Raw genomic sequence first — 114529 nt, 5'->3', positions numbered from 1 at the left:
CCGATGATCGAGCCGATGATGCCCGAGGGCTGCAGGAAGCCGCCCTGCGGGTCGGCGCCGAAGATGAGGAATCCGAGGAAACCTCCGACGAACGAGCCGACGATGCCGAGGACGATCGTCATCAGGATGCCGATGCTCTGCTTGCCGGGAATGACTGCGCGAGCGATCAGACCGGCGATGAGCCCGATGACGATGAGTCCGAGAATGGTCCAGAGCATGATGCTTTCCTTCCTCCGTGTTACGAGGTTGGTCGGCGCCGGCGGGTCCGGCGCGGGGGGTGGAGCCAAGCTATCGTGGCTGGCGATTTCCCGCGCATATCGGCTTCATCCCTGTACAGCAGGCTCTTGACGCGCTATAGTGCGGCGCTTTCCGGCTGAGGCATCCTCTCACATGCGCGCGTAGCGCGCCCGCGCGAAGCAGAACACGCCGTACAGCGCGAGGCCGGCGCCCACGATCCAGAGGATCACGGGCCCGAACGGCAGTTCGGCGAGCGTGTGCAGGGCGGCGTCGAGGCCGCCCGCGGTCTCGGGGTCGTGAGTGAGGGCGGCGGCGATGAAGAGGATTCCGGTGATTCCGACTGCGATCCCCTTGGCGATGTAGCCGACGACGCCGAAGGTGACGATTCCCCGCCGGGCCGGGTTGTCCGGGAGATCGAGGTGCTTCTCGAACGCCCGCGTCGCCCCGCGGAAGATGAACGCGACGCCGATCGCCGCGACTCCGAGGCCGATCACCGCGACCAGCACGACGCCGGGGCCCGTCGACATGAGCTGCGCGCTGAACGTCTGCGTCGACTCCGAGGAGTCCGACTGCCCACCGAGGGCGTAGACCAGCGCCGTGCCCGCGATCGCGAGGTAGATGAGGGCCGTGCCGATGTACTTGGCGCGGTGTCCCCACTTCTTCTTGGTGTCGGGGTCGCGCTCCAGCAGCGCCTCGGCGACCTGCCATCCCGCGAGCGCGACGAGTCCCAGCACGATGAGCCAGAGCACGAAGACTCCCAAGGGGGCCTTCCCGATCTGCTCCATGGCGCCGCCCTGGTCGGCTTCTCCCCCGCCGCCGGTGGCGATCGAGATGGCGATGCCGCCGATGACGAGGTGGAGGATGCCGAGAACGATGTAGCCGATCCGCGCCGCGACTCTGAACGCGGTCGAATCCTGTGCCGCCCGGGCAGCGGCTTGGGGGGTGTTGTCCATGCGGGGAGAGTATCGAGCCGGGCCGCGGCAGGGTATGGCTTGACGAGACGGCGCGGCGTGCTCCCGGCCAGAGCGCGGAGTCAGGACTCTGTCGGCGCCGGTTCGTCGGACCGTTGCGCTCTGCGGTCGCGCAGCGCCTCCACCGCGCACCACACGAGGCTCGCCACGACGATGCCTTCGAGCATCCCGGCGATGACATCGCTCAGCCAGTGCGCGTGCAGGTAGGTCCGGCTCCACATCATGAACACCACCCAGACGGCGCCCGCCAGCCACACGTACCACCGGCGCAGCAGCAGGCCGAGCGTCACGACGACCGTCGTGGCCACGGCGGTGTGACCCGACGGGAACGACGTCGCCATGCGCTCCGCGAGGGAGTCATCCGGCCTGGCGCGGGCGATGATCGCGGCCATGGGCGCGCCGATCGCGACGACGAGCACGATCGCGGCGGCCATGTTGGCGGCATCCCCCCGCCCCCTTCGCCACCACAGGACGAGGACGAGCAGGAGGCCGATCACGATCATGCCGATCGTGCCGCCCACGATGGCGGGCACCCAGGCGATGATCACGCCGGCATCGGTGAGCGTCGCGTGCATCAGATCGTCCCACCACTCGTCCATCGGTAGCGGGTAGTGATCGCTGAGCGCGACGACGAGTCTCAGGATCACGAACGCGACGGTCGCGACGATCGCGATCGTGAGGACGAGCATGCGCCGCGCGTCGACGTGGCGGATGGCCTCGAGCTCCGCGGTCTGCTCCTGCGCGTCGGTCGTCATGCTTCTGCGGGCGGGGTGTGGTGCTGACCCATGCTCAAATCGTCGCAGAACGAAGAGGATCCCGCCCCCGCTTGACGTGCCCGTTCTGCGTCATTCGTATCGGGAGGCGACATCGCTCCTGACCACCGCGTAGATTTGCTCCGTGTGTGTTCATCGTGCGGACGGGACGTGCGGGTGATGCCGTTCCGCAGTCAGCTGACGCTCGAGTCGTGGCTCACCGAGTTCCAAGAGCAGGGGCATCGCATCGACGGCACGTTCAAGGTGATGCACCAGGACGGCGAGGACGGCGCCAACACGGGGCTCGTCGGCGTGCAACTGGCCAATGCCTCGACGGTCATGTACATCCAGCCGGAGGCGGCGTTCGCCACCAGGTGGGTCGTGACGATGGAGGCGCGCGACGAGGCGATCACACTCGACTCGGACGGAGTGCGGGCGCTGTCCGACGAGCTCGCGACCGTCTCGGCGCTGTGCGAGTTCCTCGAGACGAAGTCGGCGGGCTACTCGGGACTCGACACGCCCTGAGCGCCGGCAAGACCCTGCGCTTCGCCCGTCCGAGGCAGTCCCGCGCGTGTCAGGCGCGGCGGCTCACGGTGATCGCGATCAGCGAGTCGAGGAGTTCCGCGAACCGCGCGGTCTCGACCTCGTCGGCATCGAGCAGGGCCGTGTCGAAGTCGTCGTCGAATCGCGTGAGCAGCACCCACGGCTCCTGGGCCAGATCGATGGTCAGGCTGATGCGGTTCACGCGGCGATCACCGGGATCGATGTCACGGCGCACCGCACCGCGATCGACCAGCCGGTCGATGAGGGCGGTCACGCCGGCGGCTGTGATGCCCAGGTACTCGCGAAGCTGCGTCGGACGGATGCCGGGATGCGCCGCGATGTGAAGGAGGGCGTTCGCGTCGCCCTCACCGATGCCGAGCTCGCGGCGCGCGGCCGAGAAGGCGGTGGACCGTGCACGGATGTAGTCCGTGAGGGCTCGCCTCAGGCCCGGCACCACTGCTTCTTCAGACATGAGGACTCCCCGAGACCGCGGACTCGCCGCAGTCTACTCCTTTCTTTAGACGCCTGAATATTTCACTGAGCTATTTAAACCGGTGAAGTTTCTTGCTACGCTGGGCGGAATCGGAACCAGTGACTCCGCCGGCGTCACTGAACCCCCGTTCCGAGAAGGGAGGCCCTCATGGGCTGCCTGTATTACGGAGACAGCGACCGGGGTATCGAGATTCCGGACGCTCTCCTTGCTCATCTGAAGGTCGTCATCACGACCAAGCTACGCCGCCGGGAGAGCTTCACCCTCTCGTGGCGGCACGATGTCGCCGATCCGCACGGCCGGTCCGCGCTCTGGCTTCAGGAATCCATTCCGCTGCGCTTCGTCTTCAGCTCCGAGGTCCCGGAGACCCTCTTGCCCGCCGTGCTGCAGGAGTTCAGCCGTCTCGCCAACTCGACGGGCGGTCTCACGATCGACCTGAACGACTGGGTTCAGGAGCCCGCGCCGACAGCCGTGCCGACGGCGGCCTGAGCCCGCTGCAACCTGAGACACCGATGAAGGGGCCGGTCCACGCGGACCGGCCCCTCTCCTGTCTCCGCGCGAGCCGGCGTTCGTGAACCTTCCGGGCTCCGGGCTCGTTTCAACCGAGGAGGCCCACGGGGGGCCCGACCGGAGGTCGGTGACGGCATGAGCGAAACCAGTTCCCGCGTTCTCTGGATCCTGCGGATCCTCAGCGCCGTCCTCCTGCTCGCCGCGGGCGGCATCCACCTCTACCTCGCGTTGAACGGGGTCGGCGGCATCCTCGGCGTCCTGTTCATCCTGAACGGGATAGCCGGCCTCGTCCTGGCGATCGCGATGCTCGTGAGCCGCGGCCGGCTGCTGCAGGCGGCGACGGTGCTGGGGCTGCTCTTCCTCGTCGCCAGCCTCGGAGCGATCCTCCTCGCGCTGACCGTGGGCCTCTTCGGGATCACGCAGACATGGGACTTCACACTCGTCCCCGAGACGGTGATCGTCGAGTCCGTCGGCGTCGTCGTGCTCGCCGTGACGACCGTCCTCGTGCTGCGGGCGGACGGCACCGCGTCGGCCGGCTCGCGGTAGCCGCGTGCCCGAACGCCTGAGCGGAAGGACCCGCCGCGATCCCCGGAACGCGGCGGGTCCTTCCTGCGCCTCTCGCTACGGCGTGCAGCCGAGCGCGGGATGAGCAGTCGTGTAGACCGACTGCTCGCGCTCAGCGCCTTCGCCCGCCGAGACCGTCGCCGTCACCGTGCCCGACGGCACGGACACCAGGCGCGTGGCGAAGGCGGCCGAGACACTCTTGCCGGCGGCGAGCGTCGCGATCTGCTTCGGGCCATACGCCGTGGCGATGCCGACCTGGATAGCGCGGTCGTCGGCGTTCGTGACGGTGACGACGAGCGTCTCCTTGCCGGCGACGCAGCGACCCGTCACGGCGACGGACGCCGTCACGAGCGGCTGAACCTCGAAGGAGGCGGTCGCCTGCGAGGCGAGGAGGTACTCGAATCCGAGGTACTCGGCCTTCACCTCGTGCGCGCCGACTCCCAGCCCGGCCGGGATCTCCGCCTTGGCCGTTCCGTCCTCGAGGTACACCGTCTCGGACCAGTCGCCGGCCGTGAAGCGCACCTGACCGCCCGTCTGGAAGCCGTCGGCGGCAGCGACCGTGGCCGTCGCCTCGGCCGTCGCGCCCTCGCGGACATCGTCGACGGAGACCTCGACGGTCGTCGCGACATCGGGGTTCGCGATGCCGCGGATGTGGTTCCACTCGCGGAGGGTGATGGGCAGCACCGTGCCGTGGCGAGGGCGCGGCACTCCCGCGTTCGTCATCGTGATGGTCTTCGGCTGCCAGGTGGGCGCCTCGATGTTCGCCTCGCACGCCGCCTGGTAGCCGCCGCCGTTGGTGTAGCGGTCGCCCCAGAGGTAGAACTGTCCGGGGCAGGCGGTGTCACCGGGGTTGGCCTTGAAGATGACCGGACCCTCGTAGCCGGCCGTGGCCTGCCACGTGGTGCGACCCAGCGCCGGGGCGATGAGCTGCCAGGCGTTGATGTCGCTGTCCAGGAAGTCGGTGTTCTTCTCCGAGAAGATGTCGGAACCGGCGTTGCCGGCCTCGTTCTTCGTGACGCGGTAGTACTCGTCGCCGACCTTGATGGCGGTCGTGTCGATGCGCGACTGCGGAGCGGGGTTCTGCCAGACCTTCGGCTCGGAGAACGTCTGGAAGTCGCGCGTGATGTTGTACCACATCTGCGCGTTGCCCTGTCCGGTGCGGTTGATGGGATCGTTCCACAGCGACTGAGCCCAGAACACGGCGTATGCGCCGATCTCGTCGACCCAGAGCGACTCCGGCGCGAAGGCATTGCCGGCGTTGTCGGGCGCGACCTTGACGTGACGCTGCGGCGTCCAGTTCACGAGGTCGTTCGACTCGAAGACCTCGATGTACTGCGTGTCGTTGATCGCGTACCCGCCTTGGTCGTACCAGTTGAGGTCCGTCGCGATCATGTAGAACGTGTCGCCGTCGGGCGAGCGCACGATGTGCGGATCGCGCAGCCCCTGGTCACCGAGCTGGGACACGAGCGACGGCCACCCGCCGGTGAGTCCCGTCCAGTCGAGCGCGGTGTTGCCGTTGGACGTGGCGAACATGATCTGCTCGCCGTCGGCCATACCCTCGCCCTTGAAGTAGCCGAGGAAGTACCGCTCCTTCTCCTCCTCGCGAGGCAGCGGCTTGACGACGAGGTCGAACTCCTTCTCGTCGCTGGCCGCGCCTTTCGCGATGGTCGCGGTCAGGGTCACGGCGACCTCCGGGTGGCCGTACGACGGACGCTTCACCTCGCCTGTCGACGAGACGAGATCCGAGTCGGACACCCAGGTGATCTCCGATCCCCAGCGGCCGGTCGTCGGCAGGGAGATGTTGCCCCGCACGTCGTCGGTCGCGTGGAGCTCCAGGTCGAGCGCGTCGCGGGCGACCGAGTGGTCGACGTCGAACTCGGCCGGCACGGTGATGGGGATCTCGCGAGTCGCGATGGACTGCGACCCCTTCTTGAGGGTGGCGGTCAGCACGACGATCGCATCCGGCTGCCCGAGCGCCGGACGCGTGACCAGCCCGCGGATCGGCACCTTCCGCGCGCTCGTCGCGGTGGGCGGCACCACGACCTCGATGACCGACGGGTCGGACGATGCCCACGTGATGGACGAGCCGGCGATCGAGCCGGTCTTGGGCAGCTCGAGGTCTTCCACGATCGCGCTCGTCAGGCCGAGATCGATGGCCGCGGCATCCGCTACCGCTCCTTCATCGTTCCCCTGAGCCGCACGGGTCGAGACCTCGGCCGCCGACAGCCCCCGGTCATAGACGCGGAAGTCGGACAGCGTGCCGCGGAACGAATAGTTGCCGGGGGCCTGCGAACGGGCGAGGTAGTTGCAGTTCGTGCCTGCCGCGTTGACCGACGGAGCTGTCGTGATGGCCGTCGACTGAGCGTGCTGCACGCCGTCGACGTAGAGCGTTCCCGTCCATGAGGTGCCGTTGGCGTTCGGGGTCTGCGTATAGGTGACGTGCTTCCAGACGCCCTCGGGAAGACGGACCCGGTTCTGCTGGACGTTGACCGTGCCCGCGGCGACGCGGAGCCGCTGGGTGTTGGAGGAGAAGAGCTGTCCCTGCTGCCCGGTCGCAGCATCGCAGGACGCCTTGTTGCCGAGGCTCCAGATCTGGTGCTCGCCGACGTTCGCCGGATCGATCCAGATGTCGTAATCGACGGTCAGAGCCTGCATGCCCGCGGTCAGGTTGTCCGGCAGCTGGACGTAGGCGCCGGTCAGCGCGTCGGCATAGGCATCGGGGTTGAACCGGATGCCATCCGCACCGCGCGTCGCCTTCTCGGGGTGCACGAGCGTCGCGTTCGCCGCCGCGCCGGCCGACCCGGTGTTGGCGACGACGGTCCCGGATGCCTCGTCGAGGGCGAAGCGGTGAACGAGACCGTCGAGCACGTCGTCGTAGACGGAGTCGGCGGCCGCGGGGGCGGCGGCCGCAAGACCGACGCACAGCGACGCGGCCACCGCCACGGCGACGGTGCGCGATCGTCGGGTGCGCGTGAGGGATGGACGGACCATCGGCAAGTACTCCTTCGTACCTCGGTGACCGGCGGGCGCCGGTCTGATCGGTGATGCGGGCCGAGGGCGATGAGAGTCGTCGTACGTTTATCGATCCACGAGCCGTCGGCCTGATGTTAGCGGTCACAGATGACGACACGCAAGAGCGGGCATCACGAGCGGAGTGGTCGCGTCGCGCGTGCGGGGCGTGCCGCGGGCGCGGGACTCAGCGGGAGAAAGGTGTCATGGCGCGGTCGTCGTCCGCGAGGACGATGCGGTTCCCGCCCGCGGCCTTGGCGCGATACATCGCGACGTCAGCCTGACGCATGAGCTGCTCCGGCAGCACGGCGGCGCCCGGAGGCGCGACGGCGACACCGATGCTCGCGCTGAGGAGCTGACCCGCCGGCGACGCCCCCGGGTCGCTGCGGAGCCCCTCCAGAACGCGCTCCGCGATCTCCCACGCGACAGCCGGATTGTCGACGTCCCGCGCGACGATCACGAACTCGTCGCCCCCGTACCGCGCGACGAGGTCCTCCGATCGCACACCCGCGAGGAGCCGGTCGGCGGCTTCATGCAGCATCCGATCGCCGGCATGGTGGCCCAGAAGATCGTTCACCCCCTTGAAGCCATCGAGGTCGATGAACAGCACGGCGAAGCCGGCCGATCCGACGATCTCCTCCATCTGCGCCTCGAGCAGGCGTCGATTGGGAAGACCCGTCACCTCGTCGTGCATCGCCGCGTGCGCGAGACGCGCCTGAAGCCGCAGGGTGGCGAGCGCCTGCGCGGCCTGACCCGCGAGCGCACCGGCGAGCGGAGCGGCCTCCGCATCGAACGTGCGGGTGTGGTGGAACCAGCTGATGAAGGCGCCGAAGTCGCTCTCCTCGTGATGCAGCGGAGCGCCGATCAGCGCGTGCACGCCGGAGGCCCGCATCGCGTCACCGAGTCCGGGCAGGAGGCGCTCCCCCTCCTCGGGGTCGACCACCTTGATGATCCGGCGCGGGGCGCTCACGAGATCGATCAGCGTCTCGGCGCCGATCCGGCCCTGGAGGGGGTCCGGGCCGGCGGCGACGACGCTCGTCCCGTCCGGCTCGTGAAGGTAGACCGTGGACTCCTCCGCGCGGTAGGCCCGCTGGGTCGCGTCGGCGAGCACCTGGGCCAGGCGTTCCTCTGTCGTCGCGGTCGCGAACGCGACCGACGAGTCCATGATCAGCTCGAGGCGGGTCCGGGTGCGATCCGCGAGGGCATAGCGCCGGCGGAGATCGCGCAGCGCACGGAATCGCTCGGATGCCTCGGAGACGACCAGGACCTCATCGGAGCCCTCGCTGTGGCGGGCCACCATGACGGCACGTCCGGGGTGCCCAGGCGGCACCATGACCCACGGCCCGGGTCCGTCCGGGCTGGGAAAGAGGTCGTCGTCGGCGTGGACGAGGAACTCCTCGATCGGACGCCCGATGATCGCATCCGGTGTGGACGAGGCCCACTCCGCGAACCACGGATTGACGTCGGAGATGCGACCTGTCTGGTCGACGTGGACGACGCCCACCGGAAGCGCATTCGCTCCGCTCATGTGCACCTATCGCTTCCGTCGCACGAGCCGGTCCCGGAAAGCCTATCCCGAGCCGTCCGGCGCCGCCGTGCGCGAGACCTCTTCCCGAAACCGAGGTTCGCATTGCGCGCGCCGACCTCGCAAGCAGCGCTCGCTGCCGCCTTCCTCGCGCACGCCGATCGCGGCGCCGACGTCGGCCGCCTCTCGTCTGCGAGGCCGCCGGCCTGGCAGGCTGGCACCGTGGTGGAATCGGCCGTCGGTCCGCGTGACGAACCCGGGATGCCGCGATACGCCGGTCTCGCGACGTTCGCACTGCTGCCGATGCTGTCCGCAGTCGAGCACGCCGACATCGCCGTGGTCGGCATACCGTTCGACTCCGGAACGAGCTTCCGCCCCGGCGCGCGGTTCGGCCCGGCGCACATCCGCGAGAACTCGCGCCAGCTGCATCCGTATCACGCCGTTCATGACACCCACCCGTTCCGCACCTCGCAGGTCGTCGACGCGGGCGACATCGGGGTGGGGCCTTACGACATCCCGCGGGCGGTCGAGGCGATCACGACGGCCGCCTCCCAGCTGAGCCAGCGCGGTACTCGCCTGGTCGCGCTCGGCGGCGACCACACGATCGCCCTTCCGCTCCTGCGGGCCGCCGCGCTCCGGCATGGGCCGCTCGCGGTCGTGCACTTCGACGCCCACCTCGACACGTGGGACACGCTCCACGGGGCCTCCGTCTGGCACGGGTCGCCGTTCCGGCGCGCGGCGGAAGAGGGGCTCCTCGACCTCGTACGCTGCCAGCACGTCGGGGTCCGAGGCGGGATCTACGACCCGTCGGAGCTCGACGACGACGCGCGCTCGGGTTTCGCGATCATCCGCAGCGAGGCCTTCCTCGAGCGGTCGCTCGACGACATCGCGGCGCAGATCCGCGCCCGCGTCGGCACGAAGCCCGTGTACGTCTCGGTCGACATCGACGTGCTCGACCCCGCCTTCGCTCCTGGTACGGGTACGCCCGAGGTCGCGGGCATCAGCACGGCTCAGCTCTTCGCGGTGCTGCGCAGCCTGCGGGGTCTTCCCGTCGTGGGATGCGACGTCGTCGAGGTCGCCCCGGCCTACGACCACGCGGGCATCACGGGACTCGCCGCGGCGCACACGGCCTGGGAGCTCATCACCCTCATGACTCTGGCAGGGTGACCGGCCGGGGCTCGATCAGGTGCGGCCGACTGTCTCGATGTCCTCGAGGAACGCGGCGGCGACCTCGGGCGATACCGTCGCCCGCGTCGTCGAGATCGCCGCGATGTAATCGACCATGAAGGGACCCCGGGCCTCGCCGGTCTCCGAGAGCACCGCCTTCTCGAGCGCCGCCTGCGACGCCTTCCTCGCCGCGAATTCGATGTCGGCCGGGGAGAAGCTCTCGGTCATGGTGACGAGGGCGGGGATGTCGACGCCGACCGAGGCGGACGGCACGTAGCGCTCCCAGATCGCCGTACGCGCCTCGGCGTCGGGCAGGCCGATCGGAATGACGTAGTCGAAGCGGCCGTGGCGGAGGAATGCGGCATCCAGCGCCCGGATGAAGTTCGTGGCGCAGACCAGGAGCCGTCCCGGCTGCTCGCGGAAGGCGGGGATGATCTTCAGCAGCTCGTTGGTGACGCCCTGGGTGGGCGACGGGGGCTCGCCCTGCCGGTGCGACGCGATCTCTTCGACCTCGTCGATGAAGACGACGGCGTGCTCCAGCTCCGCGATGGTCGTGAAGGTCTCGCGCAGGGCACCGGCGAGCCCTCCCGCCTGAGCGGCGAGCCGCGACGGGAAGACCTCGATGAACGACCATTCGAGCCGCGACGCGATGGCCTTCGCGAAGGTCGTCTTGCCCGTTCCGGGCGGGCCGAAGAGGATGATCGATCGCGGCGGCACGACCCCGAAGCGATCGGCGAGCTCGGCGTTGGCGAGCGGCATGACGACGCGGCGTTCGAGGAGATCCTTCTCGGCGGCCATCCCGCCCACCGAGTCCCACAGTCCGCGGGGCATGACGCGCCCGCCGAGCGCTGCGAGCTTGGTGAGCTCCTCGCGCTGGACGGGGATGTGGCGCTCGAAGTAGTGCAGATCGCGCTTGAGCTCGAAGCCCTGGTGCAGGAAGGCGCCGACGCGCGTCTCCGCCGCCGGCATGAGGGCCGACAGCTTCGACACGCCGTGCGCGGCCATGCGCGATTCGAGCGCCGCCAGCAGCGACGATCCCACGCCCTGACCGCGCATATGGGACGCGGTCGCGAGGAACACGACCCACCCCTGCGCGTGTGCCGCCCGGCCCACGGCGGCGCCGATGATCTCGTCTCCGACGACCGCGACGACGGCGTGGTCCTTGGCGCACGAGGCGAGGACGTCGGACAGCCCGTACACCGGCTCGCCGCCGGCCGCCAGCACCTGCTCCCAGAGGCGCAGGATGCCGTCGACATCGTCGGGGTGGTAGTCGCGGATTCGCCAGCCGGCCATGGGCACTCCTCGATCTGTGTGCTTCGAGGGTGGCACGTCAGGGACCCGGACGCGAACGGCCGCTCAGGGCGCCGCGGGGATCAGGGTCAGCGGCTGACCGGATCGCCGCCGGTCGCGGTGAAGGCCTCGACTTCTCGCAGCGTGGGGCTCGACTCCCAGTCCCCCGGCGTCATGCACAGCATCGCTCCGCAGACGTTGGCGCGGTGCAGTCGCGCCGCCACGTCAGAGCCGTCGAGCACGCCGCTCAGATAGCCCGCGACGAAGGCGTCGCCGGCGCCGACCGTGTCGACGACGTCGATCTGGAATCCGGGCGAGTCGACGCCGCCCGACGGGAGATAGGCGGTGGCGCCGTCCGCGCCGCGTTTGAGCACGACCTCCCCGACGCCCCGCTCGAGCAGGCGACGGCAGGCGGCCGCGGCATCCGTTCCCGGATGGAGCAGCTCGAGCTCCTCCGGGCCGCCGAAGACGATGTCGGCGCGCTCGGCGAGCTCGCGCAGCCACGGCCCCGCCGTGCCGGCGTCGGCGAGGGCGGAGCGGTAGTTGATGTCGAAGGTCACGCGCACGCCGGCCTGCCGGGCGCGGTCGATCGCGGCCGACAGGCACTCCCGGGCCGAGGCGGAGAGGAGCGCCGTGATGCCCGTGAGGTGCAGCAGGTCGGCGCCCTCGATCCATCCGTGGGGAACGTCCGCCGGCGACAGCCGCGACCCGGCCGAGCCGGCGCGGTAGTAGAGGACTCTCGTCGACGTCGCCCGGGGACGCTCCTTCAGCATGAGGCCCGTCGGCGCCTCGCCGTCCACGACGGCGAGGACCTCCACCCCCTCGGCGCGGATCTCACGCCGCACGCGCTCGCCGAGCGGGTCGTCGCCGATGCGGCCCAGCCACCCGACGTCGACGCCGAGCCGCGAGAGCCCGATCGCGACGTTGCTCTCGGCCCCGCCGATCCCGAGGGCGAGGTCCGTGGCGTGGCGGAGCGAGCCGAGCTCGCGCGTCCGCACGAGCGCCATCGTCTCGCCGAGGGTAACGGCACGCGGCGCCGACGAGCCGGACATCATGCGCCGTCCGAAGCCACCGCGACGAACGACTCGGCGCGCTGACGAAGGGCGAGGAGGTCGCCCCCGGCGAAGGCATCGCCCAGCAGAGGTCCGCCGACGCTCACGGCTGCCGCCCCGGCATCGAGCCACTGCCGCGCGCTGTCGAGATCGACGCCCCCGGACGGCACGACCTGGATGTCGGGGAACGGTCCGCGGAGGTCTTTGACGTAGCCGGCGCCGAGGCGTCCCGCGGGGAAGACCTTGACCGCCGAGGCACCGGCCGACCACGAGGCGAAGAGCTCGGTCGGGGTGAAGCCGCCGGGCACGAGCGGCACGCCGGCCTGCAGCGCCGCCGCGAGAAGCTCGGGCGCCGTGATGGGCGTCACGAGGTAGCGGGCACCGGCATCCGCCGCCCTCGCGACCTGGTCGGTGTTCGTGACGGTCCCGACTCCGAGATCGGCGCGGTCGCCGAAGCGCTCGAGCAGCTGCGGGAGCCGCTCGATCGTCCCGGGAGTCGTGAGCGTCAGCTCGACGCTGCGGATGCCCGCGTCGAGGAGGGACTCAAGCGCGGCGTCGTAGTCCTCGGCGTGCTGCGCGCGTGCGACGACGATGAGCCGCGAGCCGACGGTCTTCTCCGGCAGCGGGAGACGCACGACATCACCAGTCATGGACGGTCCCGTCGGTGAGGCGGTTCACGGGCAGGTAGGCCTTCGTGTACTCGAAGGCGGACGCCGCGTCCTCGTCGAGCTCGACGCCCAGGCCGGGCTGCTCGCCGGGGTGGAGGAAGCCCTGGTCGAACGTGAAGGAGGTCTGGAACACCTCCAGCGTCTGCTCGTTGTGCGGCATGTACTCCTGGATGCCGAAGTTGTGGATCGCGAGGTCGAGATGCAGGGCGGCGGCCATGCCGACCGGCGAGATGTCGGTCGGGCCGTGGATGCCGGACTTGATGCCGTAGATCGCGGCGAAGTCGAGGAGCTTCTTCATGGCGGTGATGCCGCCCGTGTGGGTGACGGCGGAGCGGACGTAGTCGATGAGGCGCTCGGTGATGAGCGTCTGATAGTCGAAGACGGTGTTGAAGACCTCGCCGATCGCGAGCGGCGTCGTGGAGTGCTGGCGCACGAGTCGCAGGGCCGTCTGGTCCTCGCCGGGGGTGCAGTCCTCGAGCCAGAAGAGGTCGTACGGCTCGATGTCCTTCGCGAAGCGGGCTGCTTCGATCGGCGTCATGCGGTGGTGCCCGTCGTGCAGGATGCGCAGTCCGCTGCCGAAGTCCTCGCGGATGCGCGCGAAGACGCCGGGCATGTGATTGAGGTAGGTGCGGGTGTCCCACGTCTCCTCGCTGGGGCGGCCGTCCTGGGCGCGCTTGGCCGGCTCGTAGTCGTAGCGGACGCCCGGTCCCGCAGCCGAGACGCCGTAGATCTGGCCGAGACCCGGCACGCCGGTCTGCACGCGCACCGCGGTGAAGCCGAGCTCGCGATAGCCCGTGATCGCGTTCGCGAGGGCGTCGTAGTCGGTGCCGGAGGCGTGGGCGTAGACCCGCACGCCCGACCGGCTCGCACCGCCGAGCAGCTGGTAGAGCGGCATCCCGGCCTTCTTGGCCTTGATGTCCCACAGCGCCATGTCGACAGCGGCGATCGCGGCCATCGTGACGGGGCCGCGGCGCCAGTACGGCCCGCGGTAGAGGTACTGCCACGTGTCCTCGATGCGGTCCTCGTCACGGCCGATGAGCGTCGAGGCGACGTGGTCGCCGAGGTAGGACGCGACCGAGAGCTCGCGCCCGTTGAGGGTCGCGTCGCCCCATCCGACGATGCCGTCCGAGGTCGTGATCTTGAGCGTCACGAAGTTGCGCCCGGGGCTGGTGATGTTGACGTCGACGCGGTCGATGGTCATGTCTCGTCCTTGCTGTCAGGGTGCGGCCGCGCGCGGCCGCCCGGACCGGGGTGCGGCCACGACCTGCGCGGCCGCACCCTCGATCCACTTGCGGGTGTCGATCGCGTCCGGCGTCACATCGCCGAGCGCGGGTCGGTCAGGTCGCGGCCGGTCCACTCGGGTGCGACGATCGCCGCGACGAGGGCGCAGGCCGTGTAGAAGCCGAGCAGCACGATCACCGGGAGGATGCTGCCGGTCGTCGCCGCGACCCAGGCTGCGGCGATGATCGGACCGATGCCGGTCGCGATGATCGCGGCGATCTCACGGACGATCGCGGTGAGGGTGTATCGGTTGCGCGCGCCGAAGATCTCGGGGAGCGAGATGTTCTCCATCGATGCCAGGCCCAGGACCGAGACGTTGTGGATCACGGCGTAGCCGACGAAGATCCAGCCGATCTCCTTCGTGTTGATCGCGAGCATGGTCGGGACGATCAGCAGGAGCGAGAGCGACGTCATGACGATGTACATCCGCCGGCGGCCGAACACGTCGCCGAGCCAGCCGACGAGCGGGATCGTGCCGAAGCCGATGAGCGACGAGACGATGACGATCTCGGGGCCGACGCCCTTCTGCACGGCGAGCGTGATCGTGATGAACGATATCATGTAGGTCTGGATGAGGCCCGAGTTGCCCGCCTGGCCGAAGCGCAGGAAGAACGAGACGAGCGTCGCCTTGATGGGCTTGCGCTCGAGCGCCTGCAGCGTGCGCACGTCGTTGGTCTGCGTGGCGAGCTCGACCATCTCGTCGCGCGAGAGCGCCTTGCCGTCGACGACGTCGGTGCGCTCCTCGAAGACGGGGCTCTCCTTGAGGCGGAAGCGCACCCACACGGCGAAGAGCATGACGACGGAGCTCGCGATGAACGGAATGCGCCAGCCCCACGCGATGACGTCGTCCTCCATCATGACGGCGAGCAGGATCGCCCAGATCGCCGAGGCGAAGAGCGTTCCGCAGTTCGTGCCGAGCGCGACGAGCGAGGCGATGATGCCGCGGCGACGCGTCGGGGCGTACTCGGCGAGCATGACGCCGGCGCCCGAGATCTCGGCGCCCGCGCCGAAGCCCTGGGCCAGACGCAGCACGACGAGCATGATCGGGGCGATGATGCCGGCCTGCTCATATGTGGGGAGGAAGCCGATGAGGGTCGTCGCGAGACCCATCAGGAGGATCGTGTAGAAGAGCACCTTGCGGCGGCCCACCTTGTCGCCCATGCGGCCGAAGTACCACGCTCCGAGGGGTCGCGCGACGTAGCCGACGCCGTACGTCGCCATTGCGAGGACGACGGCCATGCCGGCCTCCTCACCGGCGAAGAAGAGCTGGCTGAAGACGAGTGCTGCGGCCAGCGAATAGAGCTGGAAGTCCATGAACTCCAGCGCGGTGCCGAGCCAGCCCGAGACGGCGGCCCGGACCAGGTCGCCGGTCGACCGCTGGACGGTCGGCGGCGGTGCCGCGGCATCCACACCGGGGACGTTCGAAGTGCTCATGGTTACTCCTTCGTAGATGAGTTGGGGAGAGGGGTGACAGGTGGTGGATCAGAGGGCGAGGAGGACCTTGGCGGAAGCCGAGGAGTCCCGGGCCGTAGCGAAGGCCTCCACCGCGGCGGAGGCGTCGATGGTGTGCGAGATCACGGCGTCGAACACGTCGGACGCGGCGAGCATCGCGACCGCGTCATCGATCTCGCCCGAGAAGCGGAAGGCACCGCGGATCGTCAGCTCCTTGGCGAGCATGGGTGCGAGGTTGACGCCGATCTCAGCGTTCGCGAGCATCCCGACCTGCACGATGACGCCCGCCCGTCGCGCGGCGCGGACGGCCTGGGTGACGGATGCCGCGACCCCGGAGCACTCGAAGACCACGTCGTAGGACTCGTCCGCGATCGTGTCCCGGCCGACCATCGCGAGCTCGGTCGCACCGAGGGCCGCTGCGCGCTCGAGCGGCTCGGTCCGCACGTCGCTCGCACCGATCGCGGCGGCGCCCCCGTGATCGGCCGCGGCGACCACCAGCAGGCCGATCGGACCGGCGCCGATCACGAGCACGCGCTTGCCGGTGAGATCGCCCGCGAGGCCGACGGCGTGCAGCGCGACCGCGAGAGGCTCGGCGAGCGCGGCGCGCTCGAGCGGCAGGCCCTCGGGGAGCACGCGGATCATGTGCTCCTCGACGAGGAGGTACTCAGCGGCTCCGCCCTGACGGTGCGGCGTCGTGGCCGCGCTGCCGAAGTAGTCGCCGCCGGGGCGGAGGTGGGGCTTGTCCTCCAGGCCGGGGATCTCGGCACCGTAGCGGGCGGGGTGCACGGTCACCGGCGTGCCCGCCGCGAGGCGGCCCGAGGGGTCGAGGTCGACGACGGCCGAGAGTTCGTGACCGGGCGTGAGAGGCTCGCGGATCTCGTACTCGCCGTTGGCGCCGTGGAAGTAGTAGTGCAGGTCGGAGCCGCAGATGCCGACGTAGCGCACGCGGAGGCGCACCTCGCCCTCGCCGGGCGTGGGGACCTCGCGGTCCTCCCAGCGGATGTCTTCCTTGCCGTGGATGGCGAGCGCCTTCATCGTCGCTCCTCCTTCCCGGGCGGCCGCAGCCGCGCCGATCTCAGGGGTCTCGTCCAGGGTCGTCACGCCGGCACCTCCGAAGGGCGGCCCTTGACGGCGGCTTCGGCGGCGGTCGTGCTGTCGGCGATGGCGGCCGAGACGCCGTCGCGGGCGATGGTGTCGACGAGCTCGCCGACGCGGTCGACGAAGGGATGGCGGTCGGCGAGCTCCTCGCCGAAGAGCTGGAGCCCGCTGATCGACCGCTCGGCGATCTCGGCGCCGGTGCGCGCCGATCGGGCGATGCCGGCCAGCCGCTCGCGGGCGGCATCCGTCATCGCGGCGGCGTAGGGACCGGGGTCGAAGCCCCGACGGGGCGCCAGGCACGACAGATATCCCGCCACCGTCAGGGCGATCAGGTGCGGCATCTCGCCGCTGTCGAGGGCGCGCAGGGCTGGCTCGGGGATGCGCTGGCGGAGCTTCACGGAGCCGTCGGTGCCCACCTGGGTCGTGCGGTGGCCGAGGGCCGTGTTGCCCCAGCGCAGGAACAGCTCGCGCTCGTAGTGCTCGATGTCGACGCCGGACGGCACCTGGATCGAGGGCAGGTACTCGCGGGCGAGGACGAGCCGTGCAGCGCGCTCGATGTCGGACCGGTGGATCGCGTCGGGGATCGTCCCGGCCCCGCTCAGGGCCCCGAGGTACGCGATGAGCGAGTGCGTGCCGTTGAGGAGCCGCACCTTCATCTGCTCGTAGCGTCCGACCTCGTCGCTGAAGACCGCTCCCCCGGCTTCCCACGCGGGGCGCCCGGCGGCGAAGTCGTCTTCGATCGCCCACATCGTGAACGGCTCGGCGGGCACCGGGATCTCGTCGCGCACGCCGAGGAGCGACGACACCTCGTCGCGCAGCGCGGGGGTCGTCGAGGGGACGATGCGGTCGACCATGCTCGAGGGGAACGACACCGACGACCGCAGGAACGCCAGCGCGTCGGCGCTCTCGCCGGCGGGCAGCTCCTGGAGGAACTCCTCGACCAGACGCCTCGTGTGGGGACCGTTGGCAGCGAGGTTGTCGCAGCTGAGCACCGTGAGAGGTGAGCCGGATGTCGCGGCCCGCCGCTGGATGCCACGGGCCAGCTGGCCGATGGTCGAGCGTGGCGCGCCGCCGCGCAGGTCGGCCAAGATGGTGTCGCCCGACGTGTCGAGGTGGCCCGTCGCGGGCGAGTAGCTGTAGCCGTTCTCCGTGACGGTGAGGGTGACGATCCGAATGCCGGGGTCGGCGATGCCGTCGACGACGCGCTGCGGCTCCTCCCCCGCGACGAAGGCGTCGGTGTGAACGCCGGGAACGCTCAGTGCCGTACCCGCGGGTGAGATCGTCGCGACCGAGTAGGTCATGTCCTGCGCGCGCATCGCGTCGACGATCGACCGCGAACGGGAGGCGACGCCCACGATGCCCCAGTCGCCGCCGTCTGCGGCGAGCGCGGCCGATGTGTAGACCGCCTGGTGAGCGCGGTGGAAGTTGCCGAGCCCGAGATGCAGGATACCCGGGCGTGCCGGCATCCGGGGGATGGCGACGCCGCCGCGGTACGACCGGGTCAGGCCCTGGGCGTCGGCGCTCACGAGCGCACCCCCGTGGCCACGGCCCGCCGTCGGGCTGAGGGATCTGCGATGATCGGCATGGAAAAGAGTGTGAAGTGTTTGTACAAGATTGTCAAGCTCTTTTCACAGAGCGATGATGGGACATGATGGAACAGCTGTTCCTCGGAACCGGAAAGGCGCCCATGGCTGCGACGTTGACCGATGTGGCACGGCGCGCCGGCGTGTCGATCGCAACGGCGTCCCGGGCCTTCGGCGAGCCCGATCGGCTCGCGAGCGGAACGCTCGACCGCGTCCTCCGGGCCGCCAGCGAGCTCGGCTACGACAGCCCCCAGGCCGCGACGGCGACGCGCTCGTTCGGCGTGATCGTCCCCGATGTCGCCAATCCGGTCTATGCGACTCTCCTCAAGTCGATCCACACGCAGGCCTGGCACGGACGCCACCGCACCGTGCTGTACGACGCCGACGAGGACCGCCGGCGCGAGCGCGAGCAGATCGAGCGCGCCCGCAAGCTCGACGGCATACTCCTGTGCTCGCCGCGCCTGCCGGACGACGAGGTGCTGGAGCTGGTGGGCGACACTCCCTTCGTCGTGGTGAACCGCTACATCGAAGGCGTCCCCTGTGTGCTCATGGACATGGAGCACGGGCCGCGTCAGGCGGTCGAGCATCTCGCGGCCCTCGGCCACACCCACATCGCCTACGCGGCCGGCCCGCTCGGGTCTTGGGCCGACGGCCGACGCGCGCACACCATCACGAAAGCGTGCGAGGCGTTCGGCATCCGGCTCACTCCGTTGAGCCATCAGGCCGCGTCCATCCAGGGCGGCCGCGCCGCCGCGGCACCCGCCTTCGCGAGCGGCGCGACCGCGGTCATCGCCTACAACGATCTCGTCGCACTCGGCCTGGAAGCGGGCCTCTCCGACATGGGCAAGGCCTGCCCTGCCGACATCAGCATCATCGGCATCGACGACATCGACATGGCCAGTGCCGTCAAGCCCGGCCTGACCACCGTCAAGATGCCGATCGAGCGGTGCGGAGCGCTCGCAGTCGAGCTGCTGCTGCAGGTCATGGCCGGAGCGGCGCTCACCGAGGCGGCGACGCTCGGCTCCCAGCTCATCGTCCGCGGGACGACGGCGGCGCCGCCCGGCTGACCCGCTGCTACACCGAAGGAGCGGAGCGGATGTCATCGCATGCGCACGGCATCCCGGACCGGCTCAGCGCCGGTATCGCGTCCGCCCCGCGACGATCGTCTCGATCACCTGCGCCTCCAGCAGCGACGGCATCCCCGACACGAACGGGTCGGTGTCGAGCACGACGACATCCGCAGCGAATCCGGGAGCGATCCGTCCGCGCCACGCGCCGTCGCCGACGGATGCCGCGGCATCCCGCGTCGCGTGGGCGATGGCCCGGTCCAGCGGCAGCGCGTACTGCGGATGCGTCGCCGTCACGGCTGGATCGAGGGCTGAGGCCCGGGTCGAGGCGACGTACATGTTGGCGAGGGCGCTGTACGGCGCGGTCGGCGCGTCGGTCGAGAAGGCCAGGAGCGCCCCGGCGTCCTCGTACTCCGGCCATGGGAATGCCCGCTCCACCCGCTCGTCGCCGAGCATCTCGGCCCAGTTCGCGAAGATCGCGGGGTCGGAGTGGACGGGCTGCATGGATGCTGTCACCCCGAGTCGCGCCATCCGTTCGGCGGTGCCCGGGGCGGCGTACTCCAGGTGCTCGATCCGGTGCAGCCGGGCCCGCTGCCCGTTGGCGGCGGCCGCATGCTCGAGGGCGTCGAGTGCGATCTCGCTGGCGTAGTCGCCGATCGCGTGCTGCGCGACCTGGAGCCCGGCGGCATCGGCCGCCGCGACGACCGGGTTCAGCTGCGCCGGCGGCCAGATCGGCGCGGCGTTCGAGCCATCCGCATACGGGTGGCGCAGCGCCGCCGTGCAGGCGTCGATCGTCCCGTCGAGGATGAGCTTGATGCCCACCACGCGCAGCCACGGCGAAGACCGATCCGCCGCGAGCTCCGCCGCCCGGGCCACCTGCGCGAGGTTCGCCTCGTCGTCGCCGGTGTTGGTGACGATCCAGTGCGCCGCGACGCGGATCGGCAGCTCGCCGCCGTGCCGCGCGCGGGCGCGTTCGAACGCGGCGAGCCCGAACTCGTCGAAGGCCATGTCCACGACACCCGTCACGCCGCCCGCGAGGTACGCGTCGAGCGCGCGCTGCACGTCCTGGTCGCGGTCGGCATCCGTCGTCGACGCATCCCGCTGGGCCCACGCGTACTGGGTGGCGGCCGTCTCGAGAAGCAATCCGGCGGGCTCGCCCGCGGCATCCCGGACGATCTCTCCCCCCAGCGGATCGGGCGTGTCGCGTGTGATGCCGAGCTCAACGAGCGCCGCGCTGTTGACCCAGCACGAGTGGTAGTCGTTCGCATCCAGGTAGACGGGGACGTCCGAGACCGCCGCGTCGATCATCGCGGCCGTCGGGGCGCCGGGGAGCGAGTCGAACAGCCAGCCGCGGCCGCGGAGGACGGCCGCACCGGGATCCGCCGCCCGCGCCCGGCGCAGCCGGTCCTGGATCTCTGCGAGCGATCGCGCGTCGGTGAGGGGCACCTGCCCGAGTGCGGCCCCCATCATGAGCAGGTGGGTGTGCGCGTCGATGACGCCCGGCAGCACCAGCCGGCCCTCGAGATCGACCGTGGTCGCGGCATCCGGAGCCTCGTCTGCGGCGCCGACGAACACGATCCGGTCGTCCTCCATCGCGAACGCCTCCGCCCAGGACGCTGCCGGATCGGGATCGGCGGTGAAGACGCGCCCGTTGAGGTAGCGCGTGATCACGGCCGGCCGCCCTTGCCGAGCGGCGTGCGCAGGAGGCCCGCGTACAGGGCCGCGGCGACGAGCATGCCCACCGGCACCGAGAGGTCGACGTAGCCCGCGGCTTCCGCGATCGGTCCGCTCCAGACGCTCGTGGAGAGGCAGAGGGCGGTGGCGAGGCCGCCCGCGATCAGCGCGGTGATGCCGGGGACGCTCCAGCCTCCGGTGTACCAGAACCGGCCGCCGGGGTGGTCGTCGAAGAGCTCCGGCCCGTCGTACCGGTACCGGCGCAGCAGCACGTCGACGACGAAGATCGCCATGGCGGGGCCGGACACGACCACGAGGAACTGCAGCATGAGGTTCGCCGCCTCCAGGAGGCTGGACGACAGCACGAGGTAGACAGTCAGCGCGGTGCCGACGACCCCCACGATGATCGCCGCGGGGATGCGCCGCAGCCGGAAGCCGATGGCCTGAAGCGCCATGCTCGAGGTGTACGTCGTCATGGCGTTCAAGGCGATCGTGTTGATGACGACGCCGACGACCAGCACGGGGGCGAGCCAGGCCGGCAGCAGGTCGAGCAGCGCGACGTCGATGCCCGCCTCGAACGCCGCGCCGCTCAGCCCGGTCGCCAGCAGCACGCCGACGGTGGTGAAGACGATGAAGGGGACGGCGCCGCCGAGCCCGGTCGCGAGCGCGATGCGGGAGTGCTTCGTCGAGCGGGGAAGGTACCGCGCGATGTCGGGGCTGTTGATGAACGACAGCGGGGTCGAGGCGAGGATCGTGAACCCGATCGCCATCGACGACCACAGTGCGACGCCGCCGAGGGGCTCGGGCGCCGAGTACTGCCAGTCGACCGTCGGAAGGATGAAGGCGGTCACGAGCAGGAAGATGACGAAGAGGGCCGCAGCCATGTACGAATACGCGCGCACGATGAGACCGTGGCCGAAGATCGCGACGAGGATCGTGATCGTCGCGACGACCACCGTCACGCCGATCGGCACCCATACCGGGTCGTCGAGTCCCAGTCGCCGCAGCAGGTCGGCTCCCATGAAGGATGACGCGAGCCACGTCAGCGACAGGAACACGGCCCCGATGAACCATCCGACGAACGCGACGAAGAGCTTGTTGCCGATGATCCCGTACATGGCGCGCGTGACGACCGACCCCGACGTCCCCGATGCCGGGCCGCTTCCGGCGATGATCCCGGGGAACACCCACAGCAGCGAGGCCGCGACGATCACGGCGATCGACTGCCAGATCTCGAGGCCGAGCAGGATGAGCGTCGCACCGATCGTCAGGTTCAGGATGCTGACATTCGGCGCCGCCCAGATGAAGAAGAGGTCGCGGGCCCGCCCGTGACGCTCGGCATCGCCGACGAGCTCGATCCCGCGCGTCTCGGGACGCGCTGCGGTGTCGATGAACTCGTCGAGCTGCGGCTCTGTCTGGGTCACGGTGTTCCTTCCGGGAGCGTCGTTGCTATTGGTCACATGCCCAATGGACTATTGGTCAGTCATTCAATAGTATGGTCGTCGTGACGTCAAGCCCTAGTTCGATCCGGGTCCGCAAGCGCCCCGAGGAACGGCGGGAGGAAATCCTCTCCCACGCCGCTGCGATCGCCCTCGACGAGGGCCTCGAGCGCATCACCCTGCGCGCGGTCGCCGAGCGACTGGGCGTGCGTCCCGGGCTCATCACGCACTACTTCCCCGCCGCCGAGGATCTCGTGATCGAGGCATTCGCCCGGGCCGCGGTGCTCGAGCGGGAGCAGTTCTTCCCGACTGCCGGGTCGCCGATCGAGCGCCTCGCCCACTTCATCGGACGGGTCCAGGGGGGCGCGTCGACGGGCCTCGCGCGGCTGTGGCTCAACGCGCGGCATCTCTCCCGCTTCAGCCCCGCGCTCGAGGCCGAGCTCCAGGAGCAGGATCGTCTGGACCGGGAGCGGCTCATCGCGATCATCGAGGACGGCAGGTCGTCCGGCGACTTCCCGGCCGGCGACGCCGAGACGGCCTGCACGCGGATCCTCATCGCGGTGGACGGCGGAGGCGCCTACGTCAACAGCGACGCGGAGGTCCCCCATCCGGGGCAGGCGCACGCCGTCGCCGACATCACCGACTGGGCGCTCGGGCTTCCTGCCGGCACCGTGCAGGGCGCGATCGACCTCCTGCCGGCAACGACTGCGCTCGAGGGCGTGCGCGACGAGAGTCCGGCACTCATCCGCACCGAGCCCTCGCCTCGTCGACCTCAGTCGCTCAGGATCACCTGATCGACCATGAGGTGCCCCCACTCCCCCGTCGCGTCGTCGAGTATCTGGAAAGCGGCGGTCCGTCCGGCGAGGTCGCGCACGTCCCACGTGACGTGGCGGAGCCGAGCCGAGTCGTCGCCCGTCGCCGTGCGCACGGGCTGCCCGTCGACGAGGAGCTGAACAGAGGTCGCCGGCTCCGCGCCGAGGGGATGGTCGCCGCCGGCGATCAGGAAGTGGACGAAGTTGCGGTCGACGACGAAGGGCGGCGAGGTGATCGTGCCCGTCGCGGCGTCGGACCCGGCGAAGGTGTCGGCGACCTGCCGGCCGACCTGTCCCGGGAGGTCTGCGGGGACCGGCGAGAGCGCGGAGAATGCGCCTGTCGCCGACCACCCGCCACCCCACCCTGTGCCCTCGAAGTCGGCGAGGAGGCGGGCGGGACGCTGCTGCACGCTGCCGAACTCCGTGATCGTGAGATTTCGGAACGTCGCGGCACCACCACTCGTGTACAGGGCGACACCCTGGTCGGCGTGCGGCGCGAAGACCTGACTGGAGTGGACGTAGCGACCGTCGTCGACGAAGACCTCGATGGTCGTCCGGTCGACGAGGATCCTCAGGTGGACGGTGTCGTGCGTCGATCCGACGGGGGTGCGGCTCTCGAGCTTCCAGGGGTTGCCGGGATGTCCGGTCTGTCCGCGGTTGAGGTACGCGTACGTCTCGGTGACCCCCACGTCGGCGTGACGCGACCCGTCCGCCGATCGCCGCAGCTGCAGGCCGACGTTGGCAGCGGTCGCGCGCGTGACGTCGGCCTCGATCTGGAAGGCGTCGCCCCGATAGGCCAGCGGCAGGAAGCCGTCGACCCGCACATCGCCGATACGCCTGGTCGACGTCGCGATGGCGCGCAGGGCGGCGACGGGCTCCGATACGAGGCTGAAGCCGGAACCGAAGCGCTTCAGGCGGATGTGGCGGGTGATCGAGTCGGTTCCGTTGAACCCGTCAGCGGACCACGTCGGGGTGGTGTGCGCGTAGTCCCAGTTGTTCATCCAGCCCACCGCGTAGCGTCGGTCGAGCGGGGCCGCCGGGTCTTCCCAGGTGACCGCGCCGTACCAGTCGAAGCCGTGGTCGAGCCACTGGGGAGCCGCTGCATCGAACCGGAACGAGGTGCCGTCGAACGATCCGGTCCAGTACGCATAGGTCGCCGGCTCGTTCGTCGCGTACCCGTTGGCGCTCACGCCGAACACCCACTTCACGGTCCCGTCGTCGGCTCGGATGGGGAACAGGTCGGGGCACTCGATCGTGCCGATGCCCGCGTTGACGTACTCCCAGCGCCGCGTCCAGTTCCGAAGATCAGGCGACGTGTAGAAGCTCACTCGGTCCCGCTCGGCGATGAGTGCGACCCAGCGCCCGCGCTCGGCGTCCCAGATCACCTTCGGATCACGGAAGTCCGCGCGCCCGCCGTTGGGGATCACGGGCTGCTCGCCCGAAGGGCGGAAGGTGCGGCCCCCGTCGATGGAGTACCAGAGGAATTGCGCTTGAGGACCGCTCGCGTTCGCCTGCTGGAGCGGCGTCGGATGATCCATCTGCGTCACGAGCATCACGACCGCGCCCGCGCCGAATCCCGCGGTGCCGGCGTGGTCCACCACGGCGGAGCCCGACCAGAGGTCGTAGTTGGCGTTCGTCTTCTTGGGCGCCGCGATCCCCTGATCGGCGAATACGACGCCGTCGTACGTCGTGGCCAGCCGCCAGGCCGTGCCGAAGTTCGCTGTGGGATCGGCGTCGTAGTCGGCGTTGTACAGGTAGTAGTAGTGGAACTTCCCGTCCACGAACACCGGCCGCTGCGGATCGTTCTTCCAGTGGTCGGGCACGGTGAAGTGATACTGCGCGCGATGACTGGGCGGCGGGTCGGCGGCGCTGGTCATCCCCGGCGGCGCGACGAGCGCGGCGGTCGCCACGAGGGCCGCGGCCCCCGTGAGGAGAGCGACGCGGCGCAGCGCGGTCTTGGCGGAATCGTGAGGAACTGGCATCATCGGCGTCCCTTGTTCAGTGGGTCAGCGGGCGGGTATCGCGTCCGCCTCGTAGGTCGTGCCGGCGATGTCGTCGACGGATGCCGCGCCCGCGACCTCGCCGGCGATCACCAGCCGATCGCCGCGCCAGGCGACGGGCATGGGGTCACTGACGCCCCCGACGAAGCGCCCGTCCTCGCCGGCGTTGCGGAAGGCGAAGAGGAGCCAGCGTCCGTCGTCGCGGCGCTGCAGGAGCCGCCCGACATACAGCCGCTCGTCCGTGACGGGGTACGCGGCATCCATCGGGAACGGCCCGAGGACGCTGTCAGCCGGAACGGCCCACGTCCCCGCGCGTGCGCCCTGGCGGGACGGCGTCGAGTGATCGGCGAGACAGGAGAAGAGGAGCACGGGTCGCCCATCGACCACCTCGACCTGCATGACCTCGAGCTGGCCGAAGCCGTCGGCAGACGGCGCGCTGAGCGGCGGTCGCAGCTCCCACGTGCGCAGATCGGGCGACCAGGCGTGGCCGATGACGCCGCGCCCGTCGAAAGGCCCCTCGGCAGCGCGGGCCGTGACGAGCATGTGCCATCCGTCGCCCTCCGGATCGGGGAAGACCCACGGGTCGCGGAAGGCCTCGTCGTGCCACGCCCCGCTGTCGAGCGTCTCGTACCAGGGCCCCGCCGCCTCGAGAACCGGTGCGGCGGCCTTGGTCCACACCTCGAGGTCGGGCGACGTCGCGTATCCGATCCGCTGGATGTTCTTGCCCGAACGATCCAGCGTGGAACCAGTGTAGAAGAGGAACCACGTGCCGTCGGGATGCCGCACCACCGAGCCCGTCCACGTCGCGAGGTCGTCGAACGCCGGCGCATCGCTGCGGACCAGCGCATCGGGCACCTGCGTCCAGGACACCAGGTCGGTCGAGACCGCGTGACCGATGGACGCGCGGTAGTGCCGGGCCTCGGGGTCGCCGAGCGCGCGCGAGGCGTACAGGAAGAACAGGTGGTAGCGGTCGCCGTCGTCGGCGAACCAGAAGTCCCAGACCCAGGAACCGGGGAGGTCGAACACGCGTCAGCCTTTCGTCGATGTCGCGCGCTCGGCGCGCGCGGGGAAGTGGGGGGCCGGGAGCCTGCCAGGCGGCTCGTGGTCGGCGCTGCATCGCGCGACCGCGGGGAGCGGGGTTGGATGCCGCGCCCTCACCCCTTCACCCCGCTGGCGGCGATACTGCTGACGAACGCGCGCTGGAACACGAGGAAGACGATCAGCACGGGCAGCGTGATGAGCGACGTGTACGCCATCACCTCACCCCACGCCGTGTTGAGCTGGAAGAAGTACTGCATGCCGACCATGACCGGTCGCAGCTCCTCCTTCTGCACGACCATGAGAGGCCACAGGTACTGGTTCCAGGCCGGCAGGAAGGTGAGGATCGCGACCGTCGCGAAAGCGGGTCCCGACAGCGGCACCAGGATGCGGCGGTAGATCGTGAACCAGCTCGCGCCGTCGATGCGCGCCGCCTCGTCCAGCGACTTCGGAATGGTCGAGAAGTACTGCGTGAAGAGGAAGATCGAGAACGCGTTGGCGATGAACGGCACGATCTGCACTTCGTACGTGTTCAGCCAGCCGAAGTCGTACTTGAGCACACCGCCCTCGATGACGAGCGTCGGAAGCTGGGCGACCCAGTAGACCATCGGGACGGCGATCGTCTCGAACGGGACGATGAGCGTCGCGATGACGAGGGCGAGCACGACGATCCGGCCCTTCCACTCGAGCCGCGACAGCGCGAACCCCGCCATCGAGTTGACGATGAGGCCGAGCCCCACCGTCAGCACCGTCACGAGGATCGAGTTGAAGAGGAACTGCGCGACGGGCACTCGGTCGAAGACGCCGAAGTAGTTGTCGAGGCTGATGTCGCCGACGGGGAGGAACGCCGCCGGCGAGTCGATGTCCTGCAGGATCTGGCTGTCGGGCTTCAGGCTCGAGACGAACATGAAGACGAGGGGGAAGAGGAATATCACCCCGAAGAGGGTGAGGGCGATGTACGTGAAGACGCGTCCGCCGTTCTTCGACTTCGGCGTGGCCGCCGAGGGCGCAGGCGCGGGGCTGCCGGCCGGCGTCGGCTTCGGGGGCGCGGGCGTGGTCGTCGCCATGGTCAAGCCTTCTCTCGCGTGAGGCGCCGCTGGATGAGCGCGATGATGAGGACGGCCACGAAGAAGATCAGCGAGATCGCCGCGGCGTACCCGATCTCCTGCTGCTCGTAGCCCTTCCGTACCGCGTGGAACACGATCGTCGTCGTCGAATTCACCGGGCCGCCCTGGGTCATGACGTCGACCTGCACGAAGAGTCCGAGGGCCGCGATCGTGATGGTGACGAGGACGAACACCATCGTCGGGCGCAGGCCCGGCCACGTGACCGCGGTGAACTGGCGCCAGGGCCCGGCGCCGTCCATCTTGGCCGCTTCGTAGAGCTCCTCGGGGATCGTCTGGAGTCCTGCGAGCCAGATGATCATGTGGAAGCCCACGGCCTGCCAGATCGACAGGACGATGATGGCCCCGAGAGCCGTGTTCGGGTTGTTGAGCCAGTCGACGCCGCTCCACGCCCCGAAGGTGAGCATGTCGATCATCGAGTTGATCAGCCCGTCCTCCTGATACATGAACTTCCAGAGGATCGACACGACCACGATGGAGGTCACGACAGGGATGAAGAAGATCACCCGGAAGGCCGTCACCCCGCGGAGGCGCCGGTTGACCAGCAGTGCGAGGAGAAGGCCCAGACCTGCCTGGACCGGGACGACCACGAGGGCGAACACGATCGTGTTCCACACCGAGTCGATGAACACGGGATCGGCCGTGAACGCGCGCATGAAGTTGTCGAGGCCGACGAACCGGGGCGGGTTGGGCGAGATGAGCCGCGCGTTCGTGAACGAGAGACCGAACGCGAGGATGACCGGGATGCCCAGGAACAGCACGAGGAGGATGCCGGCCGGCGCCATCATCGCGAGTCCGGCCCAGGTCTGGCGGCCCTTGATCGAGCGGAAGCGGCGGAGCGAGCGACGCGGAGTCTCGGCCGCGACGGTGGGAGGAGTGACAGTCATGGAAGTGCCTTTCCAGGGGTGGTGGGGGCCGGAGCCCCCACCACCGCAGGGATCACTGGAAGCCGTAGCCGTCGTTCGAGGCGATGTTCGCGTCGATCTCGGAGACCGCCCGGTCGAGCGTCGCCTGGACGTCCGCGCCGTTCATGATGTCCTTCGCTGCGGTCTCGAACGTCGACGAGATGACCGCGTAGGCCGGGGTCTCGGGGCGGAGCACCGCGAACTTCTGCGACAGCTCGACGAACGGGCGCAGCACTCCGTCCTCGCCGAAGTACTTGGAGTCCGCGGCGGCCGACTCGGTGGCGGGGATCACGATCTGGTTGTCCGCGAACGCGGTGATGTACTCGTCGGCGAAGCTGAACTCGAGGTACTCGCGAGCGCCCTCGGGATCCGGGCAGGAAGACGAGATCGCCCACTGCCACGATCCGCCGCCGATCTTCGGACCGGTGCCGAGGTCCGGCGGGGGCAGGATGAGCAGGTCGTCGCCCACCGCGTCGAGTGCGGCCAGGGCGTTCCAGACGCCCGTGTAGCTCAGCGCCACCTCGTCGTCGACGAACTCCTGGTTGCCGATGGTCGCGCTGTTGGACGCGTAGCCGTCGGCGAAGAGGCTCTGGAACCACTGGCCCCACTCGACCGCCTCTGCGCCGTTGAGGGCGCCGTCCGAGGTGAGCATCGTGGAGCGGTCGATCAGATCTCCGCCGAAGCTCTGCAGGAGCGGCGAGTAGGCGTACGGCCACCACTCACCGGCGTCCTCCGCCCCGATGTCGATCGGCGTGTCGTAACCGGCCGCCTTCAGCGTCGCGAGGGCTCGGCCGAACTCGTCCGTCGTCCACGGCTGGTCGACGGTCGGGATGCGGATGCCGTTCTGGTCGAGCACGGACTTGCGGGCGAAGATCGAGAGCGCCGCATCCCAGTACCCCGCCGAGTAGATCTGGTCGTCCCAGACCCCGACGGCCGTCGGCAGGAGGCTGTCGGTCAGCTCCTCGGGGAGGTCGAGCGGCTGCAGGTAGCCCGCCCACGCCCAGTTCGGCATGATCGGCCCGTCGAGATCGAGCAGGCACGGGAGATCGCCGGATGCCGCGGCGGCCACGATCGCATCGTTGTATGCCCCCTGGGGGAACGACTCGTGGACGACCTCGTACTCGTCCTGCGAATCGTTGAAGTCGGAGATGATCCGCTCGTAGACCTCGAGCTCGGCCGGGTTGCCGGCCGAGTGCGTCCACATCGTGAGCTGGGTGCGTCCGTCCTCGGTGGTTCCACTCCCCTGGCCCGCTTGTCCGCAGCCGGTGAGTGCCAGAACCCCGACGAGGGCTGCCGATCCGATGATCGGCGGCGTCCTGCGCTTCATTGTGGTTTCCTTTTCTTGTGACCGACGCCCGCGTCGGTCACCGATCGGGGGCCGCCCACGGCGGCCGCTCGGTGTTGACAGAAGCCCGTCGCCGGCTGGGTTTGGCGACTTGCGCCGGCGGCGGGCCAACGGAGTCTCGTCGGATGACGGGACACTCCATGAGGTGCGTGGCGTCCTCGTCCCCCGCGCGAACGCCGAGCGCGACCTCCATCGCCCAGCGACCCATCTCGTAGTGGGGCAGTGCGATGGTGGTGAGTGGGGGGTCCTGCTCCGCCGCCACGAACTGCTGGTCGTCGTAGCCGACGATCGACAGGTCGCGCGGGATGTCGAGTCCGCGATGGTGCGCCGCGGTGTAGGCGCCAACGGCGAGGCGGTCGTTGAAGGCGAAGATCGCGGTCGGTCGCCGCTCCTCGGGAAGGTCGAGGAGGCCCTCCACCGCGATGCGTCCGCCGAGCGCCGACACGTCCGCCTCGACGTGCAGCGCCGGGTCGGGCTCGATGCCGGCCTCGCCGAGCACCTCGAGGTAGCCCTCGAGACGCAGGTGCGAGGCGATCGGCTTCGCTCCCCCGGCGTCGAGATAGGCGATGCGCCGATGCCCGGCTGCCACCAGTTCGCGAACCGCCGCCGCTCCCCCGGCCCGGTCATCCGGCACGACGCTGCGATATCCGCCGCCGGCGGGCCGGCAGTCGAGGAAGACCGCGTCGGACCGGAGGCCCTGCGGCGCATCCACCACCTGATGCCACATGCAGGCGTAGATCATCGCGTCGACCTGCTGCGCCGCGAGGGCGGCGATGGCGTCGCGCTCGATGGCGGCGTCGGCTCCCGTGTCGACCAGGAAGACGAGGTGACCCTGCTCGCGCGCCACGTCCTGTGCGCCGGCGAGCATGCGGCCGGCGAACGGCGTGGTCGCGATCTCGTCCGAGATCAGCCCGACCGTCCGGGTCCGCTGCGTGCGGAGTCCACGGGCGAGCGAGCTCGGCTCGTATCCGACCGCCTTCGCCGCTTCGCGCACCCGCTGGCGGGTGTCGTCGGAGATGCGGGCTTCGGCGTTGTTCAGGACGAGCGACACGGTCGTGACGGACACCCCAGCTGCACTGGCGACATCCGAGATCCGAGCGCGGGCCACGTCTTCGTCCTTCCCCTTGATAAATCGATTTATCAGACTCGTCGATTATGCGCGCTCCCCTTTCGCGCGTCAAGCGCCTTTCGTCGGATGAGGGGCGATCACCGTCCACCGATGTGCGATCGCGCGAGATCTGTGCAAGCATGAGCACGCCATGCAAATCGATTTGCATAGCGAATCCATCAGAAGGAGCCACTGCAGATGCACACCACGAACCGGCGCGTCTCACGCCTGGTCGCGAGCGGGCTGGCAGCCAGCGCGCTCGTCGCGACGACCCTCGTCGCCGGCACCTCGGCCGCGATCGCCGACCCCGGTCTTCAGGACGGACCCGAGCCCACCACCCACACACAGGAGGCCTACGCCCCGGAGGCCGACTTCACCGCCAAGTGGACGCGAGCCGACGCGCGCCAGCTGAAGCGCCTCTCCGATCCCACAGCCGCATCGCGTGCGAACTCGATGCCGGCGGCGGTCACCATGCCCACGGTCCCGCAGGACCTCCCCGACATGTCGAATGGGGAGGTCTGGGTCTGGGACACCTGGCCACTGACGGACGAGGACGGCAACCAGTACTCGGTCAACGGGCAGGAGATCATCTTCTCGCTCGTCGCCGACCGCAGCCTCGGCTTCGACGACCGTCACGTCTTCGCCAAGATCGGCTACTTCTACCGCCCGGCCGGCGTTCCCGCGGAGGACCGCCCGGAGAACGGCGGCTGGACCTACGGCGGCCTCGTCTTCAAGGAGGGCGTCACCGGCCAGATCTTCGAGGACCAGTCCTTCAGCCACCAGACCCAGTGGTCCGGCTCGGCACGCGTCTACAAGGACGGCGAGATCAAGCTGTTCTTCACCGACGTGGCGTTCTACCGTGACGAGACCGGCAAGAACATCAAGCCGTACGACCCGCGCATCGCGCTGAGCGTCGGCAAGGTGCACGCGAACTCGAAGGGCGTGAAGTTCTCGGGGTTCAACAAGGTCATCGACCTCCTGCAGGCCGACGGGACCTACTACCAGACGGGCGCGCAGAACGAGTTCTTCAACTTCCGCGACCCGTTCACCTTCGAGGACCCGGCGCACCCCGGTGAGACCTACATGGTGTTCGAGGGCAACTCGGCGATGCCCCGAGAGTCGGCGAAGTGCACGGAGGAAGACCTCGGCTACCAGCCCGGAGACCCCCACGCGGAGACGGTCGAAGAGGTCAACGCGTCCGGTGCGACGTACCAGATCGGCAACATCGGGCTCGCGAAGGCCAAGAACGAGGATCTGACCGAGTGGGAGTTCCTTCCGCCGATCCTGTCCGCGAACTGCGTCACCGACCAGACCGAGCGTCCGCAGTTCGTCTTCAAGGACGGCAAGTACTACCTCTTCACGATCAGCCACCGCAGCACGTTCGCGGCCGGGCTGGACGGACCCGAAGGTGTGTACGGCTTCGTCGGAGACGGCATCCGCAGCGACTTCCAGCCCCTCAACGACGGTTCCGGTCTCGCCCTCGGCAACCCCACGAACCTGAACTTCTGGGGTGGCCAGCCGTTCGCTCCCGACTTCAACCAGCACCCCGGACACTTCCAGGCGTACTCGCACTACGTCATGCCCGGCGGCCTGGTGCAGTCCTTCATCGACACGATCGGCACGCACGACGACTTCGTCCGCGGCGGCACTCTCGCGCCCACGGTGAAGATGGACATCGGGGTGGGCGGCGACCCCACCCGCACGGCGGTCGACTACTCCTACGGAAACGGAGGACTCGGCGGCTGGGCGGACATCCCCGCGAACCGCCATCTGTTCACGAACGGCAAGAAGACCGTCTCGGTGTCGGACGCCGCCGCCCAGCGCGTGCGCGCGGCGGCGGGCTCCGCCTTCGACGACTACCTGCAGGGCAAGCCGGTCTCCGCGGCCGTGCGCGCCCAGATCGAGAAGCTGCTCGCCCAGTACGGCGGTTGACGATCGGCGGATGCCCTGGGGACACGCTGCCCCGGGGCATCCGCTCGCACCCACCCGCCCGCAAGCGCGAAGGGACACGCATGACCGACCGGATCCAGACGACCTTCTTCCAGCGCCACCGGCGCAGCACGATCGCCCTCACCCTCGCCGCAGCGGCCGTGCTCGCGATTCTCGCGCTCCTCGCCTGGCCGCGAGGCGAAACGCCGGAGGCATCACCGTCTCCCGCCGCGACGGCCGAGTCGTCCGCCTTCGAGCGACCGGCCGGCTGGGATCCGGACCGCCCGGCGGTGCACCTGACCCCCGAGCGGAACTGGATGAACGACCCCCAGCGGCCGTTCCTCCTCGACGGGCTCTGGCACTACTACTACCTCTACAACGCCGACCACCCGGACGGGAACGGCACCGCGTGGTACCACGCGACCTCCACGGACCTCGTGCACTGGACCGATCACGGCGTGGCGATCGAGAAGTACACGAACGGCCTCGGCGACATCTGGACGGGAACCGCCGTCGTCGACCGCGAGAACACCGCCGGCTTCGGCGAGGACGCCGTCGTCGCCGTCGTGACGCAGCAGACCGACGGCGTGCAGCGGCAGTCCCTCTTCGTCTCGCTCGACGGCGGATACTCCTTCGAGCCGTACGACGGCAACCCCGTGATGGACAACCCCGGGGTGCGCGACTTCCGCGATCCCCGCGTCCTGTGGGACGAGGAGCACGGTCAGTGGGTCATGGCCCTCGCCGAGGGCGGCAAGATCGGGTTCTACACCTCGCCGGACCTGAAGGCGTGGACCTATCGCTCGGGCTTCGAGACCGCGGACCTGGGTGTTCTGGAGTGCCCCGACCTCTTCCCCATGACCGTCGACGGCGACCCGGCGCGCGTGCGGTGGGTGCTCGCAGCCGGCGCGAACGGCTCGTCGGAAGGCATGACGACCGGCACCGCCTACTGGGTCGGCGACTGGGACGGTGAGACGTTCCGCGCGGACGGATCGCACCAATGGCTCGACCACGGCGCCGACTACTACGCCGCGGTCACGTGGGACGACCCGCGGCTCCCGGCCGACCAGCGCCTCAGCCAGCGCTACGGGATCGGGTGGCTCAACAACTGGGCCTACGCGGGCGACACTCCCGGCACCCAGTGGCAGGGGGGCGCCGACAGCATCGTGCGCAGCATCCGTCTCGTGTCCGGTGCCGACGGGCGCGCCTCCCTCGCCTCCTCGCCCGTGGACGCCCTGAGCAGGCTCGAGGGCGCGCGCCGGGAGCTGGCGCCGCAGACCCTCGCCGCCGACCGGCCCCTCGCTCTGCCGGCATCGGGTTCGGACGCCTACCGCGTGCGGGTGACGCTCGACGCGGCGGACTCCGACGGGGGCGAGGTGCGTCTGCACATCCCCCGGGGCGGCACGGCCTTCACGACGGTCGGCTACGACTTCGGTGCGCAGAGCGCCTTCGTGGCACGGGATGCCGATGCCATCGCCGAGGACATGCCTGACACCTACCGGGCGGTGCGGAGCGCGCCGGCGCCCTCCGCGGAAGGGACGGTGGATCTCGACATCGTCGTGGACGTTGGCTCGGTCGAGGTCTTCGTCAACGGCGGTCGGGCCTCCCTCAGCATGATCGCCGCCGGCGGCGAGGCACGCGAGGGCGTGCGGGTCGAGGCCGTGGATCGGAGCGTGCGCGTCATCGAGGCATCCGTCACCCCCCTGAAGGTCGCGGCGATCCAGAGGTCCTCCGGCACGCGGTGACGGGCGTCAGCGGGCCGGCGGGGCGACCGACCCCCGCTCGACGAGCCATCCGCGCATCAGCTCGAGCCTCGCGCGACCCGTCTCGCTCTTGTCGATCCGGGCGATCAGACGCGACATCGCCCACGAGCCCATCTCGGCGTGCGGGAGGGCGACGGTCGTGAGCCCGGGGTCCAGGGCGTCCGCGACGGGACGGAGATCGTCGATCCCGACGATCGAGAGGTCCTCCGGCACGGAGAGCCGCAGCCGCGCCGCCGCCTGCATCACCCCCATCGCGATCTGGTCGTTGAAGCAGATGACGGCCGTCGGCCGGTCGGCCCGATCGAGAAGAGCGGCTCCAGCCGTTCGCCCGCCGTGTGCGTCGGAGGTCGCGGCGGCGATGCGGTCCGGGGTCAGCGGGACGCCGGCATCGCCCAGGGCCGCACGCACGCCGAGCCGGCGCCCACGCGCTGCGCGGGAGTCGTCGACGGTGTCGGCGTAGGCGATCTCGCGGTGGCCCGCCCCGAGCAGGCAGTCACTGGCGAGCCCGGTGATCTGGGCTTCGTCGGGAACGACGGCGTCGACCGCCCAGCCGGTCTCGGGCGCGGCGTCGAGGAGCACGATCGGGACGTCGGCGGGCACCTCCGGACGACGGACCCGCTGGTGGTACATGCGGGCGATGAGGATTCCGTCCACCCGCTGAGCGACGAAGCGGCTGACGAGCGCCTGCTCCTGCTCCGCGTCGCCCTCGGACTCCGCGACGAGGAGGAGGACATCCTGCCGGAGACCCGCCACGCGCGCTCCGGCGATCATCTGACCGGCGAACGGGGTCGACGCGACGTGGTCACCGACGAAGCCGATGACGCCCGTCCGTCGCCGCCTCAGACCGCTGGCGACTCGATCGGGCGCGTAGCCGAGGGCGGCGGCGGCGTCGAGGATGCGCTGGCGCGTCTCCGGATTGACGGCGCGCGCGCCGCTCATCGCGTGGGAGACCGTGGTGACGGATACGCCGGCAGCCGCCGCGACGTCGCCGATGCGCGCGCGACCCGCGCGCGGTGGCGCCCCGGGTCGATCGGCGTTCACAGCACCAGGCTATTGCCTCGGCCCGCCGACCACCCGGAGCGCCTGGGAGACGTCAGGACTCGACGGCCTTCGAGACCTCGTCCTCGGACTTCTCCAGGGCCTTCCGCAGCTTGTCGTAGTCGTCGGCGTCGATCGCCTTGCTGATCCGCTTGTCGGCCTTGAGGAGCGCCTTCTCGACACGGTCCGCCCAGGTGTCGTCGACGACCGCGACGATGGCGGACGATCCCGGCGGAAGGTACTGCTCGACGTCGACGCCGAGCTCCTTCTCGTCGTGACCCTTCTTGATGGCGCCGATGATGGCGCCGATGCCCGCACCCACCGCCGTCGCGGCCAGGAGAGGCGGTGCGAACAGGCCGACGATCACGCCCGCCCCGGCGCCCCACGCGGCACCGTGCCCCACGGACTTGTCGCCGTGCTCCTTCACCTCGACCTTGCCGTCGGCGTCGCGCGACAGCACGACGGCGCCGACGACCTCGTAGTCCCCGTCCTTCTCTGCGGACTTGAGACCCGCGTAATCCTCGGATGCCGAGGCCTCATCGTCGTACGAACCGACGACGAGCATGAGGTTGTCTCCGGCCATTGGTCACCTCCTGTAATCGGCCGTGATGGGCCGAGGGCCGTCACGGATGGACGCATTCCGCGTGTCGCGACGCCGGTGGACGTGTTCCTCCGCCGGGGCGACGGTTGCGATTATCGCCAGGCATCCGCCCGACCGACAGTCCCACGGACGGACGAGACACCCTCCGCGGGTGAGGCGGGGCCGTCTGCCCGGATCGGATGGCGCGTGGGGCTCGCCCTGCTGCGACGTCCGACCCGGGGAGTACAGTGAGCCCCGCGTCGCCACCGACCGGCGCCGACGCGGCAGACCGAGGAGGTCGCATGACCGAGTCCCCGACCGAGCCGGGCGGTCTCTCCCCCGCCGCCTTCCACCGCGCGCAAGGCGTCTCGGACTGGCGAGTCACCGGCACCGGCCCGCAAGCGGTGTTCCGGGCGGCGTCCCTCGCCCGCGCGGCCGACCTCGTCGCGCCGGTCGTGGCCGCCGCCGAGCGTCTCGGCATCCTCCCCGACCTCGATGTACGTCCCGAGGCGGTCGTCGTGCGCGTCCCGCACCGCAGCGACGCCGGCATCCCGCCGGCCGCCGCGGAGTTCGCCGCGGCCGTGTCGCGGGCCGCGGCGGACCTGGGCCTGACCTCGGATCCGTCGCTCGCGCAGTCGATCGGGATCTACGTCGCGCAGCACTCCGAGGCCGACGTGCGCCCCTTCTTCACGGCGGCGCTGGGGTACGACCCGTTCGGCGACACCGACGCCGTCGACCCGCTGCGGTGCGGCCCGCAGCTCGCGTTCAACCCGCTCTCGGGCGACGCCCCCGCGCGCGGCCGCACTCACCTCGACGTCTTCGTCCCGGCCGATCAGGCGCAGGCCCGCGTCGACGCCGCGCTCGCCGCCGGGGGCCGGCTCGCCGACGACTCGCATGCCCCGGCCTGGTGGTCGCTGGCGTCCCCCGACAACCACGGGGTCGACATCGCGTCCTGGACCGACACCTACGACGACTGACGGCGGCCCGGCGGGCGGCCCGCGCCGGCCGCCGGGCCCCCGCCGTCACCGATCAGCGCACCTCGGCGAGCGGGCGCTCCGTCGACGGCTCCGGTTCATCGGCCGAGCGGGCGGTGAGGGCGTCCCGTCCGGCCGCCTTCGCCTCGGCGTCCGTCATCGCGGGCCGGCGCGGCCACCAGAACCGATCGCGGGCGATGAAGGCCATCGCCGGCACGATGACGGTGCGCACGATCAGGGTGTCGATCAGCACCCCGATGCAGACGATGACGCCGATCTGCGTCAGGGTGATGAGCGGGAGCACCCCGAGCACCGCGAAGACGGCGGCGAGCAGGATGCCCGCGCTCGTGATGACCGCGCCGGTGGCGGCGAGGGCTCGGATCATCCCCTGCGTCGTGCCGAGCGTGCGGGTCTCCTCCTGCGCTCGCGTCACCAGGAAGATGCTGTAGTCGACGCCGAGGGCGACGAGGAACAGGAAGCTGAACAGCAGCACGTTCGTGTCGATCGCGGGGAAGTCGAACAGCGGCGTCTGGAACAGCCACCAGCTCGCGCCGACGGCCGAGAAGAAGCTGGCGACCACCGCGATGAGCAGCAGCACCGGCGCGAGGAGCGAGCGCAGCAGGATCACGAGCACGATCAGCACCAGCACCAGGATGAGCGGGATGATGAGCGCCTGGTCGCGCGCCTGCGCCGCCGCGACGTCGAGCGATCGCGCATCCAGACCACCGACCAGGCCCTCTCCCGAGCCGACGTCGTCCAGCGCCGCGCGGAGGCGCTCGATGGTCGCGAAGGATGCCTCGGTCTCGGCCCCGGCGGAGAGCACGACGTCGATGCGGGCGAAGTCGTCGTTCTGCTCGGCGATCGTCGCGCTGTCGACGCCGTCGACGTCCTCGAGCGCGGTGACCGTCTCGTCGGCCTCACCGACGGGCACGACGACGGCGGCGGGAGATCCGGTGCCCGCGGAGAACGCGTCCGCGAGCACCTCCTGGCCCTGGACGGCCTCGGGCTTCTGCAGGAACCGGTCGTTCTGCGAGAGTCCCGTCTGCACGAAGAGCACACCGCTCGCGAGGGCGCCGAGCACGACGAAGCCGCTGACGACGACGATCACGGGACGGCGCGACACGGCGCGTCCCAGCTTGCCCCACGGGCTGCGGGCGATCGCGTCGGGCGATCCGAACCTGGGCACGTACGGCCAGAACAGCCCGCGTCCGAAGAGCACGAGCGCGGCCGGCAGGACGATGAGGGCGAACGCCATCGCCACGAGGATGCCGATGGAGCACGCGAGCCCGAGCGCACGGTTGCCGGCGAGCTCCGCGAAGAGCAGTGTCGCGAGGGCCAGTGCGACGGTCGAGCCGCTGGCGATGATCGCCGGACCCGCCCCTCGCAGTGCGCGGCGCATCGCCTCCCGGCGGTCGGGGGTGCGCCGGAGCTCGTCGCGGTACCGGGCGATGAGGAGGAGGGCGTAGTTCGTGCCCGCGCCGAAGACGAGCACCGAGAGGATGCCGGTGATCGAGGCATCCAGTTCCACGCCCGCCGCCGCGGCCACCCGCGTCGCGATGATCCCCGCGAGAGAGTCGGCCAGGCCGATGGCGGCGAGGGGGACGATCCAGAGCCAGGGGCTGCGGTAGGTGATGATGAGCAGCACCGCGACCACGATGACGGTGGTGAGGAGGAGGGTGAAGTCCGCGCCGGCGAACACCGCCGCGACATCCACTTCGAAGCCCTCAGCCCCGGTGAGGTAGACGGTCACGCCGTCGAGATCGGCGGACGCGGCCTCGCGGAGCTCCTGCGCGCGTTCGGCCTGGAGCTCGACGTCGGGCTCCGGATCGAGCGGGACGACGACGATCGCCACCTCTCCGTCGTCGGACACCTGCGCCGGCGGCACGAATCCGTCCGGTGCGAAGTCCGCGAGCTCGCCCATCGCCTTGTCGTTGATCGTGCCCAGCGTCTCGTCCGACAGCGCGCCGTCATCGGCCTGGAACACGAGGATCGCCGATGTCGCGTCGGCACTGGGGAAGTCCTCGAGGAGCTTCTCGACCTGCACCGACTCGGCAGAGTCGGGAAGCCCGACGGTCGGGGCCGTCTCGGAGTCCGCCCCGCTCCCCAGAGCGAAGAAGCCGCCCGCGAACATCGCGGCCAGGACGAGGACGATCCAGGACGTCTTCGCCGACGTCAGGAAGCGGAGGAAGCCGTTCATGGGGGCCTTTCTAAGGTGACTTGTTTCTAGATTATCTAGAAATCAGGAAAACTGCACAAGTTCGAGGTAGAATGAGCTCATGGACACCGTCGGATCGCTTCCCGCGGCCGCCGCCCCCCCGGACGGCGCCCCTGCGGGTGCACCTCCCGTCCGCGATGCCACCCAGCTGCTGCGGCAGCTGCTCGAGGTGAGCGATCTCTTCGAGGAGCGCCTCCGAGGACACTTGACGGTCAACCAGACCGACCTCGACGCGATGGGGCATCTCCTCGCGTCAGGACCCCTCGGTCCGAGCGATCTCGCCCGCCGCCTGCACATCTCGACCGCCTCGGCCACCACCCTCGTCGACCGTCTGGTCGGGCTGGGACACGTCACGCGCGAGCCGCATCCGACCGATCGCCGCGGCGTCCTGGTAGTCCCGACCGCCTCGTCGCGAGAGCGGGCGATGGCGATGCTCGCGCCGATGATCGCCGATGTCGACGCCGTGCTCGACGACTTCACGCCCGGCGAGCAGCAGACCATCACCGAGTACCTCTCGCGCGTCGTCGGCGTCTACCGCTCGCACGTCACGGGAGCCGCCCCCGATCCGGCGGGCGCGCGTCGCTGAAGTACGCTGGTCCCGCCGTGCGCCGACGTCGCACGGCGTCGTCAGCGGCCGCCTCCGGACGAAGGGGATCTGCGTGGATCAGGACGCACTCGCCGGTCAGGTCGACCGGGAGGCACCGCCGAGCGGCCCGGGCTGCGTCGAGTGCCTGGCGGACGACGGGTGGTGGGTCCACCTGCGGCGCTGCGCGGCGTGCGGGCATGTCGGATGCTGCGACGATTCGCTGCGCCGTCACGCAACGGCACACGCCCAGGCCACGGGGCACCGCTTCATCCAGTCCTTCGAACCCGGCGAGGACTGGGTGTGGGACTACCAGGCGAGTGCGCTGGTCCGCGGAGGCCTGACCCTCGCACCGCCTGCGTCCCACCCGGTCGATCAACCGAGCCCTGGCCCTCGAGGAGCCGTGCCCGAGGACTGGAGGAAGCAGCTGGAGGAGCGCAACCTCCGCGAGGCGCGAGCCTGACCGCTCCTTCCGGAGACCTCTCGCTCCGTCGCCCCGCGGACGCCGACACGGGGGTAGCCTGTCGGCGATGGGGGGAAATCTCGATCCGGTCATGGCTCCGACCCTGACCGACGCGCAGTGGGAGCGACTGTGCTCCTTCGGCACGCCCATGGACGTGGAGGCGGGCGACTATCTCTTCCGCTCCGGCGACGCCGCCTACGAGATGGCGCTGATCGACACCGCGGAGATCGAGATCGTACGCGACTCGCTGTGGTGGGTCGGTGAGGCGGTCATCACGCGCATGGGTCCTCGGTCCTTCGCCGGCGAGCTGGGCCTGCTCAACGGACAGAGCGCGTTCCTGTCCGCGCGCGTGACGCGCGGGGGCCGTGTGCTGCGGGTGCCGCAGGCCGAGTTGCGCCGTCTCATGGCCGAGGACGACGAGCTCTGCGACCTGCTCCTGCATTCCCTCTGGGCTCGCCGCGAGTCGCTGCGCGACGGCCCGGCCGCCCTCACCCTCAAGCTCGTGGGCGCCCGCTCGTCCCGGGACTTCCTGGCTCTGCGACGCTTCGCCGAGCGGTTCGGCCTCGCCCACACCGTCGTCGAGGCGGATGCGCTCGACCCGGCTGCCGCGGCACATCACGCCCTCGATCCCGAGGATCTCCCGATCGCCTTCATCCAGGGCGAGCCGCTCGTGCGCGCGACGCCGGGGATGGTCGCCGAGCGTCTGGGCCTCAGCTACCAGGGGCATGCCGACGAGATCGTCGACCTCGTCGTCGTCGGCGGCGGACCGGCCGGACTCGCCGCCGCGATCTACGGGGCCTCCGAAGGCCTCAGCACCGTGCTGCTGGACGCCGTCGCTCCGGGCGGTCAGGCTGCCGCGACGTCGCGGATCGAGAACTTCCTGGGATTCCCGTTCGGCGTGAGCGGCGACGACCTGATCGGCCAGGCGTCGCTTCAGGCGCTCAAGTTCGGCGTGCGGGTCTACGCTCCGTGCGAGGCCGTGAAGCTGGAACGGGTCGACGACGTGCTCGAGGTCACGCTCGCCGACGGCCGGATCGTCCACACGCGGTCGGTCATCGTGACCTCGGGCGCGGCGTATCGCACTCTCGCGCTCGCCGAGTGGGACCGCTTCGAGCGATCGGGCATCTACTACGCCGCCACGCCGCTCGAGGTCCGCCAGGTGCTCGGGTCGCCTGTCGTGGTCGTCGGCGGGGCGAACTCCGCTGGACAGGCCTCCCTCTACCTGGCCGCCAACGGGTGCCCCGTGCATCTCGTCGTCCGCGGCGGCGACCTGGGCAGCCGGATGTCCACCTACCTCGTGGACAGGCTGGTCGAGGATCCCCGCATCCAGGTGCACACGTCGTCCCGCGTCGTGGGCCTCGACGGCGAGGGCGATCTGCAGCGCGTGCGCATCGACACGGCCGGCGCGGTCGACGCACGCGGGCTCTTCTGCTTCATCGGCGCCGAACCAGCGACGACGTGGCTGCGAGGCATCGATCTGGACGGGGACGGCTTCGTGCGGACGGGAGCGGATGTCGCGGCCTACTCGATCTCGCTGTGGCAGCGCCTCGGCCGGGAGCCGCTGCCGTTCGAGACATCCGTCCCGCGTGTCTTCGCCGCGGGCGACGTGCGCCGCGGATCGATGAAGCGGGTGGCCGCCGCGGTGGGTGAAGGCTCCAGCGCCGTCGCCTCCGTTCACCGCGCACTCGCGTTGTGACGCGTCAGCCCTGGCCTCGGACTCGCAGGGTGGTGAGGCCTCCGTCGACGGTCAGGACCGTGCCGGTCGTGCTCCCCGCGCGCGGTGAGGCGAGATAGGCGATCGCGAAGGCAACCTCGTCCGCCGTGACGAGCCGCCCGAGCGGCTGCCGGCGGCGCAGGTTCTCGGCGGTCGCCGCGGGGTCGTCGGAGGCGGCGAGCAGCCGTTGCACCCACGGCGTGTCGGCCGTCCCCGGTGCGACGGCGTTCACGCGGATCCCCTCGGCGAGGTGGTCGGCGGCCATCGCATACGTGAGGGCGATGACGGCCCCCTTCGTCGCGCTGTACAGCGCACGATCCGGCAGTCCGTTGGTCCCCGCCACGGAAGCCGTGTTCACGATCGCGGCCGCCGTCGATCGGCGCAGGAACGGCAGCGCGGCGCGCGAGACGCGCGCCAGGCCCACGACGTTGACGTCGTAGACGCGCTGCCATTCGTCGTCCTCGTTGGCAGACACGTCGCCTGCCGCGCCGATTCCGGCGTTGTTGATCAGGATGTCGATGCCCCCGAGGTCGTCGGCGACCCGGCGGATCGCCGAGCGGACCTGCTCGTCGACCGCCAGATCGGTGCGCGCGAAGTACGGACCGCGGTCGGCGGTCCCCTCCTGACGATCGACGATCGCCACGCGGGCGCCGCGCGCATCGAGCTCGCGGGCCGCAGCGGCGCCGATGCCGCTGGATCCGCCGGTGACGACCGCCACCAGCCCGTCGAAGTCGTTCATGGAGTCTCCTTCCGCGCACGGGTCACAGGGACACGTGGAACTTGGGTCCGGGTCCCGCACCCGCGGGGCGTCGGCCGGCGAGGATCTCGGGGAGGGCGTCGAGCGAGACGACGTCCGCCACGAGCGGACGAGGGTCGACGGCTCCGGTCGCATACGCCTCGATCGTGCCGCGCAGCCCCGGCGAGGCACTCAGGACACCGACAGCCGTCACGTCCTTGAGCGCGAGCTCGCGGGTGTCGATCAGGCTCGGCGTGCCCGCGAGTCCGATGAAGACGACGCGCTTGCCCGGCTCTACGAGCTGCACAGCCCTCGCGGGCAGCTGCTCCGCATTGGAGGCCTCGATGACGGCATCCCATGCCCTCGGCGGCAGGGTCTCCTCGGTCCAGACCCCATCGAACCCGAGGGTCCGTGCGAACGCGAGCGAGCGTGCGCTGCGCCCCACGACGTGCACGGAGGCGCCCGCCGCATGCGCGAACATCCCGCACAGCAGGCCGATGGTGCCGGCGCCGAGGACGAGGCACAGGCTCCCCTCGGCGACGGCCGCCGCCTCGACGGCCCGGAACGCGTTGCCGCCCGGCTCGACCATGGCCCCCATCGCGTCGTCGACCCCCTCGGGGAGCCGGTGGACCGAGCTGAGCGGCACGACGAGACGCTCGGCCAGAGCGCCGGCCCTGCCGCCGCGGATGCCGACCTCGAGGCGGTTCTCGCACACGTGCTGCCGCCCCGACGTGCAGCGCCGGCAGACCCCGCAGCCGAGCATCGTGTCGCCGGTGACGCGGGCACCCGGCCACGAGGGATCGACGTCCTCGCCCACGCCCGACACGACGCCCATCCACTCGTGGCCGATCCGCATCGGGTACCGTGCCTGCCCCGAGTGCAGGTAGGCCATCTCGCCCGTGAAGAACTCGACGTCCGTTCCGCAGATGCCGGCGCGGCGCACCTCGACGAGCACCTCGCCGGGCGCGGGCTCGGGGTCGACCACGTCCTGGATCTCGGCGCCGCCTGGGCCGGTGATGACCAGCGCCTTCATCGCGGCCCGATCACGCGCTGGCGCTGCTCCCCGAGCCCGTCGATGCCCAGCGTCATGACATCGCCGGCCTGGAGCCAGATCGGCGGCGTGAAGCCCAGCCCGACCCCGGGCGGTGTGCCGGTGTTGATGAGATCGCCCGGCTCGAGAACCATGAACTGGCTGATGTAGTGGACGATGACGAAGGGGTCGAAGACCATCGTCGACGTCGATCCCGTCTGCCGGCGGACGCCGTTGACGTCCAGCCACATATTGAGATCGAGCACGTCGGGGATCTCGTCGCGGGTCACGAGCCACGGCCCCGCTGGATTGAAGGTCTCCGCGGACTTGCCCTTCAGCCATTGCCCGCCGCGCTCCATCTGGAACGCCCGCTCGCTCACGTCGTTGACCAGCACCCACCCCGCGATGTGGTCTCGCGCCTCGTCGGCCGAATCGAGATAGCTCGCCCGGCGGCCGATGACGATGCCGAGCTCCACCTCCCAGTCGGGCTTCGTCGATCCGCGCGGGATGCGGACGTCGTCGTGCGGACCCACGAGGGTGTTCGGCGACTTGGTGAAGAGGATCGGCTCGTCGGGGACGGCCTGTCCCGACTCGGCCGCGTGGTCGGCGTAGTTCAGACCGACGCAGATGATCTGGTGCGGGCGCGCGATGGGCGCGCCGATCCGACGACCGGCGAGGGCGGACACGGCACCCTTCGCGGTCCTCTCGGCGACGATCGGGGCGATGCGCTCGAGACCATCCGCGCGGAAGAACGACTCGTCGAAATCGTCGACGACGTCGGACAGGTCGATGCAGTGCTCGGGGCCGACGTGCGCGGCGGGCTTCTCCTCGCCGGGTGCGCCGATACGCAGAAGTCTCATGGTGTCCCTCCCGGGATGGGTGACGTGATCAGCGGATGCCGGACCAGAAGTTCGTCGGAAGCCCCGCGACCCCGGGCCGGATCGTGAAGAGGCTCCCCGACGCGGGGAACGCGGCGCGCTCCTCGGCGGGAAGGTTCTCGGTCGCGGTCGTGATGACGAGCACGTCGAGCCCGGGCCCGGCGAAGGCCGGACACGAGGTGTGGGGCGCGGGGACCTCGACGCGCGACACGATTCTCCCCGAGGGGGCGATCCGCAGGACGCAGCCGCCGCCCCACACGGCGACCCAGAGATGGTCGTGCGCATCGATCGTCATCCCGTCGGGGTGGCCCTGCTCCAGCTCGATGAAGAGCCGGCGCTCGCCGACGGCGCCCGTGGCCGCGTCGTAGTCGCGCACGAAGATGCGCCGCGTCATCGTGTCGACGCTGTAGAGCCGTCGTCCGTCGGCGGTCCACGCCAGGCCGTTGGACAGTGTCAGGTCGTCGTCGAGGACGGTGACCGACTCTCCTGCGTCGACGCGCAGCAGCACCTCTCCGCCCGGCCCCTTCGTGCCGACGACGAGCCTTCCGGCGGGGTCGGCCTTGCCGTCGTTGAAACGCCGGCCGTCACCCTCGATCAGCGTCCGACCGGATGTGATCGCACCGGCCGCGTCGCGGTAGTGCAGGCCGTGCCTGCCGGCGACGACGAGGTCTCCTCGGGCGGAGAGCGCCACCGTGCCTGCCGTGTCGGGGAAGTCGATGCGCTCGAGGGCGGTGATGGAGTCGTCAGCCTCGAGGCGGCCGGTGTGCACGGCTCCGGCCATGATGTCGACCCACAGGACCCGCTCGCCGACCGGATCCCAGAGGGGTCCTTCCGCGAGGAAGTGCGATGTCGTGGTGGCGGCGAGCGCGGTGCCGAGGGAGGGGGTGTCGTCGTACATCGTGCGTCCAGTCTGCGGGACGGTCTCAATGGGATTCACGCGACACCCGCGATCCCGTGGCGCCGACCAGGAAGTCGAGGTCCGCACCCAGATCGGCCTGCAGGACGTGGTCGATGTAGAGCCGCTCCCAGCCGCGGCGCGGCCGGGCGAACCCGTCGAGCGTCGCCTGGCCGGGCGTCCGCGCCGCGAGCTCGTCGGCGTGAACATCGAGGTCGATCCGGCCGGCCCGCACATCGAGGTCGATCCAGTCACCCGTCTGCACGAGCGCGAGCGGACCGCCCGCGGCCGCCTCCGGTGTCACGTGCAGGATCACGGTGCCGTAGGCGGTGCCCGACATGCGGCCGTCGCAGATGCGCACCATGTCGCGGATGCCCTGAGCGAGCAGCTTCGCCGGCAGCGGCATGTTCGCGACCTCCGGCATGCCGGGATAGCCCTTCGGCCCGCACCCGCGCAGCACCATGACGGAATCGGCGTCGATGTCGAGCTCCGGGTCGTCGATGCGCGCGTGGAAGTCCTCGATCGAGTCGAAAACGACGGCCCGCCCTCGGTGCCTCAGGAGATGGGCGGATGCCGCGGCGGGCTTGACGATCGCCCCGCCCGGCGCGAGCGAGCCGCGAAGCACCCTGATGCCCGCCGCCGGCAGCAGCGCGCTCTCACGGGGGGTGATGACGTCCGGGTCCCAGATCCGTGCGTCGTCGAGGCAGTCGACGAAGCGCTCGCCTGTGATCGTGAGCGCGTCCGAGTCGAGGAGATCGCGCACCTCGCGCATGACGGCGAGGAACCCGCCGGCCCGGTGGAGGTCGTCCATGAGGTACCGACCCGCGGGCTGCAGGTTGACCAGCATCGGCACGTCGGATCCGATGCGGTCGAAGTCGTCGATCGTCAGGTCGATGCCCAGGCGGCCTGCGACCGCGAGGAGGTGCACGACGGCGTTCGTCGAGCCGCCGATCGCCGCGAGCGCGACGATCGCATTGTGGAAGCTCCCCTTCGTCAGGAAGGTCGAAGGTCGCCGATCGTCCCAGACGAGCCGCACCGCCAGCATCCCGGTCTCGTGGGCGGCCTCGAGCAGTCGCGCGTCGGGAGCAGGCGTGCCCGCCAGGCCGGGGAGGACCGTGCCCAGGGCCTCGGCCACGAGCGCCATCGTCGACGCGGTGCCCATCGTGTTGCAGTGCCCCTTCGACCGGATCATCGACGATTCGGAGGTGAGGAACATCGCCTCGCTGAGCGTGCCCGCTCGCACCTCCTCGCTGAGGCGCCACACATCCGTCCCGCACCCGAGCGCTTCACCCCGGAAGTGGCCGGTCAGCATGGGTCCACCGGGCACGACGACGGCGGGAAGATCGACGGATGCCGCGGCCATGAGCAGCGACGGGATGGTCTTGTCGCAGCCGCCCAGCAGCACGACGCCGTCGACCGGATTCGCTCGCAGCATCTCCTCCGTCGCCATCGCGGCCATGTTGCGCCAGAGCATCGCGGTCGGCCGCACATTCGTCTCGCCCAGCGAGACGACGGGCAGCTCCAGTGGGATCCCGCCCGCCTCGTAGACGCCGTTCTTCACCGACTGCGCGACCTCCGTCAGATGCGCGTTGCACGGCGTCAGATCCGAGGCGGTGTTCGCGATGGCGATGTGCGGGCGGTTCTCGAAGGAACTGGACGGGATGCCGCGGCGCATCCACGCGCGGTGGATGTAGGCGTTCCGATCGTCCCCCGAGTACCACCCGGAACTGCGCAGCGAGATCATTCACTCACTGAACACCCAGGGAAGCGGGAAAGGGAAGGACGAGCCGCGCCCCGCCGGAATACACTTTAGCTACTAAACTATCTGCATGACCACGATCGCGCTCTTCGGCGCCACGGGAAAGACCGGTCGCCGCGTGCTGGACAGAGCGCTTGCCGCCGGGTACGACGTGCGCGCCCTCGTGCGGGACCCTCGCAAGCTCGCCACCGCATCGGATCGGCTGACGATCATCCGCGGCGACGTCCTCGACGCCGCGAGCGTCGAGCGCACCGTGGCGGGGTCGGATGCCGTGCTGGCCCTCTTCGGGCAGGTGAAAGGCTCGCCGCCCACGCTGCAGGCGGACGGGACACGGCTCATCGTGGAGGCGATGCAGAAGCACGGGGTGCGCCGGATCGTCACGCTGTCCGGCGGCGGGCTCCGCGCCGACGACCACGACCGCCCGAAGGCGGCCGATCGCGTCATCCGCTTCCTGCTCAAGACGCTCTCCGGTCACGTGCTGGCCGACGCCGAGAACCACCTCGAGGTCCTCAAGGCTTCCGGACTCGACTGGACCGTCGTGCGGGGTCCGCGCCTCACCGAGAAGACCGGCAAGGGCACCTACCGGGTCGGCTGGGTGGGTGTGAACGCGAGCACCCAGATCAGCCGCGATGACCTGGCGGACTTCATCCTGACCCAGGTGGACGACCGGACCTACGTCGGCCGGCTGCCTTTCGTGAGCGACTGAGGTGACCGCGCGCGCGGAGCTCGTCGGCGTGGCCCTGGGCCACATCGCCGCGATCACGCGCGAGGTCACTGCCGCCCGGTCCCGGCCGTTCGCCGAGCACCGGCTCTCCCGCAATCAGCTCGAGACGCTGTTCGTCCTGGCACACGCGGTGACGCCGGTGACGGTCGGCGACCTCGCCGCGGCCCTGTCGGTCACCCCGGGCGCGGTGAGCCAGCTGACCACGAGCCTGCGCGACGGGGGCCTGGTGGAGGTGTGCACTCCGCCGGAGGACGCGCGGGTGCGGGTGATCCGGCTCACACCCTCGGCGCGCGCCCACGTCGATGCCTTCGAGCGCGAGGTCGCCGAGCGTCTCGCGCCCGGATTCGACGGCCTCAGCGACGCGGAACTCGAGCAGCTGACGGCGCTGCTCACGACGGCGCGCAGCGCGCGGCGAGTGCTCAGCATCTAGACTCCGCGGCATGGCGATGACTGACGAAGAGATCCGCAGCACCCTTCGAGAAGGCTCGGGAACGAACCGCGCGATCGGTGAGGTCGTCCTGGAGCTGCTCGACCGGATCGCCGCTCTCGAGGCGCGCCTCGACGACCTCGAGCGGCAGCAGACCATCGGCGAGGACCCCGACATCGAGGTGTGACTCGTGCTCAGCCCTGGGCGCTGTCGCCGGCCGCGACCCGACCGCACCGACGGGCGCGACCCCGTGGCTGCTCCGCTGCGCCGTCTGACGCCGCGTCCGAGGCATCCTGCAGCGCGCTCAGGACGATCTGGGTGGCGACCGCGGCGACCCCGAAGAGGAGCGCGCCGAAAGCCGCGAGGGTTGTCGCGTCGGGGGCGACGATCGACTGACCCCGCAGCGCCTGCCACGTGACGATACCGATCAGCCCGGAGTACCCGGCTGCCGTCGTCCAGACCAGGCGTGTGCGAACGCGCACGTCGCGCAGGACCGGAACCCGCCGCGACAGCAGCTCGAGGCCGATGAGGACGAGCGGGATGACTTGAAGGGCGTGCATGCCGACGAAGTGCGGGATGCGCAGATCGCCGGCGACGGTGCTCCAACCGAGGATCGGCAGCCCGGGACCGCCGTCGGCGAGCCCCACGGTGTGGGCCCCCGCGATGCCCTGGAAGTCGTCGAGCTGCTGGGCGGTGGGTCCGGTCATGAGGTAGCCCAGGCCGAGCCCCGCGAGCGAGATGACCGCCCCCGTGCGGATGGCCACCGTGCGGGCCCGGTCACCCAGCCTGCTGAAGAACAGCAGGATCGCGACCACGAACGTCGCGAGCCACAGGACGGTGATCGACACGGCCATGACCGTCCACATCGCCGTGTTCAGCGGCGTCGAGACGTTGAAGTGGCTCGTCTGCCCGGTCGCCGCCGCCCAGACGATGACCGCCATCTCGACGGCGAGCGTGATCGCGATGACGGTTCCGCCGATCCACGCAAGTCTGCGAGCCCGCTGCAGCTGACCGATGAGCCACGACCACGTGACGGCGTAGATCAGGATCGAGATCGAGAACTTCAGCGGCTTGTCCCACTGGTTGAGCCCCGTGATCTCGACGGGGCTGACGAAGCGGGCGACGAGGGCGAACGCGGTGAGGGCCGCCATGACGGCGGCGAGGCCGAGCAGCGGCCGGTGCCAGCGGATCGGCCGGGGCGAGGAGGTGAGGAGCGTCCCGTGCGGACGCTCGAGGGTGCTGGTCATGATGCCGTTCCTCTCGAAGAGGTGCTGCCGGAGTAGCGGGTGTTGGAGATGTGCTCCTGGGCGGCGCGACGGAGCCCGGCGAACACGTGATCGCCCAGCACCGTGCCGACGACGACCGTCTGCGCCTTGGCGTCACGTCCGTCGCGTGCGTCGACGAGGTCGAGGTCGGCCTCGGCGACGAGAAGGGCTGCCGCGGCGTACCGCTCCAGCCACGATGGAGCGGGCGGCTGCCCGGACCGCTCGAGAGCGGCGAGCGCGCGGGCGGCCATACGCGTGCCGACCTGCTCCCCCTCGGGGCTGCCGTGCAGGTCCCAGTCGGCGGTGACCTCGCGGACCCGGGCGAGCGCGGCGGTCTCGCCGTCGTCGAGCGCGCGCGCGTCCCCCGATGCCGCCCGCTGGGCGATGCCGAAGGTCTCGACGAGAGGGAGATCGGATGCCGCGGCCGCGATGACCTCCCGTGCACTCGCGATGCTCAGCCCGCCGACGCGCACGAGGCTCTGCGCCAGGTGCACGCGCGCTACGTGGGTTTCGTCGTAGGACGCTTGATTGGGACCGCTCTTCGCGCCCGGATGCAGCAGTCCTTCGCGCAGGTACATCTTCAGCGTCGCCACGGGAACACCGGTGTGCTCGGAGAGCTGTGAGATCTTCACGGTGGGGCTACCTCGTGCTGGTGATCGGCTGACGACGTGATCAGCATACCGGATAGTACCGCTATCGGATAGATGCAATATCCGATACAAGCGGTATCTGCTAAGCGTTGCGGGCCCGACCGCACTGGCTGCAGTCGTCAGCGCGTCAGACGGTCGTCGGCTCGAGCGCGACCGGGAACAGCACACGCACGGCCGCCCATCCGAGCGCCGCGCCGGCGAGCTGTGCCGCGATAAAGGGTCCGACGGATGCGGGGGCGATTCCCGCGAAGGTGTCGGAGAACATGCGACCGATCGTGATGGCCGGGTTCGCGAAGCTCGTCGACGAGGTGAAGAAGTATGCCGCGCCGATGTAGGCGCCGACGGCGGGTGCTGCCAGGTGCGAGCGTCCCGTGCGCACGAGGGCGAAGATGACGACGATCAGACCCGCCGTGGCAACGGTCTCGCTCAGCAGAAGAGGAAGCCCCGCCCGCTCGGTCGTGCTCCACGACACCGCCGGCTCGGCGAACATCAGATTGGCGAGGACGGCTCCGCCGATGCACCCGAGCACCTGGGCCGGCAGGTAGACAGCCGCGACGGACCATCTCCGTCTCTGCAGAAGGATGTCGGCCAGCGTGACCACCGGGTTGAAGTGCGCGCCGGAGACCGTGGCGAAGACCAGGATGAGGACCGCGAGGCCGAGGGCGGTCGCGAACGCGTTCTCGAAGAGCTGCAGACCGACGTCTCCCGGCGAGAGCGTCTGCGCGGCGATCCCGGAGCCGATGACGACGGTGGCGAGCCCGGCACTGCCGAGGAACTCCCCCGCCGCCGCGCGCGCGGCGGCCGTCACGGTGCGAGGACCCGGGAGATCCGGTCCAGCGCACCGGGTACGAGGGCGAAGTACGCCCACGTCCCGCGCTTCGAGCGGGTCAGGAATCCGGCCTGCGTCAGGATCTTGAGGTGGTGAGAGACCGTGGGCTGGCTGAGCCCCACGGGCTCGATGAGGTCGCACACGCATGCCTCGGCGTTGTCGGATGCCGCGACGATGGACAGCAGTCGCAGGCGCGCCTGGTCGGCGAGGGCCTTCATCACATGGGCGAGGTCTTCCGCCTCGGCGGCGGTGAGGGGTTCGCGGACGAGCGGCGCGCAGCAGGTCGCGGCGGTGACGTCGGTCACCTCGAGCATCGTGGCCATATATCGAGACTAGTCGATATTGACAAACTTCGATACACCGAGCCACACTGAATCGACGTTCATCGATATCCTTCCGAAGGAGGCCCCTCGTGACTCTGCTCAACCTCACCCCCCGCGTGGCCGGAGACGACCGCCTCGCGACTCTGCCTGTCGCGATCATCGGCGCCGGCCCGATCGGCCTGGCGGCCGCCGCGAACCTCCGTGAGAGAGGCATCGACTTCGTGGTTCTGGAAGCGGGTGACGAGGTTGCAGCGAGCGTGCGGGAGTGGGGACAAACGCGGTTGTTCTCGCCGTGGAAGCATCTGGTCGACCCCGCCTCGAGCCGCCTGCTCGAAGCGCACGGCTGGACGATTCCCTCACCGGACCGCGCGCCGACCGGCGCCGAGCTGGTGGAGGCGTACCTCGCACCGCTGGCCGCGCTCGAGGAGATCGCCGCACACGTCCGGCTCGGCGTCGAAGTGACCGGTGTCTCCCGTGAAGGCATGGACCGCACCCGCACGCGCGGACGCGCCGGCACCCCGTTCGTGCTGCGTGTGCGCACCGCGGACGGCGCCGAAGAGATCGCCGCGCGGGCCGTCCTGGACGCATCGGGCACCTACCTCTCCCCCAACTCGCTGTCCTCGAGCGGACTCGAGCTGCTCGGACTGGCCGACATCGCCGATCGGGTGACGCCGGCTCTTCCGGACGTGCTCGGCCGCGATCGGGCCCGCTTCGCCGGGATGCACACGACCGTCGTGGGAGCCGGGCACTCCGCCGCGAACACGCTGCTGGCCCTGGCCGACCTCGCCGAGCAGGAGCCCGGCACCTCCGTGACCTGGCTGATCCGCAACGCCCAGGCCGTGCGCGTGTCCTCGTCGGCCGACGACGAGCTCGCCGACCGCGCGCGCTTGGGAAGCCGGCTCGATCGCGCCGTCGCGGAGGGTCGCATCCACGTCGTCGACGGATTCGAGATCATCCGCGCCCGCCGCGCCGGCGCGCGCGTCGAACTCGTCGGTCACCGCGCGGACGAGGTGGTCACCCACGCCACCGACCTCGTGGTGAACGCCACCGGGTTCCGGCCGGACCTCGGCATCCTGCGTGAGATCCGGCTTGAGCTGGACGAGATCGTCGAGGCCCCCAAGCGCCTCGCGCCGCTGATCGACCCGAACGTGCACTCCTGCGGCACCGTCGAGCCGCACGGGTTCCGCGAGCTCACCCACCCCGAGCAGGGATTCTTCATCGTCGGGATGAAGTCCTACGGCCGCGCCCCGACGTTCCTCCTCGCCACCGGGTACGAGCAGGTGCGCTCGGTGACGGCCTACCTCGAGGGAGACCTGGCCGCCGCCTCCGCGGTGCAGCTCACCCTTCCCGCGACGGGCGTGTGCTCCACCGACCTCGCGGGCGGGGGCGGATGCTGCTCCTGATGCGCATCCGCGACCTGACGCCCGAGGACTGGCCGGCCGTCGAAGAGATCTACCGGCACGGGATCGAGGACGGCGACGCGACCTTCGAGTCGCAGACCCCGACCTGGGAGACGTTCGACGCCGGCAGAATCGGCTCCCCGCGCCTGGTCGCAGAGCGTGACGGTTCGATCGTCGGGTGGGCAGCGGCATCCCCGATCTCTCCTCGGCCCGTCTACCGCGGTGTCATCGAGCACTCGGTCTACATCCGCCGGGACGCGCGCGGATCGGGCGTGGGCCGCGCGCTGCTCGACGCGTTCGTCCAGGCGGCCGACGAGGCGGGGTTCTGGATGATCCAAGCCAGCGTCTTCCCGGAGAACTCCGCGAGCCTGCGCCTGCACGAGTCGGCAGGGTTCCGGGTGGTGGGCCGGCGGGAGCGGATCGCCAGGTCACGGGTCGGCCCGCACGCCGGCGAGTGGCGCGACACGATCCTCATCGAGCGCCGCAGCACTCGGAACGGACTCGACTGACGTCAGCGGATAGACTCTCGTCTATGCATCCGACCGGCGTCGACCGAGGACTCGCGGTCCTCGCGGACCCGACTCGCGCGCGGATCCTGCGGATGATCCGGGATGCCGAGACCGGCCGGGTCCTCGTGGGGAACCTCGCAGAGACCCTCGGATTGGCTCAGCCGACCGTCAGCCATCACATGCGCGCTCTGCTCGATGAAGGCGTGGTCGAGCGCGAGAGGGACGGACGCCGCGTGTGGTACTCGCTCTCGCCGAACAGCAGCGACCGCGTGCTGGCGCTCCTCGGCGACCCAGCGCAGCCGGTCGAGCCCGACATCGCGCGGATCAGCGACGACCTTTCTGCCCGGTTCCGCGGAATCTTAAGCCGGGAGACGGTGGCGCACTACGTGGCGGACAGTCATCGGCTGCTGGCGGAGGGGTCGAGGTCGCCGCACCTGGCATCGCGGACGGCCGCGTTCAGCGCCACGCGCCTGGAGGATCTGGCTCGGTCGAACGAGCGGGACGGCGCCGAGCGCCCCGAGGTCCTGTTCGTGTGCGTGCAGAACGCGGGCCGATCGCAGCTGGCAGCCGCGATCCTGCGGCAGCTTGCCGGCGACCGCGTCGTCGTGCGGACGGCCGGCTCCGCGCCGGCGGGCGAGGTGCGGGCCGCGATCGTCAACGCGCTCGACGAGATCGGCGTGCCGATCGGGGGTGAGTTCCCCAAGCCTCTCACCGACGAGGCCGTCAAAGCGGCAGATGTCGTCGTCACGATGGGCTGCGGAGACGCGTGCCCGATCTACCCGGGCCGGCGATATCTCGACTGGGAGCTCGACGATCCGGTGGGAAGGACCCCCGACCAGGTCCGTGCGATCCGCGACGACATCGACCGCCGGGTTCGTGCCCTGCTCGGCGAGCTGATCTCGACGGCATCCTTCGTCCGACTTCCATAATCCATAGATGTCGGTCTATGCTTTTTGGTGAGAGAAAGCGAGATCGCGATGATCGAGAAGCCCACCGTCCTCTTCGTGTGCGTGCACAATGCGGGGCGTTCCCAGATGGCCGCGGGGTTCCTCCGCGAACTGGGCCGCGACCGCGTCGAGGTGCTCTCGGCGGGGTCCGCGCCCAAGGACCAGATCAACCCGGTCGCGATCGCGGCCATGGCCGAAGAGGGCATCGACATCGCCGACCAGACGCCGAAGATCCTGACCGTCGACGCGGTCAAGGAGTCCGACGTCGTCATCACGATGGGTTGCGGCGATGCGTGCCCGATCTTCCCCGGCAAGCGGTACGAGGACTGGGTGCTCGACGACCCGGCCGGCCAGGGCATCGAGACCGTGCGGCCGATCCGCGACGAGATCCGCCGCCGCGTGGAGGATCTGCTGACCGACCTGCTTCCCGAGACCCGAGCTCGGTCCTGATGGCGGTCGACGAGGCGTGGGAGCGGACGGTCGCGGCCCCACCCCGCGGCTGACCGCGCCGATGGTGGTTCCGGCGCATGGACCTCCTGCGCTGGAACCACCATCATGTGCGAATCCCGGCGTCCCGCGCCGGCCTCGAGCGGCTACGCGCCGATCAGCGTGAGCAGGAGCCGTACCGACAGCGCCAGGACGGCCGCGAGCCCGATGACGCCGAGCACGTTCTGCCACCACCGGTTGCGCATCTCTCCCATGAGGCGCCGGCGGTTGGCCATGATGATGATCAGCGCGGCGAGGACCGGTGCGACGAAGATCGTGAACGCCTGCGCGATGACGATGAGCTGGACCGGCGAGGTCTGGAAGATCAGCGTCACGATCACGCCGAACGCGAGGATGCCGCCGCTGATGACCTTGGCGGTGGGCGAGCTCGACGAGGCGCCGCGTCCAAGACCATCGGAGAGCATGGTTCCACCTGCGGTGGCGTTGGCGATCATCGAGGAGAAGGCGGCTCCGAAGAAGCCGAGGGCGAAGACCGTGGAGCCGATCGGCCCGGCGAGCGGTTCGAAGATGCCTGCGAGGGCGACGATGGTGGGAGCGGCTTCCCCCGTCTTGCCGAGGACGGCGGCTGCGACGACGATGACGAGCGCCGTCATGACGCCCGGCGCGACGATGCCGGGAATGGTGTCGACGACAGTCACGTCGCGGTAGTCGCTCTCGGTGCGTCCGCGCTCCTTGGTCCCGTAGGAGGTGTAGAACGCGGCGTTGATCGAGAAGTTCGTCCCCACCAGCGCGACGATGAGAAGCCAAGAGCCCTCGGGGAAAGTCGGGACGAGTCCGCCGGCTGCGGCGGCCCAGTCGGGGTTCGATACGAAGGCCGAGACGATGAAGGCGATGGCCATGAGCGCCACGATGGCGACGAGGACCTTCTCGATGACGCGGTAGACGTTGCGCAGGAGAAGCAGCGCGGCGACAGCGACCGTGCAGATGACGGTCCACATGACGGGGTTCCCGCCGAACAGCATCGACAGTCCGAGGCCCGATCCGACGGCGTTTCCGACTGAGAAGCACAGGGTGATCAGGAAGATGCCGATGCCGGCGAGGACGCCGACCCACCTCCCGAGATGTTCCTTGATGGAGGCGATGAGCGACACCGGCGACTTGATGCCGAGTCGGACGCTCATGTCGGTGAGGAAGATCATCAGGATCGTGGAGACGACGATCACCCAGATGAGGGCGTACTGGTAGCCGCTTCCCGCCTGAACCGCTGTGGTCAGGTTTCCCGGACCGAACTGCCAGGCCCCGGCGACGAACGCGGGGCCGATGAGGGCGAGCTGCTGCCAGAACGAGCGGCGCTTACCGTGTGCGTCGACGATGCTCTTCATCGTCTCGGTGGAGACGCGGCCATAGCCGGTCGCGGGCGTCGTGGAGGTGTGACGGGCGGTGGTGCGGTCAGCCATGGTTCGTTCTCCTTCATTGGAGGCGTCGGCGAGAGAGCCGAGAAGTCTTCGTTGACCAGGGTGCCCCGCGAGGGGCGGTGGGTGTGGAAACCGGCGATCCGGGGGTGGGGCGACGGCGCCCCACCCCCGGATGCGTTCAGGCGGGGACGGCGACCTTGCCGAGGCCGGCGGAGGCGAACGCCGCAGCGATCTCGGCGTCGGCCCCATCGGGCAGCGGCAGCAGCGGGGTGCGAACCGTGGCGTGGTCGAGGATGCCTCGGTTGACAAGGCCCCACTTCAGCGCGACGGTGCCTTCCATGTGCGACCCGCGGTGGTACACGTTCTTGGTGACCGGCAGCAGCCGCTCGTGGATCGCGTGAGCGCGGGGGTAGTCCTGCGCTTTGCCGGCTTCGATGAGCTCCACGAGCGCCTCGGGCGCGATGTTGCCGTAGCCGACGAGGAGGCCGTCGACGTCGAACATCGTGGGGAGCAGGTACTCGTCATGGCAAGAGAGGATCTGAAGCTCGGGGAACGCGGCGCGCAGCGCGGGGATCTCGGTGTACCAGCGCCGCATGTTGCGGACGCCGTTCTTGGTGGCGAAGACGCCTTCCTGACCGGCGATCTCGAGCTGGGTGTCGAGGTTGTACGACGCCTTGGTGTTGTCGGGGTACTGGAACAGGATGAGCGGCAGACCCGACTCCTGGTAGATCTCCCGGTATCGCGACTGCGGCGCGCCGTCCTGATAGCCGAAGCGGAGCCACCCGTGGGAGGGGTACACCAGGCCGGCAGCGGCGCCCGCCTCGACTGCCTTCTTGGCCTCGAGAGCGGCGGTCTTGTTTCCCTCCTTGGTGATGCCGGCGATGACCGGCACCCTTCCGTCGGTCGACGCGACGAATGCGCGGATGACGTCGAGTTGCTCCTCCTCCGTGAGGAAGGTGCCCTCGCCGGCGTGACCGAGGACGACGAGGCTCTTCACGCCGTCGATCGAGCCGAGCCACGAGCCGAGTCGCTCGATGGCGTCGTAGTCGACGTCGCCGTCGGTGGTGAACGGGGTGACAGGGGCGGGGTTCAGGCCGCGCAGATCAAGGGACATCAGTGGCTCCTTCGGTGAACGTCGATGGGGTGCTCTTGAGAACGTTACTGGGAACGTTTGCAAGAACGATTGCAAGTATGCTTGCACCGCGAGAGAATGTCAAGCAGACGAGTGACAGACAGATCTGAGACCAGGTCGGAAGGTGCGGAGTGAGCGAAGCTCAGGTGGTGACCTTGCGGGACGTCGCCGTTGCGGCAGGCGTGAGTGTCTCGACCGTGAGCCGGGTGCTGGACGAGCGCGTCCGACCGTCTCGGTCCGAGACCGCGGAGAAGGTCCGCAGAATCGCCGACGAGCTGGGGTACCGGCGCAACGTCTTCGCTTCCAGCCTCCGTCGCGGCGAGACCGGCACCATCGGCGCGCTCGTCCCACGGCTGGCGGACACCGTGATGGCGCTCATGTTCGAAGCGATCGAACGAACCGCCCGGTCGCGCGGATACTTCGCGGTCGTCGCCACCTGCGGGGACGACGCCGACGAGGAGCGAGAAGCGACCGAACGGCTCCTCGACCGGGGCGTGGATGGGCTCATCCTCGCCACCGCGCGGATCGATGACGCCCTGCCGGCCTCGCTGCGTGCCCGCGACATCCGGCACGCGCTGGTGCTCCGAACCGACGGAGTGAGTCCGTCGTCGCTCGGGGACGATGCGGCGGGCGGCTACTTCGCCGTGCGCCACCTCGTCGATCTCGGACACAGGGACATCGCAGTCGTCACCGGCCCTTCCTTCACCTCCAGCGCTCAGGACAGGCTCGCCGGCGCCCGCCGGGCGCTCGCGGAAACCGGATCACCGCTCGACGACAGCCGCGTCCTGTCGACCGGCTACGGCGTTGAGTCAGGCGTGACGGCAGGTCAGGCGCTGCTCGAGGCGAAGGAACGCCCGACGGCGATCTTCGCCGCCAACGACAATCTCGCTCTCGGAGTCATCACTGCGGCGACGAAGCGGGGCCTGGTGGTCGGCCGGGACCTGTCCGTCGTCGGGTACAACGACATTCCTCTCGCCGCGCAGCTGCCCGTGCCGCTGAGTTCCGTGCGGGTTCCGTTCGACCAGATCGCGGCATCCGCCGTCGACCAGCTGCTGACGCACGCACCCGCAGGGCAGCTGCGGCGGTTCCTCCCCTCGCTGATTCCGCGCTCGTCGACGGCACTTCCGGCGTAGGTCGCCGGGAGCCCTGACGCGCGGACCTCATCGACGCGCGGTCGCACCGTCCTCGTCGGCGCTCTCGGCGCTGCGCGCCGGGACCAGCAGCACGGGGCACAGCGCGTGAGAGACGCAAGCCGCGCTCACCGATCCGAGGAGGAGGCCGAGGAAGCCGCCGTGGCCCCGCCGCCCCAGCGCGAGCATCGCGGCGTGCGAGGAGTGTGAGAGCAGCACGAAAGCCGGGCGGCCGCGCTCGGTCCCGATCGTGAACCATTCCGGAGGCGGGCCATCGGGGAAGGCGGCCTGACGGGTCGCGGCGACAACGCGTTTCGCGTCGTCCTGCGGATGCGCGAGCTCGTCGGCCGCGCGGTAGTCGTCGTACAGCGTCGTCGCCAGATCCCATACGACCAGCGCATGCACGGGAAGACCCAGCTCGGGTGCGATCTCGATGGCGAGTCGCAGTGCGTCGAGCGAATCGGTCGAGCCGTCGACTCCGACGAGAATGCCCGGGCGCGCCCAGGGAAGCTTCACCTCGGGCGCCTCGCCCGGGTCCGGTTGATCCTTGTCCGACATTGCATCATCGTCGGCCGCCCGCGCGCGACCTTGCGGGTCGAAGGTCCCGCGCGAGCGTGCGCCACGGCTCAGCGTGTCACCAGACGGAATCCCCTCGGATGACAGCATCCGATCCCCCGTCGATGTAGATGATCTGCCCGCAGAGGTGCGCGTTCTCCACCGAGGCCAGCCACACGAGCAGCTCAGCGGCGTCCCGCGGCTCGAAGAAGCCGTTGAGCGGCATCGGCACCATCTCGGCGAGCTGCCAGCGACCCTCCTCCGTCGAGGTGAAGTCCGCCGTCATCGGGGTCCGGACCACCCCCGGCGCGATCGCGTTCAGGGGGATGGAGGCACCGGCCCACTCAGCGGTCGGCGCCGCGCGCCGGATCCACCGCGAAAGGGCTCGCTTGGCGGTGCCGTAAATGAGTCCGCCGGTCTGCGGGTCCGACGCGAGAGCGGAAGCACGCTGAGTCGATGCCGGCTCGTCTTCCCTGGTGAGGGCCTCGAGGAGTGCCTCGTCCGGAGGGAAGAGGGCCGCCATCGACGACACGGCGACCGCGCGGGGAGCCGGGGACGACGCCAGCAGGGGGCGCAGGCCCTGGAGTGTCGCGATCGTGCCGAAGTAGTTCACGGCGACCGTCGCCGGCGTCGGGGAGGCCAGTCCCGCGACCGCCAGCACCGCGTCGACCGTGCCTCCCGACAGATCCCACACGCGGTCCACCAGGTCCGCGCGACCCTCGGGCGTGCCGAGGTCGACGGTCACGTCCGATGGCGAGACGTCGACGCCGATGACTCGGTGACCGCGCTCGATCAACAGCTCCCTCGTCGCCTGCCCGATTCCACTCGCCGCTCCCGTGACGACGTACGTTCGCGTCATGATGCTCCTTTGTCCGATGTGATGGGTTGATCCGCCGCTCAGGACGGATGTGGACGAGGCGCCCCGCCGGCCCCGACGGTGGCCGGAGTCGCCGACGCGCCGACGCCGGCGATCCGACCGAGATCGACGGTCTCTCCGAACTCCGGCACGCGAGCGGTCCAGCCGAGTGTCCGCTTGATCCGCACCCGGAGCGCGTCCGACGCGATCGGCTCCCCATGGGTGAGGAAGGTCCGAAGCGGGGGCCGCTCGGCGCCGCTCATCCACTCGACGAGCTGCCGCGCATCGGCGTGCGCCGACATCATGTCGAGGGAATGGACCTCGGCACGGATCGGGATGTCGCGGCCGTAGATCCGAAGGCTTCGCTCGCCCCGCTGGAGGGCCGCTCCTCGGGTGCCGCCCGCCTGGAACCCTGTCAGCACGATCGCGTTGCCAGGATCGTCCCCGTAGGCGGCGACGTGGTGCAGGACTCGTCCGCCCTCCAGCATCCCGCTCGCGGAGACGATGACCGCGGGCCCGCCTCGGAGATTGATCATCTTGGACTCATCGACGGTGCGCACGAGCGTCGCCGTGCGGTACATGGCATCGAACTCCGGGGGCGTCAGGCGATGCTCTTCGGGAAAGCGCGCGTAGATCTCCGACGCGTCGACGGCCATGGGACTGTTCAGGTAGATCGGAACGTCCGGGATCGCGCCGGACGCCCGCAGTCGGCTGAGGTGCAGGAGCAGGCTCTCGGAGCGCCCGATCGCGAACGACGGCACGATGACGACTCCCCCGCGGCGGCAGATGCGCGTGATGATCTCACCGAGCGCTGCCTCGGGGTCCTCCCGGGGGTGGATGCGGTCGCCGTAGGTCGACTCGGAGATGAGCACGTCCGCGCCGCCGAACGATCGGGGAGGGCGCATGAGCGGATCGTCGACGCGCCCGAGGTCGCCCGTGAAGCGGAGAGCAACCCCGTCGACGATGAGCTCCAACTGCGCGGCGCCGAGGATGTGGCCCGCGGGCACGAACGTCAGCACGGCCCCACCGAGGTCGATCTGCTCGTCGAAGCGATGGGCGGTGAACCGCTCGATGGCCGACCGCGCGTCCTCCTCCGTATAGAGGGGCTTGGGTGGGCGATGCCGGGAGGTGCGGTGACGCTCGGCGTAGCCCGCCTGCTCTTCCTGCAGGCGCCCGCTGTCTGTGAGGATGAGCCGGGCCAGTTCGACGGTTCCGGCGGTCGAATGGATGCGCCCCCGGAATCCGTCGCGCACAAGCGCCGGCAGGTAGCCGGTGTGGTCGAGATGTGCGTGCGTGATGACGACGGCGTCGATGCTCGACGGAGGCACGGGGAAGGGCGCCCAGTTGCATTCGCGCAGGCGCTTGAAGCCCTGGAAGAGTCCGCAGTCCACCAGTATCCGCTGACCACCGCTGTCGAGGAGATACCGGGATCCGGTGACGGTGTCGGTCGCACCGAGGAATCGAAGAGTGGGCATGGGTCGATCCTTTTGGTCAGCGCATCGATGATCGGGTTCGCGACATCCGGGATCTCCTCTGTCGACCCCAGTCGACTCGGTGCCGCCGTGAGGAACCGGGCCGAAGGTCCCGTCGATTCCGAGAGCGGGACCTTGGACCCACACCCGTCCCCGCCCCCGACCTACCGTTCGATCAGATGTGCAGGAAGCGACACCCTCGGAGGTTCTGATGGAACGGCTCGTGCTCGGCTATGACGGCAGCCCGCCCGCAGTGTCGGCCCTCGCGTGGACGGCCGCCCGATGCGCCCGGCTGAGCGCCAAGGTGGACGTCGTGAACGTCGTCACTCCGCTCAGCGACGACCGGGCGGAGGGGTTGCAGCTTCTTGCCGATGCCGAGACCTTCCTTCGAGATCGGATCCCCGGACTGCAGGTGGAGCTTCACAGGCTCGAGGGCCCGATGCCCGACACGCTCGGCGACTTCTCGCAGGGCGCCGACCTGGTCGTGGTGGGCATCAACGCCGGCCGTCCGATTCGGGCGGCTCTGGCGGGGTGGATGCCGCTCCGCCTGGCCGTGGACTCTTCGGCGCCCGTCTGCCTCGTCCCTCCGGGGTGGGTCGAGACCGGGGACCCGATCACGGTGGGGATCGCGGACGACGAGTCTTCGGACGCGGCCCTGGAGTTCGCCGCGCGTGAAGCGAGGCTCACCGGCACGAGCCTCCGCCTGGTGCACGGCTGGCTCATGCCGGCCCCCTCGGCATACGGATCGGGCGCGCTGTCGCTTTCGCCTGACTCCGAGATCGCTCGCCATCGCGCCGTCGTCGACGATGCGGTCGAGCGACTCCTCGAGGACCATCCCACCCTGCCCGTCCAGAGCGAGCTGGTGCGCGACAGCCGCTCCGCCGCACTGCTGCAGTTCACGCGCGAGTCGTCGCTGATCGTGATCGGCACCCACCGCCGGGGCCCGCTCTCCGGCCGGCTGCGCGGCTCGGTCTCGCAGGACATCCTCTGGCGGGCGGACTGCCCGGTGTGCATCGTCCCCGACATCCCCGCAGAGGTGGAGTCGTTGTGAAGGAGGGATTGCCGCGCACGCGTCCTGATGCGAGCGATCCCCAGACGCCCCGATCGCCGGCCGCCTAGGCTCTGCGGCCAGGGCCCCCGGAGCCGTCATGGCCGAGCTGGAACACGGCCGCCTGCGTCCGCCGCTCGAGACCGAGCTTGCTCAGGAGCGACGACACGTAGTTCTTGACCGTCTTCTCGGCGATTCCGAGCCGATCCCCGATCTGACGGTTCGTCAGGCCGTCCGCGATCAGGCGCAGGATCTGGCGCTCCCGCAGTCCCAGCGACCCCAGACGCGCATCGTCGTCGGGCGGGTCCTGCATGCGTGACCGCGCCGACTTCACCGCGACGGGATCGAGCAGCGTGCGGCCCGCCGCGACGGCGCGGATCGACTCGGTGAGCCGCGACGCGCCGATGTCCTTCAGGACGTACCCGGCCGCGCCGGCGAGCACAGCCGCCGAGACCGCCGTGTCGTCGTCGTACGCCGTCAGGATCAGGCACGCGACTCCCGGCAGCCGGGAACGCACATCACGGCACACGTCGATACCGCTTCCGTCGGGAAGGCGGACGTCGAGGACGGCGACATCGGGCTCCGTGGCGATGATCCGGCCGAGCGCCTGGCGTGCCGTGGCTGCCTCGCCGACCACCTGCATGTCGGGCTGGACGTCGACCAGATTCGCCAGCCCGCGGCGGACGATCTCGTGATCGTCGACCAGGAAGACCCCGATCACCCGGCCTCCTTCGATCCGCCCCCCGGCGGAGTCGTCTGCAAGGGCGCCGTCCAGGTGGCGGTGGTGCCCCCGGGCCCGGTCTCGACAGCGAAGCTTCCCCCGCGCCCACGAGCTCGCCCCTCCAGGTTCACCAGTCCGCGCCTCTCGACGTCAGGCGGAATGCCGGCGCCGTCGTCGGTGACGAGGATCGTCACCGCCCCTTCCGAGGCGGACACGTCGATCGAGATGCGATCGGCGTTCGAGTGACGCAGAGCGTTGCTGAGCAGCTCGCGCGCGACCGCCACCACGTCGGTCGCGAGCCCATCCCGCACGAGGTGGTCGACCGGCCCCGTGAACCGGATCGCCGGCGGTCGGTGCCCATGCGAGGAGAGCTCCCCGACGACGTCGAGGAGGCGATGGCGGACGGATGCCTCGTCCCGGTGCGACAGCGCGAAGACGACCGTGCGGATCTGACGCATCGCATCGTCGAGACGCTCGATCGCGTCGATCAGCTCATCGCTCTCGGTGCCCGGACCGAGCCGCGCCGCAACCCCCTGCAGCGCGAGGCCTGTTCCGAACAGCTGCTGTATGACGTGATCGTGCAAGTCCCGGGCGATGCGGCGGCGATCATCCGCGATGAGTGCGCGCTGGGCATCCTCACGGGCCCGCGCGAGTTCCAGCGCGATGCTCGCGCGCGAGGCCAGATCGCCCGCGCTGGAGATCTCCGCCGCCGAGAACGGACGTTCTTCCGGTGAACGGGCGAGCACCACGACGCCCCACATGCCGCTTCGCGATCGGAGCGGGATCGCCAGAGCCGGCCCGTGCTGGCCGTTCCGCGTGACCAGCAGCGCACGAGCTTCACCGCCCGTCCGCCCCTGCGCATGCGGTCGGCCGTCCTCGAGCACTGCTCGGACCGCCGCGGGCATGGGCTCCACGGCTGCGCCCGGGTCGGGGGCCTCGGTCACGCCTCGGAAGGCGGCGACATGCAGGCGGTCATCCTCGTCGAGCTCGAGGACGGCGACGCGGTCCGCCTCCGCGACGCTCCGAAGACGCCCCGCCAGGAGGTCGAGCACGGTGTCGGTGGGGGTGGACACGATGGCCGACCCGAGCTCGGCGGCCGCCGACGCCCACCGCTCGCGGGCCTCGGCGTCGGCGTAGAGGCGCGCGTTGGCGATGGCGAAGCCGACCGTTGTCGCCAGGGCCCCCAGCAGCTGCTCATCTTCCTCGGTGAAATCGCCGTCGCGTCGATTGGTGAGGTAGAAGTTTCCGAACACCTCCCCGCGGACGGTGATCGGCACTCCGAGAAAGCCGTCCATCGCCGGATGGTCAGGTGGGAAGCCGATGGCGCGATGATCGTCCACCATCCGGCTGAGACGGATCGGGCGCGGGTCCTCGATCAGCGCTCCCAGCAGACCATGTCCCGTGGGCAGGGGACCGATCTTCCGGGCCTGCTCCTCGGTGATCCCGACATGGATGAACTCTTCGAGAGCGTCCTTCTCGGGGGTCAGCACGCCCATCGCGCCGTATTCGGCGTCGACCAGCTCGACCGCAGCCTCGACGGCACGCTGGAGCACCTCGCGGAGCTCGATCTGCTCGACCACGGACTGGCTGGCGCGCAGCAGTGCGCGCAGCCGGCCCTCCGTGCGCATGACGCGCTGCCCCTGAGCCAGCAATCGGGTGATCGCCTCGTCGAGGGCCGCCCGGGGGCCGTCCGGAAAGGTGAGCGAGTCGGTCTCGGGCACAGCGTCCACCTCCCGCAGTCGCTGCCAGATCTCAGGCTATTCCCGCGGTTGCCCGCCCGCCAGCATCGGCGGGACCTTCGACCCTCCTGTCCGCCGCAGTCCGCGGTGGCCTGGGGAGCGGAAGGAGCATTTGCCATGACCGACTCCGGAGCGAATGTGCCGGACCGCGCTGCGCCCGCGGCCCCTCCTGCGAGCGAGCCCGCGGACGACCCCGGTCAGGCTGCCCTCCTCCCCCGCTCCGCCACGCGCCAGGCCGTCGCTGTGGCCTGGGGGCTGATCGTCATCGTCAGCGCCCTGCCGGCGATCGGATGGGCGCTGGTCGGTCAGTCGACGCCGCGGTGGCTTCCCTGGCTGCAGGCGGGCGTCGCCGTCGGCGTGGCGCTGAGCGGGATCTGGTGGCGGCCGGCGCGGCCGCTGTGGCGGTTCGCGGTCACGCTGGCGGCGCTGTCCCTGCTCCTCCAGGCCCTCCCCGTGCTCACCCAGGCTCTGCGCCCGCTCGCGGACCTCGCACCGTCAGGCGGCTTCGCCGAGCGGATGATGGTCGAGCAGAGCGCGAAGCTCATCATCGCCGCCGCGATGATCGGAGTGCTCCTGCTTCTCGGCTTCGACAGACGCCGGTTCTTCCTCACGACCGGCGAGCTGGATGCTCCGCTGCGCCCTGCACGCCTTCTCGGGTTTCCGCGGCGCGACCCCTGGTGGAAGTTCGGTCTCGTGTGGGGATTCGGCATCGCCGCGGCGCTCTTCACCGTCCAGTGGCTGATCGCCCGGCCCAGCGCGGCGGAGCTGATCGCCGTGCTGCCACTCCTGCCCGCCATCCTGCTGTTCGCGTCGATCAACGCCTTCAACGAGGAGATGACCTACCGCGCCCCGGTGATCGCGACCCTCGAGCAGCCGCTCGGAAGCGTGCAGGCGCTGTGGATGTCGGCCGCCTTCTTCGGCATCGCTCACTACTTCGGCGTGCCCGGCGGACCTCTCGGCGCCGTCGCGTCGGTCTTCATGGGCTGGATCCTGGGCAAGGCGATGATCGAGACGCGCGGTCTCTTCTGGGCGTGGTTCATCCACACCCTGAGCGACGTGGCGATCTTCACCTTCCTCGCGATGGCGCTCGGCTGAGTCAGGGGAGTCGATCGGAGTGACGCGCTTGTTCCACCGCTACGCCGTCATCGTCCTGACCGCGCTGATCCTCGCGATCGTCATCGGGCTGTCGCTGTCGGAAGCCCCCCGGGCGGCGCGATGGACGGCGACCGTGTGGGTGACGATCTTCGTCGCCTGGACCATCGCCCGCATGGTACGGGACGTCCTCCGAGGTCACGTCGGGCTCGACGTCCTGGCCATCATCGCGATGATCGCCACTCTCGCGGTCGGCGAATACGTCGCTGCGCTCATCATCGTCCTCATGCTCGCCGGGGGCGAGGCGCTGGAGGATTTCGCGGCGCGGCGAGCTCGTCGAGACCTCTCGGCCCTCCTCGACAGATCCCCCCGTATCGCGCACCGGACGAGCGATGAGACGCTTGATCGAGTCGACGACGTCCCGGTCGACGATGTCGAAGTCGGCGACCTGCTCGTGGTCCGCCCTGCGGAGGTCGTTCCCGTGGACGGCATCCTGCTCACCGCCGAAGCGAGCTTCGACGAGTCATCGCTCACCGGGGAGAGCATGCCGGTGACCCGGTCGTCGGGCGACGAGATCCTGTCCGGCGCCGTCAACGGGACCCGGCTCGTCCGCATGCGCGCGATCCGCAGGAGCGAGGAGAGCCAGTACCAGCAGATCGTGGCGCTCGTGCGGGATGCCGAGTCCTCCCGCGCCCCCGTCGTCAGCCTGGCCGACCGCTTCGCCATACCCTTCACCGCCGTCTCGCTCGCCATCGCCGGACTCGCGTGGCTGTTCTCCGGAGATCCGGCGCGCTTCGCCGAGGTGCTGGTCCTGGCGACTCCCTGCCCGCTCCTCATCGCAGCACCGGTCGCCTTCGTCAGCGGCATGTCGCGCGCGGCGCGTTCGGGGATCGTGGTGAAGGATGGCGCCGCCATAGAGAGCCTCTCGCGGATCCGGACCGTTGCCTTCGACAAGACCGGCACTCTCACTCGAGGCAAGGCGATCCTCGTCGACGTGCGGCCCGAGCCCGGTTTCCCCGCCGAGGATCTGCTGCGCCTCGCCGCATCGGCCGAGCAGTATTCGACGCACGCGCTCGCCGACGGGGTCCGCAGCGCCGCCCTCGATCGAGGCCTCGAGCTCGTGAGCGCAACCAGGGCCGAAGAGGTGGCGACCGACGGCGTGAGCGCGCTCATCGCGGGGCGGTCGGTCGCCGTGGGCAAGCGGCGCTTCGTGTCCTCGCTCACCGGCGAGATCGACCCCGCACGGACCGAGCCGGGGGAAGCGGCGGCGTATGTCGCCGTGGACGGGCGCTACGCGGGGAGCCTCATCCTCTCCGACGGTCCGAGGACCGAGGCACGAGGGGTCGTGGGGTGGCTGCGGGAACACGGCATCCCCCGCATCGCGATGCTGACCGGAGACGCGCACGACACGGCCCGCTCGATCGGCGACGCCGTCGGCATCCACGAGGTGCACGCCGAACTGCTGCCCCGGCAGAAGATCGACCTCGCCGCAGGTCTGGCACCACGACCCGTCCTGATGGTCGGGGACGGCGTCAACGATGCGCCCGTGCTCGCCGCCACTGACGTGGGGATCGCGATGAGTGCCAAGGGTGCGACCGCGGCGGGCGAGGCCGCCGCTGTCGTGATCCTCGTCGATTCCCTCGCCAAGGTCGCGGAGGCGATCTCGATCGGGCGCCGAACGATGCAGGTGGCCCTGCTGGCGATCTGGGTCGGTATCGGCGCGAGCATCGGACTGATGCTCGTGGCCACGACGGGCGTCATCCCCGCCGTCGCCGGTGCGCTCATCCAGGAGCTCGTCGATCTCGCGACGATCCTCTTCGCTCTGCGGGCTCTCCGCGGGCCGGCCGTCGAACTCGTGCGCGAGGACCTCGGCGCTGGCAGGACGCCCTCCGCAGCCTCTGCGGGACCTTCGGCCCCTGCCCGCGCCGCCGGCGGGGCGAGCCTGGAGCCATGAACGCGTATTCCGGCCGGGGCTCGCACGGTGATGGGCCGATGGACAGCATCCTGTGGTTTCGAGACATCTCGATGGCGGATCTTCCCCGGGTCGGCGGCAAGAACGCGTCGCTCGGAGAGATGATCGGCTCGCTCTCGCGCGCCGGCGTGCGCGTGCCCGAAGGCTACGCGACGACCGCCGCCGCGTTCCGCGCGTTCCTGCGCCACGACGACCTCGACCGGCGCATCGAGGAGGCCATCTCGAGGCTGGATCCCGAAGACGTCGACGCCCTCGCCGAGACCGCCGCTTCGATCCGCCAGTGGGTGCTGAGCCAGCCCTTCCCCAGCGACCTCGAGCGGGACATCCGCTCGGCGCATGACACGCTGGTCGCCGTTCAGGACCACCCAGCCGACGTGACGTGGGCGGTGCGCTCCTCCGCGACCGCCGAAGACCTCCCCGACGCCTCCTTCGCCGGCCAGCAGGAGACGTACCTCCACATCGCGGGAGCCGAGAACGTGCTGGATGCCGTGCGCAGCGTCTTCGCCTCGCTGTACACCGATCGCGCCATCGTCTATCGCGCGCAGCACGGCTTCGCGGGCGAGTCGGTCGCGATCTCTGCAGGAGTCCAGCGGATGGTCCGGTCGGATGTCGGGTCGTCCGGCGTGATGTTCACCGTCGACACCGAGTCCGGGTTCGACGATGTCGTGCTGGTCACGAGCGCGTACGGCCTCGGCGAGACCGTGGTGCAGGGCGCGGTGAACCCGGACGAGTACTGCGTGTACAAGCCCGCCCTGCGCGCGGGTCGCCCTGCGATCCTGAAGCGCGAGGTCGGCACGAAGGCGATCGCGATGCGATTCGCGGCCGGCACGGGCGTGGGAACGAGCACGGAGACGGTCGACGTCCCCGCCGCGGATCGGGTTGTCTTCAGCATCTCGGACACCGACGTCGAGGAGCTGGCGCGGGCCGCGCTCACCATCGAGGAGCACTACGGGCGCCCCATGGACATCGAGTGGGCCCGCGACGGTCTCGACGGGAAGCTCTACATCGTGCAGGCCAGGCCCGAGACCACTGTCGCGAATCACGACCGGAAGCGGCTCCAGCGGTACACGCTGACGGCGCCGGGCGAAGTGCTCGCCCGCGGCCGCGCCGTCGGGACGAAGATCGGCGCGGGCCGTGCCCGGGTCATGCACGATCTCGGCGAGATGCACCTCTTCCACGAGGGGGACGTGCTGGTCGCCGATCGGACCGACCCCGACTGGGAGCCCATCATGCGCCGAGCCGCGGCCATCGTGACCAACCGCGGAGGCCGCACGTGTCACGCCGCGATCGTCGCGCGCGAGCTCGGCATCCCGGCGGTGGTCGGAACGCTCGATGCGACCCGGACGCTCGATGACGGCGACGGCGTCACCGTCTCGTGCGCCGCGGGCGACGACGGCCTGGTCTACCGCGGGCGGCTCGACTATTCCGTGGAGGAGACGGCGGTCGACGACCTGCCGGCGCTTCCCGTCGAGGTCATGCTCAACGTCGCCGTGCCCGACCAGGCGTTCTCGCTCGCGGCCCTGCCCAACTCCGGCGTCGGCCTTGCGCGCCTGGAGTTCATCGTCAGCACCATGATCGGCATCCATCCGCAGGCCCTCGCGCGCGTCGATGAGGTGCCGGAGCCGCTTCGCGGCGAAGTGCTGGCCCGCACGGCGGCCTATGCGTCGCCGCGGCAGTTCTTCGTGCAGCGGGTCGCCGAAGGGATGTCGAGCATCGCCGCCGCCTTCGCGCCGAAGCCCGTCATCGTGCGACTGAGCGACTTCAAGACCAACGAGTACGCCGGCCTGCTCGGCGGTGAGCTGTTCGAGCCCACAGAGGAGAACCCGATGCTCGGATGGCGGGGCGCCTCCCGCTACGCGACCGAGCGCTTCGCCGACTGCTTCGCGATGGAGTGCGAGGCGCTCAGGTACGTGCGCGACGTGATGGGGCTGACGAATCTCCAGGTCATGGTCCCGTTCGTGCGCACGCCGCAGGAAGCCGAGGAGGCGCTGGCGGCGATGGCGCGCAACGGCTTGAGCCGGGGCGTCAACGGGCTCGAGGTCATGATGATGTGCGAGATCCCCTCCAACGCCCTTCGCGCCGACGAGTTCCTCGAGCTGTTCGACGGCTTCTCGATCGGATCGAACGACCTGACCCAGCTGACTCTCGGCGTCGACCGCGATTCGGAGCTCGTGGCGCCCGCTTTCGACGAGCGCGACCCGGCCGTCCTCGACCTCCTCGACCTCGCGATCGCCGCCTGCAACAGACACGGCAAGTACGTCGGGATCTGCGGCCAGGGCCCGTCGGATCACCCGGATTTCGCCGCGTGGCTCATGGAGCGCGGCATCCGTTCGATGTCTTTGAATCCGGATGCCGTCATCTCGACGTGGCTGCGCCTGGGCGAGCGGGCCGCGATTGCGGCGGGATGAGCGGGAGGCGGCTCGAACCGGGCGCGGTGGCGGCCGCGGCGCCCGGGGCGCGTGGCGGTCGCGGCGCCCCGGGCGCGGTGGCGGTCGGACGGCCCCGGCCGGTGATCATCCCGCGTCTTGCTGCGCACTGATCGATGCGGCGGCTCCGTCCGGCGCCGGTCCGCGCACGATCAGCACGGGGCAATGCGCGTGATGCGCGCAGGCGGAACTGACCGAGCCGAGCATCATGCCGGCGAAGCCGCCGTGCCCTCGGCTCCCGAGGACGAGCATGCCGGCCGTCTTGCTCTCCTCGATGAGGGTGGATGCCGCCGGCCCCGGGACGACTCGCGCACTGAGTCGGGGCGGAGGCGTGTCACCGAAGACCGTGGCGATCGCGTCGCGCTGCGCGGCCTGCGCGTCGTCCTCCGGGGGCCACTCGCCGCGGGAGTAGTAGCCGCCGGACATGGGAGACACCCACGTGGTGATCACTTCGAGCGGGCGTCCCAGGGCCTTCGAGACGCCGTCGGCGTACCGGAGCGCCTCGACCGAGGAAGCGGATCCGTCGACGCCGACGAGGACGCGGGTGGGGTCGGGATCGGGGTTCATGGCGAGAGTATCCCCGGGCAGACCGGCCGGGACCCGGGACCAAAGTCATACGGATCCGCCCGATCGGCGCACGATCGAGCGGAGCCGCGCGCGTCCCGCGGACCTCCGCGGGACCTTGGGCCCGGCGTATCCGAGCGGTGCGCGAGAGGCTCGCGCTATGGACAGGCGCTCGAGGGAGGGCGCAGCGGCCACGCGAACGGCCCGACATCCGGGGCAGTCATCGACGACCGCGCTGCTCTCCGTCTGCGGTCTGACGATCCTCGCCTGGGTCCTCGTCTCCTTCGGCATCGGACTGGGCCTGCCTCGACTCGACCGCGGCGGGCTCGCACTGGTCCTCGGCGGCGTCGCCCTCCTCGGCGTCTCGGCCTTCGTCGCAGCGTGCATCATCGCGATCAGGGTCTTCCGCTCATGGGGCGGCGCCATGGCGGGGGTGTGCGCTGGCGCTCTCCTCGTGGGCGTCTATGCCCTCTCGATCGCTTTCGCGGCCGTTCTTCCGCCGCATCCCCCCGCCGGGGCCGTCCCGTCCGGTGGGCAGGCCGTCACGATCGAGACGGCCGACGGCGTGATGCTCTCCGGCTGGTACCTGCCGTCGCGTAATGGAGCGGCCCTCGTCCTCCGGCACGGAGCGGGCGGCGTCGCAGCGGACCTGGCGGGGCACGCTCGCATGCTGAATCACGCCGGCTACGGCGTGCTGGCGACGGATGCCCGAGGACATGGCGGCAGCGGCGGGCGGGGAATGGAGCTGGGCTGGTACGGCGACCTCGACACCCGCGCAGGGGTGGACTTCCTCGTCCGCCGGGCCGACGTCGATCCAGGCCGGATCGGAGCCGCCGGGTTCTCGATGGGAGGGGAGGAGGCGATCGGGGCGTCGGGCGCCGACGACCGCATTCGCGCTGTCGTCGCGGAGGGCGCCACGGGCAGGACGGCCGCCGACAAGGCGTGGCTGAGTGAGGAGTACGGGTTCCGAGGCGCGGTCCAGGCACAACTCGACGGGATGACCTACGCCCTCGTCGACGGCCTGACGGACGCGGCGCCGCCGTCGACGCTGGCCGACTCCATCCGCGCATCCGGAACCACGCCCTACCTGCTCATCGCCGCGGGCGAGGTTCCCGACGAGCAGTCGGTCGCCGCGCGCCTGGCCGCCGCCGGCGCGGGACGGGTCGAGGTGTGGGTGATATCCGGGGCGGGCCATACGGGTGGGCTCCGAGAGGACCCGGATGCGTGGCGGGAGCGGGTGGTCGCGTTCCTCGACCGGAGCCTCAGCCCTGCCGCCGGCTCGCCGTAGAGATGACGGAGCGGCGCCCGGCCCACTGTGAACGGCTCACGCGGAGAACGTCTTCAACCGATCCCGCACCGCGTCGGCCACGGCGGACCCGTCGATGTGCTCCGCATCGAAATGGATGCCGCAGCACAGCCTGCCCGCGTACGAGGTGGCCGCCATACCCAAGCGGACGTTCGCCGCGAGAACGGCCACGGGCCAGATCCGCGTCAGCGATGCGCCCGCCAGCTCGATGCGGTGTTCGGGTCCCGGCACGTTGGTGACGAAGCCGGCCACGAGGTGCTGGCGCTGAGCGAGGCGATCCATCAGGCGCGCGCCCGCGGGGCCCCGCATCAGTTCGAGTGTCCCCTGTCGGCGTGCCTGATCCTTCTGCTCCCGGGTCTGACCGGCGATCCCCCGGAGCGCGACGTCCGGTGAGGATGCCGTGAGCGGCAGCCGCACGAGCATGACACCGACTTCGTTGCGGAAGCCGGCCCTCCGCGGCAGCGCGACCGGGACCGACACGGGCAGGTGGGACGGAACGGAGCAGCCGGATGCCGCGAGCGCCGCCCGGTATCCCGCAGCGCCGACGGCGAGGACGACATCGTTCACGGTGGCCGATGCCCGATGGGCTCGCTCTGCGACGGCGCCGAGGTCGGCGTCGAGGAAGATCACGCCGTGGCGGTCGCTTCGCTCGCCCAGCAGAACGGAGTCGGGCAGACCGCGGGCAACGAGCGTCGCGGCGATGCGCCGCGCGCTGAGGATGAGGCGGCGCGGCCGAGTACGCGCGGAGGGAGCAGGCGCGAGGTCTGACCCGACCGCGCCGAGCGGGGCATCGGACGCGCTCGCGAGGTGCGAACTGTCCTCGAGCAGTCGCCGGATCAGGTCGGCGGCGGCCACGCCGTCCGCGATCGCGTGGTGGATCCTCAGGATCAGGGCACCACCGCCGTCCGGGCCCGCGGCGACGAGCAGCTCCCAGAGCGGTCGAGCGCGCGACAGCGGTTCGGCCATCAGATCCCCGCAGCGCCGCTCGAGATCCTCGAGATGCTCGACGGCCGGAAGAGCTCGCACATGCAGCGTCAGGTCGGGCTCGACGTCCCGCCATTCCTGCCGTCGGCCGACGCGCGCGGGCACCTGGCGCAGCGTCGGGATGTCGGCGAGGCGTCGGGCCACCGCCGTCCGGACGGCGCCGAGATCGAGCCGCCCGTCCGTCCCCACGAAGCCGCCGGGCGTAAGCAGCCCCGCGACGAGGAAGACGTTGACCTGTCCCGCGTGATCGAGAATCAGGTTGGCCTCATCGACCGCTCGCATGGCCCGATCCGGACGCACGAGTCCTCCGTCACACCGGCGCCGGCACCCGCCCGACGGGAACGGCGCGCGCCTCAGAGCACGGGCCGATGAGCGACACTGTCTGCGTCACGGCCGGCGGTGGGCACCGCGGCTCGGCTCTCCTGGGCACACAGGACGATCAGCACGATCATGCCCGCCACGGGAAGCAGCACCCAGAACACGTTCCCCCACGGGTGATCCGCGTCCCGCAGCCGGCGCACGGTCACCGCCAGCGTCGGAAGCAGGATGACGATACTCCACAGCCCCGTCAGGGCCGGCTGGGCGGTGAATCGTCCGGTGTCGAAGTCGAAACCGTACACCGGTATCGCGCTCAGCGCAGCCGAGACGAGCACCGTGAACAGGATCCACCACCAGAACTCCGGCCGACTCGCACGACCTCGGAACTCGGCGTACTTCGCGAAGCCGACCTGGATCGCCTGTACGAATGACATGGCCCGCCCTCCCGCTCGTGATCGATGCGTCCATCCCATCGCCCGTGATGCTCCGGTCATGTGCCGAAGGTCCCGTGGAGTGGGGAAAGCCGAGCACCACGTCGTCGGTATCGCTCCTATCGCCGCCGCCGATCGTCGCGAGGAGTCGATCGGATGCCGCGGCCCGGTCTCCACCCGGCTCCGCTGCCGCGGCATCCCTCGGTGTGTGGCTCGGCTCGTCGTGGCGAGGATCAGAACGGGTTGGTCGCGGGGTCGATGAGCGGGCGGACCTCGACGCCGCCGCCCGTGGCCGGGCAGAGCTTGGCGATCTCGATCGCGAGGTCGACGTCGCGCGCCTCGACGACGTAGTAGCCGAGCAGGGCCTCCTTGCTCTCGACGAACGGACCGTCCGTCGCCGAGCCGCCCTTGATCGCGGTCGCCGTCGTCACCGGCGCGAGCGCACCTCCGCCCGTCAGGGTCCCACCCAGCTCGGGGACCTGTGTGGTGAACGCGTTGTGCGCGTCGACCACCGCGGCCCACCCTTCGGGGGTCATAGTCGCGTAATAGGCCGGGTCTTCGTAGATGAGGATCGCAAACTGGGACATGGAAGTGCCTCCTGCACGGGGTCGCGAGCCGGCCTGTCCGGCTCCGTCACAGTGACAGCGAACAAGCGGCCGACAATTCGACATCCGGTTCGGGATTTCTTCACACGAATTCCGGCGCCGGCGCCGCTGTCGTCGCGCGTCCCCATGCCTGACGACTCTCCAGCGGACCCGATCGGCGATAGCATCGCGGACGTGTCGAGGGGTTCCGGCAGTCGCTTCTGGCGCAGCCGACCACCATCGTCCATCTGGCCGGCGAGCCTGCGGTCGCAAGCCCCTCGCGGGGGCGCATCGCCTTCTCGCCCTACGCCGTGATGGCGGTCATCCTGATGGACACGAGGATGCCGGGCAGCTCCACGCCGAGCTTGGCCACGTAGCGCGCCGGCGGGTCGGACGGGAACCAGCGGGCATACTCCTCGTTGAGGCCGACGAAATCCTCGGGTCTCGTCAGGAGGACACCTATCTCGACGACGTCCTGGAGTCCCGCCCCGCCCGCCTTGAGGACCGTCTCGCAGTTGGCCAGCGCTTGACGTGTCTGCTCCTGGACGGTCGCACCGGCGAGGGCACCCGTGGTCACGTGGACCCCCACCATTCCGGACACATAGACATGCGAACCCGCCCGCACCCCCTGGCTGTAGAGCGGCGAGCTCGGAGCGTCCGGAGTGATGATGATCTCCCTCGGCATCTCCCACCTCCTTCGTGACGTGCGCACGCGATATGGAGCATGGTCGCAGAGGATCACACTCCCTGCCAGGGGTACGGGTCGAGTCGCTGGAGCCGGCGATGCACCATGCCGGCAAGGCGGCACACCTTGGAGCCGGCCTCAAGCGCTCTCGACGTACTTGACGACGAACGACCAGCTCAGACCGCGGTCGGCGTCCGCGGTGCATCCGAGATGCACGGCGTCGCGGCCGATCCCACCCGAGAAGCCGTTCAGCGTGCCACCCGTATCCGAATGACGCCAGTTGTTGATCGCCCGGATGTAGACGATCGTGCAGTTCGGGTAGCTCTTGTCCGCGTGCCTTGTGATCGCGTGGGCGAACTCCCATTCGCCCTTCAGGTCGAATTCGTCCACGTTCACTGCGACGTCAGCGGGAACGCTCGTGTGATCGCCGTGCGTGCCGATGCCCGCCTCGCCACCTTCGCGGCCGACGAGGTTCGAGCGCCCGCCGTCACCCGCGCCGAGGATCTGCACCCGGTGGAGGAACTCCGTCGCCTGTCGGGCATCGGCGGCCAATGTCTGGGCCTCGGCGCGGTCCGCCGCAAGCTGGTCGGGGTGGTCCCAATAAAGCGCACCCATCCCGTCGACCTTCGCATCGAGCTCGGCGGCCCGCGCATGCAGGGAGGCCGCGGCATCCCGGGGCAGAAGTCCTTCACCCAAGAGCCCGCGGTAGGCGATCCTCGCGCCGACCAGGAGTGCACGATCGGCGGGGAAGCTGCGGGGAACGGGCAGTACGCGCGGCAGACCCGGTGCCAGCGTGCTGAAGTGGGTGAGCTCCGCGACCGCCCAGCCATCCTGGTGGTGGGTCTGGAAGTCGTTGAACATCTGCAGCACCTGAGCCGGTGTGAGGTTGGCGTTGCTCCCCAGCGATGGCGCCGATGTCGAAGAGTTGTTGTAGACCTTCGCGGAGATGCTCACGCGGTTGCTGGTCGCTGCCTTCGTGAAAGCCGCGCTGCCGTCGACGCTGAAGACATCAGGCACGGCTGCGCTCATGGACGCCTTGAAGCTGACGAGGTCGTCCTTCTTGAGCGCGGTCATCTGGTACACGGCATGGAACTCAGCCCTCTGGAGGCCTCCGCTGATGTAGTAGTCGCCGTAGCGCAGCCGGAACTCCTCAGGAGCAGACTTTGCGAGCGCTATGGCCTCCGCGCTGAGCGCCGGCGCCTTGATCCGGTCGAAGTGGGTGAGGTCGCTGTACCAAGAGAAGACGAGTGTCTCGCTCGTCTCGGAGAAGCGCACGCTCTTGGTGAAGTCCAGGCTCGCCTTGACCTGGACGCCGTCCGCATTGCCGGCCCCCTCCAAAGAGGCCTGAATGAGCTGGTTCAGTTCGTCCTGGCTCGTCACGTACGCGGAGTCGACCTTGGAAGAGGCTGCCGTCGGATGATCGACGTCGGTTGCGGGGACGACGGTCGTCAACGCGGCCTGGGCCATGTAGTCATAGCCCATGCCCAGCTCGAACCGGGCCTCCCACGGCACCTGCAGAACCATCGGCAGCAGGTATCCCGGATCGGTCGTCGCGGCCTGCGACGTGTCGTGCAGGACCGATTGAGTGTCAGGCATGGCGAGCTCCTCTTCTCGTTTACTGGGCCGTGACCGTCAGACGGAGGGCCGTACCGGACGGCAGCGTGACTCTGCACAGGAAATCGCTGAAGTCACCGAGCACGTTGATGTCGGCCGAGGCTGAGGCCACTCCGGTGCGGTTCGTGCTGTGGGCGTTCAGCGTCATCCGCCCGCTGCCGGGCCCGCTGAGCGTTCCGCTCGCGCCGGGTCTGATCGACAGGCTCTGGCCTTCCATCACGACGCCGACATCGACCGCCTGGTATCCGTCGTTCCCGGTGGCGTTCTCGACCTTGACTTTCCAACCCATCGCCCGCACCTTCCCGTGTGCGCCGACCCCGGCGCCGTGGCTGTCTCGACGTCCGCAGCTCCGCCTTCGTCGGGTGAGCCTAGGGACGCCGCGGAACGCGCGACAATAGGGCATTTGCCCTACTCTGAGAGCAATCGGGTGCTGCCGGGTTCGAGTCTCGATCGGCCCAACGGGGTCGACTGCCGCATCGGGGACCGCGACCGGCGAAGATGCGAGGGCGCATGACTCTGCTGGGGAGGCAGGCGGAGCTGACAGAGCTTCAGCGTCTCCTGCGCCAGGGCGCCAGATTCGTCGGAGTGGTCGGTCGCGCAGGAGTGGGCAAGTCGGCCATGCTCGCCGAGCTCGCCGACTCGCCACCTCCCGGCATGGAGGTGTGGGATGTCGACCTCGCGGGCGCACCCGCCGACGCGGCTCTGCTCGACGAGGCGGCGCGAAGGCTCGGGCTCGTGCTCGGCAGGAGATTCGACGCTTCGGGAGCGGGCGGAGTCGACGCGATCGCCGCTCGGGTGGGCCGCCGACGTGTTGTCCTCGCGCTCGACAATTCAGACGGGCTTGCGCTCGATGACGGCACCACGGCGGGGCTCCTGCGGCGCTGCCCGGGTCTGACTCTCCTGTTGGCGCGGCGCCGGCCACCGGACGAACGCATCGCGCTCATTAGCCTGCATCCCCTCGAGGTGCCCGACCGCGGCGCGTCGATCGAGCAGCTGGCGGCCAACCCCAGTGTTCGCCTCTTCGTCGATCGAGCCGCGCGTGCCGACGAGCGGTTCCAGCTCACGGACGGGAATGCGCACGACGTGGCGGACGTGTGCCGACTCGTCGGCGGGCTGCCTCTCGCGATCGAGCTCGCCGCTGCGCGGGTGCGCATCGTGTCGCCGGCCCGGCTCTCGCGGGAACTGCGCGACGGCGCCTCAGGCCGTGGCCTCGACCTGCTCAGCGCGGGCATCGACGGCATGCACCCGGGCATCCGAGAGGCGCTTGCGTCCACGTGCGCAGAGCTCGCGCCAAGAGAGCGTCGGCTCCTCGAGCTGCTGTCGGGCTTCAGCGGTCCGTTCCCGTTCGAGGCCGCCGTGTCCCTTGGCGGCTTCCCCGCCTTCCAGACGCTTGATGACCTGGAGCGGCTCGTCGACCTCCACCTGGTCGAGCCGGCGACGAGTGTCGCCGGCGACCGCGTCTTCGGTCTGCTTCCCATCGTCCGCGCGTACGTCCAGGAGACGCAGCATCCTGTCGAGGGGGATGATCGTCGACGCCGGCAGGTCCTCCGTGACCTGCTCGACCGCGCGACGGCGGCGTCCCGATCCGGCGGCTCGGTCTCGGACGTGACAGCCGCTCAGGTGATGCGTCGCGATCTCGTCAACGAGGCGCGCCGGCTGATGGATCAAGGAGCCGACGGGGTGGAGCTCTGGCTCGTCGGCTGCGCCGAAGTGCTCACGGGCTTCGCCGAGGGCGAGGTGATCAGCGAGCTGCTCGACCGGGTCATCGCCTCGGGCGAGCTCGGTGACCTCGACCAGGAGACGCGAGCGAGGGTGCTGCTCTGGAGCTCCTACCTGCTGGCCATCTCACCGGATGGAAGCGGCGTTGCCGAAACCGTTCGCCGACGACTTCGGGGGGCGACCGAACTGGTCGACGCCCGCCGGTGGCCGCTGCTGTCCCTGCAGACGAAGTTCCTCGGCATGATGTGCTACGTCGTCACGGGTGATCTCGCGTCGGCCACGCGACTGGCGGCCGAGGGGGCCGCAGAGGCAGAGTCGCTGCCGAGTCCCGTGTGGGCCGCCCGTTTCAGCGTGTGGCTCGCCGCGGCCGCACACGCGATGGGCGATCTGGCGGGTGCGATCTCGCTGGCTGTCGCGGCGCTGGAACGAGGGTCCCGGCTCCACGACTCCTACACTCTGGCCGGCGCGGCCGTCATCCTCTACACGCTTCCTCCGGGGTCCGTGCCCGACAGCATCCCCCTTCCGCCGCTCGAGGAGGCGCTCGCACTCACACGAGCCCGCGGTGATGTCCTGCAGGAGGGCTTCGTACTCGCTGCGCTCACCACTTCCGAGCTCGACGCCGGCCGCTTCCACGCCGCCGCTCGCTGGTGCGCGGAACGGCTGGCGCAGGGCGGGAAGCGCGGATGGTCGCTGGATTCCGAGATCTCGCTGGTGCAGACCGTGCTCATCGCGGTCGGCCTCGGCGATCTTCGGTTCGCGGCACGGATGCTGGGAGCGGTGCGGTCGGATCGCGAGCGCGTGCTGCGCGCCATGGCGCCCCGCCACCGCGAGGCGCTCGACGCGGCGCAGCAGGCCGTCACTCGTCGATTGGGGGCGGTCGCGTCAAGTCTTGTCGGGGCCGGACAGCTGCTCTCCCTCGAGGAGGCAGGAGTGGAGGCCACCAGCTGGCTGAAGTTGCAGGCCGGCGCCGCGGACCCGTCGACGAGCAGGAAGGATGCCACGACGCTGTCGCCCCGGGAGCGGGAGGTGCTCCGGCTGCTGGCGGAAGGCGAGTCGAACAAGCAGATCGCAACCCATCTGGGCCTCTCCGTCAAGACCGTGATGCACCACTCGGTGTCGATCTATCGGAAGCTCGCGGTGCGCGGGCGGGCGGAGGCGGCGGCCTACGCCTACCGGGGCGGGCTGCTCGTCGACTCGTAGGTCAACTGGTGGTGCGGAATCATCATGGCGGCGAACATGGCGTCCGCGTCGCTGAAGTCGGCCGCTGCGTCCGGAGGGGCATGGCCGAGATCGTCAAGACCGTGTCCTAGGTGACGCGGCACGCCGCTCGTAGCGTGAGGCTCATCACGAACACCGCCGGGGTCCTCCGGCGAGAGTCGAGAACGGAGTCCATCGTGTCTACCGAGTCAGGTCTCATCGAAGCCGCCTTCCCCGAGGTAGAGGGACGTCGGGACGCGCCCGTTCAACTGTCAGCGCGGCGGCGACACAACGGGCGCATCGTGTTCGGTTCACTGGCTCTCGGGTTGGTGGCTGCGGTTCTCCTCGTGCTCGTCCCGTTCGGGCCGCCGACGCAGAGCGCCGTTATCGGCTCGATGCTGTGCGGGTTCGCGGTGGGTTGGGGGATGCTGGCCGTGCTGACAGCCCGGTTCACCGACCAGCCCCAGCGGTGGGCCTTCGTGCCCGCGGCGCTGATGGGTCTGAGCGGACTTCTCCTCGTGCTGTTCGGACCCGCCGTGCAGCCGGCACTGACCTGGATTCTTCCTCCGGCGATGCTCGCGGTGTCCATCTACATGATGATTCGCATCCGGCAGAACCTCAGCGGCTCGCGCGCTCGGTGGCTCCTCTATCCCGTGATCGTGGCGCTGGGGCTGGCGTCGGTCGGAGCCGGCTATCAGGCGATCGGCGAGGCGCTGGATACCCAGGCGACCCCGATGCCCGGACAGCTGATCGACGTCGGCGGTCATCGTCTGCACCTGTACTGCTCCGGCTCCGGCGGCCCCACCGTGGTGCTGGAAGCCGGCGGCGGGGCAGCGGCCGCCGAGCTCGAGTTGCTCCGCTCGGCGGTGGAACGAGACACGCACGTGTGCGTCTACGATCGCGCCGGCCGCGGCTGGAGCGACTCCACCCCCACGCCCGCCCACGGCATCCAGATAGCAACCGACCTGCACACCCTGCTCGAGCGGGCGCAGGTGCCCCGGCCGTACGTCCTCGTCGGCCATTCCTTCGGCGGGCTGTACGTGCAGATGTTCGCCGCACGGTACCCGACACAGGTGGCCGGCATGGTGCTGATCGACTCCACCGCGCCGGACGCGGGCGCCTCGGCCTACCAGACCCACCCGGTTGTGCTGGATCGTGTCTTCGCACTGCTCTCCTCGTCCGCGCAGCTCGGACTGGGCCACCTGTTCGGCGGCACGGCACGCGACCTGCTCAGCAGCATCAACGAGTACGCCGACGCGGGAGACGCCGTTCAACACGCAGCATCCCTCACCGACTTCGGCGACAAGCCCCTGTTCGTCCTGACCGCCGGCATCGGGGGCGATGCCGCCAAGTTCGCAGCCCAGGACCGCATGGCCGCATTGTCGAGCGACAGTGTGCACCGCACCGTCGAGAACGCCAGCCACCAGATGCTGGTCTCGGACGAAGAATCCGCCGCCGTCACGGCTTGCGCGATCCTCGACGTGGCCGCCGCCGTCCGGAGCGGCCAGCCTCTCGCAAAGTGAGAGGAGTGCGGGCGCGCTCAGGTCGCGCGCCGGCACTCCCGTGGTTTTGGCGTCAGGCCGGCCCGAAGTGGTGTCGGTGGTCGCCGGGCGTGGTGTTCAGCCGCCGGCGAAAGGCGCGGTTCATGGTCTCCGGGGTTCCGAAGCCGCACGTTCGGGCGATCTCCTCCATCCCGAGGAGCGTGGTTTCGAGGAGGCGGCACGCCGCCTCCATTCGCACCGCCTCCACGTGTTCGGCGGGGGTGATGCCGACCTCGGCTTTGAACACGCGGCTGAACTGCCGATCCGACAGGTGGGTGCGCTGCGCCATGGCCGGAATGGACAGGTCCGCGGTGAGGTTGTCGGGGATCCACGCCAGCAGGTCGCGGATCGGTTCGTCGTTGGCGGACTGTGCCGCGAGCACCGACGAGAACTGGCCCTGCCCCCCGGAGCGGCGCAGGTAGACGACCAGGCGGCGGGCGACGGTCGCGGCGGCCTTGCGGCCGTGATCGTCGGCGACGAGGGCGAGGGCGAGGTCGATTCCGGCGGTGACGCCGGCGGACGTCCAGACGTTCCCGTCGTGCACGTAGATGGCGTCCGGTTCCACCACGACCCCCGGATAGTCGCGCTCGAGGTCCGCGCATTCCGCCCAGTGCGTTGTGGCGCGCCGCCCGTCGAGAAGTCCTGCCGCGGCGAGCAGGAATGCGCCGGAGCAGACCGACGTCACCCGTCGTGATCGGCCCGCGAGCCGCCGGATGCTGTCGACGAGCTTTCTGTCGGCGACGGCCACATCCATGTCCCTGCCACCCGCGACCACGAGGGTGTCGATGTTCCCGACGACCTGCTCGATCGGGTCCGTGGCGAACTCCAGGCCGCTCGTAGAGACGACCGAGCCGCCGTCGACGCTGACGAGTTGGGTCGCGTATCGGGGAATCGGCAGGAACCGAGAGGCGGTGGAGAACACCTCGAGCGGCCCCGTGACGTCGAGGATCTGAGCGGACGGGAACCCCACGATCACGATCCGCGGCTCGGTCCGGGCCGGTACCGGATGGCCGGGATCGTCAAGAGCGTGTCCTAGGTGGGTCGCGGGCTCCGCCATACCGTGAGATCACCCCCACCCATTGGAATCGAGGCCTCGTGTATTCGCCATCCTGCACCGATCTCCGGTGGATGTCGCTGGTCATCGTGATCGCGATCACAGCCGCGTACATCGCTTTGCGCCGCTGCGCAAGCAACGAGCGAATCGCTTACGCCGTCGCGGCCGGAGTCGTTCGCCGGCGGGCCGAAGCGGCAGCATCCACCCCCTCTCCGTTCGCACCGAGCCTGATATGACGACTGCGCGACTCTCGACTCACGCCCGCTGCGCGCTTGCCCTGCTGGTCTCGATGGCGCACACGAGTCGCGGCAGCTCCCACTACGCGCTCGGCTGGAGCACCAGCGGCTCTGAGGAAGCCCCGACCCGGCTGACGCACACCGGCAACCTGCTCACCTTCAGTGCCGCGGCCGCGATCCTGCCCGAGTCTCGCATCGGCCTCTCGCTGATGTTCAACGCCAGCTCGGGGGTGCACGTGGGGCCCTCGCGAACGATCCCGACCGTGGTCTGGATGACAATGTCATCGCGTTCGCTCGGTGTCAGCTGGAGTGCGCGCACGAACCGCTCCTCGCACGCATGGTCGACGGTGGCGTACACGTCCGCGTCATCGAACACGTCGATGCCCGCCTCGCGCCGCGAAGATGAAGGCACGGATCTCGTCGTCACTCCTTTCCTCGATGCGCATGAGACCGAGGACGATGTTCGACACGGTGTGGGAACCTGCAGGGATCCTGTTCATGCGGGCATCGTCTTCTCTGGGTGAACGGACTCAGAGCGACGCGACCACCACGGCCGCCGCGCCGAGCAGAATCCCGGCGAGCTGCAGCCGGGTGATCCGCTGTTGGAGGAACACGCGCCCGACGAGCGCCGTCAGCAGTGGGGCATACGGCGCGAGGATCGCGAAGAGGAACAGCTCGCCGACGCGGAGCGCGAGCACCAGGGCAACGTTGCCGACCCCGTCGAGGAAGCCGGCCGCCGCAGCGACGATCGCGCCGGTGCGGAGCGACCTGCCGGCCGTGGCGGAATCACCGTCGCGCATCCCTCGCCGATTCACCCACCACCAGATGACGGCGACGGTTGCGCCGACCAGGATGCCGAGGCGGGCGCCCGTGAGCGACCACAGGCCCGACCCGATCGGCGCATTGTCGAGGATCAAGAGATAGACCGTGAACCCCGCGGCAGCCGCCAGCGCGAGGGGCGGTCCGCTTCTCGTGGAGCGCGGGCGGTCCGTGGGCTCGCGCCGATACGTCAACATGCCGACCGCCACCACGCACATGGCGAGTCCGATGATCCGTCCCATCGTGAGCGCCTCCCCGCCGATGAAGCCTGCCAGCGAGATGAACACCGCGCCCGCACAGGAGACGATCGCCGCGACAAGGCCGACCGGCCCGATCGAGAACGCGCGGTACACGGCCATGAGCGACATCGTGGCGACGAGGCCGGCGACGACGCCCACGGCTAAACCGAAGGGCGAGAACGGGACGGACTCGGCCCCCGCCGCCACCAGGACGACCGCCAGCGCAACGGGTGCCCCCAGCCAGACGACGGTCGATGACGGAAGCGCCCGATTCGCCACGCCACCCAGGACGTTGCTGAGCGAAGCGAAGGTGCCGTTGAGGAGGACGAGTAGGACCGGCACAAAACGTATAGTAGTATTAAATACAATCGTCTGCGTCAGCGATGTCCGCCCGGAGGGTGCCTCACGGCGTTGATCACCACCTGGTCATGACCCGGGACGACGCGGGCATCAAGCCGCCGGGCTTCCGCCCTCAATCGATCGAACGACTCCCGCGCGCGCAGCTCGTCGGCGATGGTTCCGCCCGCGCAGGACCCGCACGTCACTCCGTCGAGGAAGTTTTGTCCGAGGTCGGCTGCGTCGGCGGGGAAGATCCATGTGCCCGTGTCGGGCAGGTCCACCCGCAGCGAGGAGTGGCCCGGCGTATGGCCGGGGGTCGAGAGCACGCGGACGCCGTCCGCGACCTCTGTATCGCCGTCGAGCCGTCGCCAATCGACCGTCGCGGCGGACCAGTCGTCGGATCGGAACCCCGCCTCGAAGCGGGCGCGGCCGCTGCGTGCGAACTCCAGCTCAGCGGACTGGATCGCTACCGGGACTCCGGCCCGAGCGAGCGTCGGGATGCCGCCGGAGTGGTCGAGGTGGAGGTGGCTGATGACCGCGAGCGCGAGATCGGACGGCGACAATCCGATCGTCGCCAGAGCGGAGACGAGCGGATCGCCGGGGAGCACCCACGTCCAGTGGAGCGAATCGGAGGGAGTCGGGTGCACGGCGGGGGTGGCGACGGCGGGGTTGTGTCCGAGCCCGACGGCACCTACTCGATACACCGCCTCCGTGGCGGCGTCGTCTTGAGCCGCTCGTGCCATACCGGTGTCGAACAGGATCCATCCGTCCGTCGTCTCCACCACGATGCCCGAGAACGGCTCCCACGCGAGGTCGTGCGGCCCCCCGCGGAGCGAGAGCGACTTCGGCACCCGCTCGGCGCCGAACTGCAGGACGAAGAGGCGCTTCGCCGTCATCGCTCCGCACCTTCCGCGGAGCGGGGACGAAGCAGAGCATCGCCGAGGCCGGTGACGACGGCGGTGATCACTGCGGAGAGCAGGATGCCGGCGGGCAGACCGAGCAGGAGAGACAGTGCCCCGACGGCAGCGCCGAGGAGGATCAGCATGATCGCGAGGAGCCTGCGAGCCCATGGCTGCTGGGTACGGGCACCGAGCCACGAATCTGCCGCGAGCCCGGTCATCGTCGAAGTGACGACGACCGTCGTGACGTCCTTCACCGCGAGGTGACGCGCCGCCGCAGCCTGGACGCCCATCGCAGCGCCGAGACCGCCGGTGATCGCGAGCGCGACAGTCTCGCCCGGTTGCGGCACGAGCGCCGCCGTCAGGGTGCACAGGCAGAGGATGAGGGTCACCGTGGAGAGGAGCACGGTCGTCCGCAGGGACCATCCCGCGACCTGGGACCGCAGGGCTCTGCCGGCGGCCAGCGCACCCGACATGAAAGCGATCAGTGCGACGGAAGGTCCGAGGATCGGAAGTCCGTCGGCACCGACGAGCGCCATCCCGAGGATGACGACATTCCCGGTCATGTTGCCCGTGAACACCCGGTCGAGCCCGAGGTAGCCCACTGCGTCGATGACTCCGGTGGAGAACGTCAGCGCCAGCATGAGTGACAGCGCGGTGCGCGACGTGGCGTCCCGTGTCGACCTACGAAGCAGTTCGGTGGTCATCCCACCTGCCATCCGCCGTCGAGGATGATGTGCTGCCCGGTCACGTAGCTGCTCTCGTCCGATGCGAGGTAGACGAAGGTACGAGCGACCTCATCGACTGTCCCGAGCCGTCCGAGCGGAATGCGCGACTCGAACTGCTCTCTCTCTTGGCTGGCGGTCGAGCCGTTCTGCGCTGCGCGCCGCGCAAACAGGTCGTCAAGCATCGCGGTCTCGATCTGGCCGGGACAGACGGCGTTCACCCGCACGCTCTGGTGCGCAAAATCCGCCGCCAGACTCTGCGCGAGACCGATCACACCGAACTTGGTGGCGGAGTACGCGGCGTTGCCTCGCCCGCCGCGCACGCCGAACAGGGAGGAGGTGAAGGTCACCGTCCCTGGCCGACCCGCCGCGACGAGACGCCGGGCGAATGCGGTAGCGGTGAAGAAGGCCCCGGTCAGGTTGACGCTGAGAGCGAGATTCCATTCGCGAGGCGACAGATCGAGCGCGGGCGCGAGCGCGAGCACCCCCGCGTTGGGCACGATCGTGTCGCAGACCCCCCACTGGGTTTCGAGCTCAGCGGCGGTCCGATCGAGGGCGTCTAGGTCGGTGACATCGACCGCGATGCCGCGCACCTCACCGCCCGTATCCGCCGCGATCGCGTCGGCGACCGCGGTGGTCGCGGCCAGGTCGAGATCGGCGATCGCGACGCGCGCGCCCTCGATCGCGAATCGGCGCGCGATCGCCGAGCCGAGGGCGCCCGCGCCGCCCGTGACGATGGCGGTGCGGCCCGTGAGCGAGGCGCGGGGGGTCGAGTCAGCGAGCATGTGCAGTCCTTCCGGCGGATTCCGTGACGTACGAGTGCGGGGGAATGGGCTCGGGCCCGGGGCCGACCTCGGTCGGCTCGCGACCGACCTGGGCTCGGTAGTTCGCCGGGTCCGTTGCCCCCTCGGTGTTGACCACGAGCACAACGGATGCCTCGGTCAGGCCGAGCGCGTCGGCAGCGGGCCGATCGTCGATCAGCGCCTGAAGTCCGGCGAGTGCCGCCGCGCCCGACTCCCCCGCAACGACCCCGGCCTGAGCGAGCGAGCACATCGCCTCGTGTGCCCGCTCGTCGGGGATCGCGACGTAACCGTCCGTCCCGCCCTGGACGGTGGGCCACGCGAGAAGCGACGGCAGCCCGCAGTTGAGACCCGCCATCGTGGATCGGTGCGGTCCGGGGACCTCGGTGACCTCTCCGCTTTCAGCGGAGGCGAGCAGGCACGCGGCATGCGCCGGCTCGACGATGACCGTCACCGGGCGGCTCGCGCCGGCGGATGCGTAATGACTGATCGCAGCGGCCGCGAACGCGCCGACGCCGGCCTGGAGGAACAGGTGGGTGGGACGGGCGAGCCCTTCACGATCCAGCGCGTCGTCGACTTCCTCGAACATGGTGGCGTAGCCGCGGATGACGTCGCGCGGGGTCTCCACGTACCCGGGCCACGAGGTGTCGGAGATCACGAGGGAGTCCCCATCGGCCGTTTCCGCGGACCGGCGCACCGTGTCGTCGTATGTCCCCTGAACCACCGTCACCCGCGCACCCTCGCCCTCGATGTCGGCGATGCGAGCGGCCGCCGTGCCGGCGGGAACGAAGATCTCGCACTCGAGGCCCACCATTGCCGCCATCCGGGCGACGCCTCTGCCGTGATTGCCGTCGGTCGCGGCGACGAGTCGGCGCCGCGCACGAGCGGTCGCCGCGTCGCGGAGCGCATCGAGCTGGAGTGGGATGCCGGGAGCCCACTCCCGCTGGATGGCCCGGGCGGTCGCCCATGAGGCGCCGAGCATCTTGAACGCCGGCAGCCCCAGCCGCACCGACTCGTCCTTGACGTAGAGCTGCGAGACTCCGATCTCCGCGGCCAGCGACTCCAGCCGCAGCAGCGGCGTCTCACCGTATCCCGGCAGAGACCTATGGAACGACAGGCGCTGGGCGGCCTCCGCATCCTCGATGGGCGTCGGAGGCGGCATCCGCGACGGGAGGAAGACGCGTGACTCGGCCATGGTTTTCCTTTCGGTCAGACGGCGGTGTAGCCACCGTCGACGACGAGACTCTGTCCGGTGATGTAAGAGGCTTCGGGCGACGAGAGGAAGAGCACCGCGCCCACCACGTCGTCGGGCGCCCCCTGTCGACGGAGCGGGATGCCGTCCTGCAGTCGGCGCGCGGCGTCGGCCGGGTCGTCCTGGTGCGCCCAGAAGTCGTCGTTGAACGTGGTGTCGATCCATCCGGGCAGGACGGCGTTCGCCGTGATCCCCGCCGGTCCCCACTCATCCGCCAGCGCGCGGATCAGCCCGAGCAGCCCCGCCTTCGTCGCGTGGTACGCGGGCATTCCTGCGTGGCCCCGGAGAGCGCCGGTCGAACTGGTCACGATGTAGCGCCCCCGGCCGCTGCGTCGGAGCGCGGCATCGGCCGCCACGGCGGTGAGGAACGGGCCGCGCAGATTCACCGCCGCGGACTGGTCCCACTCGGTCGCCGTCCAGGAAGAAAGGGGTGCGGCGCGCAGGACGCCCGCGTTGTAGAACACCAGGTCGATGACGCCGTCCCCGCGCTCCTCGGCGCTCGCGACCGCATGCGCGGGGGCGTCGGGCTTTCCGAGATCTGCGCGGACGGCGAGCGCTGCGGGGTCGCCGAGGGAGACGATCAGTGCTTCTGCCGCCTCGATGTCGCGGTCGGCCAGAACGACGGTGTCGCCGCGGGCACTCAGTGCGCGAACGACGGCGGCACCGATCCCGGATGCCCCGCCCAGCACGAGAGCGACACTCACGGTTCCACCCCGAGACCCAGCGCCTGAACGCTTTCCCGCGCGCACGCATCGTCCACCGAGCTGGGCGCGCCCGACACACCCAGCCCACCGATGAGCTCGCCGTCCGCGTACAGCGGCACTCCTCCGGCGATTGCCACCACCCGTCCCGCGAGCGCACCGCCCAATCCCCAGTCCGGCCCTCCGGGCACAGACGTGTCGGCCCACCGCGCGGTGGGTGCTCCGAAGGCCGCCGCGGTGAAGGCCTTGTCGACCGCGAGGCCCATCCCGCCCCACTGCGCGCCGTCCGCGCGGCGAGCGGCGACGAGGTTGCCGCCGCGGTCGACCACGCAGGCCGCGAGTCGCACTCCGCGCGAACGCGCTGCGGCGGCAACTCCCTCGAGCAGACGGAGAGCGACGTCTTCGGTGACGTCCACATTCGTCGGGAGGGCAGAGGAGTCCATGGCGATGGCCTTTCGTATAAAAAATACGTTGCCGTACACTATAGCTATGGTCGCTCATGATGTGCACCCCTCTCCGCACGGCACCGCCGCCGACTTCGGCTCCCTCCCGGTCGTTCAGCGGGGGAAGCGAGGGGCGGTTTCGGCGGCTCACCCCCTCGCCACCGCCGCCGGGCTGACGATGCTGGCGCGCGGCGGATCAGCCGTCGATGCGGCGATCGCGGCGCAGGCGATGATCTGTGTCGTCCTTCCCGATGCGGCGGGCCTGGGCGGTGACGTGCTCGCGCTCGTCCGTCGAGCGGACGGGGTGACGACGATCAACGGTGTCGGCCGCTCACCCGGCGTCGCACCTCCCAGATGGACGAATGACGGGGGCGGCTCCGTCACTGTTCCGGGTCTCGTGGATGGATGGATCGAACTCCACGCGCGAGGCGGTCGACTGGCCCTCGCCGAAGTTCTCGAGCCTGCGGTGCGCACCGCCGAGAACACACCGTTGACCCGTGGAACGGCATCGTCCGCCGCAGCCCAACGAGCCCGCCTGGACGCCTACGGCGGCGCCGGATGGGCCCTCCTCCAGGCCGTCGACGCGCGGGCCGAGTCATGGGCACAGCCGGAGCTGGCGCAGCTGCTTCACGCGGTCGGCACGCGAGGACGCGACGCCTTCTACTCCGGAAGCGCCGCGACGGCGATCGCGCGAGCTGCGTCGCGGACGGGCGGCTCACTCTCCCCTGACGACCTAGCGCGACACGCAACTCTGGTGGGCGACCCGATCGTGGTCCCCTGGAACGGGGGTGAGTTGCTGGTCCAGCCGCCCCCGTCGCAAGCGGTCCTTCTTGCGATGGCTGCCGGGTGGCTGGACCGCCGCGCACCGGTTTACGAGGCATCCCTCCCGCATGTCCTCGTCGAGCTCACCCAGAGCGTGTTCGCGCACCGCGCGGACGCGGGTCGTGGCGAAGAGCTGCTGCGAGAGCCGCTCGACGTCGACCCGGAGCGCGCATCGCGTCGCGGAGGACCCCGCGCCTACCTTCATACCGCCGGCGTCGCCGCCGCAGATGCCGAGGGCACCGTGGTCTCGTCGCTCGTGAGCGTGTTCGACGACTTCGGATCAGGCGTCTTCGTCCCCGAGCTCGGCATCGTGCTCGCGAACCGCGCGGCAGGATTCACCGAAGGCGCCAACGCGCCGCGACCGAACGGCTATCCGGTGCACACGCTCGCGCCCGCCCTTCTCCGCGGGGGGGGCGCGACCACCGCGCTGGCCACTCCCGGCGCCGACGGTCAGGTGCAGACGCTGCTCCAGATCCTCGCCGCACGCCGCTACGGCGGTGAGGACTGGCCGCAGGCGCTGGCCGCGAGTCGCTGGCGGAGCGAGGATGCGAAGCTTCTTGTGGAGCGGGGCCACCCGGCGCGCGCCGCCCTGCACTCGCGAGGCCACGACGTCGTGTCGCGCGCGTACGGCGAGGACGTGTTCGGTGCCGTGGTGATCGCCGGGGTCGACGGCGAGGGACCGTTCGCCCTCGCCGATCCGCGGCGCGACGTCGAAGCGGGCGCGGCGTGACCGGGTACGAGACGACGGACCTCGTCGCCCAGTGGGTGGAGGCGAGACGCGGTTCCCTCGTCGACCTGTGCGCCCGACTGGTCGCCGCACCGAGCGTCAATCCCCCGGGTGACACACGTCAGGTCGCGGGCGTCGTCGCGCGCTTCCTGGAGGCAGGCGGCCTGCATCCGCAACTCATCGCGCTCGACCCGAACATGCCCTGCGTGGTCGCGGAACTGGACTCCGGCCGGCCCGGCCCGCATCTCGTGCTCAATGTGCACCTCGACACCATGCCGCCCGGCGAGGAAGCTCTGTGGAGGCATCCGATCTGGAAGCTGAGCGCGGTCGACGGCCGCCTCTACGGGCTCGGCATGGGGAACATGAAGGGAGCGGTCGCCGCCATGGCGCACGCGGTCGTCGCCCTGAACGAGCACCGTGACCTCTGGGGCGGGCGCGTGACCTTCACCGCGGTGAGCGACGAAGTGGCGTTCGGTCCGCACGGCTCCGCACATCTGCTCGAGAGCATCCCCGGCCTCTCAGGGGACGCGCTCATCTGCGGTGAAGGCCCCGGGTACCGCCGGCTCGCGCTCGGCGAGAAGGGCGTGCTGTGGCTGCGGCTGGACGTCGCCGCCGATGGCGGGCACGCGTCGTCGGTCTCACGCGGCTCCTCGGCGGCAGCGGTCCTCGCGCGCGCGGTCGAGGCGGTCGACCAGCTCACCGGCACCCGAGGTGCTCTGCACGGCTCACTCACCGAGGTCCGATTCGCCGACACGGACTCCGCACTGGAATTGACCGCGAATGTCGGAGTCGTGTCGGCAGGGACCTTCGTGTCACAGGTCGCCTCGCGCGGCCATGCGGAGGTGGACCTCCGTCTCCCCCCGGGAATCACCGCAGACGGGGCGCAGGCCCTCGTCGAGGACGCCGTCGCGCGCGCGGTTCCGGATGCCGACATGACCGTCCGGCGAATCAAAGGATGGGACCCGAACATCACCGCCCCCGACAGCGCGATCGTCCGCGCGTGGCAGGACGCGTGGTCGCGCCTCGGCCTCGGAGAGCTGGAGTATGCGATCCGGCTCCCAGCGAGCGACGCGAGCCGATGGCGCAGCCGGGGCACCCCGGCGATCTGCTTCGGACCTCAGCCGACCTATTCGGCAGGCATCGACGACTATGCCGAAGAGGACGAAGTGGTCCGATGCGCGGCGCTCTACGCGGCGTCGGCCCTCGCCTACCTCGACGGGGTCTCGCCGGGCGAGGCAGGATGGAGTTCATGACACCCTCTGCGAGCGCGACTGCCGGTCTCCCGATCGGAGGGTCACTGCCCGCCCAGATCTTCGGTCGGCTCGAAGAGGCCATCATCGAAGGTGAGTTCTCGCCGGGCAGCCGCCTCCGGGCCGACGCCATCGCGCAAGCCTACGGCGTGAGCCGCATCCCGGTGCGCGAAGCGTTCAGCGCCCTCGCCGAGTCGGGATGGGTGGAGATCCGGCCCCGCTACGGGGTCTACGTGCGGCGGAGGTCGCGCGAAGAGCTGACCGAGCTGTTCGAGGCGCGGGCCGGCATCGAACAGGAGATCGCCCGCCTCGCCGCCGCACGGCGAACCGAACGCGATCTGGAGACACTGCGAGACGCCCTCGCCCGCAGTCGCGCGGCAGCGGCGGAGCGCGATGCCGACGCGCTCACCACCGCAGCCGCGGACTACAACATGGCCCTTCGCGCGGGCGCGAAGAACGCCGTGCTGCAAGGCCTGTCACTGCACCTCGAAAAACGCGCGCGCTTCTACTTCTCGCCTGTCGCCGCCCTCCTCGGCGACTCCTGGGTTGTCGGGCAGGAACGCCTGGTGCGCCTGCTCGAAGCGGGCGACGTCGACGGCGCCGGCGCATCCGCTCGCCGTCACATCCTTGAGACCGGCAGCGACGTGGAGGGGCTGCTCGACTCCGCCGCGTTCTCGGACTGAGCTTCACCCCGGCGACGTCGGCTCGCCGCGAGCGCGGGGGTTGCGAGCGCGGCGGCCGCGACATCCGTCTTCCCCGCCGGGCGCTTCACGCGGCGAACGGTGAAATCTCGCCACGCGATCCGGCGGGTCAGCACCCAGTACATCGTCGCCATGCGGGGCCAGTTCTGCGTGTTCTCCCCGGTGGCGTCGGTGAACCAGTTCGCACAGCCCGTCACCCACACACTCCGCGCGGAGCGTCGGCGCATGTCCGCAGTGAAGCGGGTGAGGGCTGCCGTGGTCGCCTCGAGGACGAGGGGGCCGCGCTCGCGCCATGCGCGCGCGATGCGCGCGACGTACTCCGCCTGCCACTCCAGCACCACCAGAACCGAGTTCCACGCCGGGTTCGTGTTGGGCCCGTAGATGAGGAACAGGTTGGGGAACCCCGGAATCGCCATCCCCAGATACGCCTGCGGGCGACCCGCCCACGATTCGGAGAGCATCAGACCCTTGCGCCCGCGCACCTGGACGGCGTCGAGGAACGCGTGCGTGCGGAAGCCGGTGCCGTAGACGATGACGTCGGCGGGCACGAACTCCCCGCTGGTGGTCCGGATGCCGCGCTCCTCGATGGCCGCCACACCGTCGTCGATCAGGTCGACGTCGGGTCGTGCGAGCGTCGGATACCAGTCGTTGGAGACGAGGATGCGCTTGCAGCCGAATCGGTCTGCCGGCGTGACCTTCGCACGCAGGTCGGGATCGGTCACCCACCGCTCGATATCGCGACGGAACTGCTTTTCGGGGAAGCGGGTGAGGCCGGGCCAGCGGATGAGCCGCGGCGTGCGAACCTCTTTCGACAGGTAGTCGCGCCACCGGCGCAGACGCGAGGTGAACGGGTTGCGGATGTGGTGGTAGGGGTGGTCGCCCTTATCCAGCACATAGCCAGGGGACCGCTGAATCACCGTCACGCGCTCCGCCGCGTCGGCGATCGCGGGCACGATCTGCACGACGCTCGCCCCCGTGCCGAGGACTACTACGCGCTTGCCACACAGATCGACGGAATGGTCCCAGCGCGCCGAGTGGAAAGCTGGCCCGGCGAACGTCGCCGCCCCCGGGATGCTCGGCACGTGCGGTGTGCTCATCTGACCAACGGCGGGGATGAGGATGTCGCACGTCTCCTCGAGGCCGGACGCGAAGCGGAGCTGCCATTCCGCCCTCTCGTCGCTCCACGTCGCCGAGACGAGAGTCTGCCCTGTGCGCAGCGAAGGACGGAGTCCTACGGCGTCCACGGTGTCTTCGATGTACGCCTGGATCTCTCCCTGCGGGGCGAAACGGCGCGTCCAGTCGTCCTTCTGCGCGAACGAGAAGGAGTACAGGTGCGAGGGCACGTCACACGCGGCACCCGGGTAGTCGTTGTCGCGCCACACGCCGCCGACACGGTCGGCGCGCTCGTAGAGCGTGACCTCGGCACCGGTCTGGCGGAGACGGTGCGCAGCGGCGATGCCGCCGAATCCTGCGCCGATCACGGCGACACGGGGTGTAGTCAAAATGCCCTCCTAAATACTTTATACATTCTCGGGCCGCGCTGGGTCGGCCAGGGCGGCATCAGGTTTCGCTACTTCACTGCGCCGAGCGCCAGGCCGCCGACGAAGCTGCGCTGGAAGACCAGGAAGACGAGCACGCATGGAATCGCCGCGATCACCGTGGCCGCCGCGATGAGGTTCCACTGCCCGCCGTACTGCCCGAGCAGCGACAGCACCGCGGCCGTGATGGGGAAGCTGTCGTCGGTCCGCAGCAGCGTGATCGCGAGCAGAAGGTCGTTGAAGATCCAGGTGAACGCGAGAGCCGCCAGCGCTGCGAGCGCCGGGCGGCAGAGCGGCAGGATGACCTGCCAGTAGGTGCGAAGCACTCCTGCTCCATCGATGGACGCGGCATCCTGCAGCTCCATGGGGATGGATCGCATGAAGCCATACAGCACGAACGTGTAGAAGCCGAGGCCGAACGCGGTCTGCGCGATGATGACCGCGGGAAGGGAGTCGTAGATTCCGAGCGCTTCGGCGATCCTCACGAGAGGCACCAGGATCACCTGCACCGGCAGGAGGTTGCCCGCCAGCATCACCAGAAGGATGGTGCGCCGGAACGGGATTCGATACCGGCTCAGGCCATACGCGGCCGCGGATGCGAGCAGGAGCGAGAGCACGACAGTCGGCACGGTGATGATGAGGCTGTTGACCATCGCCTGCCCCATGCCGGCCGTCGTCCACGCCTCCGGGTAGTTGGCCGCGGTGATCCCCTCGGGGAGGGCGCCGACTCCGTTCGCCGCGATGTCGTCGAAGGTTCGCAAGGACGTCAGCAGCACGAGGAGGATGGGCAGGAACCACACCAGCGCGATGAGGGAACCGGTGACGTGGAACGCCGCGGTCCGGAGCGGGCTGCGCCATGTCCGTCGCCGAGCCGGTGCGGACCGCACCGGCTTGGGAGGCTCGTCTGCGAGCATCGGCAGGGCGTCGTCGATGAGTGCCATCAGTCTTCTTTGCTTTCTGAGAACGCGCGGACGAGGTACGAGATGATGACCCCGACGGCGAGGAGGAAGATCACGACAGCGAGAGCGGAGCCGTACCCGAGTTGACGGGAGGTGAATGCGGCCTCGAACATGTACGTGCTGAGGAGCTCCGTCGAGCGGAACGGCCCGCCGCCGGTCATGGCATAGACGATGTCGAACGAACGAAGGGCATCGATGATCAGCACCGAGAGGACGACGAGGTTCACACTCCGGAGCTGCGGCAAGACGATGTAGCGGAGCCGTTGCCACCAGTTCGCGCCGTCGACGCGCGCCGCCTCCAGCATGGCGGGATCGATGGCCTTCAGGCCCGCGATGAAGAGGATCATCACGTACCCGATTTGACGCCAGAGCGCGGCGACGATCACGGCGTACAGTGCAGTGCTCGGGTCACCGAGCCAGAGTCTCGTCCAGTCCCCGAGTCCGAGGTTGGTGAGGACGATGTTCAGGATGCCATTGGGCTGATAGATCGCGTTCCAGATCAGCGCCGTCACCACGAGCGAGAACACGATCGGGAGGAACAGTGCACTCCGGTAGATTCCGACGCCTCGGCGCTCAGACTGGAGCAGAAGGGCTACGGCAAGCCCGCCCACAAAGGAGATACCGCCGAACAGAATGAGCCAGATGCCGGTGTTGCGCAGCGCGGTGAAGAACACCGGGTCGGTGAACATGCGCGCGTAGTTGTCGAGACCCACGAACTCCGCGGCGGAGAACCCGTTCCAATTGAGGAACGACAGCCAGACGCCGTTGATGGCCGGCCAGAAGACACCGACCACTTCGAGGGTGAACGGAATGAGGACCAGGGCGAACACGACCGGCGGCGGGACGGATGCCCGCCGCCGGCGAGTGCGGCGCTCTTCAGCGACCTGAACCATCAGCCGCGCGCGTCTCGCGCCTGCTGAGCCTCGGCCTGCCACTGCGTCAGGATGTCGCCGATCTCTGCGGCCTGCGCCAGGTACTGCGTGAGCGCCTGATCGGCAGACGGCTGGACGTCATCGCCTGCGTCCCGGTTGAAGAACTGCGACAGTCCTGCCGCGTTCTGGATGATCTCGCGACCCTTCTCGGCGTAGGGCGTGAGCTCGACCTCGGCATCGGGGTTGGTCGGCAGCAGGGTGCCACTGCCCGTTGCGTCGTACATGATCTCCTGCGCTTCAGCGCTGGCCAGGTACGTCAGGAACTCCTTCGCCAGCGCGGGCTGATCGGTGTTGGCGCTTGCGAAGAATCCATCGGTCGGAGCCTCTTCGCCGTCGGGCACGCTCTCGTCGATCACCGGGAACTTGAAGTAGTCGAAGTGCTCGAGCTGATCGGCGGGGATGCTGCCCTGGAACCAGGAGCCCGCGAGGATCATCCCCGTGCGGTTCTGCACGAAATCCGTCGTGGCTTGGTTGAACGACAGACCCGAGGCCGTGTCGTCGAAGTACGGGAGGATCTCGTCCCATGCCTCGAAAACCGCCTCGACCTCCGGGCTGTCGAACGACTCGTCGCCCGCGAGGAGCGCGAGGTGGAACTCCGGGCCGTTGATGCGCAGGTTGAGATAGTCGAACCACGCGGACGCCAGCCACGGCGAGTCGGTGAGACCGATGCCGATCGGAACGACGTCGTTGGCCTGGAGAGTCTCGGCGACGTCGAGGAACTCATCCCAGGTGGCGGGCTCCGCGAGGCCCAGCTGGTCGAACAGGCGCGTGTCGTAGTAGACGCCCCACCAGTAGTTGGACGTCGGGACGAAGACCTCGGTGCCCTCGGAGTCCTGGCTGAGCTCGCGAAGGGCGTCGTTGAAGTCGAAGTCCTCCCAGATGTCGGAGATGTCCAGGATCAGACCTTCGTCCGCGAACACCCGTGTCGCTTCGCCGCCCAGCCACGTGTAGATGTCCGGCGGGTTCGCTGAGGTGAGATAGGTCGGGAGCTGCTCACGGTAGGTCTCGTTGGGGACCTCGTTGATCTCGACCTGGCCGCCGCCCTTCTCGTTGAAGGCTTCGACCACAGCGTCCAGGGCCGCCGCGTCCTGATTCGTCAGCCGGGACTGGATCGTCAGCGGACCTTCCGCATCAGGCCCTTCGCCGGGCCCGGAGGAACTGCCTCCCCCAGTGGCCACGCAGCCGGACAGCGCCAGGGCGAACGCCACGGAACCAGCGACGAGGGCAGATCTCCTCGACTTCTCGGTCATCGTTGACTCTCTTTCATTGAAGGTAAGGCTGGCGGTCGGGTCGCCAGTTCGATGAAAGCATCCTTCGACTATTCAGTCAATACTTTTATATTACTAATCGGCTACGATGCCCTCGAGGGCGCGTGGGTCGTCGCGGGCGGCTCGCACGAGGGCCGCTCCCATGCCGACAGCTCGAGCGCCGGACTCCAGGTAGGGACGAATGTCCCCGAGACCGACGCCGCCCGTGGGCACGAGCGGGAGCTCGGGAAGGGAGGCGAGGACCGCCGCGACGCCCCGGGGTCCGAACATCGTCGCCGGGAAGAGCTTCACAAGGTCCGCGCCGGCTCGCCTCGCCCGCACCGCCTCCGACACCGTTCCCGCACCCGGCACGCTCGCCAGGTCCATCGCCACCGACGTCTGGATCACCCGTTCGTCGAGGTTGGGTGAGACGACGAAGCGAGCTCCAGCGTCTGCCGCCGCCTCGACGTCGGCGGGTTCGAGCGCTGTGCCTACACCGACGAGTATTCCCGACCTCGCAAGCTCCGAGATAGCGGCTACGGCATCAGGCGTGACGAGCGAGACCTCGATGGCGGCGATGCCCGCCGCAGCGAGCGCCCGGGCGTCGGCCACGGCATCCTCGGCGGATGAGGCTCGCACGATGCCGATGATGCGCGTGGCGAGGATCACGTCGACCACCTCTGACGCGCGCCTGCCGGTCACGACGTCACCTCCGTCGCCCACACGAAGGACGCCCACGGTGCGAGCTCCCGATCGCCGAAGTTCTCAACGCGGACCGAGAGGAGCGGCTCGTCCGCTGCCCACGAGGGACGCTCGGCGACGTCGGCCCTGACTGCCTCGGACCCGAGATTCGCCACCACGCGCACGAGGTGGTCGCCACTTCGACGCTCGTACGCAATGAGCGCACCAGGTGGAGTCGCGAGGTCGTGGAAATCTCCGAGGACGAGAGCGGGGTGACTCTTGCGTGCGGCGATGAGCTGTCTCACGTAGTGGAGCACGGAGCTCTCGTCGTCGCGCTGCGCGGCCACCGACACCTCAGTGCGATCGGGATTGAGCGGGAACCAAGGATCACCGATCGTGAACCCTCCCCCGCGCGAGCCATCCCACTGCACCGGGGTACGGGCATTGTCGCGCGAGGTGACCCGCAGATCCGCGAGCAGACGGGCCGGATCCGCACCCCGGCCGAGTTCGTCGTGGATGTAGTTGCGGGCAGAGACGTCGACGAAGTCGCTCAGCGACGTGAAGGGATAGTTCGCCATGCCGATTTCGTCGCCCTGGTACAGGAAGGCGGTGCCCTTCATGAGGTACAGCATCGTCCACAGCGTCTTCGCCGACGCGGCCCGATGCTCCGCGGAGTCGTCGCCGTACCTGCTCACCGGTCGTGGCTGATCGTGGTTGGAGAGGTAGAGGCTGTTCCAGCCGCTCTCAGCGAGACCGCGCTGCCACCCGGCGAGATTCTCGTAGAGCGCCCTCCGATCGAGCGGGAGGCGCTTCTGCCAGTCGTGTGGATCCCGGTCGAGGTCGACGTGCTCGAACTGGAACACCATGTCGAGTTCGCGCCGTGAGGGATCGCTGAGCCGAATGGCCTGTTCGACCGTCACCCCTGGGGTCTCGCCGATGCGCACGGGCTTCCCCTCACGTCCGGCGAAGACCTCCCGATGCATCTCCTGGAGGAACTCCTCCAGGCGCGGTCCGAAGTTGTACCACGCAGAACCGTCCCCTCGCACGCCGCTCGGCAGCAGAGGGCCGTCCTCCAGGGGGAGTCGCTTGGAGATGAGGTTGATCACGTCCATGCGGAACCCGTCGACACCTCGGTCGAGCCAGCGGTTCATCATCGCGTACACGGCGCGGCGCACCTCCCGGTTCTCCCAGTTGAGGTCCGGCTGCTCGACGGCGAACAGGTGGAGGTAATACTGCCCCGTGCGTTCATCGAACGTCCAGGCGGGCTGCGAGAAGAAGGACTCCCAGTTGGTCGGTTCGGCCCCGAGGCCGCCGGGATGAACTCCGTTTCGGGCGTCGCGCCAGACATACCACTCCCGCCGAGGGTCCTCCTTCGACGAGCGGGACGAGACGAACCATGGGTGCTGGTCGGACGTGTGATTGACCACAAGATCGAGAATGAGACGGATGCCGCGCGCGTGCAGAGCCACGATCAGTTCGTCGAGGTCTTCCAGTGAGCCGAAGATCGAATCGACGTCTTCGTAGTCGCTGATGTCGTACCCGTTGTCCTTCTGCGGTGAAGGGTAGAAAGGCGAGAGCCACACCGCGTCGACGCCGAGCCATGCGAGGTGGTCGACATGCGCGAGGACGCCGCGGAGATCACCGACGCCGTCGCCATCGGAATCGGCGAAACTGCGGGGATACACCTGGTACACCGTGCCGGTGCGCCACCACTCCTGACCTTCGCCGCGCTTCGGCGTCTCTTGACCTGCCAAGCGATTCCTCCTGGTGGTAAGCCGGTCACCGATGTGTGCCGGAACTCTGTTCGTCTCGCCGGAGATCCGCCCTCGAAGGGTTCCCCTCCCAGTCCCCGCCCGTCTCGACCGCGAATGAACCGCACAGCGCCGCGACGCGGAGGCGCTCTGCCACCGCTTCTCCGCGCAGAAGCTCGGCGAGATAGCCTCCCGCGAACGCGTCGCCCGCGCCCACCGGATCCACCACATTCGTCGGCCGGGCCGGCTGCTCGAAGACGTCGCCGCTGCGGAGGACCATCGCGCCATCGGCGCCCCGCTTGAGCACGACTTCCTCTGCCCCTCGTGCCACCAGCTCCACGGCAGCCGACAGCTCGTCCGCGGCTCCGGGTGCGAGGAGTCCCCATTCGTCGTCGCCGACGAACAGGATGTCGGCTCGGCTCGCGAGATCGCGCAGGACCGGGGCGGCCTCGTGCGGCGGCCAGAGCTTGGAGCGGTAGTTGGCGTCGAAAGACACGGTGACGCGCGCGTCGCGCGCGATGTCGATCGCGTCGAAAACAGTCTGCCGGGCGGACGCACTCAGCGCGGGGGTGATCCCGGTGAGGTGAAGCACTCGCGCGTCGGAGATGGGCACGGCGGCGAGGTCCCCGGGATTCAGACGAGATCCGGGGCCGTTCTTCCGGTAGTAGTCCACGTGGATCGCGTCCGCGCGCCGGCGCTCTTTGACAAGCAGCGAAGGCGGGCCTTCGTCGTCGATCGGCACGACGTCCACCCCTTCAGCGCGGATGTCGGCGATCACCCTCTCGGCGAGTCCCCCGGATCCGACACGACCGGCCCAGACCGCAGCGCCGCCCAGTCGCGCGACCGTGATGGCGACGTTCGATTCCGCGCCCGCCGTCCGCAGTTCGGCGACGGCGGAGTGCCTCCAGCGGCTGGTTCCAGGGGTTGCGAAGACGATCAGCGGCTCGCCGATCGTCACCAGACCGCGCGCGTCAGGCACGATCCGCGTCCGGTTCCAGCCAGATGGTCCAGGCGAGCGGCTTCTCGGGCGAGACCGTCGGTGTTCGCCCCGCAGCGAGCGCGACGTCGAGCGCGTCGAAGTACGATGTCGAGGGCTCGATGGCGACCACCGGTCCACTCCGATAGAGGCCCCTCTCCATCCATACGCCGAGATAGGGGCATGCGGCGCTCCAGCGCATCGACAGCGTGGCGTCGCGTCGCGAGAGCGAGGCGGCGAACACAGGGGTCTCCGGGTGCACGTAGACCTTGCGGCATTCGCCCTCGTCGAGATCGTCGATGGATGCTGTCGCGCCATCCCACGGTCGCTCCGGGAGCGCGGGGTCGAGGACGTCCACCGCGGTGGTCACGTGCGCGGGCACTCGCACGATGGTTCCTGGGGGGGCGGCGAACTGGGGGTGAGCCGCCCACAGGAACGGGATCGTGCGGGTGGGCGTGGTGACCCGGTAGTCGAACCGCAGACCCCGACCCGAGGGCTCGATCGAGCGCTCGAAGCGGAAGCCCAGGGTGTCGTCGACAAGCGTCACGGTGCGACCGACGGCGCGGCCCTTTGCGGTCCAGAGCGAGCCATGGTCGGGGAGCGTCAGGTCGTCGACTTCGCAGGCGACGATCGTCGGCGCGCACTCGTCCCACCCCGCCATCTCGGCCGCGAGGAATCCGTCCCCGGGCCGTGCGGGAGGACCCACCGGCGACTCGGGCTGCGCGAGCCACTCGCGCCCGTCGTCGTCCCGCAGCGACACGATCTTGCCGCCTCGTCGAGGAAGCACGACGGCGCGCAGACCCGGTCCCTGGACGACCACGGTGTCGCCGTCGGGCCACGCGTGCTGGGGCAGCGAGACGTCGCTCATACCGACGCCGTCAATCCACCGTCGACGAGCAGCGTCGTCGCCGTGATGTACGACGACTCCGGCCCGGCGAGGAAGGCGATGGCGGCGGCGACGTCGGCCGGATCGCCGAAGCGGCCGAGGGGGATGTGCCCCAGGTGCTCCTGCCGGTCCGCTTCGGGCACACGGTCCCAGGCGCGGGTGAGGATCGACCCGGGCAGTACCGCGTTCACCCTGATGGACGGCGCGTACTCGATCGCGAGCTGTCGGGTGAGGGCGACGACGCCGCCCTTCGCGGCAGCGTATGCGGGGTGGCCGGGGAATCCGGCGACCGCGTGCACGCTGGCGACATTCACGATGGATCCTCGCTCGGCATGCAGGGTGTCATGGAAAGTCCGCACGGAGCGATAGACCGCACCGAGGTTCACGGAAACCTGTTGGTCCCAGGCCTCCGCCGTCAGTTCGTGGGCGGGCGCGACCGTAAGCGTGAAGGCGTTGTTGACGACAGCCGACACGACGACCCCCGCTTCGTCCAGTCGACGGCGGACGGCTTGCCAGGATGCCTCGTGCCCCACGTCGAGGTGCACATCCACGGCGTGCCCGCCCGCGCCCCGCACGCCGTGCGCGACTTCTGCCGCAGCATCCGCGTCGACGTCGCTCACGACCACGATGTCGAACCGCCGGGCCAAGGCGACCGCCGCAGCGGCGCCGATGCCGTGCCCGGCGCCGGTGACCAGCGCGGCACTCATGACTCCCCCGATTTCAGAATCTCCCACACCGCGAGCAGTGCCGGTCCCTGGCCCCAGGGGACAACGAACCCGCGGGGCACATTGGCGTAGTGCGACGCGACCGTCGACGTATAGACGGCGGCGGAGACGGACGTCAGCGCCCCGGCCGCGTCGAAGGACTCGGCCAGAGCCCCGGTGGCCCGGTGGAGCGCATCTGCCACAGTGTCAGCGGGCACGACGCCCAGCTCGGCCGCTCGGGCGAAGGCCGTGATCATGAACGCCGTCGTCGAGTACTCGTCACCGGAACCGGCCTCAGTGACGACGACCGGCCAATGGCCATCCTCCCTCTGCAGTGCCACCATGGCGCCGATACCGGCGGCTGCTCCCTGTCGAAGTGCGGCGAGAGCGGGCGCGTGCGGGCCGTCCGGGTGGCGCGCGAGGACGTCCAGAAGGCCGAGCAGCGCCCACCCCTGACCGCGGCCCCACCCCGGTCCGAACGTGCCCTCCACCCCCTCCAGGAAGAAGTGGTCGAACAGCCCGTCAGGGCGTTGCAGGGCTCGGACGAAGGCCGCCGCCTGATCGACGCCCGCGGCGACGTAAGCGTGCTCGCCCACGTGACAACCGAGCGCGACGAGGAAGGGCGGGTCGAAGTGGAGAGAGTCCACACAGACGCACGCGGGCGGATGAGCGAGGAGCGCCTCATCGAACTCCGTCGTGACCGCCTCACCATAGGGCGGGATGAGCGGAGCAGATTCCCAGAGTTCGAAGATGCCGTTCAGGAACGGTCGAGACAGGAGGTAATCGGCCAGGTCGCGCAGCGCACCGGTGAGGAGGTGGTCGTCGTAGCGCCGGGCGACATCGACCAGAGCCGCGCCGGGCGCGGTCGCATCGAGGCGTACGAACGGACGGGAGCGGGTAGCCCACGCTCGACCCCATCCGCGCACAAAGGAGGCCCAGCGCTCATCGCCGGTGCGCCGGCTGCTTTCCACGAGGCCCTCGAAGGCGACCGAGTCGCCGAAGTTCCACGTCGCGAAGGGCAGCGTCGTGAGGTGGTCGGCAAGCCGGCGCGCCAACGACAGGTCGAGAGATCGCGTCGTCGGTCGTCCACTCCGAGGGCTGCGCCGCAGCCACTCTTCAGCATCGGTGCCGGGCTCATAGCGACTGATGCCCCAGGCGACCGACCCCGCGCTCATCGGCGCGTCCAGCGGTAGTCGCCGCGTTCGCCATGTCGCTCGATCAGTCCGCGCTCGCCGAGATCTTCGAGGTGGCCGACGACGGGGTATGCGAGCGCGCCCGACGTCCCTTCGACGGGCCACCCCCCGGCGACGGGGTTGATGTCGTCGAGGAGCGCAGGGAGCGAGACCCCCGGCAGCTCCGAGGGGATCGCCCTGAGCACCAGCACCTCGAGGCTGTCGACGAAGCGTGAGGTCCGGTCGAGTAAGTCGAGGACAGCCACGCCTGTGAAGGTGGGATAGTGCGCCGTGAGGAGGTGCCGGGCGGGTCGCGCGCGCAGCCGCTCCGTGGTGCGCCGATAATCGGCGACGTATCGATAGGTCGGCGGGAAGGCGGGAGTGCCGTCAGCCAGGTCCACGGAGTCGGCGAGCACCGCGTCACCGACGATGTAGGCGGATGCCTCGGGCACCCAGAGTCCGAGATGACCGTGCGTGTGTCCTGGCAGATGGAGGATCTCTGCCGAGATGCCGCCCAGGTCGAGGACGTCACCGTCGTCGACGATGTCGTCCACCGGTCCGGCACCGCCCACCTCGCGCATCCACGCGATGCTCGCTTCGCTCTCTTCGAGTCCGTACTCGCGGGCGAATCCGTTGCCGCGTTCCGCGAGGAAGGTGTCGATGTCCTCGACGGCGGCCCGGTCGGACGCGTGCACCGTGACGCGGGCCGAAGGGACGAAGGTCCTCACGTCGCTGATCCCGCCGAAGTGGTCGACATCGCAGTGAGAGACAACAGCGGTCGAGATCTCCGCGGGCGCGATTCCGAGATCAGCCAGCGCCGGAAGAAGGTGGTCCGGGATGGTCCCTCTCACACCGGTGTCGAAAAGCATCGCTCCGCCGGTCCCACGCAGGACGTACAGGCTGACCATACGCCCGCCCAAGGGCGTGTCGATCCGGAAGAGCCCGGGGTGGATCTCGTCGGCGTGCGGGAGGCTCGTCATCATCGCCCTCGGAATTCGGGCTCGCGCTTCTCGGCGAACGCCTGCTGCCCCTCTGCGGCGTCGTCCGTCATCATGATGTACGAGAACGAGTCGTTCTCGACAAGGAGCGCGGCCTCCATCGGGACGTTCTCGGCCATCCGGATCATGTATTTGGTCCGCTCGATCGCGATAGGCGCCAGTTCGGCGATGTGACGGGCGAGCGCTTCAGCGCGAGGGATCACATCTTCGGGGGCGAGCAGCTCCTGAACCAGTCCGATGCGGTAAGCCTCTTCGCCCGAGATTGGCTCGCCGGTCATCAGGATCCTCGCCGCGTGCCCCGCTCCGACGAGTCGCGTCAGGTACTGCGTCTGCCCGGACCCGCCGTGCCATCCCCACCGGATCTCGCCGGCCGCGAAGGAAGCGGTCGTGCCGGCGATCCGGATGTCGGATGCGCAGGCCATCTCGAGTCCTCCGCCGTAAGCGAAGCCCATCACGGCAGCGACGACAGGCTTGCGGATCTGCCACACGGCGCGGGCGTAGTCACGGCGGCGATCGAAGCGGTTGCGGTACTCCCAGTTCGAGCCGTACTCGTCGAGATCGTTGATGTCGCTGCCCGCGGAGAACGCGCGGTCTCCTTCTCCACGCAGGACGACGGCGCGGATCCCGGCATCGTTGTTGATCTCGTACGACAGCGCGTTCATCTGCCGGTCCATGTCGACCGTCATCGAGTTTCGTTTGGACGGCCGGTCGATGACGAGAGAGGCGACGTGCCCGTCGCGCTCGAGGCGAATGGTTCCGGGAAGGACGGACATGGACGCTCCTTTGCTTTTATCAGATTATATGATCAAGCAAACGGCGCTGCCAACAGTCAGTTCTCGGATCCCGGCCCTTCGCTCTGCAGAACCTCCTTCACGTCCTCCGCCGCGCGCGTCATCATCTGCGTCATCATGTCGAAGGCGGCATCGGCTCCTCCTTCCGCGATGGCGTCGCGGATCGCACGGTGAGCGTCGAGGAATGTCTCGTCCGCGGGACGACCGTGCAGGAGGGCGTCGCGAGCCTTGAGTGCGGGTTCGAGAATGACCTCGAAGCGCTGAAGAAGCTCGTTGCCCGCGGCGAGCAGGATCGCGCGATGGAAGTCGAGGTCCGCCTGGATGAGGGCTTCGTGGTCGGTCGCGGCGTGTGCGACCATCCGGTCGAGCGCGTCGTCGAGGGCAGCGATATCACTGTCGCCTCGTCGTGCGGCCGCCATTCGCGCCGCCGGCGGCTCCAGGACCTGCCGCACTTCACCGAGCTCAAGCAGCAGGAGCGAGTCCACCGAGCCGCGGATCCGCCACGCCATCACGTCCGCGTCGAGCAGCTGCCATCGCGAGCGGTCCGTGATGAACGTCCCCGTCCGCGGGCGGGCATCGACCAGCCCCTTGGCCGACAGGACCTTGAGCGCTTCGCGGACGACCGTCCGCGAGACGCCGAACTCGCGCAGCACAGCGTCCGGGTCGACGACGTCGCCCGGAGAGAGCGCGCCACTCAGAATGCGCGCACCGAGTGCGTCGACCACCTGCCCGTGGATGCCACGTCCGCCGTATGTCGCCACGGCTTGATCTTAGGTAAAGGTCAGGGCGCGAGAGCGACCGGCGCGGCGGTCGTGCCGACCACACCGCGCGCGACGAGGTCGCGGATGACCTCTTCGTCGACCCCTGCGCTGCGAAGGACGTCGATCGAGTCGGCCCCGAGCAGAGGAGCACCGCGAGTAATCGCGACCGGCGTCTGCGACATCCGGATCGGAGGCCTTACCGTCTTCACCACCGTCCCGTGGGGTCCCGGCTGTTCGACGAATGCACCTGTTGCGACGAGATGCGGATCTTCCGGGAGATCGGAGTAGCCATAGACGGGCCCCGCCCACACGCCGTGCCGGTCGGCGATCTCGATCCATTGCGCGGTGCTGCGATCGGCGAATCGGTCGCGAATGTGCGCGAGAACCTCGTCGCGATGATCGTGACCGTCGTTGTAGGAGGCGAGGGAGCGCAGCCAGTCGTCGTCGAGCATCTCGCCGAGCGCGGGCAGCGGAGACATCGCGAGCGTCAGCCATCCGTCGGACGATCGGTACACGCCGTAGGGAGCCGGGATGGCAGCGTGGGCCGACGCCTCACGCGTGCGCTGGGGATCGTAGCCGGTGTTGAGGAAGGTGACCAGTTCCTGCAGCTGCGCGTCGAGCACGACAGAGTACATGTCGACTTCGACGTGCTGACCGACTCCGATGCGGTCGCGTGCCTGCAGTGCCCCGAGGATGCCGATGGCGGCCTGATACCCGGTCATCACGTCCGCGGCCCACAGCGCACCCGGGGTCGGCGCGTCACCTGCGCGCCCGACCGAGAACATCGACCCCGAGTATCCCTGCACCACGAGATCCTGGCCGGGGCGGTCGGCGTACGGGCCCTCCGGACCATACCCGGAGATCGAGCAGTACACGAGGCGCGGGTTGATCGCGCTGAGCGTGGCGTAGTCGACGCCGAGCCGGGCCGCCGTGCCGCGGCGGAAGTTCTGGAGGAAGACGTCGGCCGTGCGGACGAGCTCGTAGAACGCCTCCCGCGCTTCGGGATCCTTCATGTTCATCGCCAGCGAGCGCTTGTTCCGGTTGACCGCGACGAAGGTGGACATCTCGCCCTCCACGCGACGATCATCGAACCCGTGCGTGCGGTTGAACTCTCCGCTGCCAGGGCTCTCGATCTTGATGACGTCTGCTCCGAGATCGCCCAGGCGGGTCGCCGCCAGCGGGCCAGCCAGCATCTGAGTCGCATCGAGCACGCGGATACCGGCCAGAGCGCCATTGCGCTGGGGTTCGTCGGTCATGAAGAGCCTTTCCTGTATTGCCTCTAAGCATTATTACTATAATAATCTCAATGAGCAAGCGTGAAGGAGCGCCATGGACCTGCGGGTAGTCGAGACCGACGCCGACGTCGAAGTTCGGGCACGGACGTACGTCTGGCGACTGGACAAGGAGGCGGAGGCCTTCGAGCTGCGAGACCAGAGCGGTCGCCGGGTCGCCCACGGAGGAGTCCAGCCGGCGATCGAGGTCGTCGACGAGGCCGGCTACTCGACAACGGATGCGGGCCGCCTCAGCGCGGTGGACGTCGCTCCGGAGGATGGGACGATCACTCTCCGCTTCGAGGACGTGAACGGGGACGCGACCACGACGACGTCTTGGCACTTCCGTCCGGACTCGATCAGGCTCGCGCCCGTACGGTACGCAGCCCCGCGTCGCACCTTCGTGGAGACTCTCACCCTCTTCGGCCGCTGGGGAGAGTACGGAGCGGTTCCTGGTCTGCACTGCCAGTTCTTCCTCCACCCGGGGTCGACCGAGTCCTCGATCCTCGCCCCGGTCATCCCCGCCAAGGTGCGACTGAGCATCGTCTCGACGATCGGCCGCGGCAGTACCGACGAACCGGCGTTCGTCCAGCAGCAGTGGGGCCTTCCGCTGTACTTCTGGGGCGGATGGAGCATCGACGGATGGGCGAGCGGCAAGAGCGCGCTGACGAAGCACACCTCCGACGTCCTGATCCTGGGGATGGACGCCATACCGACCGGCGACCAGTACGTGCGCTACTTCGACGAGTACGCGAGCCCTTACCTGCGGCTCCTGGGCGGCCGGTGGCGCACGTTCGAGACCGGACGGGACGACCTCCAGCTCGGGAGCGGCTGGCTGTGGACCCTCGGGTCCGATCTTCGCAGTGCGATCGCGGAGTCCTTCGACCTGCTCCGCCGAGACGGCATCGTCGCGGTGCGCGAGGACTCGCCGCGCAAGGCACGACGGGCCACGATGTCGCAGTTCAACTCCTGGGGCGCTCAGGTGGCCAACGACTGGGCATCTAGCGACCTCAACCAGGACGTGCTGGAGCGCATCTACGACGACATGGTGAGCAGCGGCTTCGATGCCGAGATGTTCGTCATCGACGACCGGTGGGAGGCGGCTTACGGCCAGTTGCGACACGACGAGCTCCGCTTCCCTCGCTTCGAGGAGTTCCTCGATCGGGTGCGGGCGGACGGGCGCGCCATCGGCATGTGGGCCGCGTTCCTGCGTTGCCAGGACCCGGAGAGCATGGGCCTCACCCTGGACGACGTCTGGAAGGATCCCGACGGCCGGCCGGTGACCCGCAGTCTCTTCGAGGACAGCTACTACCTGTTCGACGTGTCCCGGCCGAATGTCGCCGAGCTGCTCGCCGAAACCGCGAAAGCATTCATGCGACGCTACCGACCCGACCTGGTGAAGTTCGACTTCGGCTACGAGCTGCCATCTCTGCGTGATGCGGCTCCTGCGCGCCGCGAGTGGGGCGGCGAGCGCGCGCTGCTGGAGTCGCTCCGAGTGGTCGTGGCCGCGATGCGCGAGGTCGATCCCGACGTCGTGGTCATGTACTACAACCTCTCTCCGCTGCTGGTCGATTTCGTCGACCAGCACTCGACGGACGACCTCTACCTCAACGCCGGCGAGTACCCCGAGGAGGTGAACCGCCGGGTCTTCTTCAGTTCCCTGCTCGCACCCCTCGGTGTTCCCACCTACGGCTCCGGCGGCTACGACTGGCTCGGCGTGGCCGACATCTGGTTCGACACCGTGGCGTCGGGCCCGCTCGGGTCGCTGAACAGCTTCAACGGAGATCAGAGCGACAGCTGTGCGACTGACCTCACCATCGCGCGGCAGCGAGGGCTCCGACAGCTCACTCGTCGCAACACCCGTGCGGCTCGAGTGGATGCGGTCGACGCGCGTCACCACGGAGGATCGATGACCGCGCGCGCCAGGTCGTGGATTCGCAACGAACGCGAGGGGGTGACGGTGGTCGCGGCCCGCCCCGAGCGCCGCGAGGGCGAGGTGGTGACGTGGGAGCTCCCGGACGTGGTGCGGACCACGGGCGAAACCGTCCTCGCGTCGCTCGACGACGCGTCGATCACCGACGCGGCATCCCTCGGGCTGGTCGCGGCCACCGGAGGGACGACCGCCTTCCGGACCAGTCGGACCGGCCCCCCCAACGTGGTCGCCGTGCTCCGCGATCGTCAGCTGCCCTGGGAAGTACGGCGACGGGAGAACTGGATCGAGGGCGACTTCCCCGTGCGGATCGACGGGACTCCGGTGGAGTGGTACCGCATCGTCTTCGACGAGGCCGCCGGATGACGACCCTCGAAGCGACAGGCGCGTTGGCCGAGGCATCCGCCATTCGGATCCGCTCTCTCGAGACGATTCGCTTTCCCGCCCAGCGCAATGTGACGTGGGTTCTCATCACCGCCGAGGACGGAACGGTGGGCCTCGGCGAGACCTTCTACGGCGGCAGCGTCGTCGAGGAGTATCTGCACACCCAGGTCGCACCGGTCCTCCTCGCCGAACCCCGGCCGACGCCCCAGTCGGTACGGCGCCGGCTGCGGGGCTACGTGGGGTATTCCGGGTCCGGCGCGGAAGTGCGGGGGAACTCCGCCGTCGACATCGCCCTGTGGGATCTCGAGGCTCGACGCGCCGGGCGACCGCTGCGCACGATCCTGGGAGGTCCGGTCCGTGACTCCATCCCCGTCTACAACACCTGCGCGGGCAACAGCTACGTGAGCGTCGAGTCCCGTCAGTCCTCGTCGAACTGGGGGATCGCCGACGAGTCGACGTCCCGCTACGAGGACCTGTGGGCCTTCCTCAACCGACCGGCAGATCTCGCCCGGGATCTGCGAGACCAGGGCTATCGCGGCATGAAGGTATGGCCGTTCGATCTGGCTGCGGAGGAGTCCGGCGGGGACCACAAGGCCGACCTGCGGTTCGGATTAGGGGTTCTCGACGCGATTCGCGACGCCGTCGGGGCCGATATGGACCTCTATGTCGAGCTGCACTCGCTCTGGCAACCGAAGGGTGCTGAACGTGTTCTGTCGGCGCTCGAACCCTATGACCTCGTATGGGCGGAAGACCCGATCCGCCCCGATCACATCGACGCGCTGGCGTCGCTGCGGTCGTCGAGCGGGGTTCCCATCGCGGTCGGCGAGAACCTCGGCGACGGGTTGAACGGATATGGGCCGCTGCTGCGCGCCCAGGCGACGGATGTCGCGATCATCGACATCGGGTGGGGCGGCGGCATCACCGCGGCCCTTCACGTCGCGGCGCTCGCGGAGCAGCACGGCGTACCCATCGCGCCCCACGACTGCACCGGGCCCGTGGCGCTGGCGGTCGCCGCCCACGTCGTCACCAGCATTCCGAACGGCTTCGTCCAGGAGGTAGCACGGGCGTTCTACCACGGCTGGTACACCGACGTCGCCGTCGGAGTGCCCGAGATCGCCGGCGGAGTCATCCGCCCGTCCTCGGCTCCCGGGCACGGCGTGGAGCTCACCCCGGAGTTCCTTGCCGCATCCACGACCCTCCGACGGCGTACCGACGCCGCTCACTGAAGATCACCGGAAGGACGTCGCACAGTGACACCCCACCCCACCGCGGTGGTGACCGGCGGAGCCGGCGACATCGGCGGCGCCATCGCGCAAGCCCTCTCGAGGCAGGGATATCGCACGCTGATCACGGATGTGCTCCCCGACGATGTCGGCAGGGCTCGTGCGGCGGAGCTGACCACACGGTCCGCGGTTCGATACCGCTACGCCGACACGACGTCGGCGACCGACGTGTCCGCCGTCATCGAGCACGGCGACGGGCCTCTCCACGTAGCGGTCATCTGCGCCGGAACCGTAGCCGCTCAACCCTTCCTCGACATCGAGCCGGACGTATGGCGGCGCACCCTGGAGGTGAACCTCACCGGCGCCTTCCTCGCCGCCCAGGCGGCCGCGCGGCGCATGATCGCCCAGGAGGTGAAGGGGCACCTGATCTTCATCAGCTCCTGGGTCGCGGAGCGGCCGTGGCCCGAGATCGCCGCCTACAGCGCCTCCAAAGCCGGGATGAATCAGCTCATGCGCACCGCCGCTCTCGAGCTGTCGGCGCATGGGATCAGGGCGAACGCCGTCGCCCCGGGGATCGTCATGGCGGGCCTCGCCCGCACCCAGTTCGAGACGGAACCGCAGTACGCCGCTCGCGCCTCCCAGGCCATCCCCCTGGGAAGCCCCCACACCGCCGAGCAGATCGCGGACGCGGTTGGTTTCCTCGCCTCCCCCGCCGCGGCCAGCATGACCGGCTCCATCATGACGGTGGACGCCGGAAGTTCGCTCGGAACGCTGTCATGACCATCACCACCGAAGGAGCTCGCATGACATCCCTCGCCACCGTTCGGAGTGTCGACTCCCCCGTCGAGATCGACCTCGACCCGGCCACGGGACTGCCCGTCCGCCTGACCCTCAGCGACGGGGACGGGCAGCTGGTGCGAGCCTTCTCGATCTCCGTGAGCATAGAGACAGGCGGAACCGAGGACCGAGGGTGGACGGGCGGTCTGCAGTACCTCGACACCCGGACCGAGACCGTCTCGGCGTCGGGCGGAGCTGCCGCTCGAACGCATCGGGGCACCTTCGACGAGGTCGCGGTCCCCATCGAGTTCGCGGGAGTCCCCGGCCGTGTGATGTACCGGCTGTTCCCCACCTCGCCGTACGTGGAGGTCGCTCTCGAGCTGACCCCTGGCGAGAGCATCGTCGTGCGCAACGTCCGGGCGACTGTGACCCTGCACGATCAGGGAGTCGCGACGGTGAACGCGCCCGGGAACGGCCTTCGCCCCGACGTGCCGGTCGCCGACCTGACGGGAACCACGGTCGGCGTCTCACCGCTGGGCGGCTTGCGCGGATCGAGCGGCATCGTCGCCCTCACCGACGAGCACGGGACCACCACGGTGTGGCCGACACAGCGATCGGAGATCCCCGACATCGTCGTCTCTGCGGGGGAGGACGGATCGGTGACGATGGATGTCGCGACGAACTTCGCCGCCGCGCTCGACGGGGAGAACGCCGCCGAGGTGACCCTGGTGACCCTCGACGTGCAGCGTGCCCGATTCGACGCCGTTCGCGCGCAATGGCCGCGCTGGGCGCAGCGGTACGGCCTCGGATCGCCTGACCGCAAGCCCGAGTGGGTCGACGCGGCCCAGATCTACGAGGTGCAGATCGGGACGTCGTACTTCTGGGGCGGGAACACCTACACCCGCTATGGGGCCATCGCGGAAGTCACGGCCGACCTGGAACGGATCTCCCGTCTCGGCTTCTCCGTCATCCAGCTCATGCCGAAGCAGCCGTACCCCAGCTACAACGTCCACGACTACGGCGACATCACGACGAGTTACGGCGACGAAGAGGAGCTTCGTGCCCTCGTTCGCGCAGCCCACGACCGCGGAATCCGGGTCATCCTCGATGTACTGCTCCACGGTGTCGTCGATCAGGAATCGGTGAACGCCGCACTGGACGGCATTGCGCGAGGGCCACTCGCGGACCGCCTCGAGGATGAGCCCGGCGACACGCTGGGCACCGACGTCTCGGACTCGACGTCCTACCTCATCGCATGGTCGCGCCACATCCACGACTTCGCCGACGCGTGGCGAGGCGGGTCACCGGCCCGCACGCCTCTCGAGGACGAGCACCCGGAGTGGTTTTTCCGGGACTCGAACGGGCAGGTCACAGGTGTGTATACGAAAGCCTTCGACGCGCGCAACCGCGAGTGGCAACGGTACTTCCGCGAGTCGATGCTCCACCTCGTGCGAGAGCTCGACATCGACGGCTTCCGCTTCGACGCCCCGACCTACAACCACTTCCCCAACTGGTCGGAGAGCACTCGGGGGCGGGCGAGCCTCTCGGCTCTGGGTTGCGTTCCCCTGTTCGAGGAGCTCCGTGAAGACATCCGCAGCGCCAAGGCCGACGCCCTGATGTATACGGAGCCGTCCGGCCACCTGCTTCGGGCCTCGATGGATCTGAACTACAACTACGACGAGCAATGGCTGGTGAGCGCCCTGGCCGACCCCGCCGCGCGGACACGTCACGGCGTGCGCACCGCCCGCGAGTTCATGCTGTGGATGCGCGATCGCGACCTGTTCCTGCCGGAGGGATCGAAGACCGCCCATCACATCGACTCCCACGACACGTTCTGGTGGCCACATTGGGGCGGGAAGTGGCGGCGAGAGCAATTCGGTATCGAGGCGACCAGGATGCTGGCGGTCACATTCCTCGCTCTCGACGGCCCCTTCATGATGTTCACCGGAGGGGAAGAGGGCATCCACGACGAACTCGCGCTCTTCGGTTCGCTTCGCGCGCGGCGGCCAGACCTCTGGGCGTCCCCCGCCGCGTTCGATGTCGAGAGCGACCCGAGCGGTGACCTGTTCATCCTCAGACGAGGCGGCGACGACGGCATCGTCGTGATCGCCAACGCGACAGGGACAACCGACGTCGCCCTCCCCGAGGCGTACGCGCGCGGGTGGTCGCCGCTTACGCTCTCTGGCATCTCCGAGGAAGCTCTGGCACCGGGCGAGTACCGCGTCCTCAGCCGGGTCGGCGAGAGTTGAGATGACCGGGAACGAGCGTGACTCCGTCGAGGAGGCGCTCCTCGAGACGCTGACACGGTCGCGCGTGCTCCCGCTGCTGGACGTGCGCGGTCGCGCGGGGGTGGACCGGGTGGCCGAGGTCCTGGTCGAGGAGGGACTGCCGGTCATTGAGGTGACGCTTCGACGGCCGGGGGCTGCCGATGCTCTCCGAGCGCTGGCGGATAATCACGAACTCCTCGTGGGTGCGGGAACCGTGATGACCGCTCGGCAGGCGGGCGAGGCCGTCGAGGCCGGGGCGCGCTTCCTCGTGTCGCCCGGTCACTCTCCCGCGGTTGCCGCCGAGGCAGCGAGGCTCAGCGTGCCCCTCATCCCCGGCGTCGCGACGGCGACCGAGCTGATGGCCGCGCTGGACGACGGGGCGAGGACGGTGAAGTTCTTTCCCGCCGAGGCCAGTGGAGGGCCGGCCGCGATCCGTGCCTTGTCGGCCGTCGCGCCAGACGTTCGGTGGGTCCCGACGGGCGGCGTGACACCAGCCAACGCGCGGGAGTACCTCGACATCGACGTCGTCGCAGCGGTGGGAGGGAGCTGGGTCACCCCTCGCGCGCTCGTCGAGGAGGGATGCTTCGACGCAATCGCCGAGCTTGTGCGCGGAGCTGTAGGCCTTCGCGCCTGATCTCGCGCGCGGCGCGCCGGCACAGGCTGCTTCGCCGCATCTCTGGCGTCGTCGAGAAACCCCTCGACGGTGCAATTGACACCCTGCGGAGCGCCCGCACCGATGTTCCCCGGGCTTGCGACGTACTCGAGTCGACGGACTTGCGCCGCTAGGCACGCAAGCCGAGACTCGGTCACACTGGAGCGCGGGGCGGCGCGACCCTGCAGGAAACGGATCCCGGCGATCGCATCCGGGGAAAGCTCGATCGTCTCACCCGCGCTTCCCATGACGGCCGACGCACCAGGAAGCCGGCCGACCGCCACTCCCTGCAGTACCCCTTCGCAGTCAACGGCAGGATCAGCCCCTGTGCCCGGAGCCGCT

At 69.7% G+C, this 114529-nt stretch carries 105 protein-coding genes (1 of these 105 running past the window's edge); 36 read left to right on the top strand and 69 right to left on the bottom strand.

Annotation, left to right across the window (positions count from 1 at the left end; all coding sequences use genetic code 11):
• From EV279_RS05805 to EV279_RS05795, 3 genes are all read right to left on the bottom strand, one after another.
• Positions 1–218: the 5' portion of a GlsB/YeaQ/YmgE family stress response membrane protein gene (locus EV279_RS05805; protein WP_133541925.1), read on the bottom strand. Its footprint begins 61 nt before the window's first position; 218 of the gene's 279 nt are visible here — the first part of the coding sequence; its start codon is at positions 216–218; the stop codon falls past the left edge of the window.
• A gap of 168 nt (positions 219–386) precedes the next feature.
• Positions 387–1190 (bottom strand): DUF1206 domain-containing protein, encoded by an 804-nt coding sequence (locus EV279_RS05800; protein ID WP_133541924.1) that lies wholly within the window; start codon positions 1188–1190, stop codon positions 387–389.
• Between the two features lie 80 nt (positions 1191–1270).
• Complete coding sequence (locus tag EV279_RS05795) at positions 1271–1963, bottom strand: phosphatase PAP2 family protein (RefSeq protein ID WP_133541923.1); 693 nt, start codon at positions 1961–1963, stop codon at positions 1271–1273.
• Positions 1964–2140: 177 nt separating this feature from the next.
• Here EV279_RS05795 and EV279_RS05790 point away from each other — a divergent pair, with 177 nt between their 5' ends.
• The gene (locus EV279_RS05790) at positions 2141–2485 is read left to right on the top strand and encodes a hypothetical protein (RefSeq protein ID WP_133541922.1); all 345 of its coding nucleotides are present in this window, start codon (positions 2141–2143) and stop codon (positions 2483–2485) included.
• 49 nt (positions 2486–2534) lie between these two features.
• Here the strand turns inward: EV279_RS05790 and EV279_RS05785 are convergent, their stop codons facing one another.
• Complete coding sequence (locus EV279_RS05785) at positions 2535–2975, bottom strand: MarR family transcriptional regulator (protein WP_133541921.1); 441 nt, start codon at positions 2973–2975, stop codon at positions 2535–2537.
• A gap of 168 nt (positions 2976–3143) precedes the next feature.
• Between EV279_RS05785 and EV279_RS05780 the strand changes: the two genes are divergently transcribed.
• Both EV279_RS05780 and EV279_RS05775 read left to right on the top strand, forming a co-directional pair.
• Entirely contained in the window at positions 3144–3482 is a 339-nt protein-coding gene (locus EV279_RS05780; protein WP_133541920.1) for a hypothetical protein, read from the top strand.
• Between the two features lie 156 nt (positions 3483–3638).
• The gene (locus tag EV279_RS05775; protein WP_133541919.1) at positions 3639–4049 is read left to right on the top strand and encodes a hypothetical protein; all 411 of its coding nucleotides are present in this window, start codon (positions 3639–3641) and stop codon (positions 4047–4049) included.
• Positions 4050–4124: 75 nt separating this feature from the next.
• Here EV279_RS05775 and EV279_RS05770 read toward each other — a convergent pair whose 3' ends face one another.
• Together EV279_RS05770 and EV279_RS05765 are read right to left on the bottom strand one after the other, a co-directional pair.
• A complete protein-coding gene (locus EV279_RS05770; protein ID WP_133541918.1) occupies positions 4125–7058 on the bottom strand; it encodes an immunoglobulin-like domain-containing protein in 2934 nt (977 codons plus the stop codon).
• 205 nt (positions 7059–7263) lie between these two features.
• Positions 7264–8604 carry a diguanylate cyclase gene (locus tag EV279_RS05765; protein ID WP_133541917.1) on the bottom strand — a complete coding sequence of 447 codons (1341 nt, stop codon included), beginning with the start codon at positions 8602–8604 and terminating at the stop codon, positions 7264–7266.
• Positions 8605–8862: 258 nt separating this feature from the next.
• Between EV279_RS05765 and speB the strand changes: the two genes are divergently transcribed.
• The gene (gene speB, locus EV279_RS05760; RefSeq protein ID WP_133541916.1) at positions 8863–9768 is read left to right on the top strand and encodes an agmatinase; all 906 of its coding nucleotides are present in this window, start codon (positions 8863–8865) and stop codon (positions 9766–9768) included.
• Between the two features lie 15 nt (positions 9769–9783).
• On the opposite strand, the gene EV279_RS05755 is transcribed toward speB, so the two are convergent.
• The 7 genes from EV279_RS05755 to EV279_RS05725 form a co-directional block, all read right to left on the bottom strand.
• Positions 9784–11061 (bottom strand): GNAT family N-acetyltransferase, encoded by a 1278-nt coding sequence (locus EV279_RS05755; RefSeq protein WP_133541915.1) that lies wholly within the window; start codon positions 11059–11061, stop codon positions 9784–9786.
• Positions 11062–11147: 86 nt separating this feature from the next.
• Positions 11148–12110, bottom strand: a complete 963-nt coding sequence (locus EV279_RS05750) for a sugar kinase (RefSeq protein ID WP_133544660.1) — start codon at positions 12108–12110, stop codon at positions 11148–11150.
• Positions 12110–12760 (bottom strand): bifunctional 4-hydroxy-2-oxoglutarate aldolase/2-dehydro-3-deoxy-phosphogluconate aldolase, encoded by a 651-nt coding sequence (locus tag EV279_RS05745; RefSeq protein WP_133541914.1) that lies wholly within the window; start codon positions 12758–12760, stop codon positions 12110–12112. Before EV279_RS05745 ends, EV279_RS05750 begins: the two co-directional genes overlap by 1 nt.
• Positions 12750–13979, bottom strand: a complete 1230-nt coding sequence (gene manD / locus EV279_RS05740) for a D-mannonate dehydratase ManD (RefSeq protein WP_133541913.1) — start codon at positions 13977–13979, stop codon at positions 12750–12752. Before manD ends, EV279_RS05745 begins: the two co-directional genes overlap by 11 nt.
• A gap of 113 nt (positions 13980–14092) precedes the next feature.
• Entirely contained in the window at positions 14093–15493 is a 1401-nt protein-coding gene (locus EV279_RS05735; protein WP_133541912.1) for an MFS transporter, read from the bottom strand.
• A 48-nt stretch (positions 15494–15541) separates the two neighbouring features.
• A complete protein-coding gene (locus EV279_RS05730) occupies positions 15542–16546 on the bottom strand; it encodes an L-idonate 5-dehydrogenase (protein WP_133544658.1) in 1005 nt (334 codons plus the stop codon).
• Between the two features lie 62 nt (positions 16547–16608).
• Positions 16609–18135 (bottom strand): mannitol dehydrogenase family protein, encoded by a 1527-nt coding sequence (locus tag EV279_RS05725; protein ID WP_133541911.1) that lies wholly within the window; start codon positions 18133–18135, stop codon positions 16609–16611.
• 122 nt (positions 18136–18257) lie between these two features.
• On the opposite strand from EV279_RS05725, the gene EV279_RS05720 reads away from it, so the two are divergent.
• Positions 18258–19259, top strand: a complete 1002-nt coding sequence (locus tag EV279_RS05720) for a LacI family DNA-binding transcriptional regulator (protein WP_243728453.1) — start codon at positions 18258–18260, stop codon at positions 19257–19259.
• A gap of 63 nt (positions 19260–19322) precedes the next feature.
• On the opposite strand, the gene EV279_RS05715 is transcribed toward EV279_RS05720, so the two are convergent.
• The gene (locus EV279_RS05715) at positions 19323–20930 is read right to left on the bottom strand and encodes an amidohydrolase (protein WP_243728452.1); all 1608 of its coding nucleotides are present in this window, start codon (positions 20928–20930) and stop codon (positions 19323–19325) included.
• On the bottom strand, positions 20927–22357 hold the full coding sequence (locus tag EV279_RS05710) for a cytosine permease (RefSeq protein WP_133541910.1): 1431 nt from the start codon (positions 22355–22357) through the stop codon (positions 20927–20929). Before EV279_RS05710 ends, EV279_RS05715 begins: the two co-directional genes overlap by 4 nt.
• 71 nt (positions 22358–22428) lie before the next feature.
• Here EV279_RS05710 and EV279_RS05705 point away from each other — a divergent pair, with 71 nt between their 5' ends.
• Entirely contained in the window at positions 22429–23166 is a 738-nt protein-coding gene (locus EV279_RS05705; protein WP_347876849.1) for a TetR/AcrR family transcriptional regulator, read from the top strand.
• On the opposite strand, the gene EV279_RS05700 is transcribed toward EV279_RS05705, so the two are convergent.
• From EV279_RS05700 to EV279_RS05675, 6 genes are all read right to left on the bottom strand, one after another.
• The gene (locus EV279_RS05700; protein WP_243728451.1) at positions 23145–25169 is read right to left on the bottom strand and encodes a GH32 C-terminal domain-containing protein; all 2025 of its coding nucleotides are present in this window, start codon (positions 25167–25169) and stop codon (positions 23145–23147) included. The genes EV279_RS05705 and EV279_RS05700 overlap by 22 nt on opposite strands.
• 21 nt (positions 25170–25190) lie before the next feature.
• Entirely contained in the window at positions 25191–26210 is a 1020-nt protein-coding gene (locus EV279_RS05695; protein WP_133541908.1) for a family 43 glycosylhydrolase, read from the bottom strand.
• 128 nt (positions 26211–26338) lie between these two features.
• Positions 26339–27289: a carbohydrate ABC transporter permease gene (locus tag EV279_RS05690; protein ID WP_133541907.1), complete on the bottom strand. Its 951-nt coding sequence runs from the start codon at positions 27287–27289 to the stop codon at positions 26339–26341.
• Between the two features lie 2 nt (positions 27290–27291).
• The gene (locus EV279_RS05685; RefSeq protein ID WP_133541906.1) at positions 27292–28233 is read right to left on the bottom strand and encodes a sugar ABC transporter permease; all 942 of its coding nucleotides are present in this window, start codon (positions 28231–28233) and stop codon (positions 27292–27294) included.
• A gap of 52 nt (positions 28234–28285) precedes the next feature.
• Entirely contained in the window at positions 28286–29578 is a 1293-nt protein-coding gene (locus tag EV279_RS05680) for an extracellular solute-binding protein (RefSeq protein WP_133541905.1), read from the bottom strand.
• 37 nt (positions 29579–29615) lie between these two features.
• On the bottom strand, positions 29616–30704 hold the full coding sequence (locus tag EV279_RS05675) for a LacI family DNA-binding transcriptional regulator (protein ID WP_133541904.1): 1089 nt from the start codon (positions 30702–30704) through the stop codon (positions 29616–29618).
• A 198-nt stretch (positions 30705–30902) separates the two neighbouring features.
• On the opposite strand from EV279_RS05675, the gene EV279_RS05670 reads away from it, so the two are divergent.
• Both EV279_RS05670 and EV279_RS05665 read left to right on the top strand, forming a co-directional pair.
• The gene (locus EV279_RS05670) at positions 30903–32636 is read left to right on the top strand and encodes a glycoside hydrolase family 68 protein (RefSeq protein ID WP_133541903.1); all 1734 of its coding nucleotides are present in this window, start codon (positions 30903–30905) and stop codon (positions 32634–32636) included.
• Positions 32637–32716: 80 nt separating this feature from the next.
• Positions 32717–34375: a glycoside hydrolase family 32 protein gene (locus tag EV279_RS05665; protein ID WP_133541902.1), complete on the top strand. Its 1659-nt coding sequence runs from the start codon at positions 32717–32719 to the stop codon at positions 34373–34375.
• 6 nt (positions 34376–34381) lie between these two features.
• Here the strand turns inward: EV279_RS05665 and EV279_RS05660 are convergent, their stop codons facing one another.
• Both EV279_RS05660 and EV279_RS05655 read right to left on the bottom strand, forming a co-directional pair.
• Positions 34382–35434 (bottom strand): LacI family DNA-binding transcriptional regulator, encoded by a 1053-nt coding sequence (locus EV279_RS05660; protein ID WP_133541901.1) that lies wholly within the window; start codon positions 35432–35434, stop codon positions 34382–34384.
• A 52-nt stretch (positions 35435–35486) separates the two neighbouring features.
• On the bottom strand, positions 35487–36014 hold the full coding sequence (locus EV279_RS05655; protein ID WP_133541900.1) for a DUF1269 domain-containing protein: 528 nt from the start codon (positions 36012–36014) through the stop codon (positions 35487–35489).
• Positions 36015–36313: 299 nt separating this feature from the next.
• Here EV279_RS05655 and EV279_RS05650 point away from each other — a divergent pair, with 299 nt between their 5' ends.
• Positions 36314–36988: a VOC family protein gene (locus EV279_RS05650; protein ID WP_133541899.1), complete on the top strand. Its 675-nt coding sequence runs from the start codon at positions 36314–36316 to the stop codon at positions 36986–36988.
• Between the two features lie 52 nt (positions 36989–37040).
• Here EV279_RS05650 and EV279_RS05645 read toward each other — a convergent pair whose 3' ends face one another.
• Entirely contained in the window at positions 37041–39182 is a 2142-nt protein-coding gene (locus tag EV279_RS05645) for an MMPL family transporter (protein WP_133541898.1), read from the bottom strand.
• Positions 39183–39261: 79 nt separating this feature from the next.
• Here EV279_RS05645 and EV279_RS05640 point away from each other — a divergent pair, with 79 nt between their 5' ends.
• The 3 genes from EV279_RS05640 (at position 39262) to EV279_RS05630 (ending at position 41942) form a co-directional block, all read left to right on the top strand.
• On the top strand, positions 39262–39786 hold the full coding sequence (locus tag EV279_RS05640) for a MarR family transcriptional regulator (RefSeq protein ID WP_243728450.1): 525 nt from the start codon (positions 39262–39264) through the stop codon (positions 39784–39786).
• Between the two features lie 73 nt (positions 39787–39859).
• Positions 39860–40246: a UBP-type zinc finger domain-containing protein gene (locus EV279_RS05635; RefSeq protein WP_166644396.1), complete on the top strand. Its 387-nt coding sequence runs from the start codon at positions 39860–39862 to the stop codon at positions 40244–40246.
• Positions 40247–40313: 67 nt separating this feature from the next.
• On the top strand, positions 40314–41942 hold the full coding sequence (locus EV279_RS05630; protein WP_133541896.1) for a cyclic nucleotide-binding domain-containing thioredoxin-disulfide reductase: 1629 nt from the start codon (positions 40314–40316) through the stop codon (positions 41940–41942).
• Positions 41943–41946: 4 nt separating this feature from the next.
• On the opposite strand, the gene EV279_RS05625 is transcribed toward EV279_RS05630, so the two are convergent.
• The 5 genes from EV279_RS05625 to EV279_RS05605 are packed head-to-tail and all read right to left on the bottom strand — an operon-like array spanning position 41947 to position 47243.
• Positions 41947–42699: an SDR family oxidoreductase gene (locus tag EV279_RS05625; protein WP_133541895.1), complete on the bottom strand. Its 753-nt coding sequence runs from the start codon at positions 42697–42699 to the stop codon at positions 41947–41949.
• A 22-nt stretch (positions 42700–42721) separates the two neighbouring features.
• Positions 42722–43729, bottom strand: coding sequence for an alcohol dehydrogenase catalytic domain-containing protein (locus EV279_RS05620; RefSeq protein ID WP_133541894.1), 1008 nt, complete (start codon positions 43727–43729; stop codon positions 42722–42724).
• Positions 43726–44586: a fumarylacetoacetate hydrolase family protein gene (locus EV279_RS05615; RefSeq protein WP_133541893.1), complete on the bottom strand. Its 861-nt coding sequence runs from the start codon at positions 44584–44586 to the stop codon at positions 43726–43728. Before EV279_RS05615 ends, EV279_RS05620 begins: the two co-directional genes overlap by 4 nt.
• 28 nt (positions 44587–44614) lie before the next feature.
• On the bottom strand, positions 44615–45502 hold the full coding sequence (locus EV279_RS05610) for an SMP-30/gluconolactonase/LRE family protein (protein ID WP_133541892.1): 888 nt from the start codon (positions 45500–45502) through the stop codon (positions 44615–44617).
• A gap of 25 nt (positions 45503–45527) precedes the next feature.
• Positions 45528–47243: an IlvD/Edd family dehydratase gene (locus EV279_RS05605; protein WP_208109483.1), complete on the bottom strand. Its 1716-nt coding sequence runs from the start codon at positions 47241–47243 to the stop codon at positions 45528–45530.
• An 85-nt stretch (positions 47244–47328) separates the two neighbouring features.
• On the opposite strand from EV279_RS05605, the gene EV279_RS05600 reads away from it, so the two are divergent.
• Genes EV279_RS05600 through EV279_RS16820 form a run of 3 tightly spaced genes read left to right on the top strand, consistent with a single transcriptional unit; the run spans position 47329 to position 48596 of the window.
• Positions 47329–47964, top strand: a complete 636-nt coding sequence (locus tag EV279_RS05600; RefSeq protein WP_133541891.1) for an SDR family oxidoreductase — start codon at positions 47329–47331, stop codon at positions 47962–47964.
• 1 nt (position 47965) lies between these two features.
• On the top strand, positions 47966–48412 hold the full coding sequence (locus tag EV279_RS05595) for a MarR family transcriptional regulator (RefSeq protein ID WP_133541890.1): 447 nt from the start codon (positions 47966–47968) through the stop codon (positions 48410–48412).
• Positions 48413–48422: 10 nt separating this feature from the next.
• A complete protein-coding gene (locus tag EV279_RS16820; protein ID WP_166644467.1) occupies positions 48423–48596 on the top strand; it encodes a hypothetical protein in 174 nt (57 codons plus the stop codon).
• Positions 48597–48603: 7 nt separating this feature from the next.
• Here EV279_RS16820 and EV279_RS05590 read toward each other — a convergent pair whose 3' ends face one another.
• The 4 genes from EV279_RS05590 to EV279_RS05575 form a co-directional block, all read right to left on the bottom strand.
• Positions 48604–49656, bottom strand: a complete 1053-nt coding sequence (locus EV279_RS05590; protein ID WP_208109482.1) for a hypothetical protein — start codon at positions 49654–49656, stop codon at positions 48604–48606.
• Positions 49653–50306: a MerR family transcriptional regulator gene (locus EV279_RS05585; protein WP_166644466.1), complete on the bottom strand. Its 654-nt coding sequence runs from the start codon at positions 50304–50306 to the stop codon at positions 49653–49655. Before EV279_RS05585 ends, EV279_RS05590 begins: the two co-directional genes overlap by 4 nt.
• 145 nt (positions 50307–50451) lie before the next feature.
• On the bottom strand, positions 50452–51132 hold the full coding sequence (locus tag EV279_RS05580; RefSeq protein WP_133541888.1) for an aquaporin: 681 nt from the start codon (positions 51130–51132) through the stop codon (positions 50452–50454).
• Positions 51129–51476, bottom strand: a complete 348-nt coding sequence (locus EV279_RS05575; RefSeq protein ID WP_133541887.1) for a metalloregulator ArsR/SmtB family transcription factor — start codon at positions 51474–51476, stop codon at positions 51129–51131. The genes EV279_RS05580 and EV279_RS05575 overlap by 4 nt, the downstream gene beginning before the upstream one ends.
• A gap of 89 nt (positions 51477–51565) precedes the next feature.
• Between EV279_RS05575 and EV279_RS05570 the strand changes: the two genes are divergently transcribed.
• The 4 genes from EV279_RS05570 to EV279_RS05555 are packed head-to-tail and all read left to right on the top strand — an operon-like array spanning position 51566 to position 54782.
• Positions 51566–52879: an FAD-dependent oxidoreductase gene (locus EV279_RS05570; RefSeq protein ID WP_133541886.1), complete on the top strand. Its 1314-nt coding sequence runs from the start codon at positions 51566–51568 to the stop codon at positions 52877–52879.
• Positions 52879–53385 carry a GNAT family N-acetyltransferase gene (locus EV279_RS05565; RefSeq protein ID WP_133541885.1) on the top strand — a complete coding sequence of 169 codons (507 nt, stop codon included), beginning with the start codon at positions 52879–52881 and terminating at the stop codon, positions 53383–53385. Before EV279_RS05570 ends, EV279_RS05565 begins: the two co-directional genes overlap by 1 nt.
• A 23-nt stretch (positions 53386–53408) precedes the next feature.
• A complete protein-coding gene (locus tag EV279_RS05560) occupies positions 53409–54314 on the top strand; it encodes a metalloregulator ArsR/SmtB family transcription factor (RefSeq protein WP_133541884.1) in 906 nt (301 codons plus the stop codon).
• A 48-nt stretch (positions 54315–54362) separates the two neighbouring features.
• Entirely contained in the window at positions 54363–54782 is a 420-nt protein-coding gene (locus EV279_RS05555; RefSeq protein WP_133544646.1) for an arsenate reductase ArsC, read from the top strand.
• A gap of 143 nt (positions 54783–54925) precedes the next feature.
• Here EV279_RS05555 and EV279_RS05550 read toward each other — a convergent pair whose 3' ends face one another.
• Together EV279_RS05550 and EV279_RS05545 are read right to left on the bottom strand one after the other, a co-directional pair.
• Positions 54926–56236 carry an Nramp family divalent metal transporter gene (locus EV279_RS05550; RefSeq protein ID WP_208109481.1) on the bottom strand — a complete coding sequence of 437 codons (1311 nt, stop codon included), beginning with the start codon at positions 56234–56236 and terminating at the stop codon, positions 54926–54928.
• A gap of 136 nt (positions 56237–56372) precedes the next feature.
• Complete coding sequence (locus tag EV279_RS05545) at positions 56373–57308, bottom strand: dihydrodipicolinate synthase family protein (protein ID WP_208109480.1); 936 nt, start codon at positions 57306–57308, stop codon at positions 56373–56375.
• A gap of 149 nt (positions 57309–57457) precedes the next feature.
• Here EV279_RS05545 and EV279_RS05540 point away from each other — a divergent pair, with 149 nt between their 5' ends.
• Positions 57458–58459, top strand: a complete 1002-nt coding sequence (locus EV279_RS05540) for a LacI family DNA-binding transcriptional regulator (RefSeq protein WP_133541883.1) — start codon at positions 57458–57460, stop codon at positions 58457–58459.
• 27 nt (positions 58460–58486) lie between these two features.
• Here EV279_RS05540 and EV279_RS05535 read toward each other — a convergent pair whose 3' ends face one another.
• From EV279_RS05535 to EV279_RS05525, 3 genes are all read right to left on the bottom strand, one after another.
• On the bottom strand, positions 58487–59014 hold the full coding sequence (locus EV279_RS05535; RefSeq protein WP_166644464.1) for a universal stress protein: 528 nt from the start codon (positions 59012–59014) through the stop codon (positions 58487–58489).
• A gap of 76 nt (positions 59015–59090) precedes the next feature.
• The gene (locus EV279_RS05530) at positions 59091–59870 is read right to left on the bottom strand and encodes an SDR family oxidoreductase (protein WP_133541881.1); all 780 of its coding nucleotides are present in this window, start codon (positions 59868–59870) and stop codon (positions 59091–59093) included.
• 38 nt (positions 59871–59908) lie between these two features.
• Positions 59909–61342: an MBL fold metallo-hydrolase gene (locus EV279_RS05525; protein WP_133541880.1), complete on the bottom strand. Its 1434-nt coding sequence runs from the start codon at positions 61340–61342 to the stop codon at positions 59909–59911.
• A gap of 208 nt (positions 61343–61550) precedes the next feature.
• On the opposite strand from EV279_RS05525, the gene EV279_RS05520 reads away from it, so the two are divergent.
• Positions 61551–62390, top strand: a complete 840-nt coding sequence (locus EV279_RS05520) for a universal stress protein (RefSeq protein WP_133541879.1) — start codon at positions 61551–61553, stop codon at positions 62388–62390.
• 64 nt (positions 62391–62454) lie between these two features.
• Here the strand turns inward: EV279_RS05520 and EV279_RS05515 are convergent, their stop codons facing one another.
• Positions 62455–63108, bottom strand: a complete 654-nt coding sequence (locus tag EV279_RS05515; protein ID WP_133541878.1) for a response regulator transcription factor — start codon at positions 63106–63108, stop codon at positions 62455–62457.
• On the bottom strand, positions 63105–64829 hold the full coding sequence (locus tag EV279_RS05510) for a GAF domain-containing protein (RefSeq protein ID WP_166644463.1): 1725 nt from the start codon (positions 64827–64829) through the stop codon (positions 63105–63107). The genes EV279_RS05515 and EV279_RS05510 overlap by 4 nt, the downstream gene beginning before the upstream one ends.
• A 135-nt stretch (positions 64830–64964) precedes the next feature.
• Here EV279_RS05510 and EV279_RS05505 point away from each other — a divergent pair, with 135 nt between their 5' ends.
• Genes EV279_RS05505 through ppsA form a run of 3 tightly spaced genes read left to right on the top strand, consistent with a single transcriptional unit; the run spans position 64965 to position 70319 of the window.
• A complete protein-coding gene (locus EV279_RS05505; protein ID WP_166644462.1) occupies positions 64965–65942 on the top strand; it encodes a CPBP family intramembrane glutamic endopeptidase in 978 nt (325 codons plus the stop codon).
• A 13-nt stretch (positions 65943–65955) separates the two neighbouring features.
• Positions 65956–67893 carry a heavy metal translocating P-type ATPase gene (locus EV279_RS05500; protein ID WP_208109547.1) on the top strand — a complete coding sequence of 646 codons (1938 nt, stop codon included), beginning with the start codon at positions 65956–65958 and terminating at the stop codon, positions 67891–67893.
• Positions 67890–70319, top strand: a complete 2430-nt coding sequence (gene ppsA / locus EV279_RS05495; RefSeq protein ID WP_243728449.1) for a phosphoenolpyruvate synthase — start codon at positions 67890–67892, stop codon at positions 70317–70319. The genes EV279_RS05500 and ppsA overlap by 4 nt, the downstream gene beginning before the upstream one ends.
• Positions 70320–70424: 105 nt before the next feature.
• Here the strand turns inward: ppsA and EV279_RS05490 are convergent, their stop codons facing one another.
• Positions 70425–70904 (bottom strand): universal stress protein, encoded by a 480-nt coding sequence (locus EV279_RS05490; protein WP_133541875.1) that lies wholly within the window; start codon positions 70902–70904, stop codon positions 70425–70427.
• Between the two features lie 157 nt (positions 70905–71061).
• On the opposite strand from EV279_RS05490, the gene EV279_RS05485 reads away from it, so the two are divergent.
• Positions 71062–72189, top strand: a complete 1128-nt coding sequence (locus EV279_RS05485; RefSeq protein WP_166644461.1) for an alpha/beta fold hydrolase — start codon at positions 71062–71064, stop codon at positions 72187–72189.
• A 36-nt stretch (positions 72190–72225) separates the two neighbouring features.
• Here the strand turns inward: EV279_RS05485 and EV279_RS05480 are convergent, their stop codons facing one another.
• From EV279_RS05480 to EV279_RS05455, 6 genes are all read right to left on the bottom strand, one after another.
• Complete coding sequence (locus EV279_RS05480; protein WP_243728448.1) at positions 72226–73473, bottom strand: wax ester/triacylglycerol synthase domain-containing protein; 1248 nt, start codon at positions 73471–73473, stop codon at positions 72226–72228.
• A gap of 71 nt (positions 73474–73544) precedes the next feature.
• Positions 73545–73943, bottom strand: coding sequence for a DUF805 domain-containing protein (locus EV279_RS05475; protein ID WP_133541873.1), 399 nt, complete (start codon positions 73941–73943; stop codon positions 73545–73547).
• 230 nt (positions 73944–74173) lie between these two features.
• Positions 74174–74527 carry a YciI family protein gene (locus EV279_RS05470; RefSeq protein WP_133541872.1) on the bottom strand — a complete coding sequence of 118 codons (354 nt, stop codon included), beginning with the start codon at positions 74525–74527 and terminating at the stop codon, positions 74174–74176.
• A 301-nt stretch (positions 74528–74828) separates the two neighbouring features.
• Positions 74829–75209: a RidA family protein gene (locus EV279_RS05465; protein WP_133541871.1), complete on the bottom strand. Its 381-nt coding sequence runs from the start codon at positions 75207–75209 to the stop codon at positions 74829–74831.
• Between the two features lie 138 nt (positions 75210–75347).
• Positions 75348–76805, bottom strand: a complete 1458-nt coding sequence (locus EV279_RS05460; protein ID WP_133541870.1) for a hypothetical protein — start codon at positions 76803–76805, stop codon at positions 75348–75350.
• 19 nt (positions 76806–76824) lie between these two features.
• Positions 76825–77112, bottom strand: a complete 288-nt coding sequence (locus tag EV279_RS05455; RefSeq protein WP_133541869.1) for a hypothetical protein — start codon at positions 77110–77112, stop codon at positions 76825–76827.
• A gap of 221 nt (positions 77113–77333) precedes the next feature.
• Here EV279_RS05455 and EV279_RS05450 point away from each other — a divergent pair, with 221 nt between their 5' ends.
• Both EV279_RS05450 and EV279_RS05445 read left to right on the top strand, forming a co-directional pair.
• The gene (locus EV279_RS05450) at positions 77334–79742 is read left to right on the top strand and encodes a LuxR C-terminal-related transcriptional regulator (protein WP_133541868.1); all 2409 of its coding nucleotides are present in this window, start codon (positions 77334–77336) and stop codon (positions 79740–79742) included.
• A gap of 299 nt (positions 79743–80041) precedes the next feature.
• Positions 80042–81262: an alpha/beta hydrolase gene (locus tag EV279_RS05445; RefSeq protein WP_133541867.1), complete on the top strand. Its 1221-nt coding sequence runs from the start codon at positions 80042–80044 to the stop codon at positions 81260–81262.
• Positions 81263–81314: 52 nt separating this feature from the next.
• On the opposite strand, the gene EV279_RS05440 is transcribed toward EV279_RS05445, so the two are convergent.
• Positions 81315–82256: a DJ-1/PfpI family protein gene (locus EV279_RS05440; protein ID WP_208109479.1), complete on the bottom strand. Its 942-nt coding sequence runs from the start codon at positions 82254–82256 to the stop codon at positions 81315–81317.
• A 310-nt stretch (positions 82257–82566) separates the two neighbouring features.
• Here EV279_RS05440 and EV279_RS05435 point away from each other — a divergent pair, with 310 nt between their 5' ends.
• Positions 82567–83094, top strand: coding sequence for a hypothetical protein (locus tag EV279_RS05435; RefSeq protein WP_133541865.1), 528 nt, complete (start codon positions 82567–82569; stop codon positions 83092–83094).
• Positions 83095–83100: 6 nt separating this feature from the next.
• Here the strand turns inward: EV279_RS05435 and EV279_RS05430 are convergent, their stop codons facing one another.
• From EV279_RS05430 to EV279_RS05400, 7 genes are read right to left on the bottom strand one after another with little or no spacing between them, the layout of a single operon-like run.
• Positions 83101–83970 carry a hypothetical protein gene (locus EV279_RS05430; protein WP_133541864.1) on the bottom strand — a complete coding sequence of 290 codons (870 nt, stop codon included), beginning with the start codon at positions 83968–83970 and terminating at the stop codon, positions 83101–83103.
• A 35-nt stretch (positions 83971–84005) separates the two neighbouring features.
• On the bottom strand, positions 84006–84863 hold the full coding sequence (locus EV279_RS05425) for an N-acyl homoserine lactonase family protein (protein ID WP_133541863.1): 858 nt from the start codon (positions 84861–84863) through the stop codon (positions 84006–84008).
• Positions 84860–85573 carry a YoaK family protein gene (locus EV279_RS05420; RefSeq protein ID WP_133541862.1) on the bottom strand — a complete coding sequence of 238 codons (714 nt, stop codon included), beginning with the start codon at positions 85571–85573 and terminating at the stop codon, positions 84860–84862. The genes EV279_RS05425 and EV279_RS05420 overlap by 4 nt, the downstream gene beginning before the upstream one ends.
• On the bottom strand, positions 85570–86376 hold the full coding sequence (locus EV279_RS05415) for an SDR family NAD(P)-dependent oxidoreductase (protein WP_133541861.1): 807 nt from the start codon (positions 86374–86376) through the stop codon (positions 85570–85572). The genes EV279_RS05420 and EV279_RS05415 overlap by 4 nt, the downstream gene beginning before the upstream one ends.
• Positions 86366–87586 (bottom strand): diaminopropionate ammonia-lyase, encoded by a 1221-nt coding sequence (locus tag EV279_RS05410; RefSeq protein ID WP_133541860.1) that lies wholly within the window; start codon positions 87584–87586, stop codon positions 86366–86368. The genes EV279_RS05415 and EV279_RS05410 overlap by 11 nt, the downstream gene beginning before the upstream one ends.
• Positions 87587–87600: 14 nt before the next feature.
• Positions 87601–88347: an SDR family NAD(P)-dependent oxidoreductase gene (locus tag EV279_RS05405; protein WP_133541859.1), complete on the bottom strand. Its 747-nt coding sequence runs from the start codon at positions 88345–88347 to the stop codon at positions 87601–87603.
• Positions 88344–88787, bottom strand: a complete 444-nt coding sequence (locus EV279_RS05400) for a heme-binding protein (protein ID WP_133541858.1) — start codon at positions 88785–88787, stop codon at positions 88344–88346. The genes EV279_RS05405 and EV279_RS05400 overlap by 4 nt, the downstream gene beginning before the upstream one ends.
• Before the next feature lie 46 nt (positions 88788–88833).
• Here EV279_RS05400 and EV279_RS05395 point away from each other — a divergent pair, with 46 nt between their 5' ends.
• The 3 genes from EV279_RS05395 to EV279_RS05385 are packed head-to-tail and all read left to right on the top strand — an operon-like array spanning position 88834 to position 92269.
• A complete protein-coding gene (locus tag EV279_RS05395) occupies positions 88834–90339 on the top strand; it encodes a gamma-glutamyltransferase (protein ID WP_133541857.1) in 1506 nt (501 codons plus the stop codon).
• On the top strand, positions 90336–91589 hold the full coding sequence (locus EV279_RS05390) for a M20/M25/M40 family metallo-hydrolase (RefSeq protein WP_133541856.1): 1254 nt from the start codon (positions 90336–90338) through the stop codon (positions 91587–91589). The genes EV279_RS05395 and EV279_RS05390 overlap by 4 nt, the downstream gene beginning before the upstream one ends.
• Positions 91586–92269, top strand: a complete 684-nt coding sequence (locus EV279_RS05385; protein WP_166644460.1) for a GntR family transcriptional regulator — start codon at positions 91586–91588, stop codon at positions 92267–92269. Before EV279_RS05390 ends, EV279_RS05385 begins: the two co-directional genes overlap by 4 nt.
• On the opposite strand, the gene EV279_RS05380 is transcribed toward EV279_RS05385, so the two are convergent.
• The 14 genes from EV279_RS05380 to EV279_RS05320 all read right to left on the bottom strand — a co-directional run bounded on the left by EV279_RS05380 (position 92206) and on the right by EV279_RS05320 (position 106939).
• Positions 92206–93789 carry an NAD(P)/FAD-dependent oxidoreductase gene (locus tag EV279_RS05380; protein WP_208109478.1) on the bottom strand — a complete coding sequence of 528 codons (1584 nt, stop codon included), beginning with the start codon at positions 93787–93789 and terminating at the stop codon, positions 92206–92208. The genes EV279_RS05385 and EV279_RS05380 overlap by 64 nt on opposite strands.
• A gap of 68 nt (positions 93790–93857) precedes the next feature.
• The gene (locus tag EV279_RS05375; RefSeq protein WP_208109477.1) at positions 93858–94766 is read right to left on the bottom strand and encodes a carbohydrate ABC transporter permease; all 909 of its coding nucleotides are present in this window, start codon (positions 94764–94766) and stop codon (positions 93858–93860) included.
• On the bottom strand, positions 94766–95677 hold the full coding sequence (locus EV279_RS05370) for a sugar ABC transporter permease (protein WP_133541853.1): 912 nt from the start codon (positions 95675–95677) through the stop codon (positions 94766–94768). Before EV279_RS05370 ends, EV279_RS05375 begins: the two co-directional genes overlap by 1 nt.
• The gene (locus tag EV279_RS05365) at positions 95677–96966 is read right to left on the bottom strand and encodes an ABC transporter substrate-binding protein (protein WP_133541852.1); all 1290 of its coding nucleotides are present in this window, start codon (positions 96964–96966) and stop codon (positions 95677–95679) included. Before EV279_RS05365 ends, EV279_RS05370 begins: the two co-directional genes overlap by 1 nt.
• Before the next feature lie 93 nt (positions 96967–97059).
• Positions 97060–97665, bottom strand: coding sequence for a bifunctional 4-hydroxy-2-oxoglutarate aldolase/2-dehydro-3-deoxy-phosphogluconate aldolase (locus tag EV279_RS05360; RefSeq protein ID WP_166644459.1), 606 nt, complete (start codon positions 97663–97665; stop codon positions 97060–97062).
• Positions 97662–99398: an alpha-glucosidase gene (locus EV279_RS05355; protein ID WP_133541850.1), complete on the bottom strand. Its 1737-nt coding sequence runs from the start codon at positions 99396–99398 to the stop codon at positions 97662–97664. The genes EV279_RS05360 and EV279_RS05355 overlap by 4 nt, the downstream gene beginning before the upstream one ends.
• A gap of 25 nt (positions 99399–99423) precedes the next feature.
• The gene (locus EV279_RS05350; RefSeq protein ID WP_208109476.1) at positions 99424–100374 is read right to left on the bottom strand and encodes a sugar kinase; all 951 of its coding nucleotides are present in this window, start codon (positions 100372–100374) and stop codon (positions 99424–99426) included.
• Positions 100367–101239 carry a hypothetical protein gene (locus tag EV279_RS16915; RefSeq protein ID WP_208109475.1) on the bottom strand — a complete coding sequence of 291 codons (873 nt, stop codon included), beginning with the start codon at positions 101237–101239 and terminating at the stop codon, positions 100367–100369. The genes EV279_RS05350 and EV279_RS16915 overlap by 8 nt, the downstream gene beginning before the upstream one ends.
• Positions 101236–101964 (bottom strand): SDR family oxidoreductase, encoded by a 729-nt coding sequence (locus tag EV279_RS05345; protein WP_133541848.1) that lies wholly within the window; start codon positions 101962–101964, stop codon positions 101236–101238. The genes EV279_RS16915 and EV279_RS05345 overlap by 4 nt, the downstream gene beginning before the upstream one ends.
• Positions 101961–103016, bottom strand: coding sequence for a glycoside hydrolase family 88 protein (locus EV279_RS05340; protein WP_166644458.1), 1056 nt, complete (start codon positions 103014–103016; stop codon positions 101961–101963). Before EV279_RS05340 ends, EV279_RS05345 begins: the two co-directional genes overlap by 4 nt.
• 116 nt (positions 103017–103132) lie before the next feature.
• On the bottom strand, positions 103133–104116 hold the full coding sequence (locus EV279_RS05335; RefSeq protein ID WP_133541846.1) for an MBL fold metallo-hydrolase: 984 nt from the start codon (positions 104114–104116) through the stop codon (positions 103133–103135).
• On the bottom strand, positions 104113–104904 hold the full coding sequence (locus tag EV279_RS05330; RefSeq protein WP_133541845.1) for an enoyl-CoA hydratase-related protein: 792 nt from the start codon (positions 104902–104904) through the stop codon (positions 104113–104115). The genes EV279_RS05335 and EV279_RS05330 overlap by 4 nt, the downstream gene beginning before the upstream one ends.
• A gap of 56 nt (positions 104905–104960) precedes the next feature.
• Entirely contained in the window at positions 104961–105683 is a 723-nt protein-coding gene (locus EV279_RS05325) for a FadR/GntR family transcriptional regulator (RefSeq protein ID WP_133541844.1), read from the bottom strand.
• Between the two features lie 20 nt (positions 105684–105703).
• Positions 105704–106939 (bottom strand): CaiB/BaiF CoA-transferase family protein, encoded by a 1236-nt coding sequence (locus tag EV279_RS05320; protein WP_133541843.1) that lies wholly within the window; start codon positions 106937–106939, stop codon positions 105704–105706.
• Between the two features lie 73 nt (positions 106940–107012).
• Between EV279_RS05320 and EV279_RS05315 the strand changes: the two genes are divergently transcribed.
• Genes EV279_RS05315 through eda form a run of 5 tightly spaced genes read left to right on the top strand, consistent with a single transcriptional unit; the run spans position 107013 to position 114169 of the window.
• On the top strand, positions 107013–109250 hold the full coding sequence (locus EV279_RS05315) for a hypothetical protein (RefSeq protein ID WP_133541842.1): 2238 nt from the start codon (positions 107013–107015) through the stop codon (positions 109248–109250).
• The gene (locus EV279_RS05310; RefSeq protein ID WP_133541841.1) at positions 109247–110494 is read left to right on the top strand and encodes a mandelate racemase/muconate lactonizing enzyme family protein; all 1248 of its coding nucleotides are present in this window, start codon (positions 109247–109249) and stop codon (positions 110492–110494) included. The genes EV279_RS05315 and EV279_RS05310 overlap by 4 nt, the downstream gene beginning before the upstream one ends.
• 24 nt (positions 110495–110518) lie before the next feature.
• A complete protein-coding gene (locus EV279_RS05305; RefSeq protein ID WP_133541840.1) occupies positions 110519–111271 on the top strand; it encodes an SDR family oxidoreductase in 753 nt (250 codons plus the stop codon).
• Positions 111272–111294: 23 nt separating this feature from the next.
• Positions 111295–113517 (top strand): alpha-amylase family glycosyl hydrolase, encoded by a 2223-nt coding sequence (locus EV279_RS05300; RefSeq protein WP_166644456.1) that lies wholly within the window; start codon positions 111295–111297, stop codon positions 113515–113517.
• Position 113518: 1 nt separating this feature from the next.
• Complete coding sequence (gene eda / locus EV279_RS05295) at positions 113519–114169, top strand: bifunctional 4-hydroxy-2-oxoglutarate aldolase/2-dehydro-3-deoxy-phosphogluconate aldolase (RefSeq protein ID WP_133541838.1); 651 nt, start codon at positions 113519–113521, stop codon at positions 114167–114169.
• Positions 114170–114529: the final 360 nt, after the last annotated feature.

It is taken from the genome of Microbacterium sp. BK668 (assembly GCF_004362195.1).
In the GTDB taxonomy this organism is placed as follows: Bacteria; Actinomycetota; Actinomycetes; order Actinomycetales; family Microbacteriaceae; genus Microbacterium.
Note: the sequence above shows the minus strand (reverse complement) of the source record. Positions and strands in the feature narration are given on the sequence as shown.

Coding starts and splice junctions, on each gene's coding strand:
- EV279_RS05575 (WP_133541887.1), bottom strand. CDS start 51,476: ATGGCCACGATGCTCGAGGTGACCGACGTCACCGCCGCGACCTGCTGC.
- EV279_RS05375 (WP_208109477.1), bottom strand. CDS start 94,766: ATGGCACTCATCGACGACGCCCTGCCGATGCTCGCAGACGAGCCTCCC.
- EV279_RS05800 (WP_133541924.1), bottom strand. CDS start 1,190: ATGGACAACACCCCCCAAGCCGCTGCCCGGGCGGCACAGGATTCGACC.
- EV279_RS05645 (WP_133541898.1), bottom strand. CDS start 39,182: ATGAACGGCTTCCTCCGCTTCCTGACGTCGGCGAAGACGTCCTGGATC.
- EV279_RS05755 (WP_133541915.1), bottom strand. CDS start 11,061: ATGGCCGGCTGGCGAATCCGCGACTACCACCCCGACGATGTCGACGGC.
- EV279_RS05505 (WP_166644462.1), top strand. CDS start 64,965: ATGACCGACTCCGGAGCGAATGTGCCGGACCGCGCTGCGCCCGCGGCC.
- EV279_RS05790 (WP_133541922.1), top strand. CDS start 2,141: ATGCCGTTCCGCAGTCAGCTGACGCTCGAGTCGTGGCTCACCGAGTTC.
- EV279_RS05775 (WP_133541919.1), top strand. CDS start 3,639: ATGAGCGAAACCAGTTCCCGCGTTCTCTGGATCCTGCGGATCCTCAGC.
- EV279_RS05525 (WP_133541880.1), bottom strand. CDS start 61,342: ATGCCCACTCTTCGATTCCTCGGTGCGACCGACACCGTCACCGGATCC.
- EV279_RS05720 (WP_243728453.1), top strand. CDS start 18,258: ATGATGGAACAGCTGTTCCTCGGAACCGGAAAGGCGCCCATGGCTGCG.
- EV279_RS05655 (WP_133541900.1), bottom strand. CDS start 36,014: ATGGCCGGAGACAACCTCATGCTCGTCGTCGGTTCGTACGACGATGAG.
- EV279_RS05460 (WP_133541870.1), bottom strand. CDS start 76,805: ATGCCTGACACTCAATCGGTCCTGCACGACACGTCGCAGGCCGCGACG.
- ppsA (WP_243728449.1), top strand. CDS start 67,890: ATGAACGCGTATTCCGGCCGGGGCTCGCACGGTGATGGGCCGATGGAC.
- EV279_RS05690 (WP_133541907.1), bottom strand. CDS start 27,289: ATGGCGACGACCACGCCCGCGCCCCCGAAGCCGACGCCGGCCGGCAGC.
- EV279_RS05330 (WP_133541845.1), bottom strand. CDS start 104,904: ATGTCCGTCCTTCCCGGAACCATTCGCCTCGAGCGCGACGGGCACGTC.
- EV279_RS05600 (WP_133541891.1), top strand. CDS start 47,329: ATGACCACGATCGCGCTCTTCGGCGCCACGGGAAAGACCGGTCGCCGC.
- EV279_RS05610 (WP_133541892.1), bottom strand. CDS start 45,502: ATGTACGACGACACCCCCTCCCTCGGCACCGCGCTCGCCGCCACCACG.
- EV279_RS05415 (WP_133541861.1), bottom strand. CDS start 86,376: ATGCTCGCTGACTCGACCCCCCGCGCCTCGCTCACGGGCCGCACCGCC.
- EV279_RS05455 (WP_133541869.1), bottom strand. CDS start 77,112: ATGGGTTGGAAAGTCAAGGTCGAGAACGCCACCGGGAACGACGGATAC.
- EV279_RS05625 (WP_133541895.1), bottom strand. CDS start 42,699: ATGAACGACTTCGACGGGCTGGTGGCGGTCGTCACCGGCGGATCCAGC.
- EV279_RS05310 (WP_133541841.1), top strand. CDS start 109,247: ATGACGACCCTCGAAGCGACAGGCGCGTTGGCCGAGGCATCCGCCATT.
- EV279_RS05730 (WP_133544658.1), bottom strand. CDS start 16,546: ATGAAGGCGCTCGCCATCCACGGCAAGGAAGACATCCGCTGGGAGGAC.
- EV279_RS05365 (WP_133541852.1), bottom strand. CDS start 96,966: ATGACCGAGAAGTCGAGGAGATCTGCCCTCGTCGCTGGTTCCGTGGCG.
- EV279_RS05485 (WP_166644461.1), top strand. CDS start 71,062: ATGGACAGGCGCTCGAGGGAGGGCGCAGCGGCCACGCGAACGGCCCGA.
- EV279_RS05670 (WP_133541903.1), top strand. CDS start 30,903: ATGCACACCACGAACCGGCGCGTCTCACGCCTGGTCGCGAGCGGGCTG.
- EV279_RS05745 (WP_133541914.1), bottom strand. CDS start 12,760: ATGACTGGTGATGTCGTGCGTCTCCCGCTGCCGGAGAAGACCGTCGGC.
- EV279_RS05530 (WP_133541881.1), bottom strand. CDS start 59,870: ATGACGCGAACGTACGTCGTCACGGGAGCGGCGAGTGGAATCGGGCAG.
- EV279_RS05435 (WP_133541865.1), top strand. CDS start 82,567: ATGACGACTGCGCGACTCTCGACTCACGCCCGCTGCGCGCTTGCCCTG.
- EV279_RS05615 (WP_133541893.1), bottom strand. CDS start 44,586: ATGAGACTTCTGCGTATCGGCGCACCCGGCGAGGAGAAGCCCGCCGCG.
- EV279_RS05520 (WP_133541879.1), top strand. CDS start 61,551: ATGGAACGGCTCGTGCTCGGCTATGACGGCAGCCCGCCCGCAGTGTCG.
- EV279_RS05465 (WP_133541871.1), bottom strand. CDS start 75,209: ATGCCGAGGGAGATCATCATCACTCCGGACGCTCCGAGCTCGCCGCTC.
- EV279_RS05450 (WP_133541868.1), top strand. CDS start 77,334: ATGACTCTGCTGGGGAGGCAGGCGGAGCTGACAGAGCTTCAGCGTCTC.
- EV279_RS05555 (WP_133544646.1), top strand. CDS start 54,363: ATGATCGAGAAGCCCACCGTCCTCTTCGTGTGCGTGCACAATGCGGGG.
- EV279_RS05395 (WP_133541857.1), top strand. CDS start 88,834: ATGGTCGCTCATGATGTGCACCCCTCTCCGCACGGCACCGCCGCCGAC.
- EV279_RS05650 (WP_133541899.1), top strand. CDS start 36,314: ATGACCGAGTCCCCGACCGAGCCGGGCGGTCTCTCCCCCGCCGCCTTC.
- EV279_RS05560 (WP_133541884.1), top strand. CDS start 53,409: ATGCATCCGACCGGCGTCGACCGAGGACTCGCGGTCCTCGCGGACCCG.
- EV279_RS05795 (WP_133541923.1), bottom strand. CDS start 1,963: ATGACGACCGACGCGCAGGAGCAGACCGCGGAGCTCGAGGCCATCCGC.
- EV279_RS05605 (WP_208109483.1), bottom strand. CDS start 47,243: ATGATCTCGCTGCGCAGTTCCGGGTGGTACTCGGGGGACGATCGGAAC.
- EV279_RS05590 (WP_208109482.1), bottom strand. CDS start 49,656: ATGACCAGCACCCTCGAGCGTCCGCACGGGACGCTCCTCACCTCCTCG.
- EV279_RS05475 (WP_133541873.1), bottom strand. CDS start 73,943: ATGTCATTCGTACAGGCGATCCAGGTCGGCTTCGCGAAGTACGCCGAG.
- manD (WP_133541913.1), bottom strand. CDS start 13,979: ATGACCATCGACCGCGTCGACGTCAACATCACCAGCCCCGGGCGCAAC.
- EV279_RS05700 (WP_243728451.1), bottom strand. CDS start 25,169: ATGATGCCAGTTCCTCACGATTCCGCCAAGACCGCGCTGCGCCGCGTC.
- EV279_RS05705 (WP_347876849.1), top strand. CDS start 22,429: ATGGTCGTCGTGACGTCAAGCCCTAGTTCGATCCGGGTCCGCAAGCGC.
- EV279_RS05545 (WP_208109480.1), bottom strand. CDS start 57,308: ATGTCCCTTGATCTGCGCGGCCTGAACCCCGCCCCTGTCACCCCGTTC.
- EV279_RS05685 (WP_133541906.1), bottom strand. CDS start 28,233: ATGACTGTCACTCCTCCCACCGTCGCGGCCGAGACTCCGCGTCGCTCG.
- EV279_RS05300 (WP_166644456.1), top strand. CDS start 111,295: ATGACATCCCTCGCCACCGTTCGGAGTGTCGACTCCCCCGTCGAGATC.
- EV279_RS05420 (WP_133541862.1), bottom strand. CDS start 85,573: ATGACCACCGAACTGCTTCGTAGGTCGACACGGGACGCCACGTCGCGC.
- EV279_RS05550 (WP_208109481.1), bottom strand. CDS start 56,236: ATGGCTGACCGCACCACCGCCCGTCACACCTCCACGACGCCCGCGACC.
- EV279_RS05735 (WP_133541912.1), bottom strand. CDS start 15,493: ATGAGCACTTCGAACGTCCCCGGTGTGGATGCCGCGGCACCGCCGCCG.
- EV279_RS16915 (WP_208109475.1), bottom strand. CDS start 101,239: ATGAGCGACGTCTCGCTGCCCCAGCACGCGTGGCCCGACGGCGACACC.
- EV279_RS05480 (WP_243728448.1), bottom strand. CDS start 73,473: ATGCGAGCGGTCGATGAGGCCAACCTGATTCTCGATCACGCGGGACAG.
- EV279_RS05750 (WP_133544660.1), bottom strand. CDS start 12,110: ATGTCCGGCTCGTCGGCGCCGCGTGCCGTTACCCTCGGCGAGACGATG.
- EV279_RS05385 (WP_166644460.1), top strand. CDS start 91,586: ATGACACCCTCTGCGAGCGCGACTGCCGGTCTCCCGATCGGAGGGTCA.
- EV279_RS05765 (WP_133541917.1), bottom strand. CDS start 8,604: ATGAGCGGAGCGAATGCGCTTCCGGTGGGCGTCGTCCACGTCGACCAG.
- EV279_RS05785 (WP_133541921.1), bottom strand. CDS start 2,975: ATGTCTGAAGAAGCAGTGGTGCCGGGCCTGAGGCGAGCCCTCACGGAC.
- EV279_RS05565 (WP_133541885.1), top strand. CDS start 52,879: ATGCGCATCCGCGACCTGACGCCCGAGGACTGGCCGGCCGTCGAAGAG.
- EV279_RS05345 (WP_133541848.1), bottom strand. CDS start 101,964: ATGAGTGCCGCGCTGGTCACCGGCGCCGGGCACGGCATCGGCGCCGCT.
- EV279_RS05370 (WP_133541853.1), bottom strand. CDS start 95,677: ATGGTTCAGGTCGCTGAAGAGCGCCGCACTCGCCGGCGGCGGGCATCC.
- EV279_RS05470 (WP_133541872.1), bottom strand. CDS start 74,527: ATGTCCCAGTTTGCGATCCTCATCTACGAAGACCCGGCCTATTACGCG.
- speB (WP_133541916.1), top strand. CDS start 8,863: ATGCCGCGATACGCCGGTCTCGCGACGTTCGCACTGCTGCCGATGCTG.
- EV279_RS05335 (WP_133541846.1), bottom strand. CDS start 104,116: ATGATGACGAGCCTCCCGCACGCCGACGAGATCCACCCCGGGCTCTTC.
- EV279_RS05315 (WP_133541842.1), top strand. CDS start 107,013: ATGGACCTGCGGGTAGTCGAGACCGACGCCGACGTCGAAGTTCGGGCA.
- eda (WP_133541838.1), top strand. CDS start 113,519: ATGACCGGGAACGAGCGTGACTCCGTCGAGGAGGCGCTCCTCGAGACG.
- EV279_RS16820 (WP_166644467.1), top strand. CDS start 48,423: ATGGCGATGACTGACGAAGAGATCCGCAGCACCCTTCGAGAAGGCTCG.
- EV279_RS05680 (WP_133541905.1), bottom strand. CDS start 29,578: ATGAAGCGCAGGACGCCGCCGATCATCGGATCGGCAGCCCTCGTCGGG.
- EV279_RS05770 (WP_133541918.1), bottom strand. CDS start 7,058: ATGGTCCGTCCATCCCTCACGCGCACCCGACGATCGCGCACCGTCGCC.
- EV279_RS05640 (WP_243728450.1), top strand. CDS start 39,262: ATGGACACCGTCGGATCGCTTCCCGCGGCCGCCGCCCCCCCGGACGGC.
- EV279_RS05410 (WP_133541860.1), bottom strand. CDS start 87,586: ATGGCCGAGTCACGCGTCTTCCTCCCGTCGCGGATGCCGCCTCCGACG.
- EV279_RS05400 (WP_133541858.1), bottom strand. CDS start 88,787: ATGGACTCCTCTGCCCTCCCGACGAATGTGGACGTCACCGAAGACGTC.
- EV279_RS05490 (WP_133541875.1), bottom strand. CDS start 70,904: ATGAACCCCGATCCCGACCCCACCCGCGTCCTCGTCGGCGTCGACGGA.
- EV279_RS05665 (WP_133541902.1), top strand. CDS start 32,717: ATGACCGACCGGATCCAGACGACCTTCTTCCAGCGCCACCGGCGCAGC.
- EV279_RS05620 (WP_133541894.1), bottom strand. CDS start 43,729: ATGAAGGCGCTGGTCATCACCGGCCCAGGCGGCGCCGAGATCCAGGAC.
- EV279_RS05425 (WP_133541863.1), bottom strand. CDS start 84,863: ATGACGGCGAAGCGCCTCTTCGTCCTGCAGTTCGGCGCCGAGCGGGTG.
- EV279_RS05320 (WP_133541843.1), bottom strand. CDS start 106,939: ATGACCGACGAACCCCAGCGCAATGGCGCTCTGGCCGGTATCCGCGTG.
- EV279_RS05780 (WP_133541920.1), top strand. CDS start 3,144: ATGGGCTGCCTGTATTACGGAGACAGCGACCGGGGTATCGAGATTCCG.
- EV279_RS05535 (WP_166644464.1), bottom strand. CDS start 59,014: ATGTCGGACAAGGATCAACCGGACCCGGGCGAGGCGCCCGAGGTGAAG.
- EV279_RS05630 (WP_133541896.1), top strand. CDS start 40,314: ATGGGGGGAAATCTCGATCCGGTCATGGCTCCGACCCTGACCGACGCG.